73 protein-coding genes (2 of these 73 cut by a window edge) are annotated in these 115,343 nt (G+C 43.5%); 27 read left to right on the top strand and 46 right to left on the bottom strand.

The genetic code is table 11. The features are described 5' to 3' along the window. The 6 genes from AB9H30_RS06630 to AB9H30_RS06605 all read right to left on the bottom strand — a co-directional run. A protein-coding gene (locus AB9H30_RS06630; RefSeq protein ID WP_371193867.1) for a cytochrome ubiquinol oxidase subunit I crosses the window boundary here: on the bottom strand, positions 1 to 1,310 show its 5' portion. It extends 88 nt beyond the left edge of the window; the window shows 1,310 of its 1,398 coding nt (coding positions 1-1,310); the start codon lies at positions 1,308 to 1,310; its stop codon lies off the left edge, out of view. 610 nt (positions 1,311 to 1,920) lie between these two features. Then, positions 1,921 to 2,343, bottom strand: coding sequence for a universal stress protein (locus AB9H30_RS06625; RefSeq protein WP_371193866.1), 423 nt, complete (start codon positions 2,341 to 2,343; stop codon positions 1,921 to 1,923). A 126-nt stretch (positions 2,344 to 2,469) separates the two neighbouring features. After that, complete coding sequence (locus AB9H30_RS06620; RefSeq protein ID WP_371193865.1) at positions 2,470 to 2,772, bottom strand: DUF3240 family protein; 303 nt, start codon at positions 2,770 to 2,772, stop codon at positions 2,470 to 2,472. After that, positions 2,762 to 5,830, bottom strand: a complete 3,069-nt coding sequence (locus AB9H30_RS06615; RefSeq protein ID WP_371193908.1) for an efflux RND transporter permease subunit — start codon at positions 5,828 to 5,830, stop codon at positions 2,762 to 2,764. The genes AB9H30_RS06620 and AB9H30_RS06615 overlap by 11 nt, the downstream gene beginning before the upstream one ends. Positions 5,831 to 5,833: 3 nt before the next feature. Beyond that, positions 5,834 to 6,886, bottom strand: a complete 1,053-nt coding sequence (locus tag AB9H30_RS06610) for a hypothetical protein (RefSeq protein WP_371193864.1) — start codon at positions 6,884 to 6,886, stop codon at positions 5,834 to 5,836. Continuing rightward, a complete protein-coding gene (locus AB9H30_RS06605) occupies positions 6,883 to 8,109 on the bottom strand; it encodes a hypothetical protein (RefSeq protein ID WP_371193863.1) in 1,227 nt (408 codons plus the stop codon). The genes AB9H30_RS06610 and AB9H30_RS06605 overlap by 4 nt, the downstream gene beginning before the upstream one ends. 113 nt (positions 8,110 to 8,222) lie before the next feature. On the opposite strand from AB9H30_RS06605, the gene AB9H30_RS06600 reads away from it, so the two are divergent. Beyond that, positions 8,223 to 8,720 (top strand): helix-turn-helix transcriptional regulator, encoded by a 498-nt coding sequence (locus AB9H30_RS06600; protein ID WP_371193862.1) that lies wholly within the window; start codon positions 8,223 to 8,225, stop codon positions 8,718 to 8,720. Positions 8,721 to 8,796: 76 nt separating this feature from the next. Here the strand turns inward: AB9H30_RS06600 and AB9H30_RS06595 are convergent, their stop codons facing one another. Genes AB9H30_RS06595 through AB9H30_RS06575 form a run of 5 tightly spaced genes read right to left on the bottom strand, consistent with a single transcriptional unit; the run spans position 8,797 to position 12,844 of the window. After that, the gene (locus AB9H30_RS06595) at positions 8,797 to 9,210 is read right to left on the bottom strand and encodes a TIGR01244 family sulfur transferase (RefSeq protein WP_371193861.1); all 414 of its coding nucleotides are present in this window, start codon (positions 9,208 to 9,210) and stop codon (positions 8,797 to 8,799) included. Positions 9,211 to 9,221: 11 nt separating this feature from the next. Then, on the bottom strand, positions 9,222 to 9,989 hold the full coding sequence (locus AB9H30_RS06590; protein ID WP_371193860.1) for a sulfite exporter TauE/SafE family protein: 768 nt from the start codon (positions 9,987 to 9,989) through the stop codon (positions 9,222 to 9,224). After that, positions 9,986 to 10,861 (bottom strand): MBL fold metallo-hydrolase, encoded by an 876-nt coding sequence (locus AB9H30_RS06585; protein WP_371193859.1) that lies wholly within the window; start codon positions 10,859 to 10,861, stop codon positions 9,986 to 9,988. Before AB9H30_RS06585 ends, AB9H30_RS06590 begins: the two co-directional genes overlap by 4 nt. Positions 10,862 to 10,906: 45 nt before the next feature. Continuing rightward, a complete protein-coding gene (locus tag AB9H30_RS06580) occupies positions 10,907 to 11,554 on the bottom strand; it encodes a DUF3365 domain-containing protein (RefSeq protein ID WP_371193858.1) in 648 nt (215 codons plus the stop codon). A gap of 18 nt (positions 11,555 to 11,572) precedes the next feature. Then, the gene (locus AB9H30_RS06575; RefSeq protein WP_371193857.1) at positions 11,573 to 12,844 is read right to left on the bottom strand and encodes an NAD(P)/FAD-dependent oxidoreductase; all 1,272 of its coding nucleotides are present in this window, start codon (positions 12,842 to 12,844) and stop codon (positions 11,573 to 11,575) included. 209 nt (positions 12,845 to 13,053) lie between these two features. Here AB9H30_RS06575 and AB9H30_RS06570 point away from each other — a divergent pair, with 209 nt between their 5' ends. Continuing rightward, positions 13,054 to 14,352, top strand: a complete 1,299-nt coding sequence (locus tag AB9H30_RS06570) for a sigma-54 interaction domain-containing protein (RefSeq protein WP_371193856.1) — start codon at positions 13,054 to 13,056, stop codon at positions 14,350 to 14,352. 118 nt (positions 14,353 to 14,470) lie between these two features. Here AB9H30_RS06570 and AB9H30_RS06565 read toward each other — a convergent pair whose 3' ends face one another. From AB9H30_RS06565 to AB9H30_RS06550, 4 genes are read right to left on the bottom strand one after another with little or no spacing between them, the layout of a single operon-like run. Next, positions 14,471 to 14,686, bottom strand: a complete 216-nt coding sequence (locus tag AB9H30_RS06565; protein ID WP_371193855.1) for a DUF2892 domain-containing protein — start codon at positions 14,684 to 14,686, stop codon at positions 14,471 to 14,473. Between the two features lie 27 nt (positions 14,687 to 14,713). Then, entirely contained in the window at positions 14,714 to 16,006 is a 1,293-nt protein-coding gene (locus AB9H30_RS06560; protein ID WP_371193854.1) for a hypothetical protein, read from the bottom strand. Between the two features lies 1 nt (position 16,007). Beyond that, positions 16,008 to 16,817: an outer membrane lipoprotein-sorting protein gene (locus AB9H30_RS06555; protein WP_371193853.1), complete on the bottom strand. Its 810-nt coding sequence runs from the start codon at positions 16,815 to 16,817 to the stop codon at positions 16,008 to 16,010. 11 nt (positions 16,818 to 16,828) lie between these two features. Continuing rightward, positions 16,829 to 19,369, bottom strand: coding sequence for an RND family transporter (locus AB9H30_RS06550; RefSeq protein WP_371193852.1), 2,541 nt, complete (start codon positions 19,367 to 19,369; stop codon positions 16,829 to 16,831). 210 nt (positions 19,370 to 19,579) lie between these two features. Here AB9H30_RS06550 and AB9H30_RS06545 point away from each other — a divergent pair, with 210 nt between their 5' ends. Together AB9H30_RS06545 and nhaD are read left to right on the top strand one after the other, a co-directional pair. Further along, a complete protein-coding gene (locus AB9H30_RS06545) occupies positions 19,580 to 20,419 on the top strand; it encodes a cation diffusion facilitator family transporter (protein WP_371193851.1) in 840 nt (279 codons plus the stop codon). 231 nt (positions 20,420 to 20,650) lie between these two features. Further along, positions 20,651 to 22,084, top strand: a complete 1,434-nt coding sequence (gene nhaD / locus AB9H30_RS06540) for a sodium:proton antiporter NhaD (RefSeq protein WP_371193850.1) — start codon at positions 20,651 to 20,653, stop codon at positions 22,082 to 22,084. 63 nt (positions 22,085 to 22,147) lie between these two features. Here the strand turns inward: nhaD and AB9H30_RS06535 are convergent, their stop codons facing one another. Continuing rightward, complete coding sequence (locus tag AB9H30_RS06535) at positions 22,148 to 23,821, bottom strand: SulP family inorganic anion transporter (protein ID WP_371193849.1); 1,674 nt, start codon at positions 23,819 to 23,821, stop codon at positions 22,148 to 22,150. Positions 23,822 to 23,878: 57 nt separating this feature from the next. Next, positions 23,879 to 24,433, bottom strand: coding sequence for a DUF1439 domain-containing protein (locus tag AB9H30_RS06530; protein ID WP_371193907.1), 555 nt, complete (start codon positions 24,431 to 24,433; stop codon positions 23,879 to 23,881). A gap of 297 nt (positions 24,434 to 24,730) precedes the next feature. On the opposite strand from AB9H30_RS06530, the gene AB9H30_RS06525 reads away from it, so the two are divergent. The 5 genes from AB9H30_RS06525 (at position 24,731) to AB9H30_RS06505 (ending at position 30,555) form a co-directional block, all read left to right on the top strand. Then, positions 24,731 to 25,228: a hypothetical protein gene (locus AB9H30_RS06525; RefSeq protein ID WP_371193848.1), complete on the top strand. Its 498-nt coding sequence runs from the start codon at positions 24,731 to 24,733 to the stop codon at positions 25,226 to 25,228. Positions 25,229 to 25,230: 2 nt separating this feature from the next. Further along, positions 25,231 to 26,340 carry a hypothetical protein gene (locus tag AB9H30_RS06520; protein ID WP_371193847.1) on the top strand — a complete coding sequence of 370 codons (1,110 nt, stop codon included), beginning with the start codon at positions 25,231 to 25,233 and terminating at the stop codon, positions 26,338 to 26,340. Positions 26,341 to 26,697: 357 nt separating this feature from the next. Continuing rightward, complete coding sequence (locus tag AB9H30_RS06515) at positions 26,698 to 26,823, top strand: hypothetical protein (protein ID WP_371193846.1); 126 nt, start codon at positions 26,698 to 26,700, stop codon at positions 26,821 to 26,823. 524 nt (positions 26,824 to 27,347) lie between these two features. Continuing rightward, entirely contained in the window at positions 27,348 to 28,031 is a 684-nt protein-coding gene (locus AB9H30_RS06510; RefSeq protein WP_371193845.1) for an ABC transporter ATP-binding protein, read from the top strand. Continuing rightward, complete coding sequence (locus tag AB9H30_RS06505; RefSeq protein ID WP_371193844.1) at positions 28,015 to 30,555, top strand: ABC transporter permease; 2,541 nt, start codon at positions 28,015 to 28,017, stop codon at positions 30,553 to 30,555. The genes AB9H30_RS06510 and AB9H30_RS06505 overlap by 17 nt, the downstream gene beginning before the upstream one ends. Here AB9H30_RS06505 and AB9H30_RS06500 read toward each other — a convergent pair. Next, positions 30,514 to 30,702, bottom strand: coding sequence for a hypothetical protein (locus AB9H30_RS06500; RefSeq protein WP_371193843.1), 189 nt, complete (start codon positions 30,700 to 30,702; stop codon positions 30,514 to 30,516). The two genes, AB9H30_RS06505 and AB9H30_RS06500, sit on opposite strands and share 42 nt — an antisense overlap. 448 nt (positions 30,703 to 31,150) lie before the next feature. On the opposite strand from AB9H30_RS06500, the gene AB9H30_RS06495 reads away from it, so the two are divergent. Next, positions 31,151 to 34,198, top strand: coding sequence for a TonB-dependent receptor (locus AB9H30_RS06495; protein ID WP_371193842.1), 3,048 nt, complete (start codon positions 31,151 to 31,153; stop codon positions 34,196 to 34,198). A 154-nt stretch (positions 34,199 to 34,352) separates the two neighbouring features. On the opposite strand, the gene AB9H30_RS06490 is transcribed toward AB9H30_RS06495, so the two are convergent. The 6 genes from AB9H30_RS06490 to AB9H30_RS06465 all read right to left on the bottom strand — a co-directional run bounded on the left by AB9H30_RS06490 (position 34,353) and on the right by AB9H30_RS06465 (position 44,921). Beyond that, on the bottom strand, positions 34,353 to 36,695 hold the full coding sequence (locus AB9H30_RS06490) for a S9 family peptidase (RefSeq protein WP_371193841.1): 2,343 nt from the start codon (positions 36,693 to 36,695) through the stop codon (positions 34,353 to 34,355). Between the two features lie 186 nt (positions 36,696 to 36,881). After that, a complete protein-coding gene (locus tag AB9H30_RS06485) occupies positions 36,882 to 38,288 on the bottom strand; it encodes an arabinose isomerase (protein ID WP_371193840.1) in 1,407 nt (468 codons plus the stop codon). A gap of 62 nt (positions 38,289 to 38,350) precedes the next feature. Next, positions 38,351 to 39,460 (bottom strand): L-rhamnose/proton symporter RhaT, encoded by a 1,110-nt coding sequence (locus tag AB9H30_RS06480; RefSeq protein ID WP_371193839.1) that lies wholly within the window; start codon positions 39,458 to 39,460, stop codon positions 38,351 to 38,353. Between the two features lie 11 nt (positions 39,461 to 39,471). Continuing rightward, complete coding sequence (locus tag AB9H30_RS06475) at positions 39,472 to 42,816, bottom strand: glycosyl hydrolase (protein WP_371193838.1); 3,345 nt, start codon at positions 42,814 to 42,816, stop codon at positions 39,472 to 39,474. A 393-nt stretch (positions 42,817 to 43,209) separates the two neighbouring features. Further along, positions 43,210 to 43,551 (bottom strand): cupin domain-containing protein, encoded by a 342-nt coding sequence (locus AB9H30_RS06470; RefSeq protein ID WP_371193837.1) that lies wholly within the window; start codon positions 43,549 to 43,551, stop codon positions 43,210 to 43,212. Positions 43,552 to 43,673: 122 nt separating this feature from the next. Next, complete coding sequence (locus tag AB9H30_RS06465) at positions 43,674 to 44,921, bottom strand: glycoside hydrolase family 105 protein (protein WP_371193836.1); 1,248 nt, start codon at positions 44,919 to 44,921, stop codon at positions 43,674 to 43,676. 358 nt (positions 44,922 to 45,279) lie between these two features. On the opposite strand from AB9H30_RS06465, the gene AB9H30_RS06460 reads away from it, so the two are divergent. Then, positions 45,280 to 48,327 carry a TonB-dependent receptor gene (locus AB9H30_RS06460; RefSeq protein WP_371193835.1) on the top strand — a complete coding sequence of 1,016 codons (3,048 nt, stop codon included), beginning with the start codon at positions 45,280 to 45,282 and terminating at the stop codon, positions 48,325 to 48,327. A 120-nt stretch (positions 48,328 to 48,447) separates the two neighbouring features. Continuing rightward, positions 48,448 to 49,338 (top strand): polysaccharide lyase, encoded by an 891-nt coding sequence (locus AB9H30_RS06455; RefSeq protein ID WP_371193834.1) that lies wholly within the window; start codon positions 48,448 to 48,450, stop codon positions 49,336 to 49,338. A 22-nt stretch (positions 49,339 to 49,360) separates the two neighbouring features. Here the strand turns inward: AB9H30_RS06455 and AB9H30_RS06450 are convergent, their stop codons facing one another. The 6 genes from AB9H30_RS06450 to AB9H30_RS06425 form a co-directional block, all read right to left on the bottom strand. After that, a complete protein-coding gene (locus AB9H30_RS06450; protein ID WP_371193833.1) occupies positions 49,361 to 51,631 on the bottom strand; it encodes a multiheme c-type cytochrome in 2,271 nt (756 codons plus the stop codon). A gap of 237 nt (positions 51,632 to 51,868) precedes the next feature. Further along, a complete protein-coding gene (locus AB9H30_RS06445) occupies positions 51,869 to 53,167 on the bottom strand; it encodes a TRAP transporter large permease (RefSeq protein ID WP_371193832.1) in 1,299 nt (432 codons plus the stop codon). Between the two features lie 2 nt (positions 53,168 to 53,169). Next, positions 53,170 to 53,664 carry a TRAP transporter small permease gene (locus tag AB9H30_RS06440; protein ID WP_371193831.1) on the bottom strand — a complete coding sequence of 165 codons (495 nt, stop codon included), beginning with the start codon at positions 53,662 to 53,664 and terminating at the stop codon, positions 53,170 to 53,172. A 1-nt stretch (position 53,665) separates the two neighbouring features. Continuing rightward, complete coding sequence (locus AB9H30_RS06435) at positions 53,666 to 54,646, bottom strand: TRAP transporter substrate-binding protein (protein WP_371193830.1); 981 nt, start codon at positions 54,644 to 54,646, stop codon at positions 53,666 to 53,668. 64 nt (positions 54,647 to 54,710) lie between these two features. After that, entirely contained in the window at positions 54,711 to 56,129 is a 1,419-nt protein-coding gene (locus AB9H30_RS06430) for a BNR repeat-containing protein (RefSeq protein ID WP_371193829.1), read from the bottom strand. Between the two features lie 13 nt (positions 56,130 to 56,142). Beyond that, entirely contained in the window at positions 56,143 to 57,615 is a 1,473-nt protein-coding gene (locus AB9H30_RS06425) for a sulfatase (protein WP_371193828.1), read from the bottom strand. A 147-nt stretch (positions 57,616 to 57,762) separates the two neighbouring features. On the opposite strand from AB9H30_RS06425, the gene AB9H30_RS06420 reads away from it, so the two are divergent. From AB9H30_RS06420 to AB9H30_RS06395, 6 genes are all read left to right on the top strand, one after another. Beyond that, on the top strand, positions 57,763 to 58,149 hold the full coding sequence (locus tag AB9H30_RS06420) for a hypothetical protein (protein ID WP_371193827.1): 387 nt from the start codon (positions 57,763 to 57,765) through the stop codon (positions 58,147 to 58,149). 13 nt (positions 58,150 to 58,162) lie between these two features. After that, positions 58,163 to 59,089, top strand: coding sequence for a DUF4861 family protein (locus AB9H30_RS06415; protein WP_371193826.1), 927 nt, complete (start codon positions 58,163 to 58,165; stop codon positions 59,087 to 59,089). A 41-nt stretch (positions 59,090 to 59,130) separates the two neighbouring features. Continuing rightward, the gene (gene rhaM / locus AB9H30_RS06410) at positions 59,131 to 59,445 is read left to right on the top strand and encodes an L-rhamnose mutarotase (RefSeq protein ID WP_371193825.1); all 315 of its coding nucleotides are present in this window, start codon (positions 59,131 to 59,133) and stop codon (positions 59,443 to 59,445) included. A 12-nt stretch (positions 59,446 to 59,457) separates the two neighbouring features. Continuing rightward, the gene (locus AB9H30_RS06405; protein WP_371193824.1) at positions 59,458 to 61,629 is read left to right on the top strand and encodes a hypothetical protein; all 2,172 of its coding nucleotides are present in this window, start codon (positions 59,458 to 59,460) and stop codon (positions 61,627 to 61,629) included. A gap of 48 nt (positions 61,630 to 61,677) precedes the next feature. Continuing rightward, positions 61,678 to 62,922: a glycoside hydrolase family 88 protein gene (locus AB9H30_RS06400; RefSeq protein WP_371193823.1), complete on the top strand. Its 1,245-nt coding sequence runs from the start codon at positions 61,678 to 61,680 to the stop codon at positions 62,920 to 62,922. A gap of 570 nt (positions 62,923 to 63,492) precedes the next feature. Beyond that, positions 63,493 to 66,498 (top strand): BNR-4 repeat-containing protein, encoded by a 3,006-nt coding sequence (locus AB9H30_RS06395; protein WP_371193822.1) that lies wholly within the window; start codon positions 63,493 to 63,495, stop codon positions 66,496 to 66,498. 445 nt (positions 66,499 to 66,943) lie between these two features. Here the strand turns inward: AB9H30_RS06395 and AB9H30_RS06390 are convergent, their stop codons facing one another. The 3 genes from AB9H30_RS06390 to AB9H30_RS06380 all read right to left on the bottom strand — a co-directional run bounded on the left by AB9H30_RS06390 (position 66,944) and on the right by AB9H30_RS06380 (position 72,636). Next, positions 66,944 to 67,825, bottom strand: a complete 882-nt coding sequence (locus tag AB9H30_RS06390) for a DUF1961 family protein (protein WP_371193821.1) — start codon at positions 67,823 to 67,825, stop codon at positions 66,944 to 66,946. A 65-nt stretch (positions 67,826 to 67,890) separates the two neighbouring features. After that, on the bottom strand, positions 67,891 to 69,279 hold the full coding sequence (locus AB9H30_RS06385) for a sulfatase (protein ID WP_371193820.1): 1,389 nt from the start codon (positions 69,277 to 69,279) through the stop codon (positions 67,891 to 67,893). A gap of 489 nt (positions 69,280 to 69,768) precedes the next feature. Continuing rightward, positions 69,769 to 72,636 carry a family 78 glycoside hydrolase catalytic domain gene (locus AB9H30_RS06380; RefSeq protein WP_371193819.1) on the bottom strand — a complete coding sequence of 956 codons (2,868 nt, stop codon included), beginning with the start codon at positions 72,634 to 72,636 and terminating at the stop codon, positions 69,769 to 69,771. A gap of 288 nt (positions 72,637 to 72,924) precedes the next feature. Between AB9H30_RS06380 and AB9H30_RS06375 the strand changes: the two genes are divergently transcribed. The 5 genes from AB9H30_RS06375 to AB9H30_RS06355 are packed head-to-tail and all read left to right on the top strand — an operon-like array spanning position 72,925 to position 79,122. Next, on the top strand, positions 72,925 to 74,115 hold the full coding sequence (locus tag AB9H30_RS06375; RefSeq protein WP_371193818.1) for a glycoside hydrolase family 105 protein: 1,191 nt from the start codon (positions 72,925 to 72,927) through the stop codon (positions 74,113 to 74,115). Position 74,116: 1 nt separating this feature from the next. Further along, positions 74,117 to 75,328, top strand: coding sequence for a hypothetical protein (locus AB9H30_RS06370; RefSeq protein ID WP_371193817.1), 1,212 nt, complete (start codon positions 74,117 to 74,119; stop codon positions 75,326 to 75,328). A gap of 14 nt (positions 75,329 to 75,342) precedes the next feature. Next, positions 75,343 to 76,848: a sulfatase gene (locus AB9H30_RS06365; RefSeq protein ID WP_371193816.1), complete on the top strand. Its 1,506-nt coding sequence runs from the start codon at positions 75,343 to 75,345 to the stop codon at positions 76,846 to 76,848. An 11-nt stretch (positions 76,849 to 76,859) separates the two neighbouring features. Beyond that, positions 76,860 to 77,426 (top strand): gluconate 2-dehydrogenase subunit 3 family protein, encoded by a 567-nt coding sequence (locus tag AB9H30_RS06360; protein ID WP_371193815.1) that lies wholly within the window; start codon positions 76,860 to 76,862, stop codon positions 77,424 to 77,426. Position 77,427: 1 nt separating this feature from the next. Further along, the gene (locus tag AB9H30_RS06355) at positions 77,428 to 79,122 is read left to right on the top strand and encodes a GMC oxidoreductase (RefSeq protein WP_371193814.1); all 1,695 of its coding nucleotides are present in this window, start codon (positions 77,428 to 77,430) and stop codon (positions 79,120 to 79,122) included. 89 nt (positions 79,123 to 79,211) lie between these two features. Here the strand turns inward: AB9H30_RS06355 and AB9H30_RS06350 are convergent, their stop codons facing one another. Together AB9H30_RS06350 and AB9H30_RS06345 are read right to left on the bottom strand one after the other, a co-directional pair. Further along, a complete protein-coding gene (locus AB9H30_RS06350) occupies positions 79,212 to 79,796 on the bottom strand; it encodes a gluconate 2-dehydrogenase subunit 3 family protein (RefSeq protein WP_371193813.1) in 585 nt (194 codons plus the stop codon). A gap of 45 nt (positions 79,797 to 79,841) precedes the next feature. Next, the gene (locus tag AB9H30_RS06345) at positions 79,842 to 81,557 is read right to left on the bottom strand and encodes a GMC oxidoreductase (RefSeq protein ID WP_371193812.1); all 1,716 of its coding nucleotides are present in this window, start codon (positions 81,555 to 81,557) and stop codon (positions 79,842 to 79,844) included. Positions 81,558 to 81,818: 261 nt separating this feature from the next. Between AB9H30_RS06345 and AB9H30_RS06340 the strand changes: the two genes are divergently transcribed. The 3 genes from AB9H30_RS06340 (at position 81,819) to AB9H30_RS06330 (ending at position 87,183) form a co-directional block, all read left to right on the top strand. Then, positions 81,819 to 82,697, top strand: a complete 879-nt coding sequence (locus AB9H30_RS06340; RefSeq protein ID WP_371193811.1) for a sugar phosphate isomerase/epimerase family protein — start codon at positions 81,819 to 81,821, stop codon at positions 82,695 to 82,697. A gap of 9 nt (positions 82,698 to 82,706) precedes the next feature. Further along, positions 82,707 to 85,541, top strand: coding sequence for a family 78 glycoside hydrolase catalytic domain (locus tag AB9H30_RS06335; protein WP_371193810.1), 2,835 nt, complete (start codon positions 82,707 to 82,709; stop codon positions 85,539 to 85,541). An 82-nt stretch (positions 85,542 to 85,623) separates the two neighbouring features. Beyond that, a complete protein-coding gene (locus AB9H30_RS06330) occupies positions 85,624 to 87,183 on the top strand; it encodes a BNR-4 repeat-containing protein (RefSeq protein ID WP_371193809.1) in 1,560 nt (519 codons plus the stop codon). A 2-nt stretch (positions 87,184 to 87,185) separates the two neighbouring features. Here the strand turns inward: AB9H30_RS06330 and AB9H30_RS06325 are convergent, their stop codons facing one another. Continuing rightward, positions 87,186 to 88,958: a sulfatase gene (locus AB9H30_RS06325; RefSeq protein WP_371193808.1), complete on the bottom strand. Its 1,773-nt coding sequence runs from the start codon at positions 88,956 to 88,958 to the stop codon at positions 87,186 to 87,188. A gap of 315 nt (positions 88,959 to 89,273) precedes the next feature. Here AB9H30_RS06325 and AB9H30_RS06320 point away from each other — a divergent pair, with 315 nt between their 5' ends. After that, complete coding sequence (locus AB9H30_RS06320; protein ID WP_371193807.1) at positions 89,274 to 90,746, top strand: tetratricopeptide repeat protein; 1,473 nt, start codon at positions 89,274 to 89,276, stop codon at positions 90,744 to 90,746. A gap of 388 nt (positions 90,747 to 91,134) precedes the next feature. Here the strand turns inward: AB9H30_RS06320 and AB9H30_RS06315 are convergent, their stop codons facing one another. The 10 genes from AB9H30_RS06315 to AB9H30_RS06270 all read right to left on the bottom strand — a co-directional run. Continuing rightward, entirely contained in the window at positions 91,135 to 91,965 is an 831-nt protein-coding gene (locus tag AB9H30_RS06315; RefSeq protein WP_371193806.1) for a hypothetical protein, read from the bottom strand. A 113-nt stretch (positions 91,966 to 92,078) separates the two neighbouring features. Next, a complete protein-coding gene (locus AB9H30_RS06310; protein WP_371193805.1) occupies positions 92,079 to 93,302 on the bottom strand; it encodes a hypothetical protein in 1,224 nt (407 codons plus the stop codon). A 246-nt stretch (positions 93,303 to 93,548) separates the two neighbouring features. After that, a complete protein-coding gene (locus AB9H30_RS06305; RefSeq protein WP_371193804.1) occupies positions 93,549 to 97,019 on the bottom strand; it encodes a glycosyl hydrolase in 3,471 nt (1,156 codons plus the stop codon). Positions 97,020 to 97,028: 9 nt separating this feature from the next. Then, positions 97,029 to 98,522: a BNR-4 repeat-containing protein gene (locus tag AB9H30_RS06300; RefSeq protein ID WP_371193803.1), complete on the bottom strand. Its 1,494-nt coding sequence runs from the start codon at positions 98,520 to 98,522 to the stop codon at positions 97,029 to 97,031. 786 nt (positions 98,523 to 99,308) lie between these two features. Then, complete coding sequence (locus AB9H30_RS06295) at positions 99,309 to 102,161, bottom strand: family 78 glycoside hydrolase catalytic domain (protein WP_371193802.1); 2,853 nt, start codon at positions 102,159 to 102,161, stop codon at positions 99,309 to 99,311. A gap of 66 nt (positions 102,162 to 102,227) precedes the next feature. Further along, on the bottom strand, positions 102,228 to 105,050 hold the full coding sequence (locus tag AB9H30_RS06290) for a family 78 glycoside hydrolase catalytic domain (RefSeq protein WP_371193801.1): 2,823 nt from the start codon (positions 105,048 to 105,050) through the stop codon (positions 102,228 to 102,230). 156 nt (positions 105,051 to 105,206) lie between these two features. Then, positions 105,207 to 106,115 carry a hypothetical protein gene (locus AB9H30_RS06285; protein ID WP_371193800.1) on the bottom strand — a complete coding sequence of 303 codons (909 nt, stop codon included), beginning with the start codon at positions 106,113 to 106,115 and terminating at the stop codon, positions 105,207 to 105,209. Positions 106,116 to 106,152: 37 nt separating this feature from the next. Next, positions 106,153 to 109,827, bottom strand: a complete 3,675-nt coding sequence (locus AB9H30_RS06280; protein WP_371193799.1) for a glycosyl hydrolase — start codon at positions 109,825 to 109,827, stop codon at positions 106,153 to 106,155. A gap of 130 nt (positions 109,828 to 109,957) precedes the next feature. Next, positions 109,958 to 112,360 carry an alpha-L-rhamnosidase N-terminal domain-containing protein gene (locus AB9H30_RS06275; protein ID WP_371193798.1) on the bottom strand — a complete coding sequence of 801 codons (2,403 nt, stop codon included), beginning with the start codon at positions 112,358 to 112,360 and terminating at the stop codon, positions 109,958 to 109,960. A 238-nt stretch (positions 112,361 to 112,598) separates the two neighbouring features. Further along, on the bottom strand, positions 112,599 to 115,343 hold the 3' portion of the coding sequence (locus AB9H30_RS06270; RefSeq protein ID WP_371193797.1) for a family 78 glycoside hydrolase catalytic domain. The gene runs 36 nt beyond the window's last position; the window shows 2,745 of its 2,781 coding nt (coding positions 37-2,781); the start codon falls outside the window, past its right edge; the stop codon is at positions 112,599 to 112,601.

Genomic DNA, 115,343 nt, shown 5'->3' with positions numbered 1-115,343 from the left:
TTTTCTAAGCCACCTTTAAATACCTGTAGCAAGTAATAAACGCCCGCACTAAACACCAGCGCATACACCACGATATAGCCAATTAAAGTAAACAGCGCCATGCCGCCCGTAAGCGAAGGGGTTAAGCCCTGAGCATGCGTCATTTGACCGTAAATTAACCAAGGTGCTCGCCCCGCTTCGGTCACCACCCAACCGGCAAGTACTGCAATGAAGGGGCTTAGACTCATTAAGCGTAAACCATTTAAAAAGCGCGTTGATTGGTAATAGCGACCTTTAGGACGCAACAATAAGCCCCAGATGGCAAATGCAATCATCAACAATCCTAAACCCACCATGATTCGAAATGACCAAAACACAATGAATACTGGCGGCTGTTCTTCTATTGGCACATCTTTTAGCCCCGGCACTTCGCCGTCCCAGTCGTGGGTTAACACATAACTAGCCAATTTAGGGATTTTCACTTCAAAGTGATTGGTTTGGGCTTCTTTGTCGGGAATAGCAAACAATAGCAGCGGCACACCCGTAGAAGTCTCCCAATTACCTTCCATCGCTGCCACTTTCATGGGCTGATGCTGTAGTGTGTTTAAACCATGAAAGTCACCAATTACGGCTTGAGTCGGTGCTAACACCAATAAAAACCAAAGTGCGACCGAGAGTGCTTTTCGGTTTGCTTCGAGCTCACGCTTTTGAAGAATAAACCAGGCACTGACACCAGCAACTACAAGGGCAGCAGTTAAAAACGATGCCAATGCCATATGCGCAAAACGGTAACCAAATGACGGGGTAAACAAGGCTTCTGTCCACGAGCGCACATAATACATACCATCGATGAGCTCAAGGCCTTGAGGTGTTTGCATCAGTGAGTTAGCAGACAATATCCAGAACGATGAAATGAAAGTCCCCGTTGCAACCATGATTGCCGCAAACAAATGCACACCCTGAGGGACTTTGTCACGGCCAAATAGCAGCACACCTAAAAAGGCGGCTTCTAAGAAGAACGCGGTGATCACTTCATAGCTTAGCACCGGCCCTAAAAAATTTGCCGTTGCGTAAGAAAAGTTGCTCCAATTCGTACCAAATTGAAAGGACATGACAATGCCCGACACCACACCAATACCAAAGACCACTGCAAACACCTGAATCCAAAATTTAGACAGCTTCTGCCAAATTGGATTACCGGTTTTAAAATGTAGCGTTTCAAAACCAGCGATAGTGCTCGCCAAACCAATGGTAAAGACCGGAAAGATAGCGTGAAAACAGACCACAAACGCGAACTGAATTCGGGATAATATAAGCGGATCTAAGTCCATGTTTATACCTACTTTTAAAATGAATAATATTCGATGCGCATCCAAAACAGGCCAATGACGTCACTCATACATTGAGCAAAGAGCAAGCTTTGCAGCACGACACGTAGGTGATATTGCACAAATCGATCCATATGTAGCAGCGCAATTGAATGAAAAGACTCGGGGTTTATTTTTGATAAGTCATTTGCTGTGATAAAAAACAAAATGGCAATCACGAATTATCAGTAACTAACTGTTTTAAATTAAGTATTTGTTTTTTAAACATGAAAAAAACAAATGCTTGAACAGTATTTTTTATAGATTAAAGTGCCAGTACACTCTTCTTTTTAGACTAAAAGTTAGCAATTTATTGGCTCTAATTAATGGTTATTGTCATATGTGTCATTTAAATTCGCCATATATGTCAATTGTGTAGGGCCTAAAATGGCTTGCAGCCGAGCGATAGAATTTGCGTGAGACCTATAGCCTTCGTGTTGGGGCTACTGGTTCACTGGCAGGTGATTATATTGTTCGCAAGCACGGCGCTATTCTTATAATGCAGGCAGCATGGAATTTCTGGATACCCATACAAGTGATGTTATTTGGTAAAGCTGACTCACATAGAAAACAACTAAATTTTAACCGCTAGCACGTCCTGCTTTACGCCATGTAAAACTGCGTTTGCGGTAGAGCCTAAAAGCAGCTTCAAACCGCTTCGCCCGTGGGTGCCAATCACAATTACATCAGCATGAATTTTTTCAGCCTGTTTTTGAATTTCATCGGATGCATAGCCAAGCAATGAATAAGCACGCTCGGCAGGAATGCCATGATCTTTTGCTATCTGCTGTAACTTTTCGCGTGATTGCTTGTTAATATTATCCACGAAATCTGTTTCAAAAGCCGCGCCATAGGGCTCAAAATAGACATGCGGGAGGGTCGCATGAATCAATGAAACCTCAGCGTCTTTATTGGCTAACTGCAATCCTCTTTCCAATACCGGTTGATAAACCGCAAACACGTCTAATGCGATGAGTATTTTTTGATAAGCAAGCATATTTCACCCCTTTTTGTCGTTGTCTTTTGTTTTAACAATATCTATTAGATGTTAACTTGCTTATATACTACTAGGCTTTTAGCCAAGCTGATTTGATTTGAGTCAACAATGTTAATGCACAAAATATCAGCCGGCATACAATACAGGTGTTACCCAAAACCGAAACTTTAGCTCCTTAAAGGATGTTTTTACCAGCGCTATTAAGGCTTCGGTTTGCTGTATTTCATGTAAGACCTCAAAGCGATAAAGATCTTTATAACCCTCTACTTGCTCTTGAATATTAAAGTGGTTGTTTTTAGCGCTAAAGCCCTGAATTTTCGACAAACTAAAACCGCTCAGACTGGGCTGGGCGATTAAGGTATCAACCACCTTATCTTTAATGGCTTCTGGCACCATCAGTACCAGTAAATTATGTGTGTTACTTGTCATGTCGTTTTTCCAGCCAAATGTAGAATACAGGGATAAGGAATAAGGTGGTAAAGGTTGAAGTAAACAAGCCGCCAATTACCACAATCGCAAGGGGTTTTTGGATCTCCGCGCCGGGGCCAGTAGCTAAGGCCAGCGGCGCCAATCCAAACATGGCGGTAGTGGCGGTCATCAGCACCGGACGCAGGCGTTTTTTGCCTCCTAGCACCACACGCTCTATCACATTATTTAGTTCAAGTTTTAATTGCTCAAAGTAGCTCACCATTACCACGCCGTTTAGCACGGCGACACCCAGCAAGGCAATAAAGCCAACGGTGGCGGGCACTGATAAAAACTCGCCGCTCAGGTAAAGCGCAATCACCCCGCCCATGGCTGCAAAGGGAATATTCATCAAAATAAGACCGGCGGTTTTAAATGAGCCGAATGTGGTAAACAAAATCAGCAAAATAAGCAGCAAAGAAATAGGCACCACAATGAGTAAATTGGTTGAGGCTCTTTGCTGATTTTCAAACTCCCCGCCGTAGGTGATGGTATAGCCCAACGGCAGCGAGATGTTTTCAGATACCAATAGCCTAAGTTCATCTACAAAACCTACGATGTCGCGACCTTCTACGTTACTGGTCACTACAGCAAAGCGGTTGCCATTTTCCCGCTCAATCATAATAGGTCCACTCTTCATGCCAATATCTGCAATGTCGCTCAGGACCAATACGCTTGCATCAGGCATGAGCACATTGAGTTGCTGTAAATCTGCGATGCTTGCCGGCATTTCAGGATTCAAAACATTACGCCCTAAAACGATTGGCGTGATTTTTTTACCTTCAATAAACTGAGAAACCTGCACCGTCTCTAGCTGAGACTGTACAAATGTTGAAAGCTGTTCAATGTTCATTTGAAAACGCGCTGCGATGTTAGGATGCAAACGAATACTTAAATAATCTCCGCCCTCAGTAACCGCGGTATTCACATCTACCGCACCTTCTATCGACTTACCTAACTCACTAATTTCTTGGGCTAGGCTTGCTAAACTGTCGATATTATTTCCAAAGATTTTAATTGAGACATCACCGGTACTGCCGGTAAGCATTTCAGATACGCGCATTTGAATGGGCTGAGTAAAACCAAAATTAACACCAGTAAAGCCTTGCATTACCATTCTTATTTCGTCAATCAGAGCCTGTTTGTCTGCAAATCGCCAGGTGCTTTTAGGCTGCAGCTCCATGAAAATGTCGGTTTCATTTAGACTCATCGGATCTAAGCCTATTTCATCAGAGCCTACCCGAGAAACAATCTGTTTTATTTCAGGAATGTTTGCCAGCAAAGCATTTTCGATTTGAATATCCAATAAAGTTGAAGCCTGCAAAGTGATACTCGGAGACTTTTCGACCTGTACGATAATGTCGCCCTCGTTCAATACCGGCATAAAGGTCTTCCCCAAAAACAAAGACAACACCGCGCTTAAACCTAAGACACAGAGTGTGGCAACAATGACTACCTTAGGCGCGCTGACCACAGAACGAACTAAGGTTTCGTAGCGGTTTTGCAGCCACATCACAAATTTTGGCTCGCTGTTTCCTTCAGGGCTAAGTAAAAAAGATGCCACCGCGGGAATAAGCGTTAAGGATAAAACCAGCGAAGACAGCATGGCAAACACAATAGTTATAGCCACTGGCTTAAATAGCTTGCCCTCTAGGCCATCGAGAGTGAGCAGCGGCATAAACACGATGATCACGATAATGGTGCCCGATACCACCGGCACTGCCACATCTTTGCAGGCCCTAAAAATAAGATGCAGTTTAGGCATATTTGGGTTTTGCTTTAAACCGTTGACGGTATTTTCAACCACCACTACCGAAGCGTCTACCAGCATACCAATCGCAATAACCAAACCGCCCAAACTCATAAGATTGGCCGACATGTTAAATTGATGCATGAGTAAGAATGTACATACCGCCGAAAATGGCAATATGAGAGACACCGCAATCGCAGCGCGCAAGTTGCCTAAAAAGGCCGCTAAAATCACTATGACCAAGGCAATCGCCACAAATAATGCTTCTTGAATGGTGCCAATGGCGGTATCGATAAGGTTTTTACGATTATAGAATACGTTTATGTCCGTGCCGCTCGGCAAAGTGGCTTCAATCTCAGCGAGTTTTTCCAGCACTGATTCAACTACCATTGCGGTATTGGCGTTTTTCAATGAAATGACAATGGCTTGGGCCGTTTCTTCGCCGTTTCTGGTCACCGCGCCGTAGCGAGTCAAATGCCCTATTTCAACGCTGGCGACTTCGCTTAATCTAATCGCGGTGCCGTTGTGATGAGCAATCACCATATCTGCGAGCGCCTGCAAATTTTCCAATCGACCTTCGGTTCTGACCACTACAGCATCGTTGCCAACGTTCAGTCTACCGACACTGCCATTTTGGTTGTTCGCATCAATCACCGCCTGTAATTCAGCCATATTCATAGCAATTGCTGAGAGCTTTAGAGGATCAGGTGTTACTTGGAAGGTTTTGGCAAAACCGCCAAGAATATTCACGTCTGCCACCCCCTCGATAGTTCTTAACTGTGGTCGCACTTCCCATTCCAACAGTTGGCGGCGCTCTATCAGACTGAGGTCGGGGTTTTCTAAGGTAAACATGAACATTTCGCTCAAGGGCGTGCTCATTGGCGCAACTCCACCTGACACACCAGCGGGCAAGCTTGGCATCACATTGTTTAAGCGCTCTGCGACCTGTTGGCGAGCCCAATAAATATCGGTGCCGTCAATAAAATCGATGGTAATGTCGGTGATCGCGTATTTTGTGGTGGAACGCAAAATTTGCTTATTTGGGATACCCAAAAGCTCTGTTTCTATGGGAAGCGTAATTTGCGCCTCAATTTCTTCCGCCATCATGCCAGGTGCTTTTAAAATCACTTTAACCTGAGTGGGAGAAATATCGGGGAACGCATCAATAGGCAACGAAAACCATGCAGCGGTGCCTGCCAATAGCAAAAACAACGAGGCCGTAATCACAAAAATTCGTTGAACCAGCGAAAAACGAATGACTTGGCTTAACATCATCTACTCTCCCAAGCCCATCAAAATGCCCTGCAAAGCGCTTACCGAACTGCTCGCAGCCGCTGCGCCTGCGATATCCCGTGTTGAGGTCACAATAAAACTATTTTGCTCGCTTGCCACAATACTAACCTGTGCAGACGCAAAACCATCAGCTTGCTTAAGCATAATGTAGTGATTACCATGTAAACTAAATACCGATGTTTTTGTAATACGGTATGCTTTCAAGGCATATTCAGGCTTTACACTAAGAATGTCGCCATAGCGCAGTCCGCAATTAGCTTTGAGGGGCTCACTCCATAAGGTTTTGTAGAAAGATTGAGATAAACCTTCGTTTATTTCTATCTTAAGCGTACATAAAGGCAAGGATAGGGCGCTGGGGATTTGCGCCTGACTTGCCGGTAAATTTACTTTTAGGCGCACCGCGTATTGCGGCAAAATATGCACAATATCTTGATTGGCATTAAGGCTAGAAAAACGACTGTAATTTAGCATGCCATTAAGGGGGGATTTGAGGCTTAAAGATTGCTCATCGTGATCATACTTAGCAACGTACTCAAAAAAATGATGGTACTCGCCCAATGCAAGCTTTTGATTAACATAGTGCTCACTAATACTTAGCCATTGTTGCTCACCAATGGCTTTTTGCTCATATAATTTTCTATTATTTTCATATGATTTAGACGTTTGTTGAAACAACGCTTTTTTAAGCTGATATTCGTCATAATAATGCTCTACTTCCGAGCCTATTAATTTGACTATTACGTCTCCCGCTTGGACTATCGACCCACGTGGTTTTAAAAACATCACCCTTTGCACATTCATAGGCGAAGTTATGGAATAGGCGGCGCCCGACTCAGATGTCACTTCGCCACTTAAAGCGGCTCCTTGATAACTGTCAACCAACTGGACCGCTGACAAGCTTACGCTTAATTGTCCAAGCTGCTGGGTGCTTATGCTCTGCTCTTGGCCTTGCACGCGCATGGATACTAGCAATGGAACTATAAGTAGCAGAAAGCCAAGCTTTAGCATGGGTGAGGTATGTAATTTGATAGTCATATGCTGATTCCTGCTGCTTGTTTGAGCATGCTAATTTGTTGATATAGGGCAATGCGATTCAGTTCGATATTCGCTCGTGCATCTATGACTTCGAGGGCGCTGCGAATAACACTTTCTTTATTTTCTAAATTTGCGTTAAGTAAGGTGGGAATGATCTGTTCAAGCTTTTGAATAGGTTTCTCAGAACTATCTAACAATAACTGCTTCGCTTCTAAAAATTCTAGCTCGCGCTTTGCTTGTTCAAATACCGATATCAAACGATTGCTCAGGCTTTGTTTGGCCAATTGGTACTCGGTTTGTGCTTTAAAATATTCGCTGCGCTGCACCGGGCTGTAATGATCAGTGAGCGATAATGGGATCTCAAGGCCAAGCCCTATCTGATTTTCATCAAAATTAGACACTTCTATGCGCCTTGCGGTGAGCGTCACATTCCAAGGTTCGGCTTTCTGATTACTTGCTTCATATGTCTGAGAAAAGTGCTGCCAAGCACCATCTAGAAGAGCAATATCGGGATGATTTACCATCGAATAAGCAGAGTCTGCATCAAGGTGCTCTTGAATCTCTGTGGGCATAGCACTAAGACCGGTGATGCGTCTATATTCGGCAGATATATCGCTAAGTTGATATTCTTGTTCTAGCTTAAGCAGCGCGCTATCTATTGCTTCTTTCTCTAGCAGCAGCACAATGTACTCTGGCACTGCTCTGGACTCAAAAAGAACCTGAACCCGCGCACTTAACAGGCTCAGCATTTCAATTTTCTGTTCAGTAATGCGAATGTTTAATTTTGCAGCTTGCGCCTTCCAAACCAGCTCTCTTATTTGCCCCGATAAAAAAAGTGCTTGTTGGCGACTGGCATTTTCTTTAAATAGCGCGACATTATTTTCAAGCTGTTTTTCAATATCACGTCGCAAGGCGCTTTTTATGGGCAGGGTGAGTCCAATTTCTGCTTCATTGGTGCCCAATGCATCCTGACTTCGCAGCGCTGACACCGACACAAAAGGCACACCATCTAACCACGATGTGAAATTTTGTTGTTGCGCATTGACTTTTTCAGCGCTACTCAAACGTTTGTTTTGTTGCTCGAGAGCGGCATCTAAGGCATCTTTAAGTGACAAAGTCGCATTTGATGGTGCGCTCACAAGCAGTATCACTAAAGTGAGTAATGCGAAAGCAAGTGAATGGCATGTGATCTTTTGCACAAGATTCTCTGAGTTAGTAATCATAGTGATCATCCTCCCAGCAATTTGCTAAACTTACCATACACATATGTCTATACCGCCATGCAACATATGTATGATATCGCCGCTGCAAGCATCTAAAACCGAGTTTACTGAACATGAAAGATACGATTATTACCATTATACTCATCACCATTATGACTCTTAACGGAGCCGACGTTTTTGTTGATATTGGATTGGATGTGCCTATGTGGCACATTGCACAAGAAGCGTTTCTAGTTTTGCTGTCTGCCATCGGCGCCATTGTATTGATATTCGATATGCGTAAACGCACTCGAGCCTTAAACGGACTCGCACAAGACCTCAGCAACGCGAATCATCAAATCGAATCGCTCAATAACCAATTCACAAAAGAGCGTAAGCATTTCAGTCAAGTGATCAAAAGCCAGTTTGACGATTGGAAGCTTACCCCGACCGAGCAAGAAGTCGCTTTTTTGCTGCTCAAGGGTCTCAGCCTCCGCGAAATTTCTAGCGTCAGAGATACAAAAGAAGCAACTGTTAGGCAGCAAGCGTCGAGCGTTTATGCAAAAAGCAATCTCGTTGGCAGACACGAATTTTCGGCGTGGTTTTTAGAAGACTTTTTACATGTGTCATAACGACGGTTTACATCTATTTGGCAAGGCCAATATGCGATATAGAGCTCACTTTCACGCTGATAGCTTATCTGCGGACTTAAGCTTTAAACCGGTCAGCAATCATATTTAAATCGTAGCCCGCTTGTTTTGCCAAATCCTGCATGTAATCAAATGAAAGGGTATCTTTATTTGCTAGCGCCCACAAGTGAATCGCTCGTGTGCCGGTTCGGCAGAAACCGTGAGCACTCGTATGTGACTGCTTTAAAAACACTGCAAAATTTGCAATGTCTTGCGCTGAATATTCACAGGGTTTTACCGGCATAAAACGATACTGCATCTTATGGAGCTTTGCTAAATCGTGCCATTGAGCACTGTTGATCTGCTCTGCGCTCTCGCCATCAGGACGTACATTGATCAAAGTGTCAATCCCGCGGACAGCCAATGCTTGAAACTCAGCCTCAGTGAGTGCGCCCGATACTGAAAATGTTGGTGTAATTTGTGCAATTGACATAAGCAAACCTTTTAAATATTGGAATAAAATATAAATACCGAAAGCGGAATAAGGCTAATGCCAAACAAGCTTTTCAACTTTGCCTGAGGTAGCCTTTGCGTAGCCCATGCGCCTATAAACACGCCCAATACCGCGCATATACTCACTAAAGTAATTAGTTCAATGTTAAACGATAGCGACTGCACGCTCGTGAGGTAGGCATATTTGCCAAAGCCCGCGAAGCTTTGCATAGTGATAATCACTAGGCTAGTTGCAATTGCTTGATGTATTTTGATGGCGGTCACGCCAAGCAGTACCGGCACAATTAAGAAGCCACCGCCCACCCCCACTAAGCCAGCCAAAACGCCGACGCATAAACCCGCCGCGATCAGCACGTAGGGATTGCCGTCTTGCTTGCTTTGCTTGGCTAGGTCGTTCGTTGATTTAGGTTTTAACATAAACACACTGGCAGCCAGCATGACTATTGCAAACAACAACATTTGAAACTGAGCACTGACAAACTGCGATAAATAGGCACCTAGGTAGGCTGAGAACATGCTTGGCAAGCCAAATAGAAGTGCCAATTTGTAATCCACGTTACGCTTAAGTATATGAATAATGCTGCCGACCAACGCCACTATTCCAACAATTAGTAAGGATTCGGCAATCGCTATTTTCTCTGGCTCATTTGCCACATATACCAGCAGTGGAACCGTCAGTATGCTGCCGCCTGAGCCTAATAAGCCTAGGCTCAGGCCCATCATTAACGCGCCTATCCAAATTACCGGATCGGTAATCATTGACTAAAACTGACCGTCAACGGAATCTTTAGGTATGACTGGCCGTTACTTTCTTGTGGTGGCAACTGCCCACTGCGAATATTCAGTTGAATAGCCGGCAACAGTAATTTGGGCACTGGCAACGTCGCATCACGCGTATTGCGCATCTTGATAAAATCATTTTCGTTGCTGCCCGTTTTGACGTGAATATTATTGCGTTTTTGTTCCAACACCGTGGTTTCCCATGCATATACGTCACGAGTCGGGCTTTTATAATCATGCCCAACAAACATTCGCGTGTGCTCAGGTAAAGCCAGTAGCTTTTGAATAGACTGATATAGCGCCTTTGCACTGCCGTTTGGAAAATCGGTGCGAGCAGTACCAAAGTCGGGCATAAAAATGGTATCCCCTACAAATACGGCATCTTCAATCAGATAGCTCGCGCATGCGGGTGTATGACCAGGGGTGTGTTTAACCTCTATCGCTAAATGCCCTAGTGTAAGTAATTCGCCATCTTCAAAAAGGTAATCAAATTGGCGCCCATCACAGTGCATCTCACTGCCAAAGTTGAAAGCAGCTTTAAAGGTAGACTGCACCGTTTTGATATGTTCGCCTATACCAATTTGACCGCCACGCTTATTTTTAAGATAAGCCGCTGCACTGACATGATCAGCGTGCGCATGGGTTTCTAAGATCCATTCTAAACGCAGGTTATTACTGTCAATATGGTCAATAACTGCATCAATACTCGTCGAGCTTAATTTGCCTGAATTTGCATCGTAATCCAGCACAGGATCGATAACCGCTGTCTGCGATGTTGCTTTGTCGGTTAGTACATAGGTGACGGTACAAGTGACCTCATCAAAAAAGGGCTTTATTATGAGTTTATTCATTGTGTCTCTTATTTTCCTAATTACTTATGTTGCGATGCAACATTCTTAATCATTTAGGGCTTTGCTCACAGTAAACGCACCGCGTATATCCTCCAGCGTAAAACCAGTCGCTCTGTCCTTAGGATATTGTTTATTGATTGCTTCGCTCAGCGCTGCATCTATAGATACGCCATGACACGCCAAACATACTTGGTCGGTGGGAATAGCCTGCATATACCTAAATTTTGCTTGCTTATACAACTCAGCGTTGAGCGCTTTAGCTTCGATGCCAGATTTAAATTGCTGATCAAAGGTCTGTAACATCTCGACTTCCCAGCTATCGGGCTGATTTTGCTCATTGCGTGCTTTTAAGCTGGTGCGCGCAACATGCCAACCTTCTGTGGAAAGGTCTTCAGCAATCTGCGGCGCAGTGCTATGGCAAACATCTACTGCGTGCGCCAATCCACCGCTTTGTATGGCGCCTACCAATGCCGACTTCAATGTGCTCGCAAACTGCTGAATTTTTTGCTGTGCCTCTTTGCGCAATTGCATTTGGTCAAATGGTGTATCTGAGCCTGCTTGTGCTGAAGATTTTATATTGCTGCTATTTAGCTCTGCATTGCTCACATGTTCAGCCACACTAACTTGCTCTGCGCTAAGCCCGCTCATTGATGCGCAAAGCAAGCTGAGCGTAAGCCACAGTTTCAATTTCATTTTTATCCCCCTTGCACTTTATTCTAGACGCTCTATACCCAATGCTTTGAGCACGTACTTTTCATAAACAGGCTCACTACTGCCGGTTTTCATTTTACGCATGAAGTATTTTTCAAAGGCAATTTTAGCGTAGTGCACCCATTTGCCTTTTTTAAACCAGGTAATATTACGCGGCGGTATCTGCGGCATTGCCACAAAGGCAGCGCCCGTGTCACCCATATCCGCTAAACAGATGGCATGCCATGTGCCTTTTGCTGAGGGCTCTACACCATCGACAATGATGGACTGAAGATTATGCGCAATAGCGGTCATCATGGTTTCAATCATATAGCCTGTTTTTGGTGTACCGGTTGGCACTGGAGTGCTCTCAACCGGTGGGATAGCTACGCAAACACCACCTGAAAATATATTTGGATAGACAGGGCTGCGTTGATACTCATCGGTGATCACAAAACCTTTCGGATTACATAAGTCTTTGACATTTGCCACTGCATCGATACCCGCAAAAGGCGGTATTAACATTGAGTGAACAAAAGGTAGTGAATGGCTCAGCTCAGCCTCACCTTTGCGGTTAAACTCTGAGATATGCATGATGCCATCTTCTACTTTGTCGACATTGGCGTTACAAATCCATTTAATATCTTTGGTGCGCAGTTCTGATTCTAATAAAGATTTTGAATCGCCTACCCCGCCTAAGCCTAAATGGCCGATGTAAGGCTCACTCGTAATATAGTGGATTGGCACTTTATGGCGTATTTTGGCGTCGCGCAGGGCTTTATCTAGAATAAACGCATATTCGTAGGCAGGTCCAAAGCAACTGGCGCCTTGAAACGCGCCCACAATTACTGGCCCTGGGTTTTCAAGCAGTTTTTGAAAATCAACGTAGCAGGCTTTTGCATGGTCTAAATTGCAAATAGATTGCGTAAAAAACTCTGGGCCAGCACCTTCAATATTGGCAAAAGCCAGTTTAGGTCCTGTTGCAATGATCAAGTAATCATATTCGATAGTGTCGCCGGCTTCGGTCTTTAACACAGAGTTATCGGCGTCAATTTGTGTCACACGTGCGCACACAAACCCAATGTCTTTTTTGCTTAAGTACTTTTCAATAGGAATAGTAATCGCTTCTGGTTCACGCCATCCTACAGCCACCCAAGGATTAGAAGGTACAAAGCGAAACTCAGGATGTTCGTTAACCACAACAACTTCATGGGACTTACCCAATATCTCTTTTGTTTCATAAGCAGCGGGCATTCCACCAGTACCCGCACCCAACACAACGACCTTAGCCATAACCGTTCCTCTTTTTAAAATTATCTAGCGTAACTACACATTTGTAACATTAGTGTTACAAGAGCCGTGCCATAATTAATAATCTTTTAAGGCATTGAATTTTAATGCTTTTTAAATTCTTCGGTAGAAGTACATGAAGAATCATTGATGTTCGTGCCAGTTATGACACATAATAAGTCAAATATGTCATTAAAAGGCTGCGCTACAATATGAGTATTTCTATTATTCAAGGAATGATCGACGTCATCGATAAACCCGCTATATTTATTGATACTAAATATACTATTTTGGCCGTCAACAGTGCCTACAGAGATACTTACGAAACCGAAGTTGATGTTGGCAAGAGCAAATGCTTTGAAATATCGCATGGTCACCAATCACCATGTGACAAACACGGAGAAGCTTGTCCAATTCAGTCTTGCGTCAGCACTGGACGAGCAAACAGTGTGGTTCACATTCATAAAACTGCACTTGGTAAAACCTATTGCGACATCCTAATGAAGCCTGTCACCGATGAAAATGGCATTACCACAGGCTTTTTAGAGATACTCGACCGTATTAACTTTGCTGCGGATGAATCTCAAAGCAATAAAATGATAGGCGCTAGTGAAGCATTTAAAAACATGCTTACCAAAATCAATCGTGCTGCAAAATCGGAAATAGCGGTATTGCTGCATGGTGAAACGGGCACCGGCAAAGAATTGGTTGCCAAAGCTATACACGAATCAAGCCGTCGCGCTGAAAAACCATTTGTAGTTATAGAGTGCACCGGTTTAAATGAAAACCTGTTTGAGTCTGAACTTTTTGGTCATGAAAAAGGTGCTTTTACCGGCGCCTCCCACGCAAAAAAAGGACTCATTGAAATGGCCAACGGCGGCACTGTGTTTTTTGATGAAATTGCCGATGTTCCGTTGAGCATGCAGGTCAAATTGCTACGCCTTATTGAAACACATTGCTATCGAACCGTAGGCGGATTGAAACAACGAAAGGCCGATTTTAGACTAATTTGCGCTAGTCATAAAAACCTTATCGAACAGGTTGAAAAAGACCTATTTAGAAAAGACCTATACTATCGAATCGCTGGATTTCCTATTGTCTTACCTTCTTTATCAGAGCGACATGAAGACATTCCATCGCTAGCAAAGCATTTTTTAAATCATTCGGAGTTATGTAACAAAAAGTTTAGTGCAGAGGCTTTAGAACGCTTATGCCAATATGAATTTCGTGGCAATATCCGAGAGCTTAAGAATATTGTTGAACAATCAGCGCTGATGGCGAATGAAGAAATCATCGAAATAGATGATTTGCCGGAACTGGTGCTTAGCCAAAATACAAAGCAAAATGGCGCAAACGAAGGCCTAATCTCTCTCGAAGATGCTGAAGCTAGATATCTAGCAAGCATCTGCGAGACACAATCGATGTCAATAGATGAACTCGCTGAAAAACTCGACGTTAGCACCCGCACTCTATATCGTAAATTACAAAAATTTGGTTTGAAATATGATTAGGATCTGTTTTTACAAATGTGAATTAGCCGATCAATTCTGACTGGAAACATCAATCAGCAGATCATAGGTTTACAAGACTTAGTGCAACTTGAACAATTAGCAGCTCAAAAAATGCCAGCTATAAACCGCTGGCAAGCTCCTTTTCCGTCTTAAAACCAAAAACCTTACGTAACACTATTGTCGCCGGGCAAAATCCAGTAAAGCTTTGTTGAAACAAATTTGCTCCCACAAACACGGTAAACCAAACAAAGTTAGGATGAACCCATACGGTGAGGGCCACCGATAACATCACCATAAAACCGGCAAAGGCCGTTAATGCTCTTTCTGCAGACATACAATATCCTCTCTTAATAAAACGTGGTTAGTAATAGTATTTAAATCGCACAAATGCGTTGCTAGCATCGGCAAACTGATTAAAGAAGCTAAACGGCTGATCTCCGTAAAACAGATTGACGCCCGCAGAGAGTTGCCATTGGTCTACCGGGCTGTAATCGGCATTTATCTTTAGATAACCGTCTTCATCGCTGGTCGAATAAAAGTTAAAGAGATTTAGCGTCAGGGTTTGCTGAAGCGCTCGATACATGAGTCGTTGGGTGAACACTACGCGATTTTTATTTGGCTCAAAGGCAGTGTTCAAAGATGCAGTTTGCAAGGCATCGTAGTCTAGGGTGCGCTCTACATAGACTTGCGCACTGCCGGTTAGATTTTTAATAAGCTCTTGCTCATAGCCTAGCAGCCAGCGGGTTTGGCTATTGGGCACCAAAGGGTCGTTACCTGATTTATCCTCGAGAGAATCGTAATAAGCTACTTCAGCGTTTAACAAACCGCTAGCAAAAGTAGTGATGGCGCTGGCACCATATACCGCTAACTCGGAAAACCTCGGTTCTCCAAAAGCAGTAAAGCTCGATGGTGATTTGTGAAATCCTCGGTATCCATATAACGCATATTCCACCGCACCCATGCTTTTATAAATACGCATTGCATACTCAGGGTTTTGAGGGCGCAAAGGCGGCGTCACATCAAAACCAGGTGCCACATTCACCCCGGCAAAAGGCGAGAAAAACGAGAAGTAATCACCGTTAATATAATTGTCGGGGGTAAATTCAGGCGTTACGACAAAGTCGACATTGGCCCAATCAAAAAAGCCAGACACCTTGGCCGATAATGACGGCGCTTTTAAGTAGTCATCGTCGCGGCCGGCAAAAAACGATTGAAAATCTTTAGGAAATAAGTCGTTTAAAAAAACATAGTCACCGGTGCCCCAAGTAAGCACCTGCTGGCCTACTTTTACATCAAATTGCTCCCCCCATTTACCAAAGCTGGCCAAACTTCCCTGCCAAGCTAGTTCTCTTATTTGCATGCGGGTTTGGTCGAGTACGCCATCGTAATATAGGTCGGCAGTGAGCTTGAGGCGAGAATGCTCAAAGTCTCTATCCCACTGCAGCTGTGCGCGCAAATCCGCAAGGGTTTTATCCGTACTAATGGCAGGATCCGAACGTAAACGGGCACCCAATGCAAGCTCCACAAAGCCCGAAAAAGGAGACTCTGGTGCAGCTTCCTCTCCCCAATCGTCCATCGCCCATTCGTCTTCTTGGGAATAAGCAGGCGCAGCTAACAGCAGCAAGACAAGCACAGGCCAAATACGATATTGCATATTAGTTCAACCATTGCCGAGGCGGGTTGCGCAGGCTGCGCTCGCTAAATACATCGTCGTCTAGGCCAATGTTATATGTAATGTTGCGAAACTCCATTAAGGTATACGCGCCGCTTTCTAAATCACTCACTTTTGAGCGCACCACCGTCGGATATCCTTGGATCTCTTCTACAAGCACTGCCTCAACACGGCGATAATTGTTATCGCCTTTATAAAAATCGATAAGCATAGGCAGCATGCTTTGTTTGTCGATAGTTACCACATAATGATCAAACTCAACGCTGTCTGGTCGCTTTGGCACGGCCCTTAGGATATAGGCGCTGTCGGTCTGCTCTTGCAAGCTAAAGTCATCTTCTAACACTGCGCGACCCGATACGTCTTCATAGAAGAAATGCGAGCCTACAAACGAGGTACGTTTATCGCCAGAGGAGATACGCTTGACTAAATCGAGGGCAGGCAAATATAGCCAGCGGTCGTCTTCGGTATCCAAGCGGGCACGTTTTTCCACTCTGAACACCGTGTCTTTGACATCTGAAGGGCGCGAAAAAAACACCATCATTTGCTGATCACCGTTATCAGCAATGTCCCTGCGCAAAATGGTAAATTGGCGCATTTGCTTTCGCCCTTGCGCATCAACAATCATCATTCGAGCGTCTGAGCGGCCATCGTCTCCGCTGTAATAAGCGGCGCGCTCGGCCTGTTGGATAATCTCATTCACATCGATATCATCAGCCATGACTTGGGCCGAAAAGCTCAACGTTGCCATACTCAAAATGCTTGTTACCATTGCAGTAAATGTGCGTGTAGACATAGTTGTACTCCTTATGCTTGAGGCTTAAAAACAATGCGCTTACCCATGGTCATTACCGCGGGTAAAATTAATAGCGTAACCAGTGCAGATATTGCCATAATGCTGGCTAAAAAGATGCCCACGGTTATGTACGGGACCAATGGTGCAAACAGCAGTGGCGTAAAGCCAAGCGCAATCACCAGCGCGTTGCGGGTAATTGCGGTAGCAGGTTCATCAAACATTAACGCAAAGGTTTGTTTGATATCTTGAGTTTGCCTAAATACCTCACGGGCTCGCTCTAAAAAGTGAATGGCAAAATCTACCGACAAACCTAAAGTAAGCGCAGATAGCACTGCTATAGGCATGTCGTAGTCTTTCCCAATGATGCCAATCAGCCCGTAAATAAAAGTGATAGTAATGGTCAGCGGCAGCATGGCTAAGGCGCCAAACACCACCGAACGAAACAGCAAGGTCATCATGATAAACACAATCACAAAGGCGCTGATCAGGCTGTCGAGCATACCGGCTACCATATTGTCTTGCCAAATAACGTTGATATAAGCTTTTCCGGCCCAGCCTAAGCTAATCGCCTCCGGCAATGGGTTTTGCGCCACAAAATCATCAACTAGGCTGATAATTTTGCTCATGTCTTGATTGTCGCCTGAGGCCAACTGCAACCAAATCAGCGACTGCTGATAGTCTGGCGTGACAAAATGCCATAAGTCATCGGGGCGATGCGAGGATTGATACTGCAACAAGGTTTGCGCCACCGCTTGGGGCGACTGCGGAATTTGATAATCACTGTCCTGCCCTGAGCGCAGTTCTCGGTTGACGACTTTAGTAACATCGGCCAATGAATTAGATTTACCCACCAAGCCCGATTCCTGCAGGTACTGCTGCAAAGATGCAATATAAGCAAGTAACTCAGGTGACTGAAAGGCTTTTGAGTTACTCAACTTGCTTTCCACACGCTCTAGTAAGGCACTCAAATAATCCAATTCTGCATCGCTGACATCACCAAATAAGCGATCGTCGATATTATTGAGTAACTGCTGATATTGTTCGTTTAGCGGCATGGCTGCCAATGCATTGCTTTGCTCGCTTGCCCAGCTTTCAAGGCTTGAGGGCAAGTCTGATTGCATTATTTCGTTTAACGGTAACAATGAAGTTTCAGCCTGAAGCACCACGTACGCATCGTAAGTACCGGCGAAGTTCTCGTTTAATACCTTGTCGGCCACTCGTATTTCGTGGCTTGGCTTGAACCAGCGCACCGGATTGTCGTTGATCTGTATTTGCGTAATACCCCACACAGACACAGCAAACACCGCTGCAAAACCCAACACCAAAACACCTTTAAATCTTAGCGCAAAACCACCAATGGATTTTGCAAACACCGCGATTTTACTGCCACCTTGGGAGTCGTGCATAACTTGCTGCAGCTTATCTAAGGATGTCTTATTCATCCGCGATAAATAAGCGGGCATAAAGGTTATAGTGATCAAAAAGGCAAGTAAGATACCGCTACCGACAAAAGCACCAAATATTTGCACCGGCGGAATGGGCGTTAGCATCAGCGAATAAAAGCCAATAGACGAGGTGATTGAGGTATATAGCATCGGCGTAAACAAATGCCCCACCACTTCTTCGATAGTCGCCTGTAAATTTTCACCGGGTTTGTAGCGGTCGCTAAATTCAGACAATATATGCACCGAGTCAACCACGGCAATGGGCATTAAAAATATCGCAATCATCGACGACATAATGTGCACGGTGTAGCCCATGCCAATCAGTGCTCCCATGGTGATCATCACCGTGGCCATGGCTACAATCATGGGTGCAATAATGAGCGGAATGTTTCTAAAAAAGACAAACAACAAAATAAAAATAGTCAGGCCCGCGAGGGGCGCAGAGATACCCATTTGGATAAACATCTCAAAGCCAAACTGATCTTCGGCAACGGGTAAACCGGTGATGTACCAGTTATCAGCACTCTCTAGTTGATTTACTTGTGCACGAATTTGCTCGGCAATGTTGTAACTTTGATTTTTATCGATAATGGGCACGTAGATAGCCGCAGCTCTGCCGTTTTCAGACACTAAGGTATCTTGCAACAGCGGTAGCCTTGCTAAGTAGCCTCTAATTTTTGCGCTTTGCTCGATAGTTGCCGGCGGCTTGTCCATCATCCACTCAAAACGAATGGTGCCAGGCTCCGATTGCGTAATATTGTCTACCGTAGATATGGACATAACATCGGCTGAAATCACGCCGTCAATTGACAATATTGTCTCTGTAATGTCATATATGTCAGTCAACAGCTCAGGCGTAAACACACCATTTTCAGCTTCATTTACCACGCCTACCACAATAGCATCGTGCATCGCAAAATCAGTTTTCACTTGATTATGAAAAACCCTAGCTGGATGTCCTGCATCTAGCATATTCTCTGGGTCAGTGTCGATTTGAATGCGCGGGATTTGCGCGGTAAACACAAGCGCTAGCACCACTAGAATAAGGTACACTGCCTTTGGTTTTTGGGTGCAAAAATGCACTAAATTTTCGGTTATTTTTTTCATATTTGCAGTCTGTTTTTGCAATCGTTATATTGAGTAATACAAAAACTACGCCACATTCACTATTTAACCTGAACTCTGGATAAGAAATAGTGCAAGACTTTAATAACACCATAGATTTCATGCTGTTACACTCAGTAGCTCTATTGGCGGCATTAAATCTGCATATTGCTAAACCAATGCATTTGCATAAAGGGTAACTAGTGAACCATTATGAACGTTAAAAAAGTCCTGCTCATTGAAGGTGCTGTGAATCTGATCATTGCCTTAAGTAAACTGAGTATTGGACTGTTGACCAACTCAGCAGCAATTGTGGCCGACGCCATTCATTCAGCAACCGATGTTGTTAATAACGGGATTGCGTGGATAGCCACGAATATGTCAGAGGCCCCTGCAGATAATGACCACCCTTACGGTCACCAAAAATATGAGCAACTCGCGGTGTTTGTGCTGGCCTCACTGCTCACCATTGTGGCTTTTCAAATTCTTATCAGCGCCATTCAACGATTTGGTGAACCGGTTGAACATAGCACTTGGGGTCTTGGAATATTAGTTGGCGCTCTAATAATCAATATTCTGCTGGCAATCTGGGAACGAAGCTGGGCCAAAAAACTTCATTCAGATATATTAAACGCCGACGCCAGCCATACCTTTAGCGATGTGCTTACCAGCGTTGCAGTTATTGTAGGCTGGCAAGTAGCCTCGCAAGGCTGGTATTGGGTAGATGGCGCCTTTGCAATAGTGATGGCGGGTATAATCTTTTATTTATCCTATCGACTGTTTCAAAAAGCCATTCCCATCTTGGTGGACTATAGCGATATTGATGCACCCAAAATTCGCAGGGCCATTTGTAAAATTGAAGGTGTGAAACGAGTGACCAATTTACGTTCTCGTACCTTGAGCAAGCAGCGCTATGCTGACGTAGTGGTGCTGGTTGACCCATCACTTTCACTCACCGAATCACATAATATTGCAAGTGCGGTAGAGACGGTTCTAGCTGAGCAGTTTGAGATTGATGATGCAGTTGTGCATATTGAGCCTTTTTATACATAGCCTTGTGCAATATTCATTATTGCTTAAACAAATATTACCTGCAGCCTCTTAAACGAAATTAATTTAATACATTGATATATATAATTATTTTCACCAATTGAAGTTGACCGACATAGTATTTTCATCGCGAGTAGCCATCTACACATTTAGTCTATATGCTATTGGATTTAGTGCAACACAAGCAGATACTCACGCTACTGTATTACTGTGCACGCAAGGTATTGCCTTACCATGAACAAGCAAAAGTATTTTCTGGCCCTCTTCGTTCTGCTTAGTTGCTTCGCACCCTCTGCTTTTGCGAGTGCGGGAGCGATTGATTTAACCGCAAGTGCCGCTGGCATTATTGCGCTAGGGATATTTGCCTTAGCGTATACCTTGGTCATGCTTGAAGAGAAAATACACCTGCGCAAGTCTAAACCAGTGTTGGTGGCTGCGGGTATTATTTGGGCCATTATTGGTTGGCAATATGTGCAGGCAGGCTTGTCTCATGAATCTGAAGCAGCCTTCAGGCACACTCTACTCGAATTTGCCGAGCTGATGCTGTTCTTACTGGTCGCGATGACCTATATCAATGCCCTTGAAGAGCGACGCTTATTTGATGTATTGCGCAACTGGATGGTGCGCAAAGGCTTTAGCTACCGGCAGCTATTTTGGATAACCGGCTTACTGTCTTTTTTTATATCTCCGATTGCCGACAACCTCACAACCGCTCTATTGATGTGTGCGGTGATCATGAAAGTGGCCGAAGACGATAAGAAATTTATTAACCTCTGCTGCATCAACATTGTGATTGCTGCCAATGCTGGCGGGGCATTCAGTCCTTTTGGTGATATTACTACCTTAATGGTATGGCAATCAGGTGTAGTCGAATTTGGCGAGTTTTTGGCTTTGTTTGTGCCGTCTGCGGTTAACTATTTATTACCAGCATGCATCATGAGCTACTTCATCGCGAACAGCAAACCCACTGGCGTTGCCGACGATATCGAATTAAAACGAGGCGCCCTGCGAATTGTCGCGCTATTTTTACTTACCATTGCAACCGCAGTGAGCTTTCATACGGTGCTGCATCTACCGCCCGTTTTAGGCATGATGACTGGATTAGGCTATCTTCAATTTTTTGGATTTTTCTTACGGGTAAGCCTACCGGGCTCATTAGCACGAAAAAAAGCCATGGCTGAGCGCGTAGGCGATGAACAAAGGCTGCAATCGCTAGGGCAAGTGGTACCCTTCGATGTATTTAACCGTGTAGCCCGCGCCGAATGGGATACCTTGTTATTTTTCTATGGCGTTGTGATGTGCGTAGGAGGACTTGGTTTTATGGGCTATTTATCTATGATGTCAGATGTGCTTTATACTCAATGGGGCGCCACCTCTGCCAATATCGCATTAGGCGTCATCTCGGCTGTAATCGACAATATCCCGGTCATGTTTGCTGTACTAACCATGAACCCCGAAATGTCGCATGGTCACTGGCTGTTGATCACGCTCACTGCCGGCGTCGGCGGCAGCTTACTTTCAATAGGTTCGGCAGCGGGCGTAGCCCTAATGGGGCAAGCTCGAGGAGCCTATACCTTTATGGGACATCTTAAGTGGACGCCGGTTATCGCACTTGGATATGTGGCGAGTATTGCAACGCACCTTTGGTTGAATGCGTCTTATTTTTAGGGAATCATTATTCATATCACCAAGAAAAATGCCAAGCGCAATGGGCTTTATACGGTCAATTTGTTAATCGGCATTTTTCTTGAGCGCTACATATATATCCGATCTGATATAAATACCATCCGTGCCCGACTTCATGTCCGCCTTTTCAAACCATTCAAGCAACTGCCGTTTCCGACCGGCCAGCTCTAAACGAATACCCCGCTTTCTAAAAATCACCTCTAAATCAGCTAGCATTGCCATAACGCTCAAATCTAAATGAGTGAGGCAAGGCACCGCGTCTATGATTACACACTTTATCTCACCTTTTTGTCGAGCGTACTGTGCTAAAAGCCTGCGTTTGAAATAGCCAGCATTGAAATAGGTTAACGGTGAATTAAATCGGTAAATAAAGACTCCTTCTACTGCTTTTGCTTTCTCAGTAGCGTCTAATGTTCTAACAACCCCTTTTGAATCGACACCTAATATTTGATCGGTAGGTCGCATTACCGCACGAATAAACTGAAAGAGTCCTAATAGAACTGCTAAAGTAATCCCCGGTATCACGCCAATGAGCAGCACCGCAAATAGCGTAATAGTCGCTAGATAAAAAGCCTGACGGTCTTTGAGCCTTAGCTCCCATACGGCCCTTATATCTAGCAAATGTATAGACGCAATGATCAGCACCACGCCCAACGCGGCACTGGGTATGAATTCTAAGGGAGCTGTTAAAAACACTGCAATTAACCCAATAATGAGGGCAGCAATAATCGACACCAACTGCGTTTTACCGCCATTTGCATCGTTCACTGCTGTGCGCGAATCAGCTCCGCTTACTGCAAAACCTTGCGATAGAGCCGAGGCAATATTGGCAAAGCCTAGCGCTTTAAATTCTCTGTCGGCGTCTATGTCATATCCGTTTTTAGCCGCAAAAGTTCGGGCTGTTAGCATCATGCTGACAAAGCTAACAATGGCTAGGTTGAGCGCGGGTACCACAAGTTCTCTAATAATCCCGACATTAAAATCGGGCGCTTTAAAAAGAGGTAATCCGCCGTCAACCATGCCTATGGTTTGTACATCAAATGCCTGTAAATCTAATGTCCACACCAAAATTGCGCCCACTGTAATCGCAAACATCGATGCCGGCCATGCAGGCTTAAAGCGCTTCATTGCGAAATATACGACAACCGTAAGCAGCGCCATTAGCAAAGTAGGAATATGAGTTTGTGAAAGGTAAATAGGCACTCCGCCTAAACGCTCAAGCAGGTATTTTTCGTCAAAGGTAAAACCAAATACCTTAGAGAACTGCCCAACAATAATTGTAATGGCAACACCGTTTAATAAGCCCATAAGGATTGGCTTCGATAAAAAATCGGCCAATACACCTAATTTGAATTTGCTGGCGATTAAGCACCAAAAACCAGTCATTGCGGTCATGGTGATCACTAACTGCCAGTGCTTCATGCTATCGCCTGCAGCTAGCGGCGTGACAACGGCTGCGATTACCGCGCAGGTAGCAGCATCAGGGCCTACAATTAGCTGTTTTGAAGTACCAAAAAGTGCGTATACCAACATTGGTAATACGCAAGAATAAAGTCCCACAGCAGCATTTACGCCAGTGAGCTGAGCATAGGCAATCGCCACGGGCAAGGCTACCGCCGCTACCGACAGTGCCGCCCTTAGGTCATCGGTAAACCACGAGCGCTGATAATTAAATAAGGTGCTTAATCCGGGCATGAAGTTATACAGGCGTGCTAACAATGTGAGCTCCTTATTGCTAGAGTACTTGCGTTTGTTTGAAGCTGTTTATCTCAATGGCTACAACTTGGGCACCAAACTAATTGCGCCATTTACGACTTTCATGTCGAGCGGAAGTTTACTCAGCATCGCTAGTCTAGGGTTCTGCATATCTAATTCATAAACCGGGTTGACCGCCAAAAAAGCATTGATCACTTGCAAAGCCTCTTTGTTCAATACGCCTAAATTACCTTTGAAACCACCCGCGTCAACGCTAGAGTCGAGCAGCTTTACATCGCGTAAAAATACCGCTTTTTTGCTACTATCGTAATAAGGACTGCCCTCTACTTTAAGCATCAAGCGCACTGGGTAATTAAGGGTAAAAGCACTAATTTCAGCGCTTGAATCAACATCTAAAACAATCACTTCACGATTATCAGGGCCAATATCAATCTTTAGATTGTTTACATCAAACTGTACTGGCAAACCCATTATGCTCATTCTTTCGCTGAGCTTTGGCAGTTGCCCATTTAGCAATGACTCCATATCGGCATTAGTGAATGAAAATACTGAGAGGCCCTGAGTGCCGCTGCACGCACTTAACAGTAGGATAGATAGAACAGCTAAAGCGCGCATAACGTGCTGCTTAATTGTTCGGGTACGTGTAAAAAAAGTCATAATGTTTGAGAGCCTTTTAGAGTAGCGTGTCGATTAATCGATAGTGCTTATGCACATTAGAAACATATATCATCATCAGTAAAAAACGCATACTTAGCAAATAAATAATCAAAAATCCGCAAGTATATGGGGTTTTGCTAAGCGCACTTCTTCACCTTATGCGCAGTCTTCTGTTAAGATGTCGCCTTGAAATGCAAGTTCACTTCATTCATACGCATTATTTGTGCGGTATTGTTGATTCGTTTTAGGTTATTCATGGCAATTCCATTAACTCCAAAGTTAGAAAAATATTTTAATCGTTTATCAATAAAAAGCCGGTTTTTTAACCGTTTGCTCAGTTTCTTTTTTATGCCCTTTGTGCACAAAAGCGGCTTAAAAATGAATTTTGTTGAAGACGACTACTATGCAATATTGCCAAAAAAGCGTATGAACGTGAATTGGTACGGCACCATGGCCGGCGGCGCTATCCTAGGTAACTCGGAGCTAGCAGCAGGCTCATACTTGTTTATGCTCAGCAAAGGTGAATACCGCATGATTTGCACCCGATTAAACTACCGTTTTTTGCTGCCGACCATTGACGCTATCATGTACAAAGCGCACGTTGACTTAGAAGAGCTTGCTGAAAAAATCAAAGCGGGCGGCAAGTTTAATATCGAAATGACCATCAAAGTGTTTAGAACCAAAAATAACAAAGCCACCCGACGCATAGGCTCTGGTACCATTAGTTTTCATATGTGGCCGATAGGAAATTAGGCTTGTCGAATACCTTACACAATGGGGTATATTTGTCCTGCTCTTGGCTCTGGTGCTTAGGCGGGTTTTTTCCGCTCATACTCAGTAGAGATTACGGCTGGCCAGCATTAGCCGCGTTTACCATTTTTAATGTGGGCGGCGCGATTGCAATGGGTTTCTATTTTAAAAACCGCGACCAGCAGCAAGCTTTTACTAAAACTCACAAATCGTGGATTGGCGGTTTCTCGTTTGTCACCATCGCCTATCAATTGTTTTTTATTGCTTGGCTAAGCACGGTCATTGGTCAGCCTTTACTTTTACCAGCAGTGCTAGCCATTGGATTTGTTATTTACCTGAGTAAGGCCGCGATTACCTATTGGGCGCTGGCAATCTACTTCGTTTCTATTGGCTTATTCGTAAATTATGTAGGCAGCGATTGGCCACCTGTCGATATCAATGTGAAAAGCTACTGGCCACATGCTGTGTTACCCCTTGCTATCGGCTTTATTCTATCGCCCTACTTAGACATCACCTTTCATCGTGCTTACAAAAATAGTAAACATCCTAAAATGAGCTTCTTGCTTGGCTTTGGGGTGTTGTTTTTGAGCTTATTGTGCTTTGTCTTTTATTACGCAGGCGCCTTAAGTGCTGTGTTCTTCTCTGGCACGATACCGGCACAGGTCATTTACCCTGTGGTGGCGTTTTTAGCGCTGCAAACCGCGTTTACCATTGCCGCGCACTGCGGCGAACTGAGTATTCAAAAATACCTTAAGCCTTCGACCATGGCTGGCGTTATTGTGGCGTTCTCGGTAATTGTGGGTGGTTTATTGAGTATTGCAAAAGAAACGACTATCCCATGGGTGGATTTACCCTTGGAAGAAACCGTATATAAAGCCTTTTTGTTTTTTTATAGCTTGGTTTTTCCACTCTATTTGATGCTGGGAAAATCGAAGTCGTTTTTTATATGGACGCTGGCTATTTGCACCCCGGCTTACTCTGTGGGCTTTCTTATCGGTGGAGAGTATAGTTTTGGTTTAACTGTTGGCGCGTTGACCGTGCTTTTTGCTGCAGCGTATAAACTTAAAAATCTAGAACACAGAGCTAACAAAAAAACTAGCAGTCCCAATGTGTAGGGCACTGTTTTTTTCGCAAAATCAATCGCCATATCTGCATTTATATCGGTGATTTACGATTGAACTTACACATGTCCCAAAGTTCGCAGAGCTAATACACCCCGCTAATCTACACAAATCATAATTATCCGATTATTTGCCAGTCAATTTTTGTCTTTGGTTTTGTCAAAATTGACAAATTAATCACCCCCTATTTCAAGTGTTGAATATATTCCCATAAAAATCATATAGATAGAACTTAATAATTCATGGCATGACTCTTGATATGTCTTATGTGTTGACACGCAATAATGCTGTGCACAACAGGTGCTCAGATGGTTAACAGCACCCAAAATAATGACAATCGAGGATAATAAAATGACCGCACAAACTGAAACACAAGATTCGTTTAATTGGTGGTACTTATTAGGTATTGTGGGTAGCTTAGTAGTGCTAGCATTGATGCCTTACGTAGCATGGATCGGGAAGCTGATATTGCTATAAGGAATGATTCGCTAAAAAACTGCCATTGGAGGCAATGGTAGGAATAAATCTTATCGATAACTTTTAGATAAGCTTTTGGGCATGTTTAAAAAAGTGTCACGCTTACTGAGCAGCAGAATGAATGAATGAATGCATGCATGGATATAATCACAGTTGTATGTAGGTAACTATGCAAGTGACTATGCAAGTGACAGTAAAATTTTAAGAAATATTAATAGAAGAGAGCAAGCTAAACAGATCACTATAGAAGAAATTTCATAAGCCCTTGTTAGTGCAGAAAAAATGGTATATCTGAGCGTAAGCCAGCAGATATTATGATTGAAATTCTTGTCAATAAAGCGATAAATAGTGTTTTATAGCTGGTTGCAAAAAAGCTAACATATTTTCAAACATCCTATTAAAACAAGCAAAGCATGAGTTACCCCCTCACATGCCAAGGCATTCAGCATCATTGGTCTGACTGAGTGCTTTTTGCGTATCCCTGATTGATTTCAAATAAAAAGCTACTCAGTCAGGAGGGTAAGTTGATACACGTTTCCAATCTTACAATGGAATATGGACAAGAGGGCTCGCCTCTTCGCGTGCTTGATAATCTCAATTTTAGTATGGAGCGTGGCGACACTGTTGCAATCGTTGGCCCTTCTGGCTCAGGCAAAACTACCTTGCTGCAGTTACTCGCAGCGCTCGAGCAACCTACTCAAGGTCACATTAAGTTAGACCAGCAAACCCTGTCTGAACTCTCAACTGACCAACTTGCAGACTTCAGACGCGACAACATGGGTATTGTGTTTCAGTCTTTTCATTTAATCGATAGCTTAACGGCACTAGCAAATGCCGCGCTACCATTGGACATTGCTGGAAAACCGGATGCAACTATACGTGCGCAAAGCATGCTTGAGAGCGTAGGGCTCAAAGATAGAGCCCATCATTACCCTCAGCAACTCTCAGGCGGAGAGCAGCAGCGTGTGGCCATTGCTCGCGCATTGGTGCATGAGCCTAGACTGATTTTAGCCGACGAGCCTACTGGCAACTTAGATGAAAAAACCGGTAAGCGCGTGGCCGATTTACTGTTTGAACTGCACGCACAATCGCAGTCGACCCTAGTATTGGTTACTCACGATATGCGTTTAGCAAAGCGTTGTAAAAGGCTGTTTTGCTTAGAATCAGGCAAACTTCGCGTAGAAGACAATCATGAACTTTCAGCTTAAATTTGCTTGGCGAGATCTTCTACAAAGTGTAAAACGTCTATGGTTGTTTTGCGCTTGTTTGATGTTTGGCGTGTCCTTGGTCATGGCCGCTGCCAGTCTTTATCAGATGCTCGACCGCGTTTTGCTGTCTGACACTCGTGCATTAATGGGCGGCGACGTTGAAATTGAGTCGAGTCAGCCGATTGATGAAAAAGTCTTAGCCTGGATTGCGACCACAGGCGATATATCGCTGACACGCGAGCTTGACACCATGATGAGCACTGAAAGCGACGAATATGCTCTTGTAGAGCTGCTGAGCACCGATAACGCCTACCCTTTGTATGGCCAACTAAAGCTGCAACCAGAGCAAGCCTTGAGCACGGCGTTGGCAAATGATGATGGCACGTGGGGTGTTGCAATCGACCCAGTCTTAGCAAAACGTTCGGCCCTAAGTGTGGGTGATAGAGTGTTTATTGGCGACTTAGAACTGATCATACGTGCGTTAGTACTAGAACAACCTGACCGGAGACTCAATGCGAGTTGGCGAGGCGCACCGGTCTTAATATCTGAACAAGCCATGGATGCATCGGGCTTGATACGTCCCGGCAGCCGTGTTGAACATGAGTACCGAATAAGAACCGAGCTCGATGCCCAAACCTGGGAAGATAATTTTATTACTCAGTTCCCAAATACTGAGTGGGAAATTCAAACCTTTGAAGATCGCAGCGCGCGGGTTGCCGAGCGTTTGTCTCAAATTGCCTCAGGCTTACTTATTGTCGCTTTTAGTACGCTATTTATTGGCGGACTGGGTGTGTTTAACAGTATTTCGGTGTATTTACAGAGTAAGCGCGAAACGATTGCCACTCTCAAGGCCTGTGGCTTGAGAGATGGGCGTATTGGCCAAGTGTTTGTGTTGCAGATTGCTATTTTAGCGGCACTGTCTGGTTTAATTGGCGTGCTCATTGGCGGCGCAATGGCCCTTATTGGCAGCCAAATTTTGGCAAACGACCTACCGCTAGCGCTGCAAAGCACCGACCTGTTTGTTGCTGCGCTAGCGGCTTGGCTGTTTGGCATTGTGACCGCATTCACCTTTGCCCTGCCCGCCCTAGGCAGAGCACTGCAGGTTGATGTCGCGCATTTGTTCAGAGCAAATGATTTGCACGGCGATACCATTTCACCCTCATGGCGATTGGCGAGCTACTTATTTGCAGCATTACTCGCCGCACTGGTGTTACTGGCGATTCCAAACGTGCTCTTTGGTTTGGCGTTTTTAGTAACCGTCGTCATTTGTTTAGCATTTTTTGAAGGTGTTGTGCACGCCCTACGCTGGCTTTCGCGGACCATGGAGCAGCGTCCTTGGCTTGCAAGTCATGCAGCCACGCGCTTAGCGCTTGCCAATATGCATCGCCCCGGCACGCCCTTGCGTATTACACTGCTGTCGCTGGGCACTGCGCTTACCCTGCTTGTTGCCTGCACAGTGATTGTTGTTTCGCTGCTGCGTTTGGTGCAAACCACCATCCCAGAAGAATCTCCCGCATTGGTGCTATATGATGTTATTGCCGAACAAACAGAGGCGGTTAATCTCGCGGCGCAGAACTTTGACACGGTAAGCAAACTCACCCTTTCGCCTATGGTGCGCGGCAGAGTATCGGCAATTAACGACACCGCTATTCGCGATCTCGCTAGCCTAGACGTGGACTGGCAAGATATGGCACGTGACGAACATAAACTCAGCTATTTATCCGGAAATATCGACGGCATTACCATCACCGAAGGGGCAATTTGGGATGCTGCCTTAGAGCAAGAAATAAGTCAGGATGAAACCCTCGATTTCGCATTTATAATGGAGGATAGAGAAGCCAAGCAAATGGAGCTTAAGCTTGGCGATCATGTTGAATTTAGCATTGTAGGATTGCAGCGAACTGGGGTTCTTACAGGTATATACAGTCAAAAAGGCATACAAACCCGTTTTTGGTTTGAAGCGATATTTTCAGATGGCGCCCTTGATGACTTTATTAACGCCTATGTAGGCACCGCTTATATGGACGACCAACAAGCGCTCGCCCTGCAAACACAATTAGCCCGTAGCTATCCAAATATCATTACCGTGCGTACAAAGGACCTGATTGACTCAGCCTCCGACTTACTCAACAAAGGAACAAGTGGACTCAGCGTCATATCTTCTATTAGCCTGCTGGTCAGCTTAATGGTGCTTGCTAGCGTGATGGCAGCCGGTAGAAGTAAGCAGAGCTACCACGCTATTATTTTGTACTGCATTGGCGCTCGTATTTCATATATTCGCAGAGCCATAAGCATCGAATATACGCTTTTGGGAGCGGTGGTAAGTGTATTCTCTATTGCACTAGGCTTAATGATTGCCGCGCTAGTATTGCAAGTTAGGTTAAAGATTTATGAGTGGGATGTTTACTGGCTCGGCGCTGCCGTAGCACTTGTATCCTCTGTCATTGTGTTTGGCTTAGGTGCTTTGTATTTGTTTCAAAGATTAAAAATACAGCCTGCGCAGTTGCTTAAAGAAACGGGTTAACATACTAGGCAGAGACACATCGCCAAACCCTAAGGTACTATCAGCCCCAAAACTTCTTTGACCAAATCCAATCGCATAAAAATCTGCTGTTAATATAATGTCGAACGGTGCTTCAAAATCGCCGCCGTCAGCGGTTTGTATGCTCACCAAGCTAGTTGCTAACAATTCGGCCGTGCTTAAATCAATGTTGTCGTGTAATACTGGTTATCGCCGCATTTTCCTTGCAAGAGAAATAAATTGACCGGCATTTTTTGAGCATTTATGACGTCACTTGATTTAATTCAGGTAATATTGAAAAGCTATATCAATACGTCAATCATCAACAGTAGCTATGCCTAACTTCGATAAAATAAAGCTCTACGCCTTTGTAAATAGAACATTAAAAAGGCGATCACGCTGATAACTTTAGCGAAATAAAGAGCAGCACCCTTAATTAAGTCTGATTATCTTCGATTGTTAATGATTTGTTTTGATTTTATGTAAATAACTAATTACTATCTTGAAAAATAAAAGTAGCAGAATTGTTAATTTAGACTTTACAAAAAGCAAATATATAAAGATTAAGACAATCCAACAGACAAATAAGGTGCACAAAATGAACACTGTACTGATTAAAAGATCGACTCTCGCAATTGCAGTTATAACTGCGCTTTGCGGAATGAATAGCATTGCCACGGCACAGACAGCCGATAATGCGGCTGAAAATGACGACAATGCTGAAGTTATTGAAGTGACAGGTATTCGCTCAGCACTTGCTAGTGCATTAAATGAAAAGCGTAACGCAGCAAATATTAAAGAAATCATTAAAGCAGAGGATATTGGCAAACTGCCGGACAATAACTTAGCTGAAGTGCTTGAAAATATAACAGGTGTTCAAATCACCCGAACCAATGGTGTAGGTACGGGTGTGCAAATTCGGGGTACCGATGCAAATAGGGTAGAAATTAACGGAATATCAACGGTTGGGTCTGGTAGCGGACGCACTGGCATAAGCTTTGAAGACCTACCAGCGGCGCTAATAGCCTCGCTTGAAGTCACTAAAGCTCCCACTGCAAAAACCATAGAGGGCTCAGTTGGTGGAACCATCAATCTGCGTACTTTGAGAGGAAATAGTTTAAACGAACGTTTACTACAGTTTAGGGTGCAGGGAGAAAACAGCGATTTAGCTGACTCTACCACTCCACGGCTCTCAGGTACCTTCGGTGATAACTGGGAAACAGACTTTGGTAAAGTAGGCGTAGTATTGACAGGCAGTTATGCACAACAAGACGTCGCATCTGCGAATCCAAGGTTTGATCGTGACAGAGTCGTCACCCCCGATTCGGGCCGTGGCAGCGCTGAAGATTTTCCTTTCTTAAGGACGCAGTTTTTAGACCAACCGCTTAACGCGGAAAACTACGAAACTAAAAACTTTACTGCATCAATCGAGTTACAATCTTCTAATTCAATGAAGTACTATTTTGACGCGACCATTAACGATCAAGAAAGTGTCAGCAATGATTCACGAGCGTTTTTCTCAGGCACCGGTGGCAACCCGGTCATCGACAATACTATTAATACGGGTTTTGAAACAATTAATTTAGGTAGCGTCGACGGTCGTTTTGGCACCCTAAACCTTGGTGAAGTGCAAGTAGTGACCAGTGGTATTTTAGGTGTCGGTTCAGAGCTTGTTGGCGGACGCGAACGAATTGACCCCAATCTTAGAACTGGTAACAGCAACTCCTCTCGTTTAACTACGAGTAGAGTATTTGCCTTTGGTGGCGAATACAATGGCGATAAATATCAACTCATTACCGAAGTGGCATATTCAGATTCTGAAACAGAGAATCCATCGCTTAATTCATCTTTAGATTTTATTAATCCAAATGGTCCGCAAGTCGGACCCAACACCTTTAATGATAACGGTACACCCGCCATCTTTGCTATTGCCAATAATACCTTTGAGTTTGGTATCGCACAGGGCTTGCCTGAATCACCAACGACACAGCAATTACTCGATCCCAGTAACTATGCAATTGCAAGTATTGGTGAGGGTCTAAGGACTAGAGAAGCCAGCGAGGCGGCCTTTAGAGTTGACTATACATATGACGTCTCGGATCGAGGTACAATCTTCACAGACATTAACGCGGGATTTCGGTGGAGTAGCACAAAGAATACAACTGACAACTCGTCATCCAACAATAGCTTTGGAAACTGGAACCGTCCGAGAGCAAACTTGTTTTCAGACATAATTACCCCAGGTGCAAATAACTTTAATGGCGCAGATAATCGGCAGCTTTTCATCGCAGACTATTTAATCATAGACAATGCCGTGTCGTTCAATAATCCTCAATTTGTAACTGAGGTAATTAATAATGCGATACTTGCCAACAATGCATTAGCGGGTGAAGAGGTGAACTCTTTGCTTGCCATACCCACAACTCAGACCTCGTCTTTCTTTGATATAAAAGAAAAAACATCTGCTTTTTATGTTCAAGGAGATTATGAAATAGAAGTTGGCGAGATGGTAATAGGCGGAAACATTGGTGCTCGCTATGTTTCTACTGACTTGACATCAAACGGCACCGTCGAAGTGGGTGGCGTAATAACGCCAACCTCAGAACAGTCTAACTATCAGTTTTTGCTTCCTAGATTAAACATTGTCACAGAAGTCATGGAAGATTTGGTTGTGAGAGTAGGTGTTGGTAAAGATATTCGCAGACCAAACTTTGATTCTTTATCTACATCTGCCAATTTCGGTGCAAGCGCATCGGGCACGGTCAGCATTGGTAACCCCGCTTTGGAGCCGGAACAAATTTGGTCTTATGACCTCGCTATGGAATATTACTTGTCATCATCTAGCTTTGTTAGTATTGGCTTTTTCCATAAGGAAAGAACCGATCTTATCGCAACAATTAGAGATGAGCCAGCAGAGCCTATTGGACCGACAGGACAAATAGAGCGTGATGTTACGCCGCCTTGTGAAGGCGGCGGAATATTTAACCCTAACGTTCCAGCAGAAAATTATAACGTATTCTCGAGCAGAACCGACACTACTGGTATTTGTGTGGTGCGCAGCAGCCAAATTAATGCCAGCGGAACTGAAACTCAAACAGGAGTTGAACTAGCTGGGCAATTCGATTTAGCCGAGTTCGAAGATCAATTAGGCTGGGCGTCGGGATTTGGTATAATTGCGAACTACACCTATCAAGAATCAGGAGCTTCACTTGATGAATTTAGAGAAGGCACCGGCGCAATTAACCAAATACTGGGCAGAACGGATACAAATAACAGCACCGCGACATTAGCTGACGATGTTGTTACAGAGCGTATTACACTAGACAATCTGTCTGAGAACTCGTTTAACTTTACCTTATTTTACGATAAACATGATATCAATGTGCGTCTACGTTATACATGGCGTGATGCATTTACCGAAACATTAGGAGCGATGAGATTTAACATCCCGCCTGTAGTTGGCGCTCGTGGTCAGCTTAATATGAGCGCAAGCTATGCAATCAACGACACCTTTACTGTGGGGATCGAAGGCGTTAACCTGACGCAAGAAGATCGGATTAGATGGTGTTTTAACGAAGACACTTTGTTATGCGAGCAAAGCTTAACTGATCGCCGAGTTACACTGGGCGTGAGCGCTAAATTTTAAGTCCACTTGCTAAGCATAAACTTTTGTTGATAAAAAGCTTCAATAAATTATTGAAGCTTTTTTTATGAATGAGCGTGTCCTCGATAGATATCCCATTGACCCAAATGAGAGACACTATGCCTAAGCTCACATCTGCATATAAAAAATAGGCTACTTACTCTTTTAAGTGCTCAATAAAGTAATTACTCTGCATAGTATGAAGATGCAACGAGGTTCCCTCCCCTTCAACAATACCGTGCCGACGATTAGGGTAGGACATCAAATCGAACTGACGGTTATGTTTTACTAACTCATTGATGAGTCGCTCCGCGCCTTGGTAATGTACGTTGTCGTCGCCGGTGCCATGCACAAGCAACAGTTTGCCCTGCAGGTTTTTAGCATGCGTGATAGGCGATGCTTCAACGTAGTTGTCAGCAAAATCCTCAAGCAAGCCTGAATAGCGTTCTTGGTAGATGGAGTCATACAGCCGCTGGTCGGGCACGGGTGCTCTTGATACCCCCACATGGAATTGTTCTGGATAGCGGAATAATAAATTGAGCGTCATCGAACCACCGCCAGAATGGCCCCAAACCCCAACTTTATCGCAGTCGATATACTGCCATTTTTCACAAAGCGCGTGCAGTGCATCTGATTGATCACGCGCACCCAGTGGACCAATGTTGCCATATACTGACCGGCGCCAATCTCTGCCTTTTGGTGAGGGCGTGCCGCGATTATCCACTGAGCTCACGATAAAGCCTTGTTGGGTCATCATCATGTGCCACATAGTATTACGTAACCACATGTCGCGGACTATTTGCGCCGCAGGCTCACCATATACAAAGTTTATGATGGGATACTTTTTGCTTTGGTCCATGTTTGGCGGGCGCATGATATAACCGTCGAGGCTTAGGCCGTCCTGGCTATTTACACTATAAAACTCATAATCGCCCTTGGCCAGTTGGGCAATTTTTTCAACTAGCTCGGCATTGTCTTCAAGCACGTTATGCGCTTTGTGATCAGGCAGTGAAACCAGCGTGTAAACAGGCGGTTGTAAAAAACTTGAGTGAGTATGAATTGCCCACTTCGAATCTGCCGATACATCATAGCTGTTGGTGCCGCTATGCGCTTCAGGGGTGATTCGCGTCATGTCGCCGCTACCGTCTAAGTTGGTTCTGTATAAGTAACGCTGAGTTGGGTTTTCAGGTGATGCAACAAAATATAGCCAGTTATTCTCTTCATCTTTGGAGACAAACTCAGTCACATCAAATTCACCTGGCGTGAGGTCTACCATGCTTTTACCGTCGCGAGACACTTTGTAGATATGCTTCCAGCCACTGCGTTCGCTTACCCATAAAAACGCATCTGAATTGCTCAGCCAAATCGGATCTTCTAGGTATTCAATGTAGGTCTCTTCCTGCTCAACAAAGACTGTCTCGATATCACCGGTATTTACATCAGCATAAAAAATGGTATTGGTGTCTTGCTTACGATTCATCTGCTGGATCAGCACCTGATTTTGGCCTTTCACCCAGCTCATACGCGGCACGTACATATCTTTAGCGATGCCGGGCAGTTCAATCCAAGTAGTTTCTGAGTTGCTAATAGAAACAACGCCAATGCGTGCGGCTGAGTTTTCTTCGCCTACTTTTGGATAAGGGATGGCCGTAATTTTCGGATAAAGCGTATCGGTGTTGTTAATAATATAGAAGTCTTGCGCGGCGCTGGTATCAAGCTGCCAGTAAGCTATGCGCTGACTGTCTGGCCCCCATCTGAAACCATCTTGAATGCTAAACTCTTCTTCGTAAGCCCAGTCAAACAAGCCGTTTATGGTGTTCTCAGATGCATCGGTGGTAAGCGCAGTAATTTGTTTGCTTTGCAAATCTTGTACATAAATATTATTGAGATAAACGTATGCAAACTTGGTGCTGTCTGGGGAGAACTTACCGAACATCATTTGACTAGGCTGGTAGTTATCTTCGCCTAGCTTAAATAAGTCGTCCTTTTCTATATTAAGCACCCAGTATTCACCGCGGGTTTTATCTCGCCAAACGTATTTGGCATTGGTGTATATTAACAGTTGGCTTTGGTCTTTTGACCATTGGTAATCGTCTACCACTAAGGCTTTATCTGTGCCTTTCGGCGTAAGCTGAGCAAGACTAATTAAAATCGTACGCTCGAGCGTAGCTGGGTCGTAATGCACAATCTCTTCATAAATTTTGATGTCATCGCCGTTTTGGTCTTTTTCAAGCTCGGCGTCTTCAAAACCAGCGGCAGTTTCGAGTGCGGTGAACTTTGAGCCTTCTTTGTCCCAGCGAATTGCGCCCGGTCGCTCTGCTCTATATTCATAATCTTTAAATAGCGCTTCGTTTGTTAGCATAACGCCGTTTGAGTCATCAGGCATAGGTTTACTCGCATTGCTTTGCTCAGATAATTGTGTTTGGGGGGAGCATGCACTTAGCATCAGAATCAGAATTGCTGGGGCAATGGTGGCCAGCGGCTTATTAGGTAGGCGCATGTTCATACATCCTTATCGTTATTTTTATCTATCGTCTCTGATTCTTTTGTAAATGTAAATGATTTATAGCGTAGTTAAAAATAAGGCAGTTTTATGCCTAAATGCTCAGCAGCCATTAGTTACTTGTGAACTTGACCGAGGCAGATTAAACATAAGAATGCAGGTTTATTAAGTAGTGTTGGTCTATCAACGTAACTGGCGAAATTCTATACCTAAAATAGCCGAGAGCTTTTCTAAGCTGCTGGCGATATGCCCAAGCCCTACTGCACAATGATGAGAAGGCCCGCCGCGTGACCATTCGTTCATAAAATTACGTGCTCCCATTGGAAATTTATAACGACTATTGGTGTTACCGATTTGTAATATTGGACCGGCTACCGACTCACCCTCACATGCCTGCAAAAACACTTTCCCCTCACGGTTAGTCACCACGGACAATACGGTTACTGGTCCGTGCTTTACTGTCATCTGAATAGATAAGCCCTTGCCTGGTTTTCCATGATAAACAGATAAGGGAACCAGCCCCACTTCCCCTTCTGAAATAGCGAAATGCGCAGGCCCATCGTGCCCAAGGTATATCACATCGTCTGAGTAATCGGCTAAATAGAATTCTGAAAACGAACCGCCAACACCAAATAAGTCCATTATCTTCATCGCTTGCACGTTCTTTATTTCGCACTCTCCTGCAATCGGCACACCATTACCTGTAAGTAAGGTGTTTCCTGCGATAATAGAGGTAACAATATCCCCATATTCTCCAGAGCCTTCATAATAATATGCCATTGAACCAAGTTTGTGCTTTTCGATTAATTTATCCAGCGCAACAGATGTTTTCGCTGCGCGCACTAATTCACTCTCGTCGCACGCTTGGGCAACACTAAACTTGTGATGGAATTCTGTGATTTTGCTTTGAATTTCATCTTCATTAACTGCTTGTCGTAATTCATACAGTTCGCACATTTCAAGGATTTCAAAGTGGGTGCCAAAGACTGCAGACTGCTGTGTTAAGTCGCTATACACATCGAGCATACCGTTATAGTAATGCCCTAAAATCCCCACCCTATTTTGACGCATTAATACCGCTACTTCAGAGGCTTTTACCCAATCATTGATTTCATCCCAAACGTAATCTTCTTGTAAATAGCCCGATACTATATGGTAATCAATGCCGCAGCGATTGAAAACGTTGGCAAGCTCAGGCAACGAACAAGACTGGCAGTGTTCTAACCACTTTCCCGTCATTATTCCTCGATCGCCAATCGCGTTGAACTTAGCATAATCAAGTTGAGCAACGGGTTGAATATTCAACATTACAATAGGTACTTTTGCTTTTTGTACCACGGGCAAAACAGTTGAAGACAATGCATAAGTTGAAATAAACAAAAAGATAATATCAACATCTTCAGTTTTAAATAACTTCGCTGCATCTTGCGCTTTTTCTGGTGAGTCAACCATACCCGCATCAACAAGTTCAGTATCCATCTCCTTTAACCTGGCGCCGATTTGCTCATGGTAAGCCGTAAGATTGTCGAGCAAACCGTCAAACTGTGGCCAGTAAGTATCTAAGCCTATTGAAAAAAGACCTGTTTTCATTGCTATTCCTTTTTTTAAGCTCTGCATCATTACAAGCTTAAACATTTGTGAGTGATGAATACTCAATTAACTCCGGGGCTGCTAGCCAATGTATTCCCCCAACCGATTACAATCATGCTAAAAATTAATATAGCTAAACCTGATAGGTTCCAATTTCGCGTTGTATTGCTTGTACCTGACCACTCCTTTAAGGCAATACCCCAAAGTGTACTGAAGATGATGATGCTGGCCATATGCAGTGTCCAACTCGAAAATTCGTAGGCTCCCATCATGGTTGTACCCATGCCATAAAAAAAGAACTGTAAGTACCAAGTAAAACCAGCAACGGCGCAAAGGGATATATTTAAAAGCCCTACGTTTTTGCTATTGGAGGACGAATTAAAGCTTGAGGCAGTTCTATTTTTTAATACTAACCAACTGCCATTCTTGATCGCAAGGTAAGCACACCATAAAAAATTTGTAGCAAAGCCTCCGGCTAGAATAACGATAAGTACGGGTAAGTTTTGCCACAGGCTGGGGGCGCCAAGTTCTATTGCTTTATCCGCGATTGGCTTGCCAGCGGCAAAAGCGTAGGCCATAAACGAACTCATAACCCCTGAGAATAAAGCGAGGCTGACGCCTTTTGTAAAATTAAATTCACTTACGTTTGAGCGTTTATCTGAATCAGAAAGTTCATTCTGTTTATTGGTTCCGGCTTTGCCACTTAAGGCAATACCAAACATACAAATGACAACGCCTAACAGCATTACCTGTCCGGAGCTAGTGCTTGCAATTTCGAGCAACGTCCCTTCAAACAAAGGGGGAACTAAAGTGCCAATAACCGCACTTATTCCCAATGCAAGAGAATAGCCGAGCGCAATACCCAAATAACGCATGGTTAAACCAAATGTGAGTCCACCTACTCCCCAAAGTAGTCCAAAACTGAATGTCCAAAGCAAACTGCTGCTGGATGTTTGCATCAAAATGTTTGGTGTTTGCGGGAGTATCAACATGGCAACTACCCATGGCGCAAGCACCCAGCTAAATGCGCCTCCTACCATCCAATAGATTTCCCAGGGCCATAACTTGACTTTTTTATATGGAATATAGAAACTTGCCGCCGCTAAACCACCAACGGCATGAAAGAAAACGCCCATAAATGGGTTTTGTTGAATATGGAGAAAATCAAACATGCTGATCTCAATTACTCCTCATGTGACTTGCTTCTTTGCAAGATTTGCACTGGTCCAATTAAGCCTGACGATTGCAGATCATCTTCTTTTTTCCAATGTTTCCATGTGGTGAATGCAGCTCGTTGATTGGGTGAGGTGGCATCGCTTGCTTTTAACCATTGTGGAAAATCTTTAAGTTGATAGCCCTGATAACCGTTTTTAATCCACTTTGCATTCTCAGGGTACTGGCGTTCATCTCCAATCAAGCGATTTGGCCATAAATTAGTGACTTCAACGAGCACTTTATTGTTACCTGTTTTAAGAGCGTCAGTGATGTCGTAGCGATATGGCCCCCACATTTTTAAACCTAAATCCTGCCCATTAATAAATACTCTTGCAAACTGTACAACCGAACCCAAGTCGATGATGTACTCCATGGTATCGTCCGCTTTAACGCTAAATTCAGATTCGTAACGCGCGGTGCCCGAAAAGTATTGGACATTATCATTTGAGTGATCTTTTAGGTCGAGCAAGACTGGTAATATCAGCGACTGAGGTTTGTGGGCGCCTTTAATAAAATCAAGCGTCCACGGCGACTCAATGCTTTGATAATATTGGTATGGTTTTGTGTTCACAAGCGTATTGCTTGTAGGTGCTTCGGTAAATACTACGAATAGCGATTCACCCTGCTCAAGCTGCAAACCTATTGTCGTCTTGCCGTTTTTCTGGGTAAAGTTTTCAAGCAGATGACGCTCGCCCGTCATAGGTCTCCAAAGCTCAACTACTTTGGCGGATGCTCTAAACGTAGCTGAGATATCTGCTTTTTTTAAGTCTGTATTGCTGATGAAATAAAAATCGGTATTGTCTTGTTCAATAAGGTGATGACGCCACACGATTTTATTATCGGAGCCAGAGACTTGTAGATCCGGCGAGATGTTGAGTGCGGCTAATGCATCTTGAATATTTTCAAACACCTGTTGTTTAAAATCATCGCCCCAAATTTCATCTGCTAAACGTTTGACTTCCTCATCCGCAAGAGCCCCGCCTTTCAAACTTGGAGAAAACTCAGGGGGTCTGCCGGCAATTGTCGCGCCGCCTGCTAGCAGCTCCCTTATCTTTCTTAAGGTTTCGGGCTGCATACTAATGTCATCGGCAAGCGATAAAATCCGATATTTACGTCCGTTTGGATATGATAGATGTTTTTTGTCGTTTACAGCTAGCTTATTAAGTAAGCCGTGAGTACTAATAAATTCGAAGTCATAGCCTTGAGGAAGTTGAGTCTCAACAAAGTGAGTATCAAACTTAGTAGATGAATCATCGCCCAATAAATGCAAAATATCGAAAACGGGCTGGCCTTCAGACAACATACTTTGTGTGCGAGTGAGATATTGATTCCAATCATTTATTTCATGCCACCATGTTTGCGTTCTTTCAAAGTGCAATCCCCAATACCCTAATGTCATTCCGGGGGCTAGATTCGTCCAAGGTTGATGCGTAAATAAATGGTGCGTTACCTTAGTCACCCCTGCAGCAAAATCGATATCAGCAAGAGATTTGTAATACATTGGGTGGTTTAACCACCGATTCGCCTCGGGCCTTGCAGTAAACGATTCGGAACGCACGGGTTTGTCATATATTGAACCTGCAGAGGCCGTCATCTTTGCTGTCAAGTAAGCAAACTCTTGGTTTTTTCTATTTTCACTTGGCTCAATTGCGGCAAAGCTACTATTCGCGTAAAGAATGTCAGATTGACCCAAGGCATATAAGTTATCGATGAACGGTTTCATAGATTGAGCGCTAAATGTAAGCCCCATATTATTGGCTCGTTCACGCATGCCACCATAAAATTTTTCAGATATGAGATCTGCAATGGTTTTTCTCATATCCCATAAGAAACGCTCTGATTGTTTAGGGTTGTCTATTACATAGCCCAGCGTTGCGGGTAAATACTTTAGTGGAGAATAACCGCGCTTATCTTCAAAGGCATGCTCAAAACCTTGCGTCCAGTTTTGTCTTCCTACCTCCCAGCTATCGGCGTGCGTACTTACAAAGCTCTTACCAAAACTCTTACCAGCGAGGGCTTTTGCGGTGCTTAAGTAGTGTTTGAAATGAAGATCCAATGAATCAGTACTCATTTTATCAACTTCTAATCCTTCACCCCCTGCAGATGCTGGACGATTAATAGCTTCAGTTGACGACATTCCAAAACGTATAACGGTCCAATTATCGCTTGGCGGCGTCCAGTTTAGTTGCCCTGAGTCACTTAAATGCTCAGATATATCTATGACTGAATCTAAACTGATGCTGCTGTTTTTATCGTAGCTGGTCCTGAAGCTCAAACGCTCCGCGTCTTCGCTAAAAAATGGGAATGAATGGGCCGCTTTTTGACACCAATTATCAATTTTAGGTTTGTTATCAAAGCTGACTTCACGTACCTCTACCTCGACCTTTGGCATCGCGGTATATAAAAGTTGGTTATCAGTTGGTTTGAACACCACTTTTGCATGTCGAGCCGTTACCGGTTCAAATTGAAAGCAACTGATGTCATCGTATATCTGCCCGCGCTTAGAAAATGCGACTTCGCGATAATGTATATCATCGTCGGAAACCAGCAGGTAATTTCTGCCCATCATTCCATAAGCCGCAAACTTCACAAATGCGTTTTGAAAAGTGTAATCCTGATGAAAGTCAAATTTGACGAAAATCTCACCTGTTTCAGGGTCTTTTCTTGGAGATACTGCTGTATTCCAGTCACCGTCGGCTGCCGCGCGAGGATTCATTTTAGAAACAGTATATGGTTTATTGCTTTGTCCCGACACTTCAATTTCAGCGATAACAGTTTCAGCACTTGGCCCTCTAAATTCGGCTGGAGTAGGAAAGGCTAAAGTTGCAATATCCTCATAATAATTTAATGGTGAGTGTGGAGCCGGAAATTGGATACTATCTGAGGCATCAATAATATTTAGTTCACTCCATGAAAGCTCTTTCATACCTAAATCAGGAGTAATCCAAGGACCACCTGCAACAGACCAGCCTTCACTGTTATATAAATTGACCTGCAAGTCGAATTGTTCGGCAAGCCCAAAGGTGTAAGATAATAAGTTATTATATTCATCGGAAAGGAAACGAACGGGACCGGCAGGTATAGAGCCATGTTCATTAATATGCATTAATAGCACACCGCCCAAGCCAGCCTCAGACATTGACTTTAGATCTGCATGGATACCTTCTTTGGTGATATTTCCATTTATCCAATACCAGAATACCCAAGGCTTATGACTTTCTGATGGAGTAGTAAATTTTTCGACTAAATCATTGGCAAAACACGCGGATATAAATAGGTAAAAGATAAAGCTAGTTAGAATTTTTTTTAACATTTAATGGCTTGACTTGGCGTAATGTAAAAAGATTGTTACGCAAAATGATATTCAATGCAATATTTTGATTAAATGTGATTATAAAAGATTTCATATTATCAAAAATGATGGCTGAGGCAGGCAATACCTTAATTTTTAACTACAAGCATGTTAAGTCGATTTTGAGTTGAGTTGAGTTGAATTTAATTGCATTGAATCTAATTTACCTAACTCAGCAATGTAAAAAGTGGCTTGCTTTCAAATGTCGACACTCCACTAGAGCACATAAAATCATGCAGAATCTAGCGATCCTTCAATTTGTCTTGCAGTATATTTTTCGACTACCTAGCGTCCAAGCGCAAAGCAAGAGCCAATTAATTTCTTAATTACAAACTCTTAATTACAAACTCTTAATTACGAAACAAAATCGTCTCGATGCGGGTTGAAGGTATCTAGCAAGCGACTATCATCTTCCAAAGCAACTACGCCATGTGGTGTGCCTTTACCTGCTAAAAATGCGTCGCCGGCCTTAATAACACGCTTTTCACCGGCAAGATTGACTTCAAAAGCACCCTGTAAACAAATAGCAATTTGATCGTGAATGTCGTGGCTATGCACAGTGCCTACAGCGCCTTTCTCAAAGCTAACGCAAACCGCCATTAGGCCATCGGTAAATGGCAGTATTTTGCGCTTTATTCCAGCTTCAACAGATTCCCATTCTGCTTCATCATTGATAAAAAATTTTGCTTGATTCATTTTCGCTTGCGTCCTGAAAAGTTAATATTTGGAAAAGCAGGATGCAACAGAGATAAAACATAATGTCTTAGGTCTGCCACGCCCGCCTTTAAGTTTTGAATAATGTAAAAATAGATAATGCGCTAGCGGCTCTGAACTAATTCAAGCATTTGAACACCGGCCAACAAAAACGCACCGGCACCATACAGTTGGGTATCATTAGCTGAGACTGCATCGGGCGCATATCCAATTTGTTGAACATAGCCCAGCATTCCATCATCTTGCTGCGATCTCAGTAATGCATTCCAACCTTTGTTTATTACAGGCATAAATTCGTCTTTTTCAAGCAGTCCATTATTTATACCCCATGCTAACCCTGCAACAAAGAATGCCGTTCCGCTACTCTCATCTGCAGTATAGATTTCTCCCGCTGCTAGCGAAACAGGCCAATAACCGTCGTCTGCTTGTTTGTCCGCAAGGCTTTTAGCCATTTTGGTATACACGTCTGCATAATAAGCATACCTAGAGTCGTCGGTATCTAATGTATCCATTATTTTAGTTATACCGGCAAACACCCAACCATTTCCTCGGCTCCAGTAGATTTTTTCACCGTTATCTTCTCTACGATCAAAAAATCGACTGTCGCGCATGTAAAGATGGTCTTTTGGATCAAATAAGTAGTCGGTTACTGCTTTAAACTCTCCATGAGCATAACTTGCATACTTATCATCCCCCGTAATTCGACTCAGATGAAACCAAACAGGCGGCGACATAAATAATGCATCAGACCAGCACCACCTTTTTTGACAGTCATGCTCATAGTCTTGGTCTCGATATTTGCCTACTGGGCCAAAATCAAGTGATGAGGTAGGTTTGTTTGCCAAGATATTTTCAAAAACGTCGAGCATAGGCTGAATTTGTTCTGGCTTTTGATCTTGGTCATATATGTGCAAATAATATTGCGCAATCACATGGTCATCAGCGTGATAGTCGCGCGGCCCAAGCAACCAGCCTTGCTGATCACCGTGAGCACGAAGATAGTCAAAGTACCCTTGATTATCGGTTGCGGTTGCCCATCTAGACAAACCCAAAAAGAACGTGCCTTGGACCCATCCTCTCGGCTCATTGGTGCGATGCACCAATGATGGTACGTATGACTCAAAATCACTCATATGCGCTAACTGCCACTGAGCAACTGCGTTAGTTGCCGATAAAATAGTCGCTTCACTTAATGCACTATTAGCTTTAGCCTCAGCCGTTTGCGTATCTTCGAAAGCATCCAATTCAGTCGCCTTAATTCGCCCTGAATCAATTGATTGAGCATCTCGCTCGCCGCACGCCATTGTTAGCAGTGCACATACAAAAACTATCGAAAACTGATTTAGTTTCATCGTTGTCTCTATCTTAAGTCATATTCAAAACATCTGATATTAAACCATATTTTAAAAGATTAAATCAAAATACGTCATTTATTTTCTATCGTCATACAGTATCAGTTGATGAAATACCTGAGCAAGAACTACAGGCATTTAGCATAATTTTTGGCAACAGGTAGACAAAAATTTTGTGTAAAGCTCTTTTAAACGGCGTTCAAAAATCCTACTGCAAAATACTCCCTAACCAATTTTGACGATTAATGAACCTTAATGACTAAATTTGATTTAATGTAAACAAATAGTTATTCTTTTGTGAAATAATAATTACAACACGAACTATTTTACAAACAAAAGACACACAAGGTGAACAAACATGAACCAGACACTAATTAAAAAATCTACTCTGGCAATTGCGATCATGAGCGCTCTGTGCGGGGCAAGCAATGTTGCGATGGCGCAATCAGCCGACGACTCAGCTAATTCTGACGAAAGCGCTGAAGTTATTGAAGTGACCGGCATTCGCTCTGCTCTCGCCAGCGCGCTCAATGAAAAACGCAATGCCGCAAATATTAAAGAAATTATAAAAGCGGAAGATATTGGTAAACTACCCGACAATAACTTAGCGGAAGTATTAGAAAACATTACGGGCGTGCAAATCAACCGAACAAATGGTGTAGGTACTGGTGTGCAGATCCGCGGCACCGGCGCAAACCGAGTTGAGATTAATGGTATCTCGACAGTCGGTTCAGGTAGTGGAAGGACGGGGATAAGCTTTGAGGATTTACCGGCTGCACTAATCGCTTCACTTGAAGTGACTAAGGCTCCAACGGCTAAAACCGTAGAGGGCTCAGTCGGCGGTACGATTAACCTGCGCACTCTTCGCGGCAACAGCTTGAAAGAACGCTTGTTGCAATTTAGAGCGCAGGGCGAAAACAGTGATCTTGCTGACTCAACAACGCCAAGATTTTCGGCGACATTCGGGGACAATTGGGAAACTGACTTTGGCAAGATAGGCGTAGTGCTTACCGGCAGTTATGCTGAACAAGACGTTGCGTCAGCTAATCCTAGGTTCGATCGTGATAGAATTGTGACTCCAGACTCTGGTCGCGGCAGCGCTGAGGACTTTCCTTTTTTAAGGACTCAATTTCTTGACCAGCCTCTTAATGCAGAGAACTACGAAACTACCAATTTAACTGCATCGTTTGAATTGCAGTCATCACAATCTATGAAGTATTACTTTGATGCCACAATTAATGATCAAGAGCGTGTTGGTACAAGTTCTCGTGCATTCTTTTCAGGTACAGGAGGTAATCCTGTTATCGATAACACAACCAATACAGGTTTTGAAACCATTAATTTAGGCAGCGTAGATGGTCGATTTGGAACACTAAACCTTGGTGAAGTCCAAGTGGTTACCAGCGGTATTTTGGGTGTGGGTTCTGAATTAGTAGGTGGCCGAGACCGGATTGATCCTAATCTTAGAACGAGCAACAGTAATTCGTCTCGCTTAACCACTAGTCGCGTATTCGCCTTCGGCGGCGAATATAGCGGCGATAAGTATGAGCTAGTTGCTGAAATAGCGTATTCAGATTCTGAAACCGATAATCCTGCGTTAAATTCATCTTTAGATTTCATTAATCCAAATGGCCCGCAAGTAGGCCCAAATACCTTTAACGATAACGGTACCCCAGCTATTTTTGCAATTGCTAATAATACTTTCGAATTTGGTATTGCACCCGGTCTACCAGAAACACCTACTGCTCAACAATTGTTAGATCCAAGTAACTATGCGTTAAGAAGCATAGGCGAAGGTTTAAGAACTAGAGAGGCCAGTGAGGCAGCTTTCAGAGTAGACTATACCTATGACATTTCTGATAAGGGTACTATTTTTACCGACATTAATGCAGGCTTTCGCTGGAACAGCACGACTAATACTACCGATAATTCGTCTTCAAATAATAGCTTCGGTAACTGGGATCGACCCAGAGCAAGCTTATTTTCAGATATAGTAACGCCAGGAGCGAATAACTTTAATGGCGCGGATAATCGGGAACTTTTCATCGCTGATTATCTGATTATCGATAATGCAGTCTCGTTTAATGACCCAGAATTTGTGACCGAGACGATTAATAATGCAATTATTGCTAACAATGCATTAGCTGGTTCGGATGTGAATTCACTTCTTTCTGTACCAACTACTCAAATTTCTTCATTCTTTGACATTAAAGAAAAAACCTCTGCTTTCTATGTTCAGGGGGATTATGAAATCGAAGTGGGCGAGATAATAATCGGCGGTAACATCGGTGCACGCTATGTTTCTACTGACCTGACTTCAAACGGCACGGTTGAAGTAGGCGGTGTCATCACGCCAACTTCTGAGCAATCTAACTATCAGTTTTTACTGCCCAGACTTAACATTGCCGCAGAAGTTATGGATGATCTAATTGTAAGAGTAGGCGTTGGTAAAGACATTCGCAGACCCGACTTTGACTCTTTATCTACTTCAGCAAACTTCGGTGCGAGTGCCTCCGGTACCGTCAGCATAGGTAATCCATCATTAGAACCTGAGCAAATTTGGTCTTACGATCTTGCCATGGAATATTATTTTTCACCCTCAAGTTTCGTAAGTATCGGTCTATTCCATAAAGAAAGGACCGATCTGATTACAACGATACAGGATGAGCCAGATGAACCCATCGGTCCAACTGGCCAAATCGAGCGAGATGTAACCGCTCCTTGTGAGGGCGGCGGTATTTTTAACCCTAATGTCCCGGCGGAAAACTACAATGTATTCTCAAGCCGAACCGACACTACCGGTATTTGTGTAGCTAGAAGCAGTCAAATAAATGCCGGCGGCACCGAAACCCAAAGTGGTGTCGAACTGGCGGCGCAGTATGATCTAGCTGCTTTTGAAGATTCCTTAGGCTGGGCATCAGGGTTTGGAGTGATTGCAAACTATACATATCAAGAATCGGGTGCCGCACTCGACGAGTTTAGAGAAGCCTCGGCACCTATCAATCAACTGTTGGGACGAACAGATACTAATAACAGTACACCAAGCTTGGCAGATGACGTGGTTACTGAACGTATTACCCTCGATAATCTATCGGAAAACTCGTTTAACTTTACTCTGTTTTACGATAAGCATGATATCAACGTACGTGTACGCTATACATGGCGCGATGCATTTACAGAAACTCTAAATCGTATGAGATTTAACATTCCACCAGTTGTTGGTGCGCGTGGACAGCTCAACATGAGTGCTAGCTACGCGGTAAACGAGACCTTTACGGTAGGGATTGAAGGGGTAAACCTCACGCAAGAAGATCGCACAAGATGGTGTTTCAATGAGGATACCTTATTGTGTGAACAAAGCTTAACCGATCGCCGCATTACGCTTGGCGTTACTGGTAAATTTTAGGCAATAGAAGGCGAAATAATACTTCGCTAAAAAACTCCAACTTAAGGTTGGAGTTTTTTTTGAGAAAAAGGTTTTCCGGTTTATCCTTCTCCAAGAAACAAGAATATATGAGGAATTGTCATGAAGCGTTTTTCGCAGCTACTTAACGTTGAGGCGTTTAAAAACAGTGTACAAGCAGTCTGTCTGTTTACTGCTTTGGCGTTTATTAGTGCATGTCATAGCGGTAAATCACTCGACACAAACGATCTAAACGCTAACAACCGTCAGAGCCTGCCAAGCAAGGAATCATCTGCACATAGCAATCTGGTATTTGCGCAAAATTTTGAACAGTTGAGTCTTGGAGCAGTTAACGATAAGCAGCTAAAGGCGCTAATGCCGAGTGTAGAATGGAGCAACTTAAATCATCATGTTGAAATATCAAAAGATCCCATTCAAGGGCAGGTCTTGAGAGTACGCTATCCAAAGGATGGTGTTGGCCCGCGAAATTCTGGTGGCCAATTTAACTATCGAGTTCCTCCTAAAAATGAGTATACACTTAGCTATAAACTGTTTTTTGAAGAAGGTTTTGAGTTTGTTCTCGGCGGCAAGCTGCCCGGACTCACCAGCGGTGGAGAAACCTATACCGGCGGTGTTCATCCAACTGAAGGCCAAGGCTGGAGCGCACGCTATATGTGGCGAAAAGAAGGCAAAGCAATGGTATATCTCTATTATGTAGAGAACAAAGGCCCTTGGGGAGAAAACTTGGTCCTCAAAGATATAAAGTTTCAAAGCGGGCAATGGTATGAAATAACTCAAAGGATTAAACTCAACGACCCGGACAGCAGTAATGCCGAACTTCAAGTCTGGATAAACGGCAAGCCAGTTTTAGACAAGCGTAACTTTCGTTTAAGAATTGGCGAGCAAGGTAAAATCAACTCACTATACTTTTCGACTTTTTTTGGCGGCAGTAAAGCAGAGTGGGCGCCTAGCAAGGATGTTTATATTCGTTTTGACGATTTTAAACTGCTTTAAATCATGGTGTAGCTAAACTTAGTTATTGTTGCTGAAACCAAATAAAGTCATCTCGCGAACGAATTTTTTGGGCAAGGTACAAACCTAGCTCTTTTAGGTTCCGATTATCGTGTTGATATTTGGGCAGTAATAGTCTTAATTCACTTATCGCACGCTCTGGCTCCCCTAAACCATCAATCGCTAACACGTAAGTGTAAGCAAGCACAGCATTTTGAGGATCAAGTTCAATGCTTCTTGCAAACAAATCCAAGGCTTGTGATAAGTGCTTTTGACGCACTTTATGTAAGCCATAAGAATAGGTGATATCGGCTGATTCAGGAATATTTTGCATACCCCGCTCCAATACTTGCGCAACCACCTCTTCTCTAGACTGAGCACGATATAAGTCTGCCAAGTTAACATATGCCGAGGCGAAAAATGGATCATGCTCAGTGGAACCTAGCAAAAGCCGCTCAGCCTTTTCCTCTTCGCCTTCTTGTAGCCATATATTGGAGAGATTCACCCTACCCTCTCCGCGCCACGCAGAGTTGTCTGAGGCTTCAATTAGCTCATCAAAAGCCATTTTGAAAAGCAATGTGTTTTTACTCGCAATATCGAGAGAAATGAGATGTTTAGCCGCTTCGGTTCGAACTGCCTTTTTACTGTCTTGCAGCAATGGCGATAATAAAGCTACCCGCTCGGCTTCAGGCACCATGTTACCGACTCTAGCTGCTGCCAATCTAATTAAGTCATCTGAATCAGACACGAGCGCTTTTAAGTTGCTTGCAAGTAACTGACCGGCGCTCTGACTGAGCATTTCTATTGCGCTTGCCCTTGTGATAGCGTTAATACTATTGTCATAGGCAATCAGCAAGTGGTCTTGTAAGCTGATTCGTTGGCCATGACGCAACTTAAGTAAATTATTGAGATTATTGCTAAGGCTATCAGGTTTGCCATTCCAAGCCTCTAAGGCTTGAGCCGCCCACTGATTGGATTGATCGCTATGGCAAGCAACACAAGCATTAGGAGTATCAAATTTGTCGGAGAGATCCGGCCGCGGTATTTTAAAACTGTGGTCTCTGCGGGCATCCACTCCCATATAAATTTCGTCGGGCATGTGGCAATTTACGCATTTCGCTCCTTCAGTGTTTGCCGGATGACGATGATGCTGGGGAGTGTCAAAGGTATCGGCTACATGGCACTGTAGGCATAAGCCGTTGCCTTCAACCTTCAGCTTCATGGTATGTGGGTCGTGACAATCCAAGCAGTTTACGCCTTCTCGATACATTTTACTTTGCAAAAATGAACCATAAACATAGACCTCTTCTTTAATCTGGCCATCAGCATAATACGCAGGTGGAGTAATAAATTGGGGAGTGAAATTATCTAAAAATGCCGTATTGGCTTTAAAACCATCGGTTAATGGTGCTCTAAGTGAATGACATGCGTAACAATTGTCCATAAACGCATTATCGCGCTCTGGCCCTTGCCATGAGACTGTTTCGTTACCGCTTTCTAAATACCAATAGCCTTCTTCTTTTTGCTTCGTGTAAGCCTTATGCAGGCTGCTATCAATTTGCATGTTGCTTGAGCTTTGTCCTTTGACGGGATGTTGCTTCCCCCAAACTTTAGGATCTATACCATGACATGAAACACAGCCAACATTGATGCCACTGAAACGGGTGTCAAAGGTGTTAGCAATTGGCTCATAATTACGCTCAAGTTCATCTGAATGGCAATCGGCGCACATTCCATTCCAATTTTGTAAGGGTTGACGCCAATGCAGGCGATCTTGCTTGCTCACTTCATGGGTATACAAATGATACCAACGTTGACCTCCCTCTAACTTGCTTCGAGCGTCCCAAGCAAAAGGCAAAACTTGCAGTCGTCCACCATCAGTCTCTACTAAGTACTGTTGGAGAGGGTCATAACCGAAGGTGTATTTAACCGTAAAGGTTTGACCTTTATCATCTTTGCTGTCTTTGATAGTCGCCTTGTACTGATGGCCATCTTCAAAAAAGAATGCCTCCTGTGCAAAGTGCTTTGCGCTTTGATTGTTAAAGTTGCCTAACACCGTATCTTTGCTCGGCAAATTCATAGCTTTCGCATGATCCGACTTCTGCCAATGCTGAGTTTCCGATTGATGGCAAGCTACGCAATCTTGGCTAGTATAGGCGCTATATCCGACCGCTGGAGTTGGTTCAGAAATAGAATCTTGATAGGTTTCAGCCTGGTTGGACGCTAGTGCCTCTGCTCCTTGTACTGACGATGCAGCTATAAGTAGGATACCGAAAAGGCAAGCCTCTAACAGCATGCGGACTCGCGCCATGCAACGACGGTAGAAACTTCTAATCTGGTCGCTGCGGCTAACGCAATATCTATAGCAATACCAGATTTTTATAAAGCTTGAAAACAAACGCTCGCGTTCCTTTTATATTTGATAAAGACGGCATTCCTGATTGAAGCTGGAAATGGTAACGACAGAATGCGGTTTCTTGCTTGGTTTGCCACCAGTAAACAGACCACAAGTTGTGCCCTGTTTACCAAGCTCTTAATACAACCCAAAGAACTTAGGTAAAAATTCACTGATGCTCGGCACATATGTCACCAGCATTAACACAATAAACATCGCAAGATATAATGGCATTAACGGTTTGATAATTTTCCCGATGGTAGTTTTTGCCACCGCGCAACTTACAAACAGCACTGATCCAACTGGAGGAGAACACAAGCCAATGGATAAATTAAGCACTATCATGATACCAAAATGCAGTGGCGACATTCCAAGCTCAACTGCAACCGGCAAAAAGATTGGCGTGAAAATTAATACCGCAGGCGTCATATCCATAAATGCACCTACAACAAGCAAGGTGATATTAATAATCAGCAAAATAAGAATAGGATTATCACTTAAAAACAACAAAAACTCGGTAATGGCCTGAGGTATGTTTTCATATGATAAAATCCACGACATGGCCGATGATGCGCCAATAAGTAGCATCACGATAGCGGTAGTCTCACCTGCTTTTAACAATATATCAGGTAGTTGCTTAACACTCACTTCACGATAAATAACAACCGCTAGCAGTAACGAATAAATCACCGCAACCGCTCCCGCTTCAGTGGGAGTAAACACACCGCCAATAATCCCGCCAATAATGATAAAGATCAAAAATAAACTAGGCAACGCGGCTAGGACTTTGCTCAGCACAACTTTTACCGGCAGGCGAGCCTCGGTGGGATAACCTTTAAGCTTTGCGTAACCTGCACATACAATCATCAGCGAAAGTGCCACTAAAATACCCGGTAAATACCCTGCAACAAACAGTGCTGCAATCGACACGCCGCCGCTTGCAATAGCATAAATAATGAGGATGTTACTAGGAGGAATGAGCATACCTGTGGTTGAAGCAGCCCCAGTGACCGCAGCGCTGAAGTTACGGTCGTAGCCCTTTTTTTCCATTTCGGGGATCATAAAACTCCCGATTGCGCTGGTAGCGGCAACCGCAGAGCCCGATATAGAACCAAACAGCGTACAAGATAAAACGTTAACCAATGCTAAACCGCCTGGTAGCATACCAATTAATGCCATGGCACATTCAATAAGACGACGAGCAATACCGCCCTGCCCCATGATTAAGCCCGATAGTATAAAAAACGGAATGGCCAGTAATGCAAAGGTATTGATGCCACCGGCTAAACGCTGGGCAATGGTGGTGGCGGCTGGAATGGCATCGATGCTGAACAACATAGTGACTAGCGTAGCAATGCCTATGCTGAACGAAATAGGCACATTTATTAATAACAGCACACAAAAAACAACTAATAAGATAATACCTGCAAACTCCATACTTAAACTCCTTCTTTGCTGCGGCTTAGCATTGGCACTAGCTCACTTAGTTTAACGACTGAAAAAAATACGATTAAGCCCCCCGAAATCGGAATAGCAAGGTAGACATAAGCCATTTTAATTTGCATTGCAGCCGAGATTTGTACCGGCTCTAAGGTCAGCGATACCAGAGATATACCGCCCAGCACCATTACCACTATCGCAAAACCCATTATTAGTAGATGAGCAAGTATTGCTACCAAGGTGTGTGGTATGGCACTGAGTTTATTTGTAACAATATCGAGCCCCAGGTGAGCGTTGCTGTAATAGCCATAAGCTCCCCCAAATAAGCCGATCCAAATCAGCAAAAATCTCGCCAACTCTTCGGTAATAGAGCTAGAGGAGCCCAATACAAAGCGTGAAAACACCTGAATACTAACCACCACTACAATACCTGCGAGCAACGCAATAATCAGTTGCTTAAGCACGGCAACTACCATGTTTTGAAGACTTCCCATGCTATTGCTCCTCTTTTACGTTTCTGATTCGTTCAATGTAATCGCCAATGGCGGTACCTTTATACCCCTCATATAGCGGAGCAAGCGCATCTACGAAAGGTTGTTTGTCAGGGTATATCACTTCAACTCCTGCCGCTTTAACTTCACGTAACGAGCGTTCTTCTAGTTCTTTCCAGAGCTTTTTTTGGAGCTCAATAGAATCGTCTACCGCCATTTGCAACCATGTTTGCTGCTGCTCAGTCAAGTTGTCAAAGATATGCTTACTGGCAACAATTACATCAGGCACCGCGGTGTGTTCATCTAACACATAATACTTGGATATTTCGTAATGACGGGATAAAAAGAATGACGGCGGATTGTTTTCTGCGCCATCAACAACGCCTTGCTGAAGCGCAGCATATAGCTCTCCGAAAGAGATAGGAGTAGCTGTTCCGCCCATGGTGTTGACCATGGCTACGGCACTTGGACTCTGCATTACACGAATTTTCATACCCGGTAAATCGGCTGGTGACTCAACTTTTTTGTCAGTGGTGTAAAAGCTTCGGCTTCCCGCATCATAGTAGCCTAGACCGGTTAAATGTGCTTTTTGGGTATAGCTCAAAATTTCCCTACCAATTTCACTTTCAAGCACTTGCCAGCGATGAGCATTGTCGCGAAATAAATATGGAACGCCATACACTTTCATCTCAGGGACAAAACCCTCTATCGCAGCTGCTGACACTTTCGTCATCGCCAAGCTGCCTATCTGCAGCAGTTCAAGCATTTCACGCTCGCTGCCTAATTGAGCATTCGGATAAAGTTTAATTTGCATCGTGTTGTTAGAGTAAAGCGCAAGTTGGTCACCCATGTGGTCCATCGCTTTGTGCACACTATGTTCCATATCTAACGAATGTCCTATGCGCAATATCACCGTGTCGTCTTGCTTTACGCAAGCAGACAACACCACCACGCAGCATAAAACCAAGTATTTAAATTTTGTCATTTACTTCTCCAACATTTACACGCCGTCATAAGAATATATCTAGTAAGCATTATTTCACGCAACCTTATTTATGTTTTACTTCATGTAGCAGCAACACCGTTGGATCAGGAATAAACACATGTGCTCTATCTCTATTGCCAGGCTGACCATACCATGAAAGGTAGTATCGGATGTCATTCGGGCCTGTATCTCCGACCCCATTGAATACCCTTAGCTCGAGAGGAAGCTCGGTAGAGTCAAATATATTGCGATTTGCTTGCTGAGCAATACTGTCTATTTGTGCTGGATAAAGCTCGGCATTTTCCGTACGTACCGTCTGCAAAGTCTCTGCATCAAGCACAAAACGAATGATCTTATCGTCGCGGCGTACCACCACGCCAATGTGGTTTTCATTTAATATGGCGGGTGCAAAAGGCTCTATGGGGAATCTACCAAGCGAGCCTCCACCACCGAAATCCCATCTAAACCCGGTCCAATCGCTTACTTTAACGATATTCCATATTTTACCTTCCTTGCGTGCAACATACATTTGCGTGTAACCATTTTCATCATATTTATGGTAGGAAATCACCTGACGCTGTTGTTGGTCAAAGCCCAATTTAACGTTATTGTTTATCATCCCGCCTAGGGGCGGCACCGGGTCGACAACTTCAGTGTGTTTGAGGGTCAATGGCAGCGCAATAGGCCTGCCATTTGAATCTTCCCAACTTACTAAGTCAGGACTGCGCGCATAAGATAAACTATGATTGGTTGAGGCATCGGGAGTATCGCGCCACACCCAAATTAAGTGGAAATTACCATCAGGACCTAATATTGGACCTTCAAAATAACCGCTCATTTTGCCTTCACCATCTAAAAATTGGTCAGTATGTAATCGCGACCATGACTGAGTATCAACGTCATATATATTATAAATTTCATTGCCATTCCCACTGCCACCATCGCGATATTTAATCAGCAGCTCATTATTTTTGTTTAGCATAAAAATAGGGTAGGTAACGCGGCGCTCAATTGCTTGTTCAACCATAATCTCTATGCGTTTAAGAGAGCGCACGTTATAGGGTTCACTCATTCTAAAATATTCAATTGGATCACCATGCATGTTACCCGTTACGTGCAGATAACCCGCACTATCTAACTCCATCGTGACATAATTATGGCTATCCCAACCTAAGTAACTATCGACTTTGTAGTAACGCCAAGGTTTGCCAATCAAACGATGAGCAATAGTCATTTGCCGGTTGGCGTCGAAATATGCAACAAACTGATGCTTGCCTCGAGTCAACAAAAAAGGCTTAATGCGATGTCCAGACCATGCATTATCGATTGCCATAGATTCGACCATGAACTGTTCATCGCTATTCGCATTTGCTTTTTTGATGTTCAGCGAGCCGGCGGCTAACAAACAAAACATGGCAAATAAAAAAGCAACGTATAATCTGGTCGATGCCTTGCTTTTATGATTTTTAACTCGCACACCCATGTTCGCTGCTCCTCTATAAGCCAATTTTTGCTTGTTCACTCAAGTTTTTAAAATATGGATTACCTTCATAATTTGATACCACCGACCACTTTGCTGGGTCAGTTGGTACGTGCTTAATTAAGGCTTTTTTAATTTCTGCGTAATTTGGATCGTCTGCTAAATTATGCCATTCGTCTCTGTCTTGTTGATGATCGTATAGCTCTTCGCTGCCGTCCTCATAGCGAATATAGCGATATCGCTCGGTTTTTACCGCATGATTGTTTGGACCATAGGTAGTCAGTGCAACATGCTCCCATTCTTGAATGGGGTTGGTTAATAAAGGCGAGATATCATTGCCTTGGTTGGCAGGATTTTCTGGTAAGCCAGCCATTTTAACAAGCGTTGGATATAAGTCTAACAAGCTAACTGGCTTGTTTGTTACTTGCTTACCGGAGGTGGTTCGTTGATTCTTTGGTGGTTTGATAATTAATGGTGTACGTGTAGCGCGCTCCCAAAGTGTCATTTTGGCAAATTTACTTTTTTCGCCCAATGAGTAGCCATGGTCACCCCACAGCACAACGGCGGTGTCATCTGCGTATTCACTTTTGTCTAGTGCGTCAAGCACAATACCCACACATGAGTCGACAAAAGATACGCTGGCTAAATAGGCTTGAACCATGCCTTTCCATTCGTCATTTTCAATCGCCCATTCGGTGGTGGGCATCATCGGATGTTTCGAAATGGCTTTTGCAATATCGGGCACATCGTCTAAATCCTTCTGTAAAAAAGGCGGAAGGACGATCTCTTCTATTGGATGCATATCAAACCATTTTTCAGGCACATGCCATGGTACATGAGGTCTTAAAAAGCCACCCGCCATAAAAAATGGCTTGTCATGTTTGACACTTAGTTGTTGTGCTAACCACTGCGCTGAGTCGTAGTCAGGCATTTGGTCGTCTCTCTCAGGAAACGCGCCCCAATCAGTATTAGTGCGCTTATCATGCCACTTCATTCTTGTTTCGGGATAAGGCCCAAATCGCTCCACTCGGCCGCCAAAATTATCGAAGCTACCGTCAGCCACGTTTTGGTGAAAAACTTTACCAACGGCCGCAGTGTAATAGCCGTGGTTTCTGAAATATTCACTGATAAATATCGATTGCGCCGCTTTGTCATTTGCAGCTTTAATATCGTTATCTCTTACGTGCCCATAAATTCCGGTGGTAGCAGGAGAAAGTCCAGTCATTACACTGGCTCGAGATGGGCCGCATAAGGGCGCCGGTGCATGTGCATTAGCAAACACGGTGCCCTGTTCCGCAAGCCGGTCAATATTAGGGGTTTTGGTATTCGGATGGCCGCCTAAAGGGCCCACCCAGTCATTTAGGTCGTCAACAATCAGCATCAAAATGTTTGGATATTCTTTTTGGACGCGAGATAACCATTTTAAATCGCATGCAGAAAGGGTAAGCACAGCGCCTAAACCGCCTAAGACAAAATGTCGTCTCTCCATCTGAGAAGCCCCATACTATATTAATTTGTGTTGAATTGTTGTGTAAATGCTTAACAAATCGCTTACACTAAGTTTGCATTAGCAGTCATCATAGTGCAATATCAATCAATTGTGTACAATATAAAAATAAAATTTAGGGGGCGTTTAATGGGACAAACAAAACGAACGCTTTATCACGTAAAAAATGTATTACTCGTAAAAGTGTGTTCTTTCAGTATTGTCGGATTTGCTTTTTTAATCATTGGGGCATGCACCGATCTCAATGGCTTAGCAAGTCTATCAATTGAAGCAAATAGCGCCACACATAGAATATCCAATACTGATGATGTTTTTCGTCAAATAAGACTGTTTGCTAATGGCCCTAGGTCGCAAACAAATCCTTCAACACAAGACAAAGCGCAATCGTCAAGCAGCTCTGTTACCAGCAATGCACCGCTTGGAACATTGTCAGCCACCTTTACAATTGATGAACTTCAGGCGTCGAAATCAGCGTCTACAATAGGTAACGTAAATATTTTTAAAATGAATCTTTAGATAAGGGCATTGAATGAAAAAAAATCAGCATATATCAGTCAAAGCATTGCTATTTCTGGCAGTTTCAAGTGTTTTGTTTGCCGGTTGTAGCGATAACAAGGTCGAAAGCACATCTTTGCTAGCAAATGAGGTTTTGTCGTCAGAAGCAGAACCAAAGGTTATGGCATATGGTCGTTTTGTGCCTGAACGCGCCGACGACTTTGCATGGGAAAATGATAAAGTTGCGTTTCGGGTATATGGACCAGCGGCCCCTCTTAAAGGCCACTCAAGCGGAGTTGATGCATGGTTTAAGAAGGTTGATTATTCCATTATTGATAAATGGTACAAAGGCCACTTAAACGGAATTTCGTATCATGAAGACCACGGCGAAGGTTATGACCCATACCATACCGGTATAAGCCGCGGCGTTGGGGCTACCGCTATATGGGTAGATAATACTGCATATGCGGCACATAGCTTTAAAACTTATAAAGTAAACGAAAGCGGTGGCGACAAGGTTTCATTTACCTTGCAGTATGAATGGTATACCCCATTGGGCATTGTCAAAGAAATGAAGACTATTTCTATGCCTCTTGGCACACAATTATTTACGGTAGATTCAGTATTTACTTTAGATGGCGAGCCTGCTGTATTACCCATTGCCATTGGCGTAGCGACTCATGATGAAAAGGCGCAAGTATTCTTCAATGAAGAAACTGGGCGAATTTCTACTTGGGAAGTGATTCATAACTACGGTGTAGGCACAGGCGCATTGCTTGATCCAAATCGTGTAGAAGGCATTCAACACATTCCAAGTGATGTCAAAGATGAAAGTCATATTTGGATGTTCACTTCGACCGATGAGCAAGGAAGACTCTCTTATCAGGCAGGTTTTGCTTGGGAAGGTGCCGGCGAACTTACGACCAACGAGCAATGGCAACGCTATTTGGACACGCTCTGACCAAGAGCGCTATACCCAATCATTAACACAGAGTGACCATAATGGAAAAAACTGCATTTGTTATGACTTTATTACCGGGCTTTGAGGCCGAATATAAAAAGCGTCACGACGAAATTTGGCCAGAACTCGTCACTGCATTAAAGGATGCAGGAGTATCAGACTATTCAATATTTTTTGAAAGTGCTTCGAATAAGCTATTTGCGGTGCTTAAACGCTCAGACAACCATCAAATGGAACAACTACCACTTCAGCCGATTGTGCAAAAATGGTGGGCATTTATGGCTGACATTATGGAAACTCACTCTGATAACTCCCCTATTAGCACCCCAATTCAACTCTTATTTCACATGGACTAAGCGACACATAACATGAAAAAATTCATTTTACCGATGCTCATTGTTTTTGTGCAATTAAGCAGCATCAATACGGCTTATGCCAGCAACCCAGCCACTCAACCTTCGTCAATCATCGTATTAGATGCAACCGAGGATTTTGACCAGTTAGATGCGGGCAATGCGCCGTATTACATTGATAAGGGCAATGACGCATTAGGCATAGATGCTAGAAGACTTGAGTATCGCGGTCTTTTTGCACGCGCTGAAACACGCTTCAATGGGCCAAGTGGTCGATATGACCTTACAATTACGCCCATGACCGAAGAGGACGGCGAACCACTTTATCGTCTGTTGCTAAACGGCACTGTTGTCGGCACATATCGCAGCTCATATATTGGCAAAGGTAACCACCGCGATCTCACTGCAGAAACGCACACATGGCATGGCATCACAGTATCAACCGACGATGTTATTGGCATCGAATCGAACGCACATACTAACGGAGAAATTCCTGAAAACGACGGCACCGCTTGGGCGCGAGGCAGATGGCAGTCGTTATCGTTGGCACCGTCAAAAGGCTCAGCAACACCTCCTAGTAGTTTTAGTAAACATAAAGATTTATTGATTTCTCAATTTGATTTTCAACCAGATGCTGATGATGTGCACGCCGTTGCAGGCTTAGGATCAATGCTGATGCACCCAGATATGAAGGGAGTAAATCGAATGGCGGTAAAAGGCACAACTGGGCGTCAAGGTGGAGATTACATCGACGCTAGAGAATTAATGGAGTTAGCCTTTGGTCGCGAAAATTTGCATTGGACAGATGCTAAACAAAACCCTGCTGAATCGGTAAGCTTAATCCGCGATAGGGTTAAAGCAGTGCTTGCCCAAGGCGGCAATGCATGGGTACAAGAGGCTGGTCAGTCTGACTTTACTGCCCGCTGGATTGCCGCATTGATTGAGTCAGGGGTGCATGAATCCGTGATTAAAAACAATGTGATAGTGGTACAGCACAGCGCATGGAATGAAAAACAAACCACACCAGAGGCACTGGCCTATGTTAAAGACAAAGCAACGTATCAAGCCATTGCTGATGGCAACAAAGCTAAGCAGGTTTACAATCGCAAAAACCGTCGCGGTCCATTTACCCCTATCTATGTTGATGCAGATAAACGATGGCTAGCAACGGCAACTTCTGCGAATAACAGCAAAGAGCATGCACGCAAACTTTGGCAAAAAGCAGTCGAAATTATCGACCAAAACGACTTTGACGCAAAGTACTCGGTGATACCAAAAGGAGGCGTAGATTTTTCAGATAACGTTGAGATATGGTGGATACTCAACTTAGGTCAAAAAGTTTCGTCTGTGCATGCCTTTTGGGAGCGGTATGTTAGCGATGTACAGTTAGACAGCATCAAGGCACCACGTGGTCGATTAGCGATTGTCATCGATGGAAATTCTCCTGATCCTGATGATTTAGGAGCGACCCCCGTGATGTTTGGCCTATTGCAACAAGCTGAGTTATCTGATCGACTGGTGCATGTCTCGCACTCTTGCGACCTCGACCCATTTCGCACAAAGGGCCGTCAATACATAGATGCAGAAAATGAAGCGCGCAGGCAGGTTAAACTTCAGGAGTTGATTGGCAAAAGCGCAGACCTATTTGGGCCATTTAGCAACTTACGTGCCTATTATAACTGTCGCACCGAGCAAGATGCCGCAAGAGACGACTTGGTAGATGCTATCAATGCCTCGAGTGAGTCTGATCCACTCTGGATCATTGAGGCAGGAGAACCAGACTTAATTGGTTATGCCCTTGAAAAAGCTAAGCCCGAAGTTATGCCATATATACATGTTGTCTCTCATCACCCCGCTAACGACAACAGTGGTGATTATTTTGAATGGCAACAAATACTAGATTTTGGCGTAACCGAACATCAGATCGGCGATCAAAATGTGTCTTTGCAAACCCCAATAAACGATTGGGACTGGGCAAAGGACCACCCCAACACAGGCTATCGCTTTATGTGGGAAATGCTTGCCTATGCAGAGCAAGACGGAGTTGTGGACTTTCAAACCAACAAGTTTGATTGTTCAGACGCTGGGATGATTTACTGGTGGATAACCGGCGCTAATAGTGGTGGCAATAACTTTGCTAATGTGTCTGATATAAAAGATATGCTTTTACAAGAAATGACCAATTAGATTCGCGACACACATAACGTTTTTGACAAAAATAAAAGGAAGTGCTGTATGGTTTCATCTAAATATTCAATTGTTCTGCTATCCATTGCAATCGGTGGTTGTGCTGTGGATCGTTCAGAACCCGCCGATTCTAGTGCATCACAAATTATGGGGTTCAATCCTTATCAACAATCCGCAGCGTTTTGCAGTGCTGCGCTTGATGCAGCTAGCACTCAGCTAAATGACTTTCGGAATATGTACAAAGATCCAAGTCAAATACCCCGCTCTTTCAACGAAGGGGAAAATGACAACAAAGCGCGCTTGGTGCCGGCAAAAGATTGGACAAGCGGCTTTGTCGCTGGCTCATTTTGGTATGTATATGAGCATACCCAAGACGCCTCGTGGCGGGAAACTGCGCAGCAGTGGACCTATGCATTAGAAGAACAGCAGTTTCACAAGCGTACTCATGACGTGGGCTTTATCATGAACAACAGCTATGGTAACGGACTCAGGTTGACTGGCAATGAGTCCTACAAACCCATCCTTGTGCAAACCGCCGATACCCTAATGGAAAGGTTTCACCCGACTGTTGGCGCAACGTTATCTTGGAACTTTGGAACGTGGGAATTTCCTGTCATTATCGACAATATGATGAATTTAGAGCTACTATTTGAAGCCACTAAATTTACCGGCGATGCAAAGTACTCCGAAGCCGCTATCTCACATGCCACTGTTACTATGAATAACCATTTTAGGCCCGACTATAGCTCCTATCATGTAGTGGACTATAGCAAGACCACTGGGGAAGCCATTCTCAAGGAGACCCATCAAGGCATTAATGATCAATCTGATTGGGCGCGTGGGCAAGCATGGGGTGCTTATGGCTACACCATGATGTATCGCTACACAAAAGATAAAAAATTCTTAGAACAAGCTAAAAACATCGCAAATTTTTACTTAAGCCACCCTAACCTACCTGCCGATAGCGTGCCATATTTTGACTTTGATGCGCCAGATTTTGAAGATGTGCCAAATTATAGAGATTCTTCCGCGGCCTCTTTGATGGCCAGTAACTTACTAGAGCTTGCCGAATATGTTGAAAAAGCAGACGCGGATAGATACCGCAAAGCGGCACTAGATATGCTGGTTAGCTTAAGCACACCGGCTTATCTCGCAGCTAAAGGTGAAAACGGTAGTTTCTTATTGAAGCAAGCCACCGGTAACTATCCTCGCAATGATGAATTAAGCGGGGCATTAAACTACGCGGATTATTATTATCTCGAAGCACTGCTTCGTTGTAAAAAAACACTGTAAAAAGATAGATGAGCTCACGTACTTTGTGGGCTCATTGCTTATCCAGTATTTTCTCGGTATTTCTGTACCGATCAAGTTTAGCCAGAGCGCTCCTCTGTGTTCAACCTAGCCACACTTTCTCCACAGGCACACTTTTCAACATTAGTCAGCTAGTCATCATGTGTGTCATTTTTATTCTATTGATTGCTGCTCGAGTGTTAACTGTTTACAGATTAACAGCCTTTTAGTGCCCATACTTAGCCTGGTTCACGTCAACACCACTACTTTACAATCATGCTTAATTAATTAATCGCAGATATATCGTTAACCACAATCTGTGTATTGCCAAATTATGCTGCAATCTTCTGGTTAATTTAATCATGCACTGTATTTCATCGGTTTCAAAGTTGATAAATTTTATTATGTAAATTATTCCCCAACATTTTAAAATATAAAATTCATAAGCATTTCATGATGCCACCACAATTAAAATCATAAATAGTCAAAACACTTCACTTTTAACCATTTTGTGTCATAATCACCTTTCGCAACAAAATATAAACATATTTATAACAAAATCGGGATGGAATAATGGACAAAAACAATTCAAGCTTTTCAGGCATGATAGTTAAGCTCAGCAAGGGCTTATGCATAGGCGCATTGCTCATAAGCGCGGCGCAAACACATGCGCAAGTGACTCTAGAAACCCAAGTTAAAATCTCTGACGATGGCTTACACTTTAATGGCAAAGACCTAAACTTTGGCAATTTAGACACGGCAAGCACCGACCCTGATATCTATGACTATTTCTTTGGGCGCAATATCTCTGCCCATGGTGATGCCGTAAAAACCTACAAACACTATGTATTTATGACTTGGTACAGAGGCGGTAAAGACGACCGTCACGCAATGCTATCTCGCTATAATACGCAAACTGGGGTGGTATCAACCATTGAATTTCCGCATCGCCATACGGGCTTTAGAGGCGACCCTAATATAGGAGAGTCACATAACACCATTGGTTTAGCACTTAGTCCGTTAGATGGCACCATCCACATGGTTTACGACATGCATGCATATGATGATAATAATCATGACGGCAAGTTTAAAGATGATTTTTTTCGCTATTCTTACAGCGTCGAAAACGCAGCTGATGCCCCCGATGAAACTTTTACTTTAGACCTTTTCGTAAAAGATACGAGTGCAATCAGTCAAGGCGATGACGACTACAAGCATCTTACCATGACGGGGAACTTAGCCGACAAAGACAATTTTGCGCGGTTGACCTACCCACAATTTTTTAAAACAGACGATGGAACTCTACTGCTATATATGCGCCTAGGAGGCAATAATAACGGAGCTTATGTGTTTAACCGTTATGATCATGAAAGCAACACTTGGACGCGGTTTACAAACTTTAACCATAACAATCAAAAATCCAAAGGCAATGCCTACAATTGGGGACTGTATGGCAACATGAAGTATCTAAATGGCAAACTTCGTGTAGGTTTTCAACAGCGCTCTAGCGACAACACTGACAAATATCTATATCAAAACGGTGTGTATTACGCTTACTCAGATCACCCTCAAGGGTTTGGAGACTGGAAAAACCACAGAGGCGAAGATATGACTTGGCCATTGGTTGATTCCGACGAAATTAAAGTTTTCGAACCAGGTGATTACATTAGCCATGAAGAAAAAGACTCTGTGCATATTGTCTCTGGTTTTGACTGGACGGTTACCGAAAAAGGCGACATCCACATTATCAGTGAGCTGCGCTCAACCGATCGAAACCGTCCTGATTTTCAAGAGGTAAACATTCACTCCTATAAGCCTGCAGGGGCTGAAGATTTTATTATCTCGACAGACTTTGCTGGCGCAACCGAAATTTATACGGCTGGAGATAACGTCTATATTATTGGTTTAGACGGAGGTGTTCCTTACGTTGAAAGAGCCGTTGGCGGCACCAACAACTTTATACGTGTTTATGAGGCAAGCGACGATATCCAATTTGATCACGGTACCGTATATATTACCGATGGCAAAGTGTATTACTACTTAATGGAGCGCCCCACTAGTGGAATATCAACTGCAATGCCACTTTATCTACAAATCATAAACTTAGATATTGAGTCTGAAGCAAATGCACCAGTTGTTAGTTTTCCTGAATCGTCAATTACGGTAGAAGAAGGCTACCAGCAGTTGTCTTTTAGAGTGGAAGCCATCAGTCCAGTTGAAGGTCGAGATATCACGCAAGTTGATTTGTACATCAACGATAGATTTATTCGCACCGATTCCGCCGCCCCTTTTATATGGGGGCATATGAGCAAGCCTACTGAATTGCTTGGTTTACCCGCCGGTCGACACACGTTTAGAGCCGTTGCGACAGACTCCGAGGGTGCGCAAGGCATAGCCACGATGGGAATGGTTGTAAATTCTAACAAGCCAAGCGTGGCTTTTGCCAGTGAGGCAATGACGGTTGACTTAGGATACGAAAAACTCACATTAGGCATTGAAGCCCAAGCAACTGTAGAGGGCCGTACTATCGAATCAGTAACTTTGTTCTTGAATGACCAAAAAGTGCGGACAGACGACTCGGTACCTTATTTGTTTGGTCACGGCAGTAGACCGCATGAAACCGGCGCGATGGGTTGGCTTGAGAGGCATGCGCCCAATCCTAATCCATTAGGCGCAGGTGTGCATACTTTTAAAGCGGTCGCGCTTGACAGCGAGGGCGTTGAAAATGAAGCAACAATGACACTTACAGTTAGAGGCTTGCCGGAGCCTCCTATTGTTGCTTTTCCTAAAGCTGTAGTGACCGTTACTGAAGGTTATGAAAAACTCTCAATCACATTGCCTGCTGAATCTCCGGTTGAGGGACGCACCATCGACTCTGTTACTCTTTATCGCAATGGTGAACTCGTTCGTGTCGATACCCGCTCACCATGGAATTTTGGCCACTCATTTGCGCCTTACGAATTTGGCGCAATGGGCTGGTTAGAGAGACATGAGCCAAACCCAAATCCATTAGGCGTAGGCACTCACACATTTAGAGCCGTTGCTAAGGATAATACTGGTTTAGAGGGCGAGGCACTGATGACACTGATTGTTGAGGCACTTCCAGCGCCAACTATCAGTTTTGTTGAATCGGACGTTGAGCTAATTGAGGGATATGACGCATTATCTGTTTCAGTAAATGTTGAAACAGCTGCAGAGTCAATTGATGTAGTCAGCGTTGCCCTCTATATCAACGATAGCTTTGTTCGCGAAGCCCTAGAAGCACCCTATACTTGGGGCGGTGAAAACAATGCATCTGAGTTATTGGCTCTTCCGGCTGGCATGTATGTATTCAAAGCGGTTGTTACCGACAGTAATAACGGTATAAGCGATGCATCTATGCGCGTGGACATAGCGATGCTGGGTGATTTAGACCGGGATGGCGACATTGACGTCGTTGACGTGAAATCATTTGCACTAGCAATGTCGAGAGGCGAAGTAAGCGATATGCGATACGATTTTAACAATGATGGACTACTTAATCGGCAAGACACTCGCGCAATGGCGTTATTATGCACACGCACACGCTGCGCTCAATAATCTTTATTATTTTACAATAACTACACAATCGTAAAGATGGTGTAGTTATTGTAATTACTGTTGATTCGAATAACCCACAAGTCTGCACGCAATGATTAAATAGTATTGATCAAGTTACACAAGGCGTAGCTGATTCTATAAATGTGCTAGACCATTTACTGCCAATAGTTACACGTTCACCAATGCAAACTTCCCCGGTAGCTTTATCATTACTCATTAGTGATAGCGCCAAGTATTGCTCAGCCGTGAAAATAAGCCTAAAACACAATATTGATAGGAAGAAGTCAGCTATAAATAAAGCCAACTGATGGAAAAACACCAACATCTGCATACCGAAAAAAGCAACTTAGCGTCAAAGCAACGCACCGACGCCCGATCAACTATCGAAATCCCATATTCACAACTGGCTTTTCATTTGTCGGATACTTTATACTTTTGGCTGAATTTATCTAGCAGTCTTAGTGTACACCCTAAAATTATTATAAACAGAGTTGCGGGTAAACATTTGTCGTAAACCTATTCTACCTTGCTCAACTTGGCCTCTTTCCGGTAATGCCCAAGTAAATACTTTTTCTTTAGATGTTGGTTGACCCTTTTCTAACACTGAAAAACTAAGTTGCCCATCGGTTTTAACCACAGTAATTTTGTAAGTAACATCTTTTCGGAACAACCCAGTTTTGAAATAACTAGGCGGGACTTCCATACCCTTAAACCCTTGAGTTGGGTGTAGCGGATACACTCTCGCTCTTACATAATCATTTTCCGGTTGAGTATTGTTTTGATCATACGCAGCATAACTAATGTGCAATAATTTCATACGTTCAAAATAAAACTTCATCGAAGGCACCTGTCTTTGATGGTTCCACTTAGTAATGTCTGGCTCAAACTCACCTATACCTGAGGCCTGAATAAATAGGATATTGACCATCTTATGTTCATCATCAATTTTAGTGAAATCGTATTCTATTTTTATATCACCGCTAAATTCCTGTTTAGTCCACAACACCAAATGATGAGCATCATTTTTAACTTCTAGCCCTGCTTCTAATTTAATGCCTTTGTTGGTATTTGTTACTTTGCCAACGCGCCCATCTAAGAACCAGTTATCGTGCCAAGGGGTTTCTCCTAAGTCCTGGAACTTTAAGGTCCACCCATAGTTATCTGGCTTTGCATTAGAGACAATAGCAGGATTGATTAATTGAGCCTCTGTTTTTGTAGCATGGCTAAGCAACTCATTTGTTGACTGCATACTACAAGCTGAAATTAAGCTGATAAACACCCAAAAACCAATTAATCGAAGAATTTCTGGCTCAACTATTTTTTTCATACTTGCGCCTTTTTAATAAGATATACAAGGCCCAATTATGAAAGGCCCAATAGATTATTATGTTGCTACTTTATAGAAAGTCGCTTTTTATTTAACGCTTCAGATAATTGAGAAATAAGTGTTTTATGCTCCGGATTTTGAGCCAGATTGACGTTTTCATCTCCATCGTTTTTGTGGTCGAACAACATATTCGTTTCAAATACACCATTTTTGTCAAACCATTCAGTGTAGGCATAACGTTCAGTGAACATAGTGGTACCGCCTTGCCACTGAATAAAGGCGACTGTATTTTTATGTTCTTCAGGATCGTCCAACAGCTTAGCTACACTTTCCCCTTGCAGTTGTTCAGGCTTCGGTATGCCTAGTAAATCGCATAAAGTGGGAAATATATCCACAAACTCGGTTAAGGCATCAGTTTGCTGATTCGCTTGCTTTCCTGGTACCGAAAATATCAAGGGTGCATGGGTCGAAGTCTTAAAGTTTGAGTGTTTATTCCATAACTTGTGCTCTCCCAGTTGCCAGCCATGATCACCCCACAGAATCACTATAGTATTTTTATCTAAACCTAAACTCTCAATCTCACTCAATACACGCCCAATTTGAGCATCAACAAAACTTACACTAGCGTAGTAGCCCCGCTTTAAGCTTAATGCCATTTCATCACTCACATCCCCTTTTTTGGGTACTCCATAATAACCGCGTAATTCACCTGAGTTATGAAATGCTTGATCGGGAGCATACAAGCTCCGAAAATAATTACTGGGTAAGGAAATTTTTTCTTCAGGGTACAAATCCCAATATTTTTTAGGCGCATTAAAAGGTAAATGTGGACGGGCAAAACCCACTGCTAAGAAAAATGGTTGTGTTTTATTTGATAAGGTCTGCAAACTAGCGATGGCTTTAGAGGCGATAATCCCATCTTTATGTTCTAAATCGTCATAGTCATAATTTTCATAAGGATAGGCTCTGCCTCCCTTGTGAGTTTGAGTGATTTCAATATTTTTAGGATCGTGATAGTTGCCAACATTTTTAGGAGTCCAGGGCTCTTCACTCCAATGCTCCGCAGAGTCAGATTTTTTGTGAAATACTTTTCCTAGACTAACCGCGTAGTAACCATTCTGTTTTAGATATTTTGGAATAGTTGTTGCGTTTGGTGTTTCTACTTGTACTTGAGAATTAAAGGTAAGAAAACGTTGTGCTGTTGGCCGGATCCCTGTAAATAAACTAGCTCGCGACGCACCGCAAGTAGGCACGCTAGCAAATGCTTGTTTAAACAAAGTACCTTGTGCTGCTAATTTATTTATATTGGGTGTGATCGCTAATTCATCCCCGTATGCACCGATACTTGGCCTTAGATCATCAACGGCAATGAATAAAATATTAGGTTGTGACTTTGCCGCCCCCTGAAAACTGATGAAAACTAAAATAGCTATTTTTATAAACGTACGAATCATGAGCGCTGCCCTATTAACAAATACATTACAATTGATTCATTATAAATCAATTTTAGTCATATTTTTACAATAACAGTCAGATTGATACCCTTATTTGTTAAGTTTCAATTAACTCAGAAAATCTTAAAAATTTGAATCAGAAGTACGATCATTTATTGTCGGTCTATCAATGCTTCTAATTTAATAGTACGCCTATCAAAACCTGATAGCCAAATGTTGCACCAGCTATTGGCATCAATATTTACATGAGTTAGCTTAACGCCATGATTTGCTTACTACAAATAATGGAAATGTTGAGTATAGAACTTATTTACGATTCGTTATTAATTAGCGCCCCGCGAAATGCACTGGCTTTACACGGGCTAATGTTTTGCCTGCGTCAGTGCCGCCGAGTAGTGCAAAAAATGGCTCTATTGCTTATAGATAAGCGCTATTGAGTTAAGTTTCTATAAAGAATTCTCAACTTAACTTGCAATTAATACATTCAAGTTACTCTGAATAAACAAGTGTGTACTCTCCGGCTAGATATGTTTTAGGCTCTGACTTAGGCAAAAGCACAAGCGCACTGGTATTGTTTGGGACAGTAAAATGCCATGTTACCTCGTTGCCTTTGCGCTCCCAGCGGCTTTTGATGGTTCCATAACCTGTGGTATAAGCCACATTTACAGAATCTAGGCCCTTCACAAACTGAGGAACTAATTCAAAATCTTGAAATCCTACAGTATCGGGCATTGGCCGAATGCCTCCTAAACCTTCGTAAAACCAACCATCATAACCAGCATGAAAGGGGTGGTTCAAAGAAAAGCCAGGTGCCTTTGTGCCATCGGGGTCTTGTTTAGGATCATAGTATCCTTTTCGTTCCCATAAGGTTGTAGCATTTAATTCTTCGAACAAATATCGATAGCCTGGGTAACCCTCTGCTTTAAAAATATTAAAGGCAGTATCGGCATAGCCAAAATCACTTAACGCTCGGTATAAATAGGTTTGTCCAAGCGCTCCTACAGAGGCATGCCCGCCCCATTTTTCTAATACATCGGTGTTTATTGCCTGTGCTACCGCAGCGCGTTTTTCAAGGGGCGCAATGTCAAACATAATGGCCATGGCATTGGCTGTCTGGCTTTTATAGCTTTGGCTCTGGGCATCAAACAGCTCGGCGTGAAACTGTGTTTTCACTCGCTCAAAAAGCGCCATATATTGCTGTACTTGCTCAGACTTGTTTAGCACTTGTGAGATTTTAGCCATTAAGTTTGCGGTATGCGCGAACAACGCTGAACTGGTTACCGTTGGCGTAGTGTGCTGCGGACTACACCTTCCATTTACACGCGGTGTGCCCGGAACTCTAACGGGATCGCACCAGTCACCATAGCCAATGCGCAAAAGGGAATCTTTCAGCTTATCTTGCGCAGCATTCATGTATTCTTGCATACTTTCATATTGATTTTGCAACAACTGCTCGTCACCGTGGTGACGATAGTGCTCCCACGCAATCATAATTTCTGCAGCTGCCCAATCAAAATTACCACCGTGAGTGCGTTTACCGGGGACCACGGCCGGCGCCACAAAAGTTGCGGTTTCAAAATCTCCAAGATATTTACCCCAAAAATTATCCATATTGTAATTGTAGTTGCCGGTGATCAAAGATGCATGTGCATCCCCTGTCCAGCCGGCGCGCTCTCGAATGGGACAATCCATAGGCAATGCCATGAGGTTGCTTTCATACCCCCAAAGCGCCATGCGATGAACACGATTAAGCAAGTCGTCAGAGCTTTCAAAATGCCCAGCAATATCGACACTGCTTCTGACCAGATGCGCGTGGATCGCGTCGATAGGAGGCGCTTGTTGCAAGCCACGAATTTCAAGATATCGAAAGCCGTGCCAGGTAAAAGTAGGCGTCCATGTAGGGTCATCTAAAGAGGCTTCGTCGCCGCTAGCAATATAGGTATCTACTTGTTTTAACAAGGGTGCTCCGCCACCGCTTTTTTGGCTGATGTTTCCGGCTTTATCTACCCATTCAGCATAACGAAGATGAATGCTCTGATTCGGTGCTAGTGGAAGCTTAGTAAAATCGATAGTAGGCACACCGGTAAAGTTTTGGCCAAAATCTAAAACCCACACATCCTCTTTAGGCTTCAATACCTCTATCGGCACCAGCGCCTGCATTGCTTTTATGGGTTCAATGAGCTGTGGCTCTAAGCGCTCAGTCGGCCATTCGTGAAGCACCTTAACTTTTTGCCAGTTTGTCAGTTGATCCTCATCGGCGTTTGTATGCCATTGGTTTAAAGACTTGCGGGCGTCAAACAGCTCTCCCGAAAATAACCCCTCTTTTAGCACTGGAGATGCGTGACTCAACCAATCTTGATTAGATGTTACCAATTGTCTACTGCCATCGGTAAATTCCAACTCTAGCTGAGCAATAAACGCAGGCTGCCCATAAGCCAGAGAGCGAGTTGATCTAGCTTGTGGTGAGGCATCTGGATTATTCCAGCGGCTAAAAGCAATCTCTTCAGCATACCAACCGCTGCCCAGGTGCACCGCGATAGTGTTTTTGCCAGCATCCAACATCGCAGCAACATCATCGGTATTATATAAAATACGTTTGTCATAATCCGTTTGCCCCGGATCCATTAAACGATCGTCAACTTTATTGCCATTTAAAAAGACTTCATAATAACCCGCCGCGGTGCTATGCAAGCGGGCAGAGCGAATTTGTTTGTCAGAAGGAAGCGCAAAGCTGTGACGAAACAAACTAGCGCCAGGCTGCTGTTTTAATTGCTCCAATACGCGCGTTTGGGTTTCGCGCTTCGCTTTGGTGAGCTGAGAGTTGCTATCTTTATGAATATCTGCTGCAAATAACATCCAATCTTCAACGGCTTCGCCCTCACTTACCACCGCCTTTTGTGCTACCTGCAGCCACTTAGCCTGCCAGTCACTTTTATTAATCAGCCCCATCTGCCAGGTACTTGGTTGACTCCATGCAAGTGGACTACCGCTGTCACTGTTCCAAACTCTTACTCGCCAAAATACCTTATTATTTGAGCTAAGAGCTCGCCCTTGATACATAACGTTAAGAGACCGTCTACTGTTTACCCTACCGCTATCCCATAAGTCGGCAACGCCTGTCGTTAACAATACCTCGGTACTTGCCACTTGCACTTGATAAGCAAACTGAGTCACTACATTTGCATGCCATGAAAGGCGGGGTGTCTGGCTATGCACATTGCTTGGTGTATCAAGTCCTTCAACCAATAGATTGGTTGGAATCAACGAATCGTTGGATACAGCGGTTTGAGAAACCGCCTGATGAGAAAAAGCTGCTAACAACAGCACCACGCTAAGGTAATAACTTAAGTTTTTCATACTTTCCTAATTACTTAATAGTCGTTCATTGTCGTATACAATATCAGAAGGATTGTTTGCATTGAAGAACAATTGAAACTTTTTGACTACTTATGATTAAATATGATTTCATATTTGCTTAACAAAAGAGTAACATCTACTTATTGTCGGTTAATGCTTTTGTCCAGAGCGTTTTTGACCATAGTTTTTCTGCACCGTTTTCTTTCATAAGCCGCGGTTATTGGCTACCCGCATGATAAGAGATCGTCACAGCAAGTAGAAAGTTATTTTTTTAATAGAAGGATAGACATGAATTTCAAACTCATATTGCTTAGTTTAGTCCTTATTAGCACCATAAGCGCTGCTGGTTGCAATAATATTGTAAAAACTGGGCAAGCCGCTAAATCTGAGCAAAGCGATATTCAGCGCTCTGCTTTAGATATTGGCGAGCGCGTTGCGCAATGGCAGATTGAGCACTTAGAGAATTTTGACTATCTTGAACCCCGCTATAGAAAGGGCACTGCCGAGCCTCGAAATTGGATCCAAGCAACATTTTATATAGGTTTAACTCGCTGGACTGAAACCGTAAACGATAGTGCTTTGTTACGCCACATTAGCGAAGTTGCAGAATCTGTGGACTACAAATTTAGAACAAAACGCGACCGCCACGCCGACGATCATGCAATTGGTCAGACCTATTTATGGCTAACAGAACAAACTGGTGATCCCCGTACGTATGGTTTTGTACAGCAAGAATTTGACAGAATCTTAGCCAATCCATCTAACGTTGATTTAGAGTTAATCGAAGTAGAGCCAAAAGTCTGGGGGTATGAAGGTCCTTGCCAAGACAGATGGTGTTGGGCTGATGCTTTATTCATGGCCCCTCGCACTTGGTTAAAGCTAACGAACATTACCGGCGAAGACAAATATTTTGAGTTTGCAGACTCAGAATTTTGGGCAACGGCAGACTACTTATTCTCTGACGAGTATGGCTTGTTTTTTCGAGATAGCCGCTATTTTGAGTCGCAAAGTGATAATGGCAAACCGGTATTTTGGAGCCGTGGCAATGGATGGGTCTTCGCAGCACTACCGCTGATTATTGATGATCTCCCGAGCGATCACCCTTCACGAGACAGATACATTGCGTTATATAAGAAAAACGCGGCCGGTTTGCAAGCTATTCAAAACCCTAATGGCTATTGGCCTGCTTCTCTTTTGGACCCCAATAAAGTTAAAACGCCTGAAATGAGTGGCACTGCCTTTATCACCTTTGGCCTAGCGTGGGGCGTTAACAATGGCATTTTACGCGATGAAAAATATAACCAATCGGTTTTAAAAGGCTGGCAGGCCATCGAAAAAGCGATAGCCAAGAATGGCCGGGTAAACTATGTGCAGCAAGTTGGTAAATCACCCGACCCCGTAAAAAAAGAAGACACTCAACTTTATGGCGTTGGGGCTGTTTTGTTAGCGGCTTCAGAAATGACGAAGTGGGCAAACTAGCATGATTAACTGCAACAGCGTAAAGGTTAAAAAACAGCGCGCACCTGCGTGCGTTGCTACGCTAGCAATGCTAATTAGCCTTGCTTTGCCGACAAGTACTTCTGCAACTGATAAAAATCATCATGAAACAGATGGGATGGTGGTGGTAGAAGCTGAGCATTTTGCTAGCCAACACAAAGACAGTAAGCGTCGCTGGTTTATTGCAACTAAAGGCGCTAGCCCTAGTCCTTATGCCGACCCCGACCTCCCTCACTATGAGAATGCCAGTGGCGACGCTTATATTGAAATTCTGCCCGATACGCGCACTAATCATTTTGAGGCCCTAGTCCGCCAAGAAAATTTCAGCAATGTTCCAGGCCAAGTGGCTATTTTATCGTATCCCGTGCATTTCGAAACTACAGGCCTATACTTTGTATGGGCGCGCGCATACAGCTCTGGCAGTGAAGACAACGGTGTGCACTTTGGCTTAAATGGTACATGGCCTGAAAGTGCTCAGCGTTTGCAGCTTTGCGATGGTAAGCACCAGTGGACATGGTCGTCTGCACAGCGAGTAAACACCAATCACTGTGGTGAACCCAACACCGTTACGCTTGAAATTAGTGCCCCTGGTGTGCATAACATCATGCTCTCGATGCGAGAAGATGGCTTTGAGTTAGATAAATTCATTCTCACCACCGATAAAGAATTTGTGCCACTAGGCATTGAGGCACAAGAAACTCTGAGCACTCAGCCAGAACTCCCCAAAAAAGAGCAGCTACTCGAGATCAATGAATACTCCCGCATATTTTTTGCAGCATCTGATTTTGCCGCATCAACTACAAATAAAGTGTCGCTATATCCTCTTGCTAAGTACGATGCTCTCGCGATTAACACTGCTAACGCTAAGGACCAAAACACCTTTGCCTATGCTCAGGTGCAAATAGACCGAAGAGACGCAGGCACTCGCAAACTTACTCTTGTCGCGCTTGGCCAACCAGATGCTATCTCACGCTTTAAAGTGTTGCTGAACAATACCGAAATTGCTCGTTTCACAGCTGAAAAAACAAATCAACGCATGCAAGAGCTGTACTTTGAGGTAGACAAGGTAGCCTTGAAAAAAGGCGATGTTATTACCGTGGCAGCCATGGCGGTAACTGACAGCCAACAAGCAGAGAATGAATCACCGAGCGTTGGCGGCTTATGGCGAGCGCTTGTGCTGAGTCGAACAAATTAGTAGTGATAAGGGACATGATGAAACAACAAACATTAACAGGCCGCATTATACAAATACCAAAACATGCATGCTTTTCTCTATGTCTTGTTTTAGTTTTTAGCGCATTGTTAAGCGCCTGCCGAGCACAAAATAGTCAGCGTGAAGCGGTAAGCCAATCCAAGCAGCAAACATCCGCACCGCCTAACATCTTGTTTATCCTGTCGGATGACCACCGCTGGGATCTCATTGGTAAGTATCACCCTATTATTAACACCCCTAATTTAGACGCGCTAGCCAACAAAGGCACCGTATTTAAGAATGCCTTTGTAACGACGCCTATTTGCGCAGCCAGCCGTGTGAGTATTCTTACTGGTTTAACTGAGCGTACCCATGATTTTACCTTCGGCCAGCCCAAAACGGGGGAAATTGAATCGGCTAATATGTATCCAAATCTGATTAAACGCGCCGGTTATCAAACCGCGTTTGTCGGTAAGTATGAAATTGGTATTTCCGGAGATAATAACCAGCGTTTTGACTTTTTTAAGCCGCTACTGCAAGCGAAAACTGAAAGTTATAATGGGCAGGCATTACCGCAAACTTACTACATTGCAGCGCTAGCAAAAGAGTTTATAGAGCAATCTCAATTATCTGACAAACCTTGGACCATGGCGGTAAACTTTTGGGACCCTCATGCTCACGATAAAGACGAAATAGATCAGTATCATTATCCCGAAGAATTTGAAGACATGTATAGCGATGTCACTATTCCACCGGCAAAACAATCAGATGATGCCAGTTTTGAAGCATTACCCGAATTCTTAAAAACCTCTATAGGACGAGTTCGCTGGCAGTTTCGCTACTCTACGCCCGAGATGTATCAAAAAATGGTCAAACGCTACTACCGCGCAATTAGCGGCGTAGATAAAGCCATAGGCATGATTTACAACAAGCTAGAAGAAGCCGGAATGGCAGACAACACGGTCATCATTTACATGAGTGACAATGGCTATAGCGTCAATGAGCGTCAACTAGCCGGAAAATGGTTTGGTTGGGAAGAAGATTTGCGAGTTCCCTTAATTATTTACGACCCCCGCACCAAGGCGTCTCATGGCAAAGAAATTCATGAAATGGTTCTCAATATCGATATTACTTCAACCATTCTTGACTTAGCTGGGCTAGCACCACCACCACGCTATCAAGGTTCAAGCTTAGTGCCTCTTCTGACTGACGAAAGCAGCATAACTTGGCGAGATGAATTTTTCTTTGAACACATGTTCCAACCCAAACGAGTGTCTATTCCCCCCACGGTTGGTCTGCGCACGGAGCGTTGGAAATATGTCGATTTTTACAAAAACGATTTTCAGCAGCTATACGATTTACAAAACGACCCTCAAGAAACTATAAATTTAATTGATTCCCAAGAGCATCAAGAGGTCGTGAGTATGCTGAGTGAGCGCGTTGATTATTATATTAAAAAATATGAACAGCAAAGAAGCGAAGAAGTGAAACAACGCGATGCTTTCATTAACGTTCGACAGTAAGAGGTAACAACATGGAAAGACGAGACATACTCAAACTAGCAGCTGCATTGACAGGCTCAGCGATGCTATCGCCGCTAACGAGTTCATTGTTATATGCATCAGTAAATGACGCATCGGCGGGCACGTTAAACCGCACACCCGCATTTTTTAGTAAAGAAGTTTATGCTCAGCTTACCCAAGTAATGGACGTGATCTTGCCCAGGACGGACACTCCCTCCGCATCTGATGTGAAGGTTCCTAGTATTATGGACAATATGTTTAATAAGGTATTTAAACATGGATATCGAGACGAATTTCTAAAACGATTTGCACTGTTACAGGGATATCTTGCTGAGCAAAACTTTGCAAGCGCTGACGCTGATGCACAGCTATCAATCATCAAGGGCATAGAGGCAAAATCATATAATAAGCAAGACCCTGTGTATCGCGCCTATATCGATTTAAAACAACAGACCATTTCATACTATTTGGCAACAGAAGAAGTCGCCGAAAAACATTTAAACTACCTTCCAATTCCAGTGCAGTACATTCCACGCATTAGCGTGAAAGAAGTGGGTGGTAAGGCTTGGGCAGAATAATATGAATACTAAATTTGACGCAATTGTTATCGGCTCCGGTATTTCAGGCGGATACAGCGCTATGGAGCTTTGTAAAAAAGGTTATAAAACGCTAATGCTCGAACGAGGTCGCATGGTGGAGCATGGTGACTATCCCACAGCGCATCTAGATAAGTGGGACCTGCCAAATCAAGGCAACGTGAGCCTAGAAGAAAAAGAAAAGCACTTCTTTAAACAAGATAAGTTGGCATGGTGGGTAAAAGAAGATGTAAAGCATTTTATTAATAAAGACGATGAGTATCCTTATGATGAAGACGAGCCCTTTGCTTGGATCCGCGGTCATCACGTAGGCGGGCGCTCAGTTATGTGGGGGCGCCATTGTCCACGCTGGAGCGATATTGACTTTGAAGCCAACAAAAAAGAAGGGATCGCCGTAGATTGGCCCATACGCTATGCCGATATTGAACCTTGGTACGATTATGTTGAAACTTTTGTAGGTATTGCAGGACAACCTGAAGGCTTAAAACAGGCCCCTGATGGTAAATTTATTGCGCCCTTCCCGCTTAACGCCGCAGAAGTAAACATGCGTGCCGCGGTACGAGCTAAGTACCCTGATCGTGTCGTAACGCCATGTCGCACGGCTAATCTGAGTGAGTACAACCCAGAGGTCCATTTAGGCACCCGCGGCCAATGTATGGCAAGAAATCGCTGCAAGCGAGGCTGCCCATTTGGCGCGTATTTCAGTACGCAATCTGCCACCCTGCCCGTCGCTAAAGACACTGGTAATTTGACCTTAAAATCTGACGCCATCGTAATGGAAGTGATTTATGACAAGGTTTTGAAAAAAGCAAGCGGCGTCAAAGTAAAAGATGCTAACACGGGTGAAACAACAATATATGAAGCGCGCATAATATTCTGTAACGCTAGCACTGTCGGCACAGCTGCTATATTGTTAAACAGTCGCTCTGAAACCTTTCCCAATGGTTTAGGCAATACTAGCGGCGAGTTAGGCCATAATTTGATGGATCACCACTACAGAATGGGAGCATCGGGCACTCTAGAAGGGCTAGAGGAAGAGTACTATAAAGGTCGTCGACCCAAGGGCTTTTTTATCCCTCCTTTTACCAATATCGATGACAGGACACGTCAAAAAGACTACATTCGAAATTTTAGCTATCAAGGCGCCGCCAGCAGGGTAACTAACTCTCCTGATGGGGTGGTCGGACCAGAACTAAAAGATGCCATACTTAAACCTGGTAAGTGGCGAATCAACATGGAATGTTTTGGCGAGATATTACCCTACCACGAAAATCGTATGTATCTCAATTTTGACAAACGCGACAAGAACGGCATGCCAATTATTACATTTGACGCTAAATTACGCGAAAATGAAATCAAAATGCGTGAACATGGAGTTAAATGCGCAATTGAAATGCTTGAAGCAGCTGGCTGTACTAATATACGCGGTCGCAATTTGTTATCTGAGTCAGCGGTAGGTGCATGTATCCACGAAATGGGAACAGCGCGAATGGGCCACGATCCCAATACCAGTGTGCTCAATAAATGGAACCAGATGCATGACGTTCCTAATGTGTTTGTAACTGACGGTGCCTGTATGACAAGTGCAGGCACTCAAAATCCAAGTTTGACCTATATGGCCTTAGCAGCGAGAGCAGTTGACTATGCAGACAAGCAAATAAAAGCCCGTAAACTTTAAATTATCAAGGGGTGACAACACTGCATTGCGCCCCCCCTTTTTTTCTGCATCTAAGAAGTAATATTAGCAACCGCAGCAACCGCGGGTATTCACGATACTCGACCCAAGCGTTCATCCACCATTTGTTTATATTCAGCTCTTGTCACACATCCTTTATAGCTCCCGGGAATAAGCATGTAGTCAGGATTTGCTTCTTCTGAAGTATAGTAAATATGAAAAATCATTTCTTTAAGCTTGCGATAGTTAATTGACAGATCTGAGAATTTATTCGCGAAGGCACGTTTATCAAGCTCAGTAATTAAAGCCACTCGCTCAGCTTGGGAGGCATCTTGATATGCAGAATCGTAGGTATCTCTGGCAAGTTTGTCTGCTTGTTTGATAAATGCGCGATAACGCTGCTTTGTTTCGGTACCTGCCCAAGTTAGCATTAACGCATCAAGAACAGGAATAACATGCGCGTCGCTTGCGCCCGGCGTATCGGTGCGCGGGATCATGATTTCAGCGATATCGACTAACACCGTTAGCTCTTTTGCATCAAAAAACTGACCGGGCTCGAGTATTTTTTGCAGGCCAATTTTACTTTCGCTTACCGGCAAGCTTGCCAAAAGCGGCGCTGACACCACAAAAGCAGTGGTACCCAAAAATACTCTTCGCGTTATTTTAGTTTCTAACATACGATTTTCCTTACGCTTACACAATTTAATAAGATTACCGCCGGTCTATATTGTTCCACTTTTTAATAATTTAGCAGCATAATCAGCGGCTCGCGCGGTAATTGCCATATAGGTCAGCGATGGATTTTGCGTGGCGCAAGAAGACATACAGGCTCCATCGGTAACAAATAAATTGTCTACATCGTGACTTTGCGCCCACTTGTTTAACACTGATGTTTTCGGGTCACTACCCATACAGGCGCCTCCCATTTCATGGATCCTATCGCCAATTTGGATATGATGATTGTCAGGTACTTGGTCAATTGAAATATCTGTGCAACCTGCCACTTCTAGCATTTCTTGAATGTCGATAGCGGCTTGCTTAATCATCTTGCGTTCATTGGTTTTAATTTCCGCATCTACATGCAACAACGGAATTCCCCATTGGTCTTTTTTACTGGGGTGTAAACTCGCTCTATTCTCATAGTAAGGCAGCATTTCACCGAACATGATGGTAATGAAGCGCCACACAGAATCCTGCCGACTCTTGTCTTTGGCCGTTTTACCAAGACCTTGACTGCTGGCATTTGTGCCAGTATTTCGTCGTTGCTGGGCGGTGGCTTGATAGCCATATCCGCGAACAAAATCAATGCCTTCATACTGCTCATGACGGTAGTTGGGAATATAAGTCGCGATTGGCCTGCGACCAAATGCGACCCTGTCTTCAAAACCGGGAACGACGGCATTTGTCAGCACGCCCGTAAAATGGTCCATGATGTAGTGCCCAAGTGCACCACTTGAATTGGCAATACCATTAGGAAAATATTTTGACTTGGAGTTAAGTAAGATTTGCACCGACGCAAATGCCGATGCACATAAAAATACAACTCGAGCATGATAATGACGTTCTTGTTTCGTGTTGCTGTCAATCACCGTCACACCAGATGCACGCTTAGCTTTTTCGTCGTAATTAACTTTAGTGACAATTGCGTCGGTTACTACAGTGAGATTGCCTGTGCGTTTTGCTGCAGGTAAGGTTGCTGAAAGTGAGCTAAAGTATGCTCCAAATGTGCAGCCTCTCTGGCAATAAGAACGCGCCTGGCATTGACCACGCCCTAATTCTTTTTGTTCTTGAGTAGGCTCAGTGATATTTGCAGCTCGACCAATAATGAGACGTCGGTCAGTGTAGGCTTTTGCTAAGTTATCAGAAATAAAACGTTCAGCGCAGCTCATTTCCCATGGTTTCTGGAAAACGCCATTAGGTAGTACGTCAATATCGTCTTTATTAGCCGAGATACCAACAAAGGATTCAACATAATCATACCAAGGAGCTAAATCCTCGTAGCCGATGGGCCATGCTATGCCATAGCCATCTTTTGCATTCGCTTCAAAGTCTTTTGGGCCCCAACGCAAGGATTGCCGCCCCCAAGTTAACGAGCGCCCACCTAATTGGTAGCTTCGTACCCACCTTACTGGGCGGTCTTCAGGATAAGAGATTGGATGTTCGCTATCGTCGGTGAAAAACTGTTGGGTAGCCCCTTTAAAAAAACCTTTACCTTGAATATTGGTGTAACGGGCATCTTCACCAAAACTTTCAGGCAATAAATTACGATTCTGAATGTCCCAAGGTGCCTGCATATCGCTATATTCCGGACCGCGATGTTCGACATTGCGACCACGTTCAATAACCAAAGTTTTAAAACCTTTTTCACAAAACTCTTTCGCTGCCCACCCGCCTGTTATACCAGAGCCAACAACAATTACGTCATAAATTTCTGTCATACAACCCTCTTCCGATCGCCTTAAGATCTCATATATCTAATTTTGACGACGCCGCGACGCTTAATGACCAGATTTGAGCATTTATTCACTAACAAAGCAAGGTAAAGGCATTCCATTAAAGTAAATGAGATGTTAAATATAATTTTTAACCATAAAAACAATGCTTTAAAAGCAATTTACAATACACTCTATTTTTCAAGACAATAATTAACAAATCATATACAATCACATTCAGTCAAAAAAAAGAGTGGAGAGGCGACCATGTTAAAGCCTGCTATCCTGATAGTATTGTTGTCGCTATTACCATTTTGCTTGTCCGCGCAAGCGCCTAAACGGACCAGTGATCTTCCAAAAATTAGTCTTCAACTGCATTCAGTAAAAGAACAAGTTCAACGTGATTTTAAACAAACGCTAACGCAGATTTCTGCCTTAGGCTTTGACGGAGTTGAGTTTGCTGGGCGCTATGGGCCATACGAGGATGACCCAAAAGGCCTTAAGCAGTTTTTAAGCAGTATTGGTTTAGAGGCTAGTGGCGCGCATATTCCGCTTAACAACCTACAAGGCGAGAAAGGCGAGCGCGCCTTGCTCTTTTTCAAACAGCTTGGCGTTGAGCTAGTTATCATTCCTTACGATAAACGCGCGAACGATCCAGATAACATTGCCCCTTTGAGCGAAGAGCTCACTGAGACTTTTCACCGGGCTCGTCGCATGGGGCTCACATTGGGTTATCACAATCATGCTCTAGAATTTGAGCCTTTTGAAGAGACTACTTTTTGGGATTTTATTGCCCAAAATACACCACAGGAATTTGCATTGCAGTTAGACGTTGGCTGGGCCAAATTTGCTAACAAAGACCCGGTAGACTACGTAAAACGCTACCCAAATCGAACCCTAACCACACACTATAAAATTAGAAGCTATCAAGGAAAGCCAGCGGCAGTACCTGCCCAAACTCAGGTGATATTGGGACAGGATAATTACGATTGGCAGAGCTTGATTAAAGCCAACATTGAATATGGCGGCACACAGTGGATTGTGATTGAGCAAGAGGAATACCCAGAGCCACTATCCCCCATGCAATCTGTAAAAGCCTCAATGATAGGTTTGCAAGCTGTTCTCAATAACATGAACGACAATTAGGTATTTAATATGCACATACATTCAACAATTAAGCTAAGCATACTCTGCACATTTGTGCTGATTGTAGTCGCATGCTCAACGCCTAATATCGAAATAACGCCACAGGGGTATACAAGCGCACCCACTGCCCTTTTAGTAGAGGGAAACGTGAACCCTATCAATGTTCATCGTTCGCAACCGGCGCTATCTTGGCTCGCTGGGGTTAAAAAACAACGGGCTTTTCAAATTCAGGTGGCAAGCTCAGAGTCGGGGCTGCTAAACGACAACACTGACCTTTGGGATAGCGGTAAGGTTGAGGGCCAATCGTCCCGCAACATTGCCTATGGCGGACAGCCCCTAAACAAAAACGATATTGCTTTTTGGCGAGTCAGAGTTTGGCAAGAAGGCAGCGAGACACCACAGCTGTGGAGCACCATCTCACGCTGGGAAATGGGATTACTCAGCATAGATGACTGGCAAGCCAAATGGCTGCAAGCGGCAGTTCCAAAAGTAGTTGATAGCACAGCGGCAATATCGCATTGGGTTAATTTGGTAGGTACGGTAGAGAATGAAGATGGCAGCATCGGTACGCCCGCTATCGAAAAACTTCATAGCATGCCGACCGCAAGCTTGTTTCGCTATGAATTCACTACAAACAAAGTGATTGAAAGCGCCAAATTGCACAGTACTGCGGGTGGCTATTATGAAATCTTCATCAACGGCAAAAAAGTCAAAGACCGCCTTATGGACCCGGGGCAAACCGATTTTGATAAGCGCATTCTTTACAACACCGACGAGGTCAGTCAATTTATTACGCAAGGTGAAAACGTTATCGCTGTGCATTTGGGCAGTGGCTGGTATGACGAAAATATCGCTTTTAGTCGCTGGAAAAATCCAGACGGTGACTATGCCACGCGAGACAGAGGTTCATACACCTTTGGGCAACCTACGTTTATTGCGCAGTTGGACTTGCGCTTTACCGACGGCAGCACAAGCAGCGTTTATTCGAATGAAAACTGGGTAAGCCACCCATCGCCAATAGTGAAAGAGGGCATATTTTCAGGCGAGGTGTTTGATGCCAACAAAGCTATTAAAGACTGGCATAGCATTAGCCACAGCAATAGCCACAATAATAGCCAGTGGGAAGCCGTCAAGGTACTAGAAACTTGGCCCACCCAAAGTATGCAGCCCCAGCTTTTGCCACCAATACGTGCTGTTAAAGAGATGCGCCCTGTTGCTCTATTAAATCCAAGTGAAGGCGTCTGGGTGTTTGATTTTGGGCAAAACTTCACTGGCTTGCCAAGCGTCAATTTAGACATGCTGTCCTTAGCTCCCGGTCAAGGCTTGTATCTTCGTTTCGCCGAATGGGCCGACGCCAAGGGCAATATTAGTCAATTGAGCGGCGGCAGTTGGGCAACCCACTTAAATGCAGTGAACGCATATATTGCATCTGAAAACAATGAAGGGAGCTGGACACCTAGCTTCTCATGGCATGGGTTTCGTTATATCGAGGTCACAGGCCTTAACGAAGCGCCTTCGCTTGACTTAATCACTGCCAATTTAATTCGCAGCGATGTAGAGCGAGTTGGCCATTTTGAAAGCTCCGACCCCTTACTCAATCGCATTCATAACACAGCATTGTGGACTTACGAAAGCAACCTTATGAGCGTACCCTTGGATTGCCCCATACGAGAAAAGGCAGGATGGACAGGTGATGCTCACGCTGCGCTCATTACCGGTAACTACAACTTTAATATGCAAACCTTCTGGCCCAAATATCTAGGCGATTTCAAGACCTCAATCAATATTGCGCCAACGGTTGTTCCGGGCAAACGTACCGGTGCAAAAAAGGTAGATTGGGCGGTTGCAGAAGTCTTTATTGCTTGGGAACACTATCGCCACCATGGAGACATTCAGGTGTTAAAAGACCAATACCAAAGCCTGCTTGAATACATGGAATTTGGCCAAACGCAAATGCGCGACTTTTTGATTAGCACCGGCTATGGCGACTGGTGCGATCCGGTAATTGCACCGGGCACACCTAGGGTTGGCGGCCGCGGCACCCCGCAATGGACCAGCACCACGGTTACCAGTACTGCGCTATTTACGCAAGCGGCAAACTATATGAGCAAAATTGCCCAAGTACTCGGAAAACCCAATGACCAAGAAACATTCACCACCCTGCACAACAACTTAAAAGAAGGTTTTCATCGCGCGCTATATGACGAACAAAGCGGACATTACGGCAGCCAAACTGCCGATGCAATGGCCCTCAGGTTTGAGATTACGCCTGTTGCTCTTAGACAGAGCGTTGCCGATGCTTTGAATAAAGATGTGGTCGAGAAGTGGAAGGGGCACTCTTCAGTAGGCGCTCTGGGGCAAACATGGCTCTACCTAGCGCTAAGCGACTATGGCTACGCCGACACCGCTTTTAATATTTTTAAAGCGCAGGGCTACCCTGGGTTTTCTTATCTTTTTGATGAGTTAGGTGGCACCACGCTATGGGAAAGAAAAGGCGCATTTGACCCAAACACCGGCAGAGGCCCGCTGCGCTCTTTAAATCATCCATTTCACAGCGGATACGATGGCTGGTTCTATCAAGGTTTGGGCGGCATCCGTCCCTTAGAAAACAGCGTAGGTTTTCAAGAATTCATGTTAAAACCCGCTTTCCCAAAAGGGCTGAATGAGGTGGATACGCGCTATGACAGCGGCTATGGTGTTATTGCAAGCGTTTGGCAACGTAAAGGCACTGAGATTCATTGGCGAATTACCATCCCTAACAATACTAGAGCATGGGTAGCACTACCAGATAGAGAGATGCAGTTATACTCGGCGGGCAAATATGAGTTTCGGATACCGCAATAAGGAGTCGACATAATTGGCATCATTTAACTGACTAAACTTAGGTAGTCTATCGTCATTTATTCTACTATCATGGAATGTAATAATGAAAAGTCACTTATCATTACTAGCAACAAATATCGTTCAACAAACCAAACGCCTTGGAGTGGCAAGTTTTATATTGGTTGTGACCAGCAACACAAGTTTTGCAGATGTCACTTTAGAAACCGAAGTCAAAATTACTGACTTTGCGCTGCATTTTAATGGCAAAGACCTTAATCATAACAATCTAGACAGCGCAAACACTGACCCAAATGTCTATGATTATTTTTTTGGCCCCAGTATATCGGCTCACGGAGACGCGGTAAAAACCTACAAGCATTATGTATTTATGACTTGGTATCGCGGCGGTAAAAACGACCGACACGTCATGCTCTCGCGCTACAACAAAAATACCGGCGCAATAGCAACGATAGAATTTGCGCATCGCCACACAGGTTTTAGAGGCGACCCAAACATTGGGGAGTCGCACAACACAATTGGCTTAGCGGTAAGCCCTATCAATGGCACGATTCACATGGTGTACGACCTGCATGGCTACGATGACAATAACCATGGTGGTAAATTTAAAGACGACTTTTTTCGATATTCTTATAGCACTCCAGGTACGGCAGACTTGCCTGATGAGGAATTTACCCTCGATAAATTTGTAAAAGACACCAGCTCAATTAGTGAAGGTCCTGACGATTACAAACACCTCACCATGACCGGAGATTTGAGCGATAAAAATGACTTTGCACGTTTAACTTACCCTAAGTTTTTTACCACCACCGACGGCACCTTACTACTTTACATGCGCCTTGGAGGTAACAATAATGGCGCTTATGTATTTAATCGCTATGATGCAAAAGAGCAGCATTGGTCCACATTCACCAAGTTTAATCATAATAACCAGATAACCCAAGGAAACCCTTATAATTGGGGTTTGTACGGAAACATGAAGTATATCAATGGCAAGCTTCGGGTTGGTTTTCAACAACGCTCTAATAACAACAAAGATAAATACCTTTACCAAAACGGTGTTTACTATGCTTATTCAGACCACCCTGAAGGCTCTGGCGATTGGAAAAACCATAAAGGTGAAAGCATGACCTTTCCTTTAGTTAACACCGACGAAATAAAGGTATTTGAACCCGGTGATTATATTTCTCATATAGAAGAAAACTCTGTTCATATTGTAGGTGGATTTGACTGGACGGTCACTGAGAAAGGCGATATTCATATCATCAGCCTTGTCCGTTCAACAGACCGTGCGCGTGAGGATTATCAAGAGCTTCCATTACATTCTTATAAGCCAGCAGGTGCAAAAGAGTTTATCGTGTCAACCGACTTCAGTGGTGCCTCCTCTATCTACACTGCAGGTGACGATATCTACATTATAGGGCTTAATAATGGCTTCCCCTATATTGAAAAAGCAAAAGGCGGCACTAACGACTTTCAGCGTGTTTATGAAGCCTCACAGGGTAAAAAATTTGAACATGGCGTTATTTATATCAAAGATGGAAAAGTCTACTATTATTTGATGGAAAGTCCCGCTAAAGCATTACAAACAACGCAAGCGCTGTATTTACAGATCATAGATTTAGGCTTAACCACTAGTAAGTGATGTCAGTGCTTTACGGTAAAGCTAAGCATCTCACTTTCGGTGTATCCGATACGGTGAGCAAGCACACGGTATTTTTCGCCTTCACGTACCTTAAACGGCCCTTGATAGAGCTGCCAGCCTGCTGTGTCAGATGATGCTGGCAGCGCTTGATAAGAAATCGTTGCCCCTGGAGTATCACTGCTCAATGTGAGTAAACCTTCTTTGACCGACATCACAGGGGCTTTGGTTAGTGGCTTTTTTGCATGCCCTTGCCAAAGCTCCGCTATGAGTTTACGCTCAGGGTGATTTGGATTGTCGCCTATCTCGTCTAACCAACGTATATTTTCAGCACGCATCGCCGCCAGTATGTGTTGATATTCAACCTCGCCCGCAAGGTTGTTTAACTCATGCGGATCGGCAATCGTATCAAATAGCTCTTCGAGTGGTTTTGATTCTCTAAACCACTGCGCCTGCGCTTCGGTCAGTTGTCCGGCTTCGCGCAAGCGCAATAGCTCTTGCATGGTGGGTATTTTTTCTCGATATGCGACGGGTAAATAATATCCCTGCTCTGGTCGGTAGTTACGAATATATTTATATCGCTTATTTTTGACGGCGCGAATGCTATCGGTAAACCCATCAAAGCGGTCAGCAGCAGCGTGAATATATGTACGTTCTCCATCAGCTTGCTGCGTATATTCATCAAGAAAATTGACGCCATCCATATGAGCGGGGATCTGCCGTCCGGCTAAGGCTAGTGTAGATGGAGGGAAATCAATGAAACTGATCAGTTGATCATCCTTTGTGCCACCATTTTGAGCATTAGGAAAGCGAATAATCATAGGAACCTTAAGGCCGCTATCGTAAATCAAGCGTTTTTGCCGTGGCAGCGGCCCCCCGTGATCTGAATAAAATACAATCACCGTGTTATCAAATAGGCCATCGTCTTTTAACTGCTGCAGGACTGCTGCAATTTGTTTATCAGTCTCGGCGAGGTTATTGTATACCTTCCACATATCTCTGCGCACAAGATCGGTGTCTGGCAGGTAGGGAGGGATCGGAAAATCAATATCTTTGCTAACGTGTATTGGCGTGTCTTGCTCTGCGCTTTTAACCGAGTGCTGTTGCGGCAAAGCATTAATTTTTGCTTCATCATCAGAAAAGTAATGCCTTGATTCAATCAATCTGAAGCCATAAGGCTCAAACAAGCCAGATTCATGTGTTGTGGTAAAATTTACCACCGCAAAAAACGGCTTACCCTCAGGACGCTTTCGCCAATGAGCGTGGGGACCGCTTTCATCCCAAGCAGCCCTTGGTGGGGTAAATTGATAATCTGTTTTTAAGTTATTAGTGGTGTAGTAGCCAGCCTCTCGCATATATTGACTGAGCATTTTTGCTTCCGGCGGCGGCACGGCTTCGTATTTTGGCAGCCCCGTGGTTTCCGTATTAGAAGTCGTGCGCATATGATTAGCGCCAATGCCAGAAGGATACATTCCCAAAGCCAGAGCCGCGCGACTCGGTGAACACACACCCGACGTCGAATACACATTGGTATAGGTAACGCCCTGCTCCGCCAAAGCGCTGATGGCTGGGGTGTCGATAGTGTTATCGCCGTATGCAGCTAGTATTGGGCTCATGTCCTCTACTACTAGCCATAGGATATTGGGCGTTGATAGGCTTAATGCCTTGCGTGGTGTATCTGCATCTATTGCACTATTCCACTTAGAACTCGCCGAAAGATTGAAACTAAGGCAAACGAAAAGAATAATAAATTTGCACTTGTTGCTTAGCAATTTCATAAAATAAAGACCACCGTTGTTTGGATGTCGCCTACTGCGCAAAGTACGCAGAAGTTGAAATATTTCCAGTAGTAAAATACCTTAAGCAAACAAAATCAATACTTTTTAATCAAAACAAGTCATAATTACTCGGCTAGTTTAGTATAAACTTAGTATTCCTTATACGCTAGCCGGCAGTATGTCAGTGTTATCATGTTGATCTTTACAGAACTTTTACACAATAACAGAGCTCACATCATTACAATATGAGCGAGTTTGACTTACTATAGAATGGCAGGACCAAAGATACAAAACTCACAAATTAGGCAGTCCCCGATGCACAAACAAGCGCTTTTATTTATTCTATTATGCTTCTCTTTCTCCACCATGTCGGCAGATATTTTTTTAGCCGACCGCCAGTTTACTGAAAAAAAGTATGAACAAGCAAAAGCGTCTTATCTAGAAGCGGCGGAACTAGGCAATCCTCACGCCTATTATCAATTAGCAAATATGTATTTCAACGGTCTCGGCGGCGATAAAGACCCCATCAACGCGATGCTTTATTTTTATTTAGCAGCCGAGCAAAACTTTCATAATTCAGAAAAGTTAATTACCGATATTTTAGCCTCACTATCGCCTGACGAAAAAGATAACGTGCTGAAAATATTAGACGAATACAAACAAAGCCACGGCAAACAGCAGATTTTGCAACGATACTTTCCAATTATCGATAAAGAAAAACAACAAACTCTACTTACATTCAACGGTGAAGAAACGCTGAAAACAGTCTTTCATCCTGAAGATGCTGACATGGAAAACTTTATGTCAACATTTGGAGGCGATACCTTTTTTGAAGACGACGGAAGCTCTGACTTTGCAGAGGATTCTATTGAGTTGCTTATATCGACTCCAAAAACTCCGTTTTTGATACTGGATCATGATATTCATACCGATGGCTCTGTTCGTTATTCAACTCAGGTGCAAAAATTCGGTTTATATAAACCACTCCTCGAGCAATTTGCCTTGTTCCCACTAGCAACTCCTGAATTCAATGGCACACCCGTTGATTTTGCCAGCAGAACCTATCTTGGTGCAGCGGCTCTAAACAAATTTGCCTTGCTGAACGAAAATCCGAAAATATATGAGCAGGTAATCCGCCAAACTCGCAAATTTAAAAATGGTAAAACAATTAGTGATCGTTTTAACCTTGCGATTCTAATGCTAAACTTTCCTTGGGTTGAGCAAACAGAAAATGAGGCTGAAGAAATACTGCTGAGTTTGTCAAAGCAAGGCCACTCCCCTGCAATGTACGAGTATGGATTTAAGTTATACCGCGAGCAAAGAGATATTGAACAAGCTATTTTTTGGATTTCAGAAGCCAGCAAATATGGCTTAGTGCGGGCAGAATATCGCCTCGCAAAAATATTACAATCCAGTCCGTGGGTGATTAACGATGAAAAGAAAGCCCTATTTTGGTTTGAGTCAGCAATGGAAAAAGGAGAAATATCAGCTCGGATTCGTGCCACCGATATCTTATTTACGAGTACAGATGAATCCATTCAAAGTTACGACTTGGCTGTCGAATATTTAAAAGTACTAGAAGAGTTTGGCATTGATGACCCTGAGTATCATTATTTAACTGCTCTCAAGTTCAAACAAGGCGAACACCGCAATATCAAACTTGCCGTGGAAAATTTAGAAAAAGCGATATTCAGAGGACAGTTAAACAATTGGGACGTGTCTGCTTGGCAAGATCTTTTACGCGATATCACCACTGGCAAAATATTTGTGACCGATTTCGAGAGCTAGCATATGAAAATCGCACAACAATACGTAAGGACCTAATGCTAAGCAAGCTATTCAAAGATGCTTGTGTAAGAAACAAGTACCTTTGCGTGAGACGTTTACTTAGGCTGATGCCAGAAAGCCTTCAACAAACGGCTATTTGGAATGTTGAATTGTCGTAACTTAGAGCCGTCATTTAACCTTGATTGACTGAAAAGTTAGTTCATGACCAAAGTTACAGTGAGCTATGTGGTATTTGAGCGACAGCTAACGACAAATAATAGCAGACAGTCAACGCTTACCTTTGGGACAAAAATGCGCAGGCGATAATCTCAAAGTGCCACGTGTTTGTGTCCTAGTGACCGAAGAGGGGGTGACAATAGCGTTTTGTTAGCCTTTTATCTGTACATTTTTATTTTATTAGTTCTTCGACTGGGAACACACCCAATTTCAGTTGGTTTCTTTTCTTACATTTGGGACACTCCCAACTGATACCCTGTTTTATTTCATAATTCCAAAGTTCAACCAATTTATCGCACTCTTTGTTTGAGCACGGAACCTTATGCATATGAGGTTTCACAGTGTACGAAAGAGGTTTACTTTCACTTGGAAATAAGGTGTATGTAGCTTCGCAAGAAGGGCAAGGTGCATACAAATTCTCACTCTGTTGAGGCTGTCCTTCAAAAGGTATTCGTCGAAAAACCTTTCCTTCGCAATTATTACAAGTCCAATCAATCGTATTTTTGATATTAAGATTAAAAATTGGGGAAGATAGCACTTGATCAGCTATTTGTATAAGCTCCCAACAAGTCTTTGATATTTTTTCAGCCGTGGGACTTTTATTTCCTTCAATGTTTTCTATAGTCGGAGTGTGTAGAAATGCTCCTAATTTATCGTAATATTTTTTAATTTCTTGGAGCGAAAAGACTAATTCTTGGCCCAGCGATTTCATGTTATCAGGTGATGGCTCACCAGTCTTTTCATTTATTCCAATTGCCAGTCCCGCACCTTGGTCTGCATAGCTATCAATTTCTAATAGAAAATTTAGTAGCTTTCTCGGCTGCCAAATTCTGAATGCTTTAGCAGGTAATTCCTTTCTATAAACTTTTGCCCTATCGTAGATTAGAGCTTCTAGTAACATCCTTAAATCAAGTGCTGCATAATTCAGTCTAAATTCATGTTCTGACTGTATATGAGCTTTGGCACTTTCTAATAATTTAGAAGAATGATTCCGATAGTTCATCAATGCACCCCGATGACTAACACTTGCAGCATGGGCCCACAAAAAAGCGCAGTGTTTTGGGTTTCCCAGCGACCAGCGGGAGAGAATACTTGCATTTGTTAGATTTCTTAACCTCACTCATCTTCATTCTCGGTTAGATCTATCAAAGATTCCATTCTTCTAGCTATGTGTTTGTCAGCAGTCAGAAGCCTAACTTTTTTATGTGTCTGCAAATCAATTAGCTGATCTCGTATGAGTGCTGCCGATTCAGCAACAATTTCTCTGATAATTGGTGCTGCGGTGTTGCTATAGTAAACGTTCCGAACGTTACCGAAAGTAGTAAGGCCTCCGGGTGTTCCGATATACGTCAATACGAGCCAAAGAACGATATCTTTTCGTATTTCCTCAGGGCAGTAATCCAGCCCGCCTATTTCTCGAAATGAACGGAGTAGTTCCCCATGCTGGTTGTACGCTGCCCAATTTGTTCCTACCTGCTTCATTTGTACTAAGACTTCAGTGAAAAAATCCTTTAGTTGATTTTTCCTCAAGTAAGGAAGCGATCCGCTCGCAAGTGCGACACGAACATGACGTCTTTCTAGTTTACTTCTCCCGACTTTTTCCTGAAGATGCTGTGCCACTTGAAGCTTAACAGGGTTTTGTATGTGCTGCTCAAGCCCGTTGAGAATTGAGAATGCATTCTGTTGGACGATGTCAGATTTGCTTTTATCAAGAGCAATTGAAATTAGGAATTTAAGTATTTCAGTTTGACGTGGTTGGGGCGCATGAGCAAAGTCATCTACCAATGTATCTGATGCAGTAACAGGTTCTGACTCTTCTACGATATCCTTGACATCAGTAACCTTTAACAAGTGGATTGGGTCTTTCTGAAGAATAACTTCTATACATGTCTTAAAGATGTATACGCAATCTTCTACACCCGCCTCGTACTCATCGTCTTCGTGCTCTAAATCCCTTCTGATCTCGTAGCACCTAGAGACTCGCCTCCATTCTGGGCGTGAAAGCAGACCCATTCGATACGCCAAATCAATTACTTTTGCAGTTGAGTAGTTTTCGATATCTTCTGCGGTTTCGACAGAAGGGAGCTTATGGGATTTCGCCGCCTCACCGGCGATATCTAAACCCGCAATAATGATTTTTTCTTTTAGATCGTGAATTGCGGCATTCAGCAGCCTTTGGCAAGCGCTACTCGGGTCGACAGAAACGAGCCTCTGGACACGCGAGATCAGGCTCTTTGCTTTCCACGCCGGACGAATTTGATCAAGCAACGCTGGAACACCGGACGCCTCGACGAGTGCCGCGTTTGGGGAAACTACCGCAATATCTTGATTCTTGCTCATACTTTTCCTTCAAATCTAACAGCTAATTACTGTGACTTTATATTAACCGCGTTTCCCCTGAAAAACCATAATCTGTGTTTTCATAGGAAAACATTTCCGACTGTCTGCTTCACGTACACAGGTGCCGGAGCTTTACACAAACTACAGCCTAGTTGTTCTAATCAAGCCCAATCGGCCCCCTTCAAATAAAAATTCTCATAGCTTCATTACCAATTAAAAATATCCAACATGATTATGCTTGCACGTTTAATCCACCCGCTTCGTCTTTTTAAACATCAAACGCACGGGGCCAATCAAGCCAGAACTTGCTTTCTCGTCACTTGCTTTAAAAAAGGGCTGGGTGGTGAAGGTGATGCGCTCAGTAGGCGGTGGCGCTTCGTTGTTTTTATACCAATCCACCATAAGCGTGGTGACATTATTACTTGTCGTGGCGACTTCAAATCCGCTAGTGTCAGGTAATGCTTCATCGGCAATAAGGCGGTTGACCCACAAATTAGCAACTTCAACTCTCAATACATTTTCACCTGTTTTTAAATATTCAGTAATATCTAATTGGTGAGGGGGCATCCAACTTACGGCCACATGTTTATCATTTACATACACACTGGCACTTACCGCTACAGTACCTAAGTCTAACCAAGTTTCACTTGAATTGTTTTCTTCTATTGTAAATTTGCTTTGATAGCGGGCGGTGCCTGAATAGTCTTGTATCTCTTGTTCAGGATGCACTGCCCAATCCACTAGCTGCTTAAAGGTAAAAGTTTTATCTAAGCCATAAAACCCGTCAAAAGTGACCTGCCAAGGGCCATTCAATTGTTGGGGCTCAGGCAGTTGGTTAAAGCTGATTTGCTGTTGCGCTGAAAGTTGATAGTCACCTAAACGCTCAGCAGTCGCGTTGAGTTGATGACTTTCGTCAAGGGATAGGATTAGCCCTTTTTCGAGGCTTGCTTTACTGTGCTCACTGGGTGAAATGCGATTTACATCACCGGCATATTCTCTAAATACAACAAACATAGATTGGTGCTTTTCCAACAAAAACTGCACACTGGTTTGCCCATCGTTATCCAATGCAAATACGCCTGTTTTGCGAATTTCGCCGGTGATTGGATCCCAAAGTTCTGGAATTTTGTTAGCCACGTCAAAACTTGCCTCAAACACAGCAGCAGAGTCTTTAGGGTTATATAGAAAGTAGAAATCGGCATCTGCGCTTTTACGATGGGTATAAAACACATCTTCGATGCCTTTTACGTTCATATCCAAGAAAAATCCATTTTCTTCGTATAATGATGGCAAATCTAAGCTCGAGTAGGTGGTTTTTTGTGACCATATGTAGTCAAGCATTTGCGTAAACGAGGCTATATCAGTCTCACTTGCCCGCCAATTAGCTAATTGACTGGGGCGTTTGCCAACAATTACAACGCCTTGCTTTGCGAGGTCATATAAAGAGCGTGTAGATTCAAGACTGATGCTATCGACATTGGTTAAATATAACCATTTATAGCTCGCGCCATTGGGTAAGACTAAGCGGGAATCTGACGCACTGAGCTGTTTGTTTAAAACCTCTGAATTTAAGCAGTCGTAGTTGATTGATGCTGGTAATACTTGCATGGCTTTAAACTTGTCTGGACACGCCGTAGGCGAGGCATCGCCTAAATACCAAAGTACGTCAGATTGGGCGACACCCTGCCGCAATAGGTACTGAGTTCGCGCCATGTAAGTGAACCAAGCTTTACCAGCCGTATTCCACCACGGCTGAGTGCGATCAAAATGCGAGCCCCAGCGATTCATGGTCATTCCAGGCATAACATGTGTATTTGCCTGATGCGCAAAGCGATGAAAGACCATTTCATTGACACCAAGAGCGTATCCTCTATCACCGTCTATTTTTGCCATAGCAGGATAAAAGCGCCAATTATGATTTTGCTGCGCGGTAAAGGCTTCTGCAGAGGTGATGTTTTTGCCATATATACGACTCGCTGAAGCTGCCGCTGCAATCTTCATATTGTCGCGCTTTAACCAAAACTCACCCATCGGAATATCTGCTGCGCCGCCGGCATCGAGATCATTAAAGGGGCCAAAGCCATAGGGTTCAATGTAGGTTTTTACGCCGTCTTTATTGGCTAGTTCGGTAAAATAACGATAGTAGTTATCGACAATTAATTCACCGTTTAATTGGCGCGTATCCCACAATACACCTTCGGATATATGGGCGTTATCGACAAATTTTCCTGCAAATAGCGGTAGATAAGGCATTAGACTATAAGCAAAGCGTTTTTCAAATAGCGACTCATAACCATGCGTCCAGTTTTGTCCACCGACCTCGTAGCTATCAATTTCGACAAATTGCGTAGCATTGGGCGCAACGACTTTGGCACGATCTAAGACTCTCTTGAGATATGCTTGGTAATGAATCGCAAATGCTTCGCGGCTGAATTTATCGACTTCAAGGCCAGTTCCCTCTTTGGATGCAGGAATATTTACCGCACCAGTACTGGTGTAGCCAAAGCGCATAATTGTCCATTTGCCGGGCGGCAGCTGTGCATCTAACTGACCATCGGGTGTCATGTTAGCGCTCAAATCAATAACTGAAGACGATAAAATAATATCCTTTTCTGACGGCTCACCAATATTCTTAAAATTAACATAGTCGGTTCTAGCAACAGAGCTTCTGCCTAAGTAGTTATCAATTAAGTGATTGGCCGATAACGACATCTCTTGCACGTAAAAGGTTTGGTTTGCATACAAGCGGAAGTATTTGGCAGTCGCGGGTTGGATGACGGCGTCAGCCGCCCACAAATTTTTGCCCGGTCGACGGGTATCGAACTCTTCATGAAAGCTAAACTTTTTGCCATCGTTAGAGGTGTAAAGCGCAAATTTGAGGCCTCGCCCGCTAAAGAACAAAGCGTCGATACTTCGGACAGTCTGCGCATTGGCATATGCAAACTGGATCCATGGCATCTCATTAGTTTCAAAGCTAGGCTGACTGTCGATGTTTGAATCAAGCACAACGCTCGATGCAAAGTTTGCTTGATAAGAAATTTCGGTATGCGCTTGACTACGCTGATCAGACACAATGTCAGGTTCAAAGCTATCATTTGAGGCGCTAATGGTGGCTATCATTTCGGCGTTTTGAATATCAGCTTCTAGGGAAGGATAGGCAATAATGGCGATGTCCTCATAATAATCAAACAAAGCGTCTGCTTGCTGTAATGGCACTGAAATAGCCCCGCCTTCAGTAATATGCTCTGTCCACACGACTTTTTTCATTGAATGCTCGGGAGTGACCCATGGTCCGCCGCTTGAGGTCCAGCCGTCTGAATTATGTATCCCAAAAGACAAACCTAAGCGCTCAGACTCTGCTGCCATATGAGTAATGATATCGACGTGACGGTCAGAGTTGAATTTAATGTCGCCTATAGGAATACCTTGAGTCACATTAAACAAAATAGTGCCCCCTACTCCAACTTCGTCGAGGGCTTCTAAGTCTTTTGTAATGCCAGCCTTTGACATATTGCCGCTCATCGCATGAAACCATGTTAAGGGTTTGGTCGCATCCGTCGGGTTAGCAAAATGCTTTTCTAGCGAGATGTCTTTTTGTGCGCTTTGTTGCACCTGCAGTTTTGCATCTAATGATTGATTCGCGTCGTCTGGTTTACCTGAGCCGCAGGAGAATAAAGCAAGCGTTAATAAGAAAGCCGAAGTATTTTGAATTTTCATGGCGGTTTACTATTCTCCAATTTTGAAATCGTACACATATATGGGAGATGACTGCCCATACTCATCGTTTTCAGGTTGTCTATGCCAGATTAAGCTGAGCTTCCCTGAAGCTATTAAGCTAAGGTCCCAAGTGATATAACCACTTTCAATGGTGTGAGGCTCAGTGGCAAGTTTAGATAGGGGAATCTCTTGCCAGTCGGTAAAATCGTTTTCACGTCTAGAATAGTAAATTTTTGCCTGTTGCCTGCCAGTCATCGCGAACATTCTATCGCCTATTGTTCGCACACTGACATTTGATGCGCTAAAACCAAAATCTTGTGTATGCCAACTACCATCTTTTTCGCGTTGATAACGATGTAAAATGCTATTTTCAGATGGGCTTGGTTTATGTTCGATAAACGCGTGATAGATACCTGTCTTAGCATCAATAACCGAATTTAATGAGACATTAGACGGCATCAACGGAGTCGGTATATCAATCACCTGCAAACCTTGAGTTTCTACAGACAGCTTTTCACCTTTACTGGTATCAACCACTAGCTCACCGCTTGAACGATGCCATGTAATACCTTCGTCATCGCTGTAAGCGTAGTATAAGCCTTGGTTGCAGTCGCGGCCGTCGTTTGATCCCCCAGGATTGCAATTAACCGGCCTTTCTCTGAATAACCAACTAATATGCATGCGCCCATTGGCATCCACTTTAGGCCCTCCGAGTATATAAGGACCGCGACTAGTGGATTCAGTATTGTCGGTTACAGTTTTAACAAAGCGTCCGTCTCGAGAAGATATTTTACGGACAAAATCCCATTCACTGCGATTGGCATCGTACCTTGCAAGAGTCATTTCACCTCGAGTCGACCCACCGCTTCTAAAGTACATGAGTAAGTTTCCGGTCGGGAGGTCGTGAAAAGTCGGATAGGTCACTCTACCAACCGCATCCTTACCCAAGCCCATATTGCGTTCAAATGCAAAAACCTTGTCATCCCACACGACCGCTTCAGGATTATCTGCGACCCCTTTAATCGTTCTCGCATAATTAACTCGGTCAGTGTTGTGATGGTCAAAGCTAATATGGATTGCCCCATCCCCTCTTGATATTGCGATAGACGCGCGATTGTGCGCATCATGGGAGGTTACGCGATAGACAGGTAGCGTAGAGTGCTGCCATTTATCGCTGCCCTCTTTTCGCCTCGCAATAATTACCTCAGCAAAAAAGTCACCAAAACCGCCTCGATCTCTTGCACTGTAGTAAATAACATATTGATAGCCATTGTAACTTATGGCGCTCGCACCCAGCGGCCCTTGAAACATCGGCTTGCCATTTCGTGCTCTGTCGCTCCCATCGGAGGTATGTGAGGCTGCGGTTAACATAGACTGTTGGCTTAGCTCTGCGCGCGAAAACAGTGTTAATTCATCTGCAGCGCTTATGGAATGATACATGCTCAAACTAAGTAGCAATGACACTTGAACGATGTAACCAAAGATGGCATTTATACTGCGCACAAACTCACCCATTGATTGAAATTGATTTTATCTGACTTCATTTGATTACACAGTAACACTTGACATTTCGAATGTAAATTTAAAGTAAATGAAAGAGATAAAGCCGCTATTTGCCTCTGTCCAAGGCTATTTGGTAGCTGTTAATGGCACTGAATTATAAAAATAGCATGGTTTTATCTTCAGGCTAGTGTGCAAATCACACTTTATGATTCGACTGGGGGGCTTAGCACCATCAAATTTCTTGACTGATCCCGCATTCTTACAAAAAGGATAAAAATCAACGCGCCTCCCCAACGCTTTTTGTCGATTTACCGGAATATACAGTTTAATGTCTTTTGATAGGGGCATTACTGATATGTAACAGTTTCATCCGTTCAAAATGAAACTTCATCGACGGCAATTGGCAACGATGCTTCCATAATACCGCGTGGTGAGCATCATTTTTAGGCTCAGGTCCAGCAATCATTTGATTACCCTTTTGGGTATTAATTGCCTTAGCAGAGCGCCCATCAAAGAAGCAATTGCATTGCCATGGAACTTCACCTAGATCCTCGAATTGTAAAATCCAGCCATCACTGTCTGGCTGGGGTTTTCCCATTTTGTTGAGAGTTTACACGCTGTGCTTGCATATTGAAGCCAGCGGTATCTGTTTTTTCTGGGCAATTCGTTGCACAGCCAGAAGTTATGAGCGCAGCCGCTAGTGATAGTAAAAATATTGCTTGGTAATTAACATTTTGTTGTTTATTAAACGGTATAATATGATCAGGCGTTTAGCAGACCAAACATCTATTTTATTAGAATTCTATAATGGCCTGAATTAACCGCGATGATCTGAGAGTTTTTAATATCTTGAACCCTCATTAAATCCTTTTCTTCTAAAACTTGGCCGTTAATAGTAACTTGTTCTCCCAAGGCAATTTTTCGTTTATCTTGAGTATATTGCCATGTCGGGATCTCAATCTGAGCTTGTGTGTTTGGCGGAATAGTGAGGTCCATGGCCAACACACCATTGCTGAACTGCCATTTAGATTTTATTGTCCCATAAGGTGATTTATATTCTGCTTCAGCAGATGTTAAATGCGCTGAAATTAGCGGTGCAATGCGAATTTTTTTATAGCCCGCACTCAGTGGGCTTATACCGGCGATGCGATCATATAACCATTGACCAATTGCGCCGTACGCATAATGGTTGAGTGAGCCAGCTCGATCGGCATAACCTTTATCATGTGTGTAACCATCCCAGCGTTCCCACACCGTGGTTGCGCCTTGCGTTACAGAATATAACCATGACGGATAACTTTGTTTAAACACTAAATCAAAGGCAATATCAGCACGGCCAATTTTATCTAATACAGGCGCGATCAGTGGTGTACCCAAAAACCCTGTACGTAAATGCCCATTTGCAGCATCAAAAGTGGCTAGTAAATATGGCACTGCTTTTTCGGTCATCTGCTTATCTAATAAGTCAAACCCTATGGCTAACAAGTAGGCTGTTTGTGCTTGTTCTCCAACCTGTAATCGTCCGTTATTAGCAAAGAAATGTTCTTGAAATCTTGCTTTAATTTGAGCCAATAACCGGCTGTATTTTTCGATATCCGCCTGTTTGTTTAATACTTTCGCACTGTTTAACGTGTACTCAACTGAACGAGCGTAAAAGGCGGTTGAGATTAAACTGTTGTCTGTTTCACCACGGCGTGAATCTTCTCGTTTTGAGTAGGGTTGCAACCAATCACCTACCGTCGACATTTCGCTAATACCGTTTTTTAACTGGGTTTGATGATATTGGATCCAGCGGGTCATCATCTCGTAATTTTCAGCGAGGATTTTTTTATCACCAGTGCGCCAATAAATATCCCATGGAATGGTGACTGCCGCATCAGACCAACCTGCTTGGGCAATTTTACCCACCTCATTAGGAACAACAACAGGAATACTGTTATCGTCAAATTGCTCTTCACGAATCGATTGTAACCAAGCAGACCAAAAGGCATGACTATCAGCAATAAAAAGTGAGGTGTTGGCAAAAGCTAAGGCATCACCAGTCCAGCCTAAGCGCTCGGCACGTTGTGGACAATCGGTTGGAATATCCAGAAAGTTGCCCTTTAAACCCCATTCAATATTAGATTGAAATTGGTTTAATTCTGGGTGGGAAGTGGTGAATTTACCGTTTATATCAAAATCTGTGTGTTGTACTACGCCCGTTACCCATGAAAGCTCAGGTTCAAATGCAGGGTCAAAACCACTGAGTTCCACAAATCTAAATCCATGAAAGGTAAATTGCGGTTGCCACTCAATCACGCCATCTGCTTTGGCGGTATAAAAATCTAGTTGTTTGGCGCTGCCTAAGTTTTCAGTAAACAACGAACCGTCTTTATTGACTCCTTCACCAAATCGTAAATGTAAAGTTTGGCCCTTCTTCATTGGCAGTTTTATTTTGGGTACGCCGACCATATTCTGGCCTAAATCAAATACTGTTTTACCATCAACTTGTTGGATAGCTGATGCAGGTAATTCCTGTTTGTTTTTCGAGGTGAAATGACGTTTGGGCTGCAGTAGCACTTGTGGCTCTAATGCCGTTGTTGTCACGTTTGACCAGTTCGACGCATTATACCCCGTTTGATGCCAAGCGCGGTGTTCATCAACTAATTCATAGTTAGCATCATAACGCTCACCATCATATAAGCCAGAGCTACGAATAGGCCCATTTTGTGTGGCTTGCCAGTTATCATCGGTGATCACCATTTGTTTGCTGCCGTCGCTGTATTCAATTTCAAGTTGGGCTAACGCTTTGGGGGTGAGATTTAATTTCTTATACCAATGACGTTTCGGGCCAAAACGGCCGGCATACCAACCTTCTGCCAGCTGAATACCAAAGGTATTATTTCCTTGTTCCAGTTGCTCTGTTACATCATAAGTTAAGGTTTCAATACGTTTTTTATATGGTGTGTAACCCGGTGTTAAAATGTCGTCACCAATACGTTGACCGTTAATAAAGGCTTCAAATACACCTTTGGCGGTAATGTATAGTCGCGCTTGTTTTACCGTTTTATAGTGATTTGAATTGATGTCAAATTCAGTGCGTAAATGTTGCGGGATATGAATCGGTGTACCGTAACTATTTAGTTGGATTGGTGCTGTTTGTTCGATTTCAATCCACCTTGCCACCCAATCACTGTTAGACAATAAACCTAATTCAAAGTGTGCAACATCACTCCAGTTTGATACCTTTCCTTGTTCATTCCAATAACGCACTTGCCAGTATACTTGCTGCCTTGAACTGAGCGCTTTACCTTGATAATCAACAAAAGTACTTTGCGAACTTGTAACAACATCGCTGTTCCATAAGTCTGCATTATTGGGCAATGATTCTGCCTGACTTGCTACAACAATTTGATATTTAGTTTGGGATAAAGCTGTATTGCTCGGCTCGAGCTGCCATGAAAAATTGGGTGTTGCATCATAAAACCCAATTGGATTTTTAAAACCTTCATTGATCTTTAAGCCATGAGGAGCGCTTGTTATTTCGCCATCATCATTTAAGCTACAGGCAGTTAAGAACGTGGCAACGATCAGCATCAACAAAAAGGGCAACAGAGAAAAGTTAACTTGCTGATTTTTTATTGTTGTCAGGTTGGTCATAGTGGTACTCTTTTTTATTAATATGTTTTTATTAATATGTTTTTATTATGATTGGTTTTGTGTTGACTAAATCTGATGAACCAACCCTGTTATTTGATAAAACCCAGGTAATTTCTTGTTAAGAAACTGCTTTTTCAGGCCATCATTTTCGGGAACTTTAATGCCATTAATTTTGAGCGATTTCACCTGCGACAAATCAAAATTGGCGTGACTATTTTTGGGAATAGTAACCTGCATATCTAGCTGACCTTGTGTGATACGCCAGGTAACACTTACCTCTCCTTGTGGTGTTTTATAGCTACCGCTAGCCTGATTTAAGCGATGGTTAAATTGCGGTTTAATGGTGATTTCTTTAAAGCCTGCACTTGCGGGGTTGATGCCTAAAATGCCTTCATAAAACCATTTCGCCACTGCACCATAGGCATAATGATTGAGCGAATTCATGGATTCTTTACTAAAACCGTCTTGTAGTGAATATGAGTTCCAACGCTCCCAAGTCGTGGTTGCGCCATTATTGATAGAGTAAAACCATGAGGGGTAGGTTTCTTTAAACAATATATCAAACATCAAGTCGCTACGGCCTATGCTTTGTAATACAGGGGCTAATAAGGGCGTGCCTAAAAACCCCGTGCCTAAATGTTTATCGCTGGCTTCAATCGTATCCAATAAATATTGCTGTGCATTTTTAAGGTCTTGACCCTCAAACAACCCAAACGCCAGTGGCAACAAATAACTGGTTTGCGTTGACGCACTTTTTACCTTTGTATTTTCATCAAAAAACTGTTGGCGAAAGGCGTGTTTTACTTTATTTAAGGTCTCAGTATAGGTTGTGGCATCGTCTTCATAACCCAGTACCTTGGCTATTTTAGCGGCGTAATCTAATGAGCGTGCATAATAGGCAGTCGATATTAGGTTCTGTGGTGTTTGTCCTTTTTTAGCGTAAGGTTGCAACCAATCTTTGAAGCCACGTAAACTCGAAGTGTATTGTTCTGACTTAGATTGATGAAATGCTAGCCAACGCTTGATCATGTCATAGTTGTCTTGCAAAAATTGTTTGTCGCCATTTAATAAATACAACTCCCAAGGAATGATCACGGCAGCGTCACCCCAGCCAGCAGAGGCTAATTTACCAAAGCCATGCCCCTTGTTTGGCACAAAGTTTGGTACACCGCCGTCTTTTGCTTGAGCTTCTCTGACCGACTGCATCCATGCCGCCCAAAAGCCATACACATCAGCCATGTACATTGACGTTGCGGCGAATACTTGAGCATCACCGGTCCAACCTAAACGCTCATCACGCTGTGGGCAATCGGTGGGAATATCTAAAAAGTTGCCGCGCAAGCCCCAAATTACGTTCTCAGAGAGTTTATTTAACTTGGCATGAGAGCTTTTAAAATTGGCATTCACATCAAAATCTGAATGCAACACCCGACCTTTCACCCAACTTAAATCAGGAATTTTAGATTGATCAAAGCCTGAGACTTCAACATATCGATAACCATGAAAGGTAAAGGTAGGTACATACTTAATCTGGCCTGATTGAGCGGGTGTGTAGTAGTCGGTTGCTTTTGCGGTACGTAAATTTTTAGTATAAAAAGTATTTTTATCTAAGGCTTCAGAAAAACGAAAGGTCATTTGTTGATTTTCAATACCAGGCAGTGATAATTCAGGCACGCCCACCATGTTCTGCCCCATATCAAACACCACGACACCCGGTTGTGGATTAGCAACTTCAACAATATTGACCGCTGGGATAGTTAATTTTACTGCCGACACTTGATGGCGTTTTGGCGCTAACGCTACTTGTGGTTCGATGGTTTCGGTGATCACTTTGTTCCAATTATTAGCGGTAAAATTAACCGTATTCCAACCCGGCATTTCATGGTTAGCATCATAGGTTTCACCATCATAATTACCGGCAGCGCGAATAGGGCCATCAAGAGTCACTTGCCAGTTTTTGTCTGTTGTTACAATTTGCGATGAGCCATCACTATAGGTAATTTCAAGCTGTGCTAACAAGGCTGAAGGTTCAACTTTTAAGGATCTTAACTTTAAATAACGGCCGCTATGCCAGCCCTCGGCTACGGTGGCAGCGAGTACATTTTCGCCTAAATTAACGAGTGAAGTAACATCATAGGTTAAGGTTTCAATACGCTGTTTGTATGGCGTCCAACCTGGAGTCATCACATCTTCCGATACTCTTTGACCATTAACATAAGCGTTAAAAATGCCTTTTGAAGTAATGTATAAACGTGCTTGCTTGATGCTAGGTTTAACTTCTGTCTTTTCTAAGTTGGTATTGTCGTGGGTTGTAAAAGACCTTCTTAAATATTGTGGACGATAAACTTTGTTCGTTACTGTTTTAACTTCTTTAGTTTTATTATCGGTTACATCAAATGTGACCGTATCACCGTTTTCTGGATGACGGATCCACTGGCCCTGCCAATCATCATTTGACAATAGTCCTAATTCGATTGATGTCGGTTCGCTCCAATTAGAAACTTGATTATCTTCATCCCAAATGCGCACACGCCAATATACTTTTTGACGAGAAGATAACGGGGTTCCTTGATATTTTATCCAAGCATTACTGGCGGATAATTGTTTTTGACTATCCCATATATCAGCCTGGTCAATGCTAGCCCTAGTAGAGGCCACTTGAATTTGAAATGCTTGTTGAAATTGATAACTTGCCGTTGGTGATATTTGCCAAGAAAAACGAGGCATTGATTCATAAAAGCCGATAGGTTCCACAAAGCCCTCACCGACTTTAAGTGCGATGGGCGCCGAAACATTACGGGTGTTATCAGTGATAAAAGTACAAGCGGAAAATAGAAATATTAAGCCAAGCGTTATGCTAAACCTTGTATTGCGTGATTTTTTTAACATAGTGTAAAACATAAGGGACTCGATTATAAATTATCGGTTAGTGTGCCTTCGCACTAACGAGAAAAGTCGCGTTAGTGCGAAGACGTCTTGCTGCTATTGCTAACCGTTAGTGTTTAATTTCAGCTTGTTTCTCAGGCTGATATATGACGCTGTGCTTTATTTTATTGATGCGCCAGTGACTAAAATCACCACATCTGCAGGTACTTCGGAGCGACCAACATAAATCCCCCACCTAAAGCCTATTTGTTTAGTTCGCGGCCATTGACCTTTACCTACGGATTGTTCATCGATGAACATTTCATAATCCAAGCCATCATCTAAAACCTTCATATCAAATGGGCGACCTATGGCATTGCTTGAAATCATTTTACGTTTGCTTGAATCCTCGCGAGGGTAAAACCATAAGGAGCCTTTACTGTCTACTCGCAACATTACTGACCAGTGATCGACGTTGTTACCTTTAGCTTGAAAAATAGAACAATAGTGAGGGGCGACACAACCTCCCGATTTTAAGACGGTAAAGCGCGCGCCAAATTCACGTACAACACCTGGCTCAGGTTGGCTGTTCTGGCTTGGAATAAAAGTTTCAACGCGAGCGGCATTTTTTCGTTTGTTTGACGTGTTGACCTCACCCTGAAATAAACGAAATATTTGCGTATTACCGTCTTCTTGATACCAACGTGACCATTTAGCAAAGTCACCACTGTTTAGTGCCGAGTGACCCAGCGTATGCAAACGCATACCTCGTTTAACCGCGTCGATAGGGTTATTGGCATAGAGGCCAGTTTCAATAAGCTGATTATTAATGTTGACGGTCGCCCCCAATGAGCCATGGGTAGTAAAGGTGCCTAAGGGTTTTAAATCGTCAGATTGTAGTAGTTGTTGCCAAGTTTTATCTTGACCCTTTAGGCTATATAACTGCTCAAGCGAATAGCCTTGGCTTTTAATCACGTCTTCATGCTGCAACGCATTAATTACCGTTGCTTGTTGAGTTGAACAAGCGGCTACCAGGCTACATGTCGCTAGCATAAACAACCCGGTAAACATTTTAATTTTTTGATGCATGGAAATTATCCCTTTATTTTTTAGCTATGTTGTAACATTAAAAGGTAGCTTTGCGGATTGGTGTTATCGTTACCGGCCCGATCAACCCTGATCGTTGCAAGACATCTTCTTCAGATATTTTTGCCTCAAAGGTTACATCGGTAGTAAAGCTTTTAGGCTGTTTACTATCAGGAAATTGTACGGGATATTTTAAATCGCCTATCAAACGGTTTAACCAGGTGGTTGCTACTTCCACGGTTAAGGTATTGTCGCCCACTTGTGCTGTATCACTGATGTCGACGCTCAGCGGTCTGCTCCATAGTTCACCTAAGTTCTTACCATTAAGGGTTACGCGAGCGATGACGCCCACTTCGCCCAGATCAAGCTGCAATATTTGATCATCTCGTAACATGTTTTGGTCAAGCGTAAAGGTGGTTTGATAACTGATTTTTCCTGAGTAATGTTGCAAGGCCACAGACTTCATATCAGTTAAAGAGGTTAATTTTGATAACGTTAATTGACTGGGCACATCACGGTTTTCTTGTAGTGTTAATTGCCATGGCTGATCTAGCGTGACCGTTGCAGGGATATCATTGACCTGTATCGCGTGTATATCACCATCGGAAGTGGTTATTTGATATTCGCCATTTTTACTAATTTCAAGCTCCGTAGCACCACCTTCGTTAAACTTCACCGGTAAGTATATAGTTTGATCTTGTTTGCTAATACTTTTGATACTGGTTTTGGGGGATTTTGCTTGCGCATGATTCGAGCCTGAATGCTTTTCAAACACAAAAAAGCTCGACTCTAAGCCTTTTAAAGTTATGGGTGTACTGATGCGGCGGTTATTGTTTTGAGTATTGAGTAATTCAAATTGGGCAATATTATTAATCTCGCCAGTAACTGCATCCCAGCGTTGTGGCTGTATGTGTGATGACGAAGCTGTACTGCCATATTCGTTGTTCATTCTAAAGCTTGGTGTTATTTCAACCGATTGTTCTGACTGATTGGCGATAAAATAAATATGGTGCGTATCGCTACTGCGATGACTCCAAAGCACGTCTTCAGGCAAGCCACTTACATCTGGCGGCGTACCTAGTTTATTTAGTACGCTGGCTAGCTCTGCTTTGGTGGTGTTGTTATAAAATACTTGCCCCTTACCGTAGTTCGCTTGTGTAACTTGCTCGCCATCAATGTTTTGCCATAGCGCCTGGCCAATTGTTTGTACCGTTTGGTCGGCAACTTGGAAGTTTTCTAAACTAGGCGAACGGCTTGGTTTAGGGCCATAAACCGCACCCCCTTGTTTCACTAATTGCTGAATTTTTTCTAATACTGCAGGGCGCATGGTGTCTAAATTAGGTAATACCAATAACTTAAATTTCATGCCGTCAGGTAAGTGATATGCATCATTTTTAAAGGTTAACCGCTCTAAAATCACTTCGGCATTAATGAAGTCGTAAGAGTAACCAGCGGGTACGGCAGGATTAATTTCACCCGTCATTTTAGGCGTGTCTTCACCAATAAAGTACATAATGTCGGCTACGTATTTACCTTGCTGCATCATATAATTGGCGCGTTTTATGTAATCAAGCCAACTGCCCATAAAATCAAACCAAGTATTATTGCGGTTAAACTCTGATCCAAACCAAGCATTTACGCCAGGAAAACGGTCATCATAAGCTTGATGGATATAAACGTGTAATAAGGTGTGGTTAATACCTTCAACAAACGACCAATCACCGCGCTTTTTAAAATTCCACGGATGGTTTTTAAAGCTAGTATCACGACCTGAAGTAAAAGACTCAGACATCACAGTTTTTTGGCCGTAAATATGCGCCGCCGATGAGGCCGCTTTTAGCTCTATCGCGCCTAAATTACCACTAGCCCAAAATTCGCCACTGACAATATCAGCTTGACCACCATACTGTAAAAACTCGCCTGGGAACCCCCAATGACCGTAGTTTTCCAACCAGAGTTTTAACCCGTGTTTATTGGCTCGCTCTTTCAGCCCTGCGGTATATTCATAAGCAACACCATCAGCAACTAAGCGCCGAACGTCCCATAAAAAACGTTCGCTTTGTTCAACACTATTGACGGCGCGGCCGCTATAAACTGGTAAAAACGGGATCGGATCGTAGCCATAGCGTTGTTCAAATTTTTGTGCAAAGCCGTCGGTCCAGTTTTGTGCACCTTTCTCATAACTGTCGACCACGGCATATTTTAATGCGGTACGATCTTCCGCTGGCGTAGTTTCTAGAAATTTTCCGATGTACGCATCAAAATGGAACTGAGCGATTTCTTTGCTAAGTTTGTCTATTTCTGGCCCTCGTGCTGGGCCACTTGAAGGGCCGTTTTCAGTGCCAGTAGGACGCATAAAATACCGGACGATAGTCCAGTCACCTGCTGGCGCTTGCCAAATAAGCTTACCATTTTTGACATGTTTGGTGATATCGACTACATCATTAGCGCTAACTAATAATTGTGAGTCGTCGGCTTTTGTTGAAAGGGGCCATTGGTAAGTATCAAATTTTGGCAAAGGATTAGGGAAAACTTTCGCCAACCTCTTTTCGGCATGACGTTCAAGTTTGTACGCTTTTGATAAAACAATATCTTTAAATCCTACGGGTTCATCGGGGTTCTTCTTGCGGCCAAAGTTAAAGTCTTTAAAGGTTAAACGAAAATGTTTGGCATCAACTACGGGAAAGGTAACAACAATAGGCGCGTCATGATCAGGACCTATGGCAGCCATATCTCGTGGTCGTTGAACATCAAAGGTTTTGATTACTTCAAATTTACCAAGTTTATTTTTGGCTGAAAGACTGGCTTCGGTCATAAAGCTATTATGCGGATAAATTTCTAACGTACGCGCTTGAAAAGACTCATTATGGACTAAGTCTATTTGTAATTGGCCAGCACTGCTTGGACCTTTACGTTGATGGTTTATCACTTCTAGTGGCAAGGTATAGGTGCTGCTGCGGTCACCATCAAAAAGCGCATCAACCGCTTGGTTAGTTAATACTGTCTTGGTTATGGGGTTAGTGATGCTGATTTGGCTGTTGGCAGTCGTTAATTTATCTTGCTCAAAAATAGGGGTTTTAAACGCTAATACGCGCACATCTTGAAAGAAGCTATGCTGTTTTTCTGCAGGGTCGGTTAACGTCATGTTGAGTTGTTGCGGTCCAGCAACTTGAAGTTCGGTCGAATCTAAATAACGCATTGATTTATCAAGGGTAACCCAAGGCCCGCCTGATTGACTCCAACCTGGCGAGTTGAATAAACCAATATCGATATTATATTCAGCGGCTTTTTTGACGGCAAAACGGACATGATCCCACCACGGTTCAGTAAGTGCTTTTACGTCACCTTGTTTACCTTGTAAATGAATGATGCCGATGAGTGCGGTGTTAATTCCGGCTTTTTGCATCGCGGCTAAATCTTTTTCAATGCCGGTTTTTGAAATATTATCACTGACCCAGTACCAATAGACCCAAGGCTTAACTTGCTCGGGTGGTTGTTGGAAATTAGCTTTTAAAATATCGGCTGGGGCTTGATAAAATTGCTCAGCTTTTATGCTGTTTTGGATTTTAACATCATCGTTTTGAACAACAGGTTCTTTTACTGTGCCTTTGCAAGCAGACAGAAGTACAATACTTGCGAGCAAAAGAGGCAAGCGACACTGCTTAGTAAAGTGTCGAGTAAAAGCGCTTGGAGAGTGTCTGGTAAAAGTATTCATTGAGTTTCTCGTTTAGTTATCTAATAGTTAGGTATACACAAATCCAATAGGTATGCGTCATGCATCAAATCGTTATGCCTCATATTTTTTAAAACAGCGGCTGATAGAGGTTAATTCAGGCCAACAATTTTTATTGATTGGCTTCAATCACCCAAATGCCAGCAGCAACTTCAAATTTAAGATATTTGTCATTTTCACCAACAAACTTAATACCATTCATTTGTTTAGGTTTCGACTCGAACGAGCTACTTTTCCCCCACACCAAGTCACCATTAACGCTTACACTTTTAATGTCGAAGTACTGCTTTGGAATACCAACCAATGCGCTGGTCTCAGATGGTGAATCTAGGGTAATAGCAATTTTTTTATCATCCCGTTGGATTTCAAAATCAATGTCACCTTGCACGCTTGGCACTAGCTGCTTTAACACTTTCATATGCGCCATATTCGGCATAATTTGATAGGTTTTCCAAGCTACTGACGTGGGTTCAATACCAGCTATATATTGACTTAGTACCGTTGCAGGTGCGTTCCACGCGTGGTTTTCAGTGCCTTTTCCCGTTAGGTATTCAGTTAAGGTTGAACGCTCTTTATTATCCACTTGGGCACCGTAACGCTGTTTCATTCGGCTAAGTGCATCGTCATACCGACCCGCAATGGCCATCGCGTTGTAAACCATCCACTCGAAATGTGGGCTGGCAAAGTGATTGGGCACTAACACGTTATCCACAATTTGCTGATACTGTTCGGGCTTGGCTAAACCAAATAAAATAGCAATGCCATTGGCTCGGTCGTCTTTTAATTGTTGTGGATTACTACTAAAGAAACCCTCTTGCCAATAGTGTTTTTGATAGGCGGCTTTAATTGAATCAATGCGCTGGTTATACATAGCAATATGCGCATTATCATCTAATGCCAGCGCCATTTTGCGTGCTGAAACTAGAGCGCTGTAATAGAGTGCATTTTGTATGGCATCGTAGTCGATGGTGTCTTGTGGGCCCCAGTCGGTCCATTTCCAGGCGCCCGCTCTGAAGGTCGCTAAGCCGTTGTCCTTAATATCCCACAAGGTTAGATACTTATGTACGTATGGGTAGGCGTAAGCAAGGGTTTCTTTATCGCCCGTGTTGTAATAGTAATGCCAGATCCCTTGTTCGATAAATTGCAAACTTTGTGCAGGAAGCTCACGAAAACGGCCTGGGCCTAGTCCAGCAAATATACCCGATTCAGAATCACTAAATGCCATGGTGACTTTAATTGCTTTTTTCAGTAAATCGCGGCCTGGTTTATCCATTGAATAGAATAAATAACTGGCTTGATCGGCAACATCACCAATCCACAACCCTCGTTCACGGTCGGGGGTATCCATAAAGTTGTCACGAGCACAGATGTAAAGCGTGTTTTCTGACATTTGCCAAATGCGCGTATACCAGTCATCGTCAGATTCAAAGTGCCCTGGTGTAGAGCCAACGCCAGTCCAGCGATATTTTAAAGCATGTACTGTTACGCCTTTAGGTATGTTGTATTCAATTATGCGGCCATTGGTCCACGAATACGACTCAAACTGCTGTCGACCTTGTTTGGTAGTATAAAAGGTATCAATGGTGCTTCGAGTCATATTGGACTTCACATGAATTTTTTGTCCTGCATCAGCTTCAATATCAAAATAAGGGGTGTAGTTTTTATTTAAATCTAGCTGACATTCAATTTTTTTGCCGTCACTGACAAAGGGAAATTTCGAATCTGGGTAGTTGATACAATTGGCTAAACCATAGTTAGTCAGAGGCGGTATTTCACTTGGGAATAATTTAAAGAATGGCTCTCGGGGAGGAAAACGTTTCGTTTTAGGGTTTTTCCACTGGGAGTCATCAAAGCCCGGCATATACCAGGCGAGCTTAGTCCAATCTCCTAACGCTTGATTCGCATCATACTTCACGCTCCAAGCGGCGATACGGATGGGGTTTGTTTTAATAAAATCCCGTTGATAAGCCGCGTGATTTATCGCTTTCCACGTTTTGTCTGATACGATAGTTTGCACACCAACTTCTGCCTGAAACAGAAAGCCACCCGTCATAGCCGAGATATGCGTACCCTTCGTACCATTATCGCCCCAGTACCAAGCTAATGCGGCAATGGTATTTTTACCTTTTTTCAAGTATTTCTGAATATCAACAGTATCGTAATACTTATTAGAGGCAATCGCATAATTATCAACACGCACAGAAGCCTTTACCGGGCTAGGCCCGCCAGTAAAACCACCTTCGAAGACCACTAATTCGCCATTGATCCACAACCAATATTTAGTATCAGCGCTAATGTAGGCAACCGCTTTATCGCTGAGTTGGTCAATAGTGACTTCTTTACGAAATGCGACCCAAGAGTTGGGAATACTGGCTCTTTCATTGCTCCAAATCCAGTCTGCTGACCAACTTACAGAGTTATCGGTTTTCAAACCACTATCTGCCGCACTCGCTAATGAAGCAAAAAAAATTGAAAAGCTCACGTATATAAGCCAGTGAAATTTAAATAGGTTCATGATGTTCCTTTGTCTAATATCATGTTTTATTATTTCCTAGCTGTTATTTTTATATTATTATCAATAACTTGTTTGATCAGTTCTATAAGCTGAAAAATAGAATCTTATGCATTGTCTATAAAAAGAACGGCTCTGAAAATGGACATTTGCCGCTAAAATATCCGCGCAAAACACACTGCAAGCGTCTGGCCTAATTGGGCCAGTGAGTATCAAAACAAGCCGTAAAGTAACGCTCGCGCTAGAGTAAAATACGAGCCTCAATGGCGTATTCACCAGGGGGTAACTCACGCAAGCTTTGCAAGCTTGATTTTGCGCCATTTATGGTCAAACTTGCTTGCTCAGCACTTGGTAAAACAATGTCAGCAGTGGTGTTTTTCGGCACGGTGACTGTCATCATCAAATACCCTCCCTGCATTTCCCAGCTTACGCCCACTTCTCCATGTGGCGTGATATACCCGCCTTTCGCATGTGTAAGTTGAGGGCCAAACTGTGGGGCAATATTGATTCGCTTAAAACCGGGCTCAGCGGGCGTAATCCCCAAAATACCTTCATAAAACCAGCGTGAGACAGTGCCATAAGCATAATGATTTAACGAGTTCATGCCCTGTGGATTAAAACCCTCTTCAATGGAATAACTGTTCCAGCGCTCCCATGTGGTCGTTGCGCCATTGTTGATGGAGTAAAACCAAGAGGGATAGCTTTCTTTAAAAAGTAATTCATAAACAAGGTCACTGCGTCCTTCCGCCTGAAGCACTTGAGAAAGCAGTGGCGTGCCCAAAAAACCGGTGCGCAAATGCGTGTCGGCTTCGTCTATTAAGCCAATGAGCTTTTCTAGAGCTAGATGGCGTTTATCTTGCGGGAATAAGTCATAAGCTAAGCCAAGCAGATATGTGGTTTGGGTCTCAATCCCATCCAGAAGGTTTAAATTTTGATCAAAAAACTGCTGTAGAAAAGCTTGTTTGATTTTATCGTGCAGTGCGCTTAGTGAGCTGATATCGGCGGTTTTATTGAGTACTCTGGCACTATTTAAGGTAAGTTCAACCGAGCGCGCATAGTAGGCTGTGCCAATCAAGCTGAAGTTAGTATTGCCCCTATTACCATTGTCATCCTCGTTTAAGAGAATAGGATGAGGCTGCAGCCAATCACCAAAGGTGTTCATGTTAGAAATGTGATTTTTGCTTTTCTTTTCGTGAAAATTAAGCCAGCCTTTCATCATGTCATAATTATCAGCAAGTATGGTCTCATCACCGGTAAGAATATAAAGCTCCCAAGGAATGATAGTCACAGCATCACCCCAGCCTGAGGATGCAAAGTTTATCCATTCTATGAAAGGGATATACACTGGAATTTTACCGTCTTCCCCTTGCTCTTCGCGAACGCTTTGCAGCCATGCCGACCAAAAGCCATACACATCGGCCATGTACATAGAAGGGGTAACAAAAACCTGCGCATCCCCTGTCCAGCCCAGTCGTTCGTCACGTTGCGGGCAATCCAGCGGAATATCATAAAAGTTACTTCGCATGCCCCAAATAATGTTTTGGGTAAGCTGGTTTAATTTAGGATGCGAGCTCTCAAAACTGGCATGTAAATCAATGTCGGAGTGTTGAACTAATGCAGTTGCCCAATCTTTGCTTGGAGCTTGAGCAGCATCATGACCAGAGATTTCAATGTAGCGATAGCCATGATAGGTAAACGTTGGCGTATATTCGATATGGCCGGAACTGTTTGGCAAAAAATAATTAGTTGATTTTGCACTGCGGTAATTTTCAGTATAAAACTCGCCTTTGTGCAGAGCTTCTGCAAAGCGAACCTTTACCTCCTGCCCGTCTATCACTGGGATGCTTAACTTAGGTACGCCCACCATATTTTGGCCAAAATCAAAAATCACTATGCCGTTTTCATTACTCACGATTTCTTTCACCGACATTTCTTCGCTTATGCGAATGGGTGCATGACGTTTAGGCTTAATGGCAATATTGTCGCCTAAGGTTTCGGTAATAGCCGCTACCCACTCACTTTGATCAAATGATGTGCTCGCCCAACCTGCCATTTCCTTATTCTGATCGTATTTTTCTCCGTCGTAAATACTGGCAAAACGAATCGGTCCGTCTAGGGTGGCATGCCAGCTATCATCGGTCACAAGCGTCTCAACTCTGCCATCGCGGTAGGTAATTTCTAGCTGCGCTAAGAGCCGAGCGGGCACCAAATGGTCTTGTTCAACAAACTTCGCCATGCGCATCGCATACCAACCGCCAGCAATACTCGCCGCCAAGGCATTTTCACCCTGTACTAATCGCTCGGTCAGATCATATGTTAAAGACTCTATGCGCTTTGCATAAGGCGTCCATCCTGGCGTCATCACATCTTGCTCAGATACTTTCTCACCGTTTATAAAGGGCGCAAATAGGCCCTTAGCGCTAATGTATAATCGTGCTTTTTGCACCTCACCCTCAACGATAAAGGTTTTACGTAAATACTGCGCAGTGGCAAGTCTTTCTTGAGAAGGTTGCTTGACTAAATCTGTATCAGGATGACCTATCCACTTTGCTTGCCAATCTTTATTGCTAAGCAAACCAAGCTCAATGGTTTGTACCTCGCTCCAAACCGATGGCTGATCGTTTTCATCCCAAAGACGCACGCGCCAAAACGCTTTCTGCCGAGACGACAAAGGCTCTCCTGCATATCGCAACCATGCCGTTTCGCCCGAGGACGTTTTTTGGCTATCCCATAAATCGGCCGTGGTGTTTAACAAATCCACGCTACTGGCCACTTGAATTTGATAGGCACTTTGCGCCATAGACGCAGAATCCTCGGCCATTTTCCATGAAAAACGCGGCAAGGACTCATAATACCCAAGGGGGTTCTCAAATCCTTCGCCCACGCTCAGCGCTGTTGGCGGCTTTGGTGCGTTGACTTGCTCAGGCTCTACTTGTTGTTGACAGGCACTCAGCGCAATCAAACTTACGCACAATAGGCCGAACCT

It is taken from the genome of Glaciecola sp. SC05, assembly GCF_041380235.1.
Lineage (GTDB): Bacteria > Pseudomonadota > Gammaproteobacteria > Enterobacterales > Alteromonadaceae > Glaciecola.
This window is presented reverse-complemented; position numbering and strand designations above follow the sequence as displayed.

What these genes read in the sequence shown, in the direction of transcription:
- AB9H30_RS06625 (WP_371193866.1), bottom strand. Translation starts at nt 2,343, where the DNA reads ATGCTTGCTTATCAAAAAATACTCATCGCATTAGACGTGTTTGCGGTT.
- AB9H30_RS06620 (WP_371193865.1), bottom strand. Translation starts at nt 2,772, where the DNA reads ATGACAAGTAACACACATAATTTACTGGTACTGATGGTGCCAGAAGCC.
- AB9H30_RS06615 (WP_371193908.1), bottom strand. Translation starts at nt 5,830, where the DNA reads ATGTTAAGCCAAGTCATTCGTTTTTCGCTGGTTCAACGAATTTTTGTG.
- AB9H30_RS06610 (WP_371193864.1), bottom strand. Translation starts at nt 6,886, where the DNA reads ATGACTATCAAATTACATACCTCACCCATGCTAAAGCTTGGCTTTCTG.
- AB9H30_RS06605 (WP_371193863.1), bottom strand. Translation starts at nt 8,109, where the DNA reads ATGATTACTAACTCAGAGAATCTTGTGCAAAAGATCACATGCCATTCA.
- AB9H30_RS06600 (WP_371193862.1), top strand. Translation starts at nt 8,223, where the DNA reads ATGAAAGATACGATTATTACCATTATACTCATCACCATTATGACTCTT.
- AB9H30_RS06595 (WP_371193861.1), bottom strand. Translation starts at nt 9,210, where the DNA reads ATGTCAATTGCACAAATTACACCAACATTTTCAGTATCGGGCGCACTC.
- AB9H30_RS06590 (WP_371193860.1), bottom strand. Translation starts at nt 9,989, where the DNA reads ATGATTACCGATCCGGTAATTTGGATAGGCGCGTTAATGATGGGCCTG.
- AB9H30_RS06585 (WP_371193859.1), bottom strand. Translation starts at nt 10,861, where the DNA reads ATGAATAAACTCATAATAAAGCCCTTTTTTGATGAGGTCACTTGTACC.
- AB9H30_RS06580 (WP_371193858.1), bottom strand. Translation starts at nt 11,554, where the DNA reads ATGAAATTGAAACTGTGGCTTACGCTCAGCTTGCTTTGCGCATCAATG.
- AB9H30_RS06575 (WP_371193857.1), bottom strand. Translation starts at nt 12,844, where the DNA reads ATGGCTAAGGTCGTTGTGTTGGGTGCGGGTACTGGTGGAATGCCCGCT.
- AB9H30_RS06570 (WP_371193856.1), top strand. Translation starts at nt 13,054, where the DNA reads ATGAGTATTTCTATTATTCAAGGAATGATCGACGTCATCGATAAACCC.
- AB9H30_RS06565 (WP_371193855.1), bottom strand. Translation starts at nt 14,686, where the DNA reads ATGTCTGCAGAAAGAGCATTAACGGCCTTTGCCGGTTTTATGGTGATG.
- AB9H30_RS06560 (WP_371193854.1), bottom strand. Translation starts at nt 16,006, where the DNA reads ATGCAATATCGTATTTGGCCTGTGCTTGTCTTGCTGCTGTTAGCTGCG.
- AB9H30_RS06555 (WP_371193853.1), bottom strand. Translation starts at nt 16,817, where the DNA reads ATGTCTACACGCACATTTACTGCAATGGTAACAAGCATTTTGAGTATG.
- AB9H30_RS06550 (WP_371193852.1), bottom strand. Translation starts at nt 19,369, where the DNA reads ATGAAAAAAATAACCGAAAATTTAGTGCATTTTTGCACCCAAAAACCA.
- AB9H30_RS06545 (WP_371193851.1), top strand. Translation starts at nt 19,580, where the DNA reads ATGAACGTTAAAAAAGTCCTGCTCATTGAAGGTGCTGTGAATCTGATC.
- nhaD (WP_371193850.1), top strand. Translation starts at nt 20,651, where the DNA reads ATGAACAAGCAAAAGTATTTTCTGGCCCTCTTCGTTCTGCTTAGTTGC.
- AB9H30_RS06530 (WP_371193907.1), bottom strand. Translation starts at nt 24,433, where the DNA reads ATGCGCGCTTTAGCTGTTCTATCTATCCTACTGTTAAGTGCGTGCAGC.
- AB9H30_RS06525 (WP_371193848.1), top strand. Translation starts at nt 24,731, where the DNA reads ATGGCAATTCCATTAACTCCAAAGTTAGAAAAATATTTTAATCGTTTA.
- AB9H30_RS06515 (WP_371193846.1), top strand. Translation starts at nt 26,698, where the DNA reads ATGACCGCACAAACTGAAACACAAGATTCGTTTAATTGGTGGTACTTA.
- AB9H30_RS06505 (WP_371193844.1), top strand. Translation starts at nt 28,015, where the DNA reads ATGAACTTTCAGCTTAAATTTGCTTGGCGAGATCTTCTACAAAGTGTA.
- AB9H30_RS06495 (WP_371193842.1), top strand. Translation starts at nt 31,151, where the DNA reads ATGAACACTGTACTGATTAAAAGATCGACTCTCGCAATTGCAGTTATA.
- AB9H30_RS06490 (WP_371193841.1), bottom strand. Translation starts at nt 36,695, where the DNA reads ATGCGCCTACCTAATAAGCCGCTGGCCACCATTGCCCCAGCAATTCTG.
- AB9H30_RS06485 (WP_371193840.1), bottom strand. Translation starts at nt 38,288, where the DNA reads ATGAAAACAGGTCTTTTTTCAATAGGCTTAGATACTTACTGGCCACAG.
- AB9H30_RS06480 (WP_371193839.1), bottom strand. Translation starts at nt 39,460, where the DNA reads ATGTTTGATTTTCTCCATATTCAACAAAACCCATTTATGGGCGTTTTC.
- AB9H30_RS06475 (WP_371193838.1), bottom strand. Translation starts at nt 42,816, where the DNA reads ATGTTAAAAAAAATTCTAACTAGCTTTATCTTTTACCTATTTATATCC.
- AB9H30_RS06470 (WP_371193837.1), bottom strand. Translation starts at nt 43,551, where the DNA reads ATGAATCAAGCAAAATTTTTTATCAATGATGAAGCAGAATGGGAATCT.
- AB9H30_RS06465 (WP_371193836.1), bottom strand. Translation starts at nt 44,921, where the DNA reads ATGAAACTAAATCAGTTTTCGATAGTTTTTGTATGTGCACTGCTAACA.
- AB9H30_RS06460 (WP_371193835.1), top strand. Translation starts at nt 45,280, where the DNA reads ATGAACCAGACACTAATTAAAAAATCTACTCTGGCAATTGCGATCATG.
- AB9H30_RS06455 (WP_371193834.1), top strand. Translation starts at nt 48,448, where the DNA reads ATGAAGCGTTTTTCGCAGCTACTTAACGTTGAGGCGTTTAAAAACAGT.
- AB9H30_RS06450 (WP_371193833.1), bottom strand. Translation starts at nt 51,631, where the DNA reads ATGCTGTTAGAGGCTTGCCTTTTCGGTATCCTACTTATAGCTGCATCG.
- AB9H30_RS06445 (WP_371193832.1), bottom strand. Translation starts at nt 53,167, where the DNA reads ATGGAGTTTGCAGGTATTATCTTATTAGTTGTTTTTTGTGTGCTGTTA.
- AB9H30_RS06440 (WP_371193831.1), bottom strand. Translation starts at nt 53,664, where the DNA reads ATGGGAAGTCTTCAAAACATGGTAGTTGCCGTGCTTAAGCAACTGATT.
- AB9H30_RS06435 (WP_371193830.1), bottom strand. Translation starts at nt 54,646, where the DNA reads ATGACAAAATTTAAATACTTGGTTTTATGCTGCGTGGTGGTGTTGTCT.
- AB9H30_RS06430 (WP_371193829.1), bottom strand. Translation starts at nt 56,129, where the DNA reads ATGGGTGTGCGAGTTAAAAATCATAAAAGCAAGGCATCGACCAGATTA.
- AB9H30_RS06425 (WP_371193828.1), bottom strand. Translation starts at nt 57,615, where the DNA reads ATGGAGAGACGACATTTTGTCTTAGGCGGTTTAGGCGCTGTGCTTACC.
- AB9H30_RS06420 (WP_371193827.1), top strand. Translation starts at nt 57,763, where the DNA reads ATGGGACAAACAAAACGAACGCTTTATCACGTAAAAAATGTATTACTC.
- AB9H30_RS06415 (WP_371193826.1), top strand. Translation starts at nt 58,163, where the DNA reads ATGAAAAAAAATCAGCATATATCAGTCAAAGCATTGCTATTTCTGGCA.
- rhaM (WP_371193825.1), top strand. Translation starts at nt 59,131, where the DNA reads ATGGAAAAAACTGCATTTGTTATGACTTTATTACCGGGCTTTGAGGCC.
- AB9H30_RS06405 (WP_371193824.1), top strand. Translation starts at nt 59,458, where the DNA reads ATGAAAAAATTCATTTTACCGATGCTCATTGTTTTTGTGCAATTAAGC.
- AB9H30_RS06400 (WP_371193823.1), top strand. Translation starts at nt 61,678, where the DNA reads ATGGTTTCATCTAAATATTCAATTGTTCTGCTATCCATTGCAATCGGT.
- AB9H30_RS06395 (WP_371193822.1), top strand. Translation starts at nt 63,493, where the DNA reads ATGGACAAAAACAATTCAAGCTTTTCAGGCATGATAGTTAAGCTCAGC.
- AB9H30_RS06390 (WP_371193821.1), bottom strand. Translation starts at nt 67,825, where the DNA reads ATGAAAAAAATAGTTGAGCCAGAAATTCTTCGATTAATTGGTTTTTGG.
- AB9H30_RS06385 (WP_371193820.1), bottom strand. Translation starts at nt 69,279, where the DNA reads ATGATTCGTACGTTTATAAAAATAGCTATTTTAGTTTTCATCAGTTTT.
- AB9H30_RS06380 (WP_371193819.1), bottom strand. Translation starts at nt 72,636, where the DNA reads ATGAAAAACTTAAGTTATTACCTTAGCGTGGTGCTGTTGTTAGCAGCT.
- AB9H30_RS06375 (WP_371193818.1), top strand. Translation starts at nt 72,925, where the DNA reads ATGAATTTCAAACTCATATTGCTTAGTTTAGTCCTTATTAGCACCATA.
- AB9H30_RS06370 (WP_371193817.1), top strand. Translation starts at nt 74,117, where the DNA reads ATGATTAACTGCAACAGCGTAAAGGTTAAAAAACAGCGCGCACCTGCG.
- AB9H30_RS06365 (WP_371193816.1), top strand. Translation starts at nt 75,343, where the DNA reads ATGATGAAACAACAAACATTAACAGGCCGCATTATACAAATACCAAAA.
- AB9H30_RS06360 (WP_371193815.1), top strand. Translation starts at nt 76,860, where the DNA reads ATGGAAAGACGAGACATACTCAAACTAGCAGCTGCATTGACAGGCTCA.
- AB9H30_RS06355 (WP_371193814.1), top strand. Translation starts at nt 77,428, where the DNA reads ATGAATACTAAATTTGACGCAATTGTTATCGGCTCCGGTATTTCAGGC.
- AB9H30_RS06350 (WP_371193813.1), bottom strand. Translation starts at nt 79,796, where the DNA reads ATGTTAGAAACTAAAATAACGCGAAGAGTATTTTTGGGTACCACTGCT.
- AB9H30_RS06345 (WP_371193812.1), bottom strand. Translation starts at nt 81,557, where the DNA reads ATGACAGAAATTTATGACGTAATTGTTGTTGGCTCTGGTATAACAGGC.
- AB9H30_RS06340 (WP_371193811.1), top strand. Translation starts at nt 81,819, where the DNA reads ATGTTAAAGCCTGCTATCCTGATAGTATTGTTGTCGCTATTACCATTT.
- AB9H30_RS06335 (WP_371193810.1), top strand. Translation starts at nt 82,707, where the DNA reads ATGCACATACATTCAACAATTAAGCTAAGCATACTCTGCACATTTGTG.
- AB9H30_RS06330 (WP_371193809.1), top strand. Translation starts at nt 85,624, where the DNA reads ATGAAAAGTCACTTATCATTACTAGCAACAAATATCGTTCAACAAACC.
- AB9H30_RS06325 (WP_371193808.1), bottom strand. Translation starts at nt 88,958, where the DNA reads ATGAAATTGCTAAGCAACAAGTGCAAATTTATTATTCTTTTCGTTTGC.
- AB9H30_RS06320 (WP_371193807.1), top strand. Translation starts at nt 89,274, where the DNA reads ATGCACAAACAAGCGCTTTTATTTATTCTATTATGCTTCTCTTTCTCC.
- AB9H30_RS06315 (WP_371193806.1), bottom strand. Translation starts at nt 91,965, where the DNA reads ATGAACTATCGGAATCATTCTTCTAAATTATTAGAAAGTGCCAAAGCT.
- AB9H30_RS06310 (WP_371193805.1), bottom strand. Translation starts at nt 93,302, where the DNA reads ATGAGCAAGAATCAAGATATTGCGGTAGTTTCCCCAAACGCGGCACTC.
- AB9H30_RS06305 (WP_371193804.1), bottom strand. Translation starts at nt 97,019, where the DNA reads ATGAAAATTCAAAATACTTCGGCTTTCTTATTAACGCTTGCTTTATTC.
- AB9H30_RS06295 (WP_371193802.1), bottom strand. Translation starts at nt 102,161, where the DNA reads ATGACCAACCTGACAACAATAAAAAATCAGCAAGTTAACTTTTCTCTG.
- AB9H30_RS06290 (WP_371193801.1), bottom strand. Translation starts at nt 105,050, where the DNA reads ATGTTAAAAAAATCACGCAATACAAGGTTTAGCATAACGCTTGGCTTA.
- AB9H30_RS06285 (WP_371193800.1), bottom strand. Translation starts at nt 106,115, where the DNA reads ATGCATCAAAAAATTAAAATGTTTACCGGGTTGTTTATGCTAGCGACA.
- AB9H30_RS06280 (WP_371193799.1), bottom strand. Translation starts at nt 109,827, where the DNA reads ATGAATACTTTTACCAGACACTCTCCAAGCGCTTTTACTCGACACTTT.
- AB9H30_RS06275 (WP_371193798.1), bottom strand. Translation starts at nt 112,360, where the DNA reads ATGAACCTATTTAAATTTCACTGGCTTATATACGTGAGCTTTTCAATT.